This is a genomic window from Paenibacillus sp. FSL K6-3182 (assembly GCF_037976325.1).
In the GTDB taxonomy this organism is placed as follows: domain Bacteria; phylum Bacillota; class Bacilli; order Paenibacillales; family Paenibacillaceae; genus Pristimantibacillus.
On record NZ_CP150265.1, the window covers coordinates 5,237,682 to 5,340,000 of the forward strand.

Genomic DNA, 102,319 nt, shown 5'->3' on the forward strand with positions numbered 1-102,319 from the left:
TCGCCTCATCCCAAGTAGCCATCAGCTTATCCTGCTGACGGTTCTCGTACCATTCATTCGCTTTTGGATAGAGCAATATGAGAATACCAACAATCACTAATGCATAAGAGAGTATTCTTTTCATTTTTCCCCACCTTCCGCTAGCTGGCCTCAGTCTGTGGTCCTTTCGCCTCGAAAACCCATTTCTTGCTTCCGTAAAAGTTAAGCGCAACGGTTACCACCGTTACAATCAGCTTTGAGACGACCTCATTCAAACCCCACCACTCGTTCAAGGCCATAAGCAGCAGTAAAGTAATACCTAGTATGATACCGTTCCATACGATGAATCTCATACCTCTATTTAGCTGCTGCGGGCTTGAAGCTTCATTTTCCCTCTTCCTAAAAGTATATCGGCTATTTAGCACATAGCTGTTAATCATTCCAGCTCCGTATGCAATTACCTGTGCAAGTAAATAATACGCTCCAAACCAAATGAGGAGTGTAAACATAAGAAAATCGATCAACGTATTAAGAAGTCCAACTAAATTGAACTTTACAAATTGTGCGATGAATCCTCTAGCTGCTCGTTTTGATGTTGCGTTAGACATATTTTTTAACCCGATCTTGTTCAGCAGACTCTGAGGATTGATTGTCTTCTTTCGCAGGAAACCCTTGAGCTTCGCGAACGATGTATAGAGGGCGGTTTTTGGATTCTTCATAAATCCGGCCAATATATTCCCCGATTATGCCTAAAAGCATCAATATAATGCCGTTAAACAAAAGATTTACTGCCACAATGGAAGCCCAGCCAGCTATCGTGGTGCCCGTAAACAGCTTCTGGAATATAACGACTAACAAATACAAGAAGCTCGTAATTGATAATGTAAAGCCAACATAAGTGGCAATTTTCAAAGGTTTATAAGAGAAGGAGGTTATTCCGTCAATGGCAAAAGAAATCATTTTTTTCAGCGGATATTTGGTTTCGCCTGCAAAACGTTCTTCCCGTTCATATTCGACCATCGTCTGACGGAAACCGATCCAGCTTACCAAGCCGCGAACGAACCGATTTTTTTCCTTCAAGCCGCGCAGCACATCGCATACCTTCCGGTCGATCAATCGGAAATCCCCCGTATCTACGGGAATATCCACATTCGTTAAGCTGCGCAGCGTGCGATAAAACAGCTTAGCGGTTATTTTCTTGAACATCGTCTCGCCTTTGCGCTTAAGACGTTTGCCATAAACAACCTCAAAGCCTTCCTTCCATTTGGCGATCATATCGATAATGACCTCAGGAGGATCTTGTAGATCAGCATCAATGACGACGATCGCATCACCCTGCGCATAATCCATCCCCGCTGAAATCGCGATTTGATGACCAAAATTACGTGAAAAATTAATCATTCGGACATTTGGATCGAAATCGCAGATCATGGAAATTAATTCGACCGTACGATCTTTACTTCCATCGTTGACGAAAATAAGCTCATAACACTCGTTCGTGCTGTCCATGACCAGCTTCAGCCGCTCGTACGTATGCTCGATAACCTCTTCTTCGTTGTACATAGGAACGATAATACTGTATTTTACAGCCGATTTTTTCATCCAGATACCCCTTTCTTCAAGCAAAAACGCCTTCGGCGTCCTTAGACGCTGAAGTAGCCTTGACGGTGAAATATAAGATAAGTATGAGAAAACGATATACTTTCTTATATTTTAAAATAACCAGCTTGGGAACCAGCGCAGAACATGCTCTACATACCAGCTCTTTACAGTCATACCGGATAGCGCAGGATAGTACATCACAAATAACAATATCGCTACTGCCACAAAAACATTTCGAATCAGCTTAAAGTTTGGCCGTTTCTCTTCGATTATTTTAAACATATAGACCAAGCTCAGAATAATGAACGGCACCATTGCAAAATAGTGATAAAGGAACGTAAGCCTTGTTACAAGCATCCAAGGCACATATTGCGCTAGAAACGCGATCCATATCGTATACATCGCTTTATCTTTCCGTTTGATACTCATCCATATCGTCGCTGCCATCGCAAAAATGCCTGCCCACCAAATAAGCGGATTGCCCATCGCTACAATTGTGGATTTCATACCTGCTGCCATATTGTCGCCTGAGTAATACCATACCGGCCTCTTCATGAACGGCCACTCCCACCATGAGGATGAGAATGGATGCGTTGATACCAGCTTGCTATGATAACTGAACATATGCTTCTGGTAATCAACTAGACTTTTTAAGGTATATCCTTCATCCATTACAGTCAGCACTGGAATGTAAGATAACGCATAAATCGCTAGCGGTATAACGATATAAAATACGAGACATACAGCAAGCGTTATGATCGTATAACGAGGAAATACGTTTATAATATGCTGCAGCTTGTCTTGGCTAAAGCCAGACTCTCTTTTGTTCTCTTTCAGAACTCGCTTGGCAGCTGCATACTCCTTATAACGATCAAATAATGATAAACCGAGCATAATAGCTAAGCCTGCGCCCCCATAGAGCACAATCCATTTGGAAGCTACACCGATTCCAAAAAAGAGACCGGCTAAAAACAACGGCAGCAAAGTAACACTCAGCTTTACCCTGTAGAAGCTTAAGGAATAATATTTGTGCATGAAATAAAACATCAGCATAATGAAAAACACGCCGTAAACGTCAATCGTTGCAATTCTAGTCTGCGTAAAATGCATAAAATCTGCTGCTAGCAACGCAGTCGCCACACCAGCATAAACAGTCGTTTTAAACAGCCTTCTCGCGAATACATACATTAACGGCAGCATTGCAATGCCAAACAGCGTACCGGCAATGCGCCAGCCAAACGGATTAAGCCCAAACAGCTTAATACCGATCGCAATTATAATTTTGCCAAGCGGTGGATGTGTATTCTCGTAAGCTACAATATGCTCCATATGCTCATAAGCAGTACGGGCATGATAAATTTCATCAAAATAAGATCCGTTCATATAAGTCGCTTCATATTTCGCGCGCTGCTGTTCATCAAAGAGCAAAGGTACGCTGCCTCGTTTGGCATCCTTCGCCTGCTCATCATTTATTCCAACGATTGATAACGGTATTTTGTTGCCTTGCTCGTAAAAAGCCATCTCATGCATGGAGAAGCCTGTTTGAACCGTCGTAAGCTTCACATACCGAGCTGCGAGCGCCGCTGGCTGACTGTTCCAAGTAAATACAGCAACATGGCTGCTGTCGACTTCCATGAGATTGTCCCAGTCGGTACCATTTTGACTAAATTCATATTTGTATTTTCCTGTTCCAACTCCGCCAAAGCTGTTGATGCGATCAAGCTGCTTAACCTCGCCCAAATCAACGTAAAAGCTTTGACCAACGGTCGAAGGCTGCCATGCGGTTGTCGGCCCCTTCAGCTCGCCAAGCTGGAATAGCGCGACGACCGCATAAATTAACGTAATCGCACCCATCCATATCCAATCCTTGCGCACGAGTCGTTCATTCTCTTGCTTCACTCGTGAGATCGCTTCAGCTTTGAAAGCTGTTAGTGTCTTGTGATCCGACTGCTTGCGTTCTTCCTCCAGCAGCGGGGCGATAGGCTTCAACCTTCCGCGTGCATAATTATCATATCCGATATATAACAAGTAAAGCATCAATCCAACATTTGCTAACGAGCACAATAGAACAATTCCATTAAAAGGCACGTTCGTGCTCACTTTGCTGTAGTCAAGCACATAAGCAATATTGATGAAACTCGTCAAGCTAAATCCGAAATACACCATCAACATCCTGCGATCGAGCGATTGTATAAAAGCAAAGATTCCAAGCAGCATTACTGGAAACAGATAACGCTCATGCATCTTCGTTACACCCAAAAATACGACAACGATAAGCACCATCGCTATAAAATAAGAGCGCTTTGACGATTCCTTGTCTCGCTTTAACAGTGCAAAAAAAGCGGAGATCGCTACGGCTGCAAAAATGAAGATATTCCCCCATGTTTTGAACGAAAACAGCAGCCACGTATCCGTAATCGGCTTCCAATTGGCATCGCTTAACGCATAGAAGTTGAATGCATTTAGCGTCGCGTACGGATAAGAAGACAAGGTTCCTGAATACAGCTTAATGAGGCCCGACAAGCCGCTGTTGCCCCAGAAGAAAGGCAAAGCGAGCAATATAAACGTAGTGAAGCCGTAAAATGCACTGACCGGAATCTTCTTCCAATCTTTGCGATATACGAACCACAACAGCAGCACAGGCATGAATATAAATGCCTGCGGCTTAATAAGCGCCGCAATTGCAAACAAAACCGAAGCGCGCTCTATTTTATTTTCGACCAGTCCATGAATAGCCAGCACGAGTGCCAGCGCAAATATTGAATCCACTTGCCCCCATGCGGCAGAATCCACAATAATAGCTGGATTGAATAAGAAAAGAAGCGCTAATCCTAACGCTATCGAATAGCCTGCTTTCTTCTTGCCTATCTGGACAATGAAATAAGCAGCAGCCAAATCGGCTAAAATCGCCGGGAGCTTAAATAGAAGCAATGCCGCATTTGATCCTGAATCTAGCGACAGCATATCTTTTATTAAACCTAATACATACAGAATATAAATATAGCCGGGAGGGTAATCTACAAACATTCCCGAATGGTAAAATCCAGAAAGCCCCTGCTTCGCAGCTTGGTCAGCCCAAGCCATAAACAAAGCGATATCATTTGCATAACCACTGCTTGAAACAGCAATCCAGAGCCGCAAAATTAGTGCCCCAAGGAACACGAATACAAGAATGATTTTATGTAAATGTTGTTTCTCGTCAAGCCAGCTTCGCTCTCGAAACAGCTTCTTATAGATAAGTGCAAAAAACAAGGTGAACAGTGCACCAAACAAAATAAGTGGAAGGACTGAGCCGCCCGAAGTCGATGTTTCAGTTCCTTGGCTTGTCTCCGTAGGGACTAAGCTGAACACCTCTGCACCGGATGGCGCCTTAGATACTTTCTCTACACTGACGTCATCAAAATAAGCTTTCCCGGTATTAATGCTCCCGTATCCGCCTAAACTAGCGCTAAAGGTAATACTCTTTTGGTCCTGGCCCGTCTTCGCATAAAATTCAACGTAAGCCCATTTTCCATTTGTATCCTTCACTTCAGGATAAGTTACTGCTACGCCTTCAACGAAAAATAGAGCTCCTGTTGCATCCAAGCCTACTTGTTCCGTCTTCACGTACCCAGAAAATTTATATGTTGTTTTTGGTTTTACATTTATCGTCTGTGTCCACCGCGAGTGATTAGCTTGCTTGTTCTCAAGCACGGCTGAATAAGTTCCTGTATGCGCTTCGGTATTATCAATCGTATACGAAGTAATTTGCTCTTCCTTCAAATACGCATCATGCGTCCAATCGGAAGGCGCTCCCTCCGCAACATTTTCAAAACCGGCATTTTTAAGCAGATTGCTTGCTGCGTTTGATACTGCCGCTGGCCATAGAAGGGTTAGGAGAAGGATGGTTATTGTAGCGCGACTAAACATATTCATCATCGTTCCGATTTCCACCTCATATTTGGAATAAAGTTGTCCATTTTATAATGAAATACAACTTAACTCTATGTGATATTAACCTCATGGTCAATGAAAAAGTGAAATTTCCACCGCTTTTTTAGCACGACGGAAAAGTCGACAGCAATAATAAAAAAGCATCCCTAATGGGATGCGCGAAATGCCACAATGGAATGCATGTTCTTCTGCATACAAGCACTCTCGATTCAGCTTGAGGCTGGAGGCAGCATACCACCCTTTCCATCGGCTATGCCTACGATTTCTGAAGGTTTTCTTATATCCGCGACAACGATATCGTTTTTCTCGCCGATCATGCCTCCCGCCACATAGCTTTTGCCATCTATGACTCTTGTTCCAGCGATATGCCTCATAAAATATTCTGTATTCAACATCGCATCAATGACATAAGAAAACGCAATGCGCACATCGAGCCGAATAATGGTTATCGCTAATCGCCTAGCTGTTGCGATCGCATCCTCCTTAACCGTTCCGATGCCGCCGTCCACAATAAGCGCATGCTTAGCTAGGGTTGTGACCGCAGCCTCGTCTATAACAGGGAACCCCTGCGTAAATCCTATAAGAATATCAGCATTTTTGACGGATTCCGCGATGTTGTTCTCATTGTATATCAGCCCGGTGCTGTACCTTGGAAGAATGGCATTCAAAGCTTGCGCAATGATTGCCCCTGCTGATGTAAACGTCAGCTCCTCGCTCGGCGAGCGTCAACGCAAGCTTTGAGCCTAAGATTCCCGCGCCAATAATCGAAACCTTCTTCTGTTTCAGCTCAGGAACCAGCTCGTTGATTAGAAGATCGCATGCCAGCGAGGTAATATCGTTTCCTTTATAGGCTTTTATCTCACTCTGCAGCACACACGCTTTGGCGACAGTCAGAAAATCACCCGCTTCCGCGTTTTTAGCTTCGGCGTCAATGAAAATGTAATCGACCTTACCATCGGCGTATTCACAAATAGCCTTTACATGCTCTCGCTCTGCAACAATATAGAAACAGACTACAAAAGTCTGCGATTCTCTGGCAGGTCCAATGATAAACGACGGGTTGTTATGCCTCGCGGTAGATCCGATGGTGGCAAGCGCCAATCGATTGCTTTCATGTGCTTTTTTTACACAATCATCAATTGCCCGCATGAAAAGCAGTAACTCCGCTGCGTAGAGAATGACAGCTGCCGCCACCGCTTTAAACACCCTAATGAGTTCGTGCACGCCTGCATATTTCCATAAGGTTTTGTAAGACTTGCTGATGACAAGGAAGAAGTAGCTTGTAATGATAAAAAGTCCAGCAACTGCCACATCAGTAACCGATAATGATTGAGGCAGAAGCTCGCCATAAATCAAATATAAAGCAAACATCCAGCTTCCAAGGAGCAGCAAGCTGTCGATGATGGATAAGACCAGCATCCTTTTTCTATATGTCATACGTCCACTCCGCTGGTCGTCTCTATTTGTACTTCCACTAAAGTAAGCTCCGTTAAAGCGGCTATGCTGTAGCTTGTTGTCGACTCCATTTCCAAGCAATCCCCGGGAGCCACGTTTAGCGGTTTACCATCCACAATCGCTATGCCTTTGCCGGCTTGAACAGTCCATATAACCCTTCGAGAGGACAATGGATCCGGAACATAATGCTCTCCTGTATGAACTACAATTTTTTTCACAAGCGTCTCTCGGTTGTCTTCCAGCTTAAACACGTCCAAAAGGCGATACCAGCCCCAGCGAAGCTCCTCGTACATCAATCGCTGATCGATAGGCTGCATCATTTCCTTAATGCGGGGACTCGCAGATTTATCGGATACGAGGATGCCATTCGGACTTGCTGCAACAACGATATTCGATAAACCAAGCACCGTCACCAAAATATCCAATTCATTAAGCACATGCGTATTGTACGAATCGTCGCTTATAAGACCCTGCCCGATCACATTCGTATCCATTTCCTCCGTCAGCGTGTTCCAAGTGCCGAGGTCCTTCCACTCATTTTCATAGGCGATGGCTCTGAGCTGCTTCGCTTTTTCCAACACTTCATAATCAAAGCTGTTTTTCGGCAGCGCAGCATATTGGCGGGATAATTGTTGATAGGAGGTTGGGTAATTCCGATCGCGTAGAAGCGAGAGCAAATAATCAAGTTTGAAGGCAAACACGCCGCAATTCCATAGTGCGCCATTTTCTATTAGATCCTTGGCAATCAGCACTGGCGGCTTCTCGACAAAACTTGTAATCACGATGCTATTATAAGTTTGTGATGCGAGATTCATAGGAGACGGAATCATATAGCCATATTTCTCAGAAGGATAAGTCGGACGTGATCCAATTAAGGCAACCTCCGCATCCGTTCCTCTCAAAACCTGCTCTAATTCCTTGATCTTTTCGAAAAAATCAGCATTTACATAGGGGTCTACAGGCAGCACGCATACGATCTCGTCCTTAGATGCCTTCACGATTGAATTCAAATAAGCGGAAACCAAAGCAATAGCCGGAAAGGTATCTCTTCTCTCCGGTTCCACGATGATCGGAACTTGGTTGCCAATCTGGCTTCTAATCAAATCCACCTGAGAGGAGCATGTGGCGATATAGGATGAAGCCTCAAGGCCAGCCTCTTGCAGCTGTCTCCACACCCGTTGAACCATCGATTCTCGTTCGCCGTTCTCCCCTTTGAGCACCTTTAAAAATTGCTTCGTTCGCGAGCCGTTCGAGAGCGGCCATAATCGTTTACCGGAGCCTCCCGAGAGCAAAATTATTTTCATTAGCCTCGCGCTCCTTTTAGTGCATTCATATCCTGCATAACCATTTCTTTAACAAGCGCTTGAACATCATATTTAGGTTTCCACCCTAATTGTTTCTTTGCCTTCTCAGGACTTCCGAGCAGCAGCTCAACCTCGGTAGGCCGATAATATTTGGCATCCACGGCAACAACCTCCTTGCCGACCGGAAGCGAATAGGCTGGATTATGGCATGCCTTTACATAGGCCACTTCGTCTTCCTTTTCACCTTTAAATGCTATTTCCACACCGATCTCGGCAAAAGCAAGGCGAACAAACTCTCTAACCTCTGTCGTGTATCCTGTTGCTATGACAAAGTCTTCCGGCTCGCTCTGCTGAAGAATCAGCCACATCGCCTCGACGTAATCTCTTGCGTGTCCCCAGTCTCGCTGCGCATTTAAATTTCCTAAGTAAACCTTGTCTTGCAGTCCATGCGCTATACGGGCTACAGCTTTCGTTATTTTGCGTGAAACGAATGTTTCTCCTCGCAAAGGACTTTCATGATTAAAGAGAATACCATTGGACGCGAACATGCCGTAGGCCTCGCGGTAGTTTACTGTGATCCAATAGGCATACAACTTGGCAACTGCATAAGGACTGCGGGGATAAAACGGTGTTTTCTCGTGCTGCGGAATTTGTTGGACAAGCCCGTAAAGCTCAGATGTGGAGGCTTGATAAATTTTTGTTTTTTGCGTAAGCCCGAGCAGTCGTACAGCTTCCAGTATGCGCAGCGTTCCGATGCCATCTGCGTTGGCTGTATACTCTGGCGTATCAAAGCTGACATGAACATGGCTCATCGCTGCCAAGTTGTAAATTTCATCCGGTTTCACCTGTTCAATAATTCGCACTATGTTTAAAGAATCCGTTAGGTCTCCATAATGAAGAAAAAATCTTTGTTCATTAATGCTGGAATCATTCAACAAATGGTCGATTCTTCCGGTATTCGGCAGAGAGCTTCTTCTCTGCAATCCGTGTACAATATATCCCTTATCTAACAGCAATTCAGCTAGATATGCGCCGTCTTGTCCCGTAATCCCTGTTACAAAAGCAATCTTCAAAGCATCTGCCCCTTCCCTATCATCCCAATTAGTAACATAGTATGTCTCTCAAACGAATTGGTATGGACGTAATGGAAGCTTCTCAAACTCAATTCTATAAATAGGCAAAGACATGCTCACATTAAGAGCCGATTACATAATCTGATAAGTAGAATTATATATTCAGGTTAAATAGGAAAGGTCGGAGGCTGATAATGAGTCAATTGAAAGGGAAAAAAATTATGGTCACCGGAGGCTCCGGCTTCTTAGGCTCGCATGTCGTCGAGCTGCTTGCTAAATACGATGCAGCGGACGTTATTGTACCGAGGAGCCGGCAATATGATTTAACTAGCCAGGCCGCATGTTTGTCCGTCATTCAAGACTATAAACCGGATATCGTCATTCATTTGGCCGCAAAAGTAGGCGGGATTGGAGCCAATCGCGCAAATCCAGGTTCTTTCTTCTATGACAACCTGTCGATGGGCATCCACCTCGCAGAGGCATCGCGCCTCCATGGCGTCGAAAAGTTTGTAGCCTGCGGAACGATTTGCTCTTACCCCAAATTTGCCAATGTTCCATTCAAGGAAGAAGAGCTATGGGACGGCTATCCTGAAGAGACAAACGCACCTTATGGCTTAGCCAAAAAAATGCTGCTCGTTCAGTCTCAAGCTTATCGCAAGCAATACGGCTTTAATTCCATCTTCCTTCTACCCGTTAATCTGTATGGTCCAAGAGATAACTTTGATCTGGAAACCTCGCATGTCATTCCTGCGCTTATTCGCAAATGCTTAGAGGCGAAAGAACAGAATGCTGATTACATTGAGGTTTGGGGCACAGGAATTGCAACAAGAGAGTTTTTATATGTGGAGGACGCTGCAACAGCTATTCTGCAAGCCGCAGAGCAGTTTAATGGCGAAGAGCCTGTCAATATTGGCACAGGCCGCGAAATCTCGATTAAAGAGCTCGTTCATTTAATTGCAGAGAAAACAGGCTATACCGGAAATATACGATGGGATGCAAGCAGACCCGACGGGCAGCTGCGAAGATGCCTTGACACATCCAAAGCAGAGCAGCTATTCTCCTTCAAGGCACAGACAGATCTGCCGGAAGGGTTAGAGAAAACCGTCAAATGGTATATCGATCAGCAATAAATACGGTCATAAAAACAAAAGCCACAGCGACTATCCCTAGTCGCTGTGGCTTTTGTTTTTATGATGCCCGCTTCTTTCCTTTTATTGCGCTCCCTTTTTTCCGTGGCTGGACACTCCCCTTACGCTTGCTCCGGCTGACAGCTCTCCTGCTCGATGCGCCTTTACTACTTTTTTTTCTTCGCATGGCGGTTGTTTTTTTTCCTAACCTTTTACGTCCGTTTCTTCTTAACGGCTTCGTTCTCCCTATGCTTGAAGCTGGTTTGGCAACTGGCAGATTAGCCTGATAATAGCTTGAAACCTCAGCAAAATACGAATTCAACACATTTTCAAGGCTCTGCTGGGAATAATGGTTCGTTTCGATATTTTTTGCCCGAAGCTTATCGAACCAGCTTGTCACCCCTTGAACAAAACCGTCTGTTGCCTGCAAACGTCTCTCGCATACGTCCATATGAAGATTAAGCTCATCCTCCGTAGGCAGGAGCCCCATCTGAATCAGCTGATTGAATACAATTTTTTTCCCGATCATTTGTTGTTCCGCATTATGCTTCGCGCCTATTTGCTCACTATGAATGCGGTAATGAAGCAGTACATCAGGTATATTCGTGATACGGGTTAATTGCGCCATTCTCGACCACAGCTCATAATCCTCCGTATGAGGGCTTTGATAGTCATAGTAAAGCGAATAGCTCTTAACAACGGAGCTCCGCATCATGACCGTTGGATGATTTAGAGAGCAATAAAACAAAAGCCCTGCCTTAATGTCCTCATGGTCGGTTGGATGCTTAACCCAAATATCGGTATGCATATATTTCATCGCTGTGCCGCAAAGGCCTATATCCGGGTATTGATTCATAAGCTCAACCTGCCTAGCCAAACGATCAGGAAAAGCAAAATCATCACAATCCATTCTAGCAATATATTCGCCTTGAGCAAGAACAAGCCCCTTGTTTAGCGTGAAAATAAGTCCGTAGTTTGATCCATTGCTAAAGAAACGGATTCTTGTATCCGAGTAAGAGGCAATGATTGCGGCGCTCTGATCATTGGAGCCGTCATCAATAATTAAAAACTCAAAATCTTGAAATGTCTGATTTAAAATGCTTTCGATTGCTTCGCGCAAAAACAATTCACCGTTATAAACCGGCATCAAAACCGTTACCTTTGGCACCTTCCCGCCTCCTTCTACACACTCACTACTATACAATGAATGATAGATGCAGATGGTTTGGACAAAAGCCTTAGGGCATCTTCATCGTTCTTTCAACAATGTCGCTGTTTCAGTATAATCTCGGATGATTCGCTCGTATTTGCTGAACAATCATCGCATGCTTCTGTCCCGCATCATAGGACAACGAATGGCCATGACGCCGATATAATAACAAGGCTTCATGAATGGCAGTCCCACGCCAGCCCCTCTCGCATAACGAAATCCAGAAATCCCAATCCTCATAGCCGTGTATCATCGCTTCATTGTAACCGCCTACTGATAACCAAGCACTTTTGCGAACAAGCGACGTGACACAAACAATATTTTCAGAAAGCAAGCGGTTAAAATCAAATTCAGGCGGAATCCAAACCCACGATTGATCGCCGAAATACTCCAACCCGACAGTTGCGAACCCAACCTCCGGTCTCGCTTCTAATATGCGGTAAGCCTTCTCTATTAAAGTAGGCTGTATTTTGTCGTCCGCATCAAGGGGCAATATATATTTCCCTCTTGCTTCGCGTATGCCAACATTTCGTCCATACGGCAGACCGATATTCGTCTGAACATGAATGACTCTCGTTTTTGGCCGCTGAAGGCGTTGAAGCACATCGATTGTGTACGGGTCGGTAGAGCCGTTATTTACGACAATAATTTCAATTTCTTGAAAGATCGAGTTTAAGCAAGAATCTACGGCTTCCTCCACATATTGGCCGTAATTGTAACAGGGAATGACGATGCTTACGATTGGCGTGAGCTCAAGATCTTGACCAAGTCGCCTGCGTAGCATTCTCCTAACCTCCCATTCGTCTCGCAGCCAGCTGAGCCATAGCTTATCCAAGCGGTTCTCGTGAAACAACTCTGGATGGTTACTCACAATTTGTTTACTGAGCAGATCATGCTTGGAACCATCCGAATCGGCGCTTAATACACGATAAGCCAGCGGGGCGTCATTTACGGCTATACTGATCCAGCCCTTTTTCGAAAGCGAAATCCAAAAGTCCCAATCCTCATAACCATCCGTCATCCCCTCGTTATAGCCGCCAGCTTCAAGCCAAGCCTGCTTCCGAAAGAGAGCGCTTATGCATATAATATTTTCAGCTAACAAGCGGCCAAAATGAAAGACCGGCGGCTCCCAGCTATAATGAACAGCCCCGAAAGTATGATAGCCTGGCGAAGCAATGCCTGCCATTGGATTTTGCTCAAGCAGGCGAATCGCCTTGTCAAGAAAGCTGTTATGGAGCAAATCATTTGCATTCAGCGATACGATGAAGTCGCCCTGCGCTGCCTTAATCCCCGCATTCCTCGCAGCCGGGAGTCCACTGTTCCTCTCATAAATGACTCTCGTCTTTGGTTTATTTAAACTAGTTAATAGATCGATCGTCGCTGGCTCTGTTGATCCATAATCCATGACGATTACTTCAATCTCCGAATAGGAAGAAGCTAAGCAGGAATCGATGGTTTGTTCAATAAATCTACCCTCATCAAAGCACGGGATTACTATGCTGACCTTCACATTCATCGGGCAAGCTCCTTTCATTCTGGTGTAACTTTCCTGTCTGGCAGCATAAAGTAATGATACATATCCTTTGTCACCGGCAAGCTATATTTCACCGTCAACAGCGAAAGAATCGACTGGTCGTAACGATGATCGATAAATTCCGGGAAGTTCGGCAGGCCGCTGCTATTTTCAGCATTTGAAATCACTTTATAATCTTGGCAATAAAACAGCCATTCTTCTAATAGGCTTCTGCTTTTCTCATTATTGTAAAACATAAAAAATCCAGCCCAGACCTGCTCTGTTTCCCAATAACTCGAGCTGTCGCACTGCATAAGCACGAAGCTGTCTCTTTTGGTCCAGCTTTTATTTAAATAGTAGGCTGTTTTAAAAAAAGCAAATCCGCCGTTATCGGCGCAGTGGGCAAATAGCGGATACAGTGGACTGGTGAACCGCGTGTCCGCATCCGAATACAGCACCAGCGCTCCTTCTTCCACTTTCGATAAAGAGTCCAGTAAAATATACGGCTTCCAGCACCATAGGCCAAAACCTTTCTCATGCTGCAAAATTGCTGCATTGTTACGAGCAAAAGCCGTTCCTTCGAGATCGCTTGGATGATATGAAATGACACGATCAACGCCATATTGCAGCGCAGTCGCGTTTAGTCTATCTTGATAAGATTGAAATTCTGGCGATGCAAAACTTACTAAATAAATCATTCATGACCACTTCCTTCTAACCTATGATCCATCAATGCGAGTTCGATGAATCCATGCATAATCTTTGTTTGTACTCGGCGTCCATCTTGCATAAAAAATATTCGTATTTCGCTCCATCACCTCCTGGAACATCCTGCTCATCCCTGTATCGTAATGGGCCATTGTCAAAGAACGGTTCTCTACATTGGACATCATGCAATATACCTTATAGCCGTAATGCTTAGCCCGAAAGCAAATATCCATGTCGTCTTGATACAAAGGCGCGTAGCCTTCATCCAAGTATCCATACTGCTCCAAAAATGATTTTCGAATGACGAGCGGTCCCCGCATGCAAGCATCCACTTCAAAAACTCGGTTTTTCAAATTCGGATCTGCTTTCTCATCCTGCCTCCAATACACCTCGTTTGCAGAACACGAGATTTGCCCTGGTCCGCTGAGCGTCGTTCCTCTCGGGTAAAAGTTAACGCCTGATAAGCAGCCGACAATGGCACAACTCGTATTTTTGTCCATAAACTGTACAACCTCATAAAAGATATTTTTATCGTTAACATAATTGTCATCCTGCAGAATGACGCAATAAGCACCGGATGATTTTTTTAAGCCGATGTTGTTCGTTTTAATCTCAAAAATATTGGGCGTCGTTTCATAAGCAATACTGTAATCCACTTGAACGGTCTGAAAAAATTGCTTCACCACGTATTCGCTTTGATCGTAGCAGCCATCAAAAATAATTCGGAGTTCAGCATTTTTATATTCGCTCACAGCACGGTGCAGCTCCGCTATTAGGGGAACAATCGTAGCTTCTTTATTAAAAACTGGCAGCGTAATGCTTATTTTCGGATATAGATTCCCGTTCAGGCAATCCTTAATCGTCTTGTCCAGTAACTGCTTATAAGGAAGGTGATATTCCTTTACATATTCAATCGTCTTCTTTTTCCAGTCCACAATCTCTTGATCACTCAGCTGAAGCGTGCGCTGCAGCAGCTGTTTTTGCTGCAAATGATCCAATGGGTCGAATACTCCGATGGGTGAAAAATCGATGCCGGACTGCGCGGTTACAAGCGGTATAGCGCCGTGGATTAGTCCCTGTAAAATCGAAGAATCATATTGGCCTAACGAGGGGTAAACGATAAAATCAGTGTTCGAGAGCAGTTCTGCGCTCTGAGCTTCATTAAGCTCATCACCGTGAACAGACAGCTTATCGCCGAGCACAGCTTTTAATTGCAGCAGCCTATTGTTGAAAAACCTATTTGCAGGCTGCCCCACAACATGCAGCTCTAAATTTTGACTCGCGATGTCTGAACTCGAAAAGAGTAGAAAGACAGCTTCAAAACCATTGCTTAATCCGAGTTTTGGAGCGATATACGTGTACACTCTTCTTTGCCCCGTTTTTACATTTTCCGAAGATGGCAACGTATTGGGTTGATCTAAAGCAGCAATCCCGCCTAACAACATTTTTATTTTCCATTTTGGCAGTCCGCGTTTGATGTAAGAATTGTAGGTTTCAATATTTCCAATTCCGATAATGAAATCAGCTTGATTGATAGACTGTTCCAGCTCGTCAACATTTGGTGCAGCAGTCTCATGGAAAACATCATCTGGCAGGTTATGGCCAGCCTTTAATCTAGACGTGCTGTGGTTGATTTCTTGGGGGTGCAGCCCTGTCGTTATCAATATACTTTTCTTTATATGGCATAGCCCTTTTATACGCGAGAGATGATAGGAGCCGCCGACATACAGATCGTAGCTTTGACCTTGCAGTATCCGCACATCAAAATATGAGGCATTGAACAGCGTTACTGCGCCTATTGGAGCGAGTAAATCATGGAGCGCAGCGGTGAGTTGACCGGCTGCCTTACTGCCCGCAGCTGCCTCATCCGCCTCATAACAAAGCAAGATTCTCATCTTAATTTACCCTCCTCATTTTTAACAGCAATCTATTCTCATTCCTATTGCTGCTGCTCTATTAATCTTTTAATTCCCTCCTCTAGTGTTATTTTTGGCTTCCACTTCGGCACGGCTACCCCCTTGTTCCATGGAATCATAATTTCTCGCGGATGGTAGGGTCGTCCTCCCCAATTCACCTGTAATGGTACATCCATTATTTTTTCGATAATGCCCGCTAACTCCTTTAGTGGAATGAGCTGCTGTGAAGATACGGAATAAACCTCGTTCTTAACTGCCTCTTCATTTAGCAGCTGCTGGGCTGCGAGCATATAAGCTTCAACAACATCATCAATGTGTACAATATCAATCAGCTGCTCTCCAGGTGACATCGCGAGCGGTTTTTGTTCCTTCCCTGCCTTCAGCAGCAACGAAATGATTTTGGATCTCGTATCGTTTGGACCGTAATTATCGAACAGCTCCAGTGTAATTACACGTAACGGCGACGACTCACAATAATAAGCTAAAATATCCGTAAACGCTTGTTTCGAGGCATCATACAGCGATTTTGGGCTATAAAGCTTATTGTCAAAATGCTGTGAGAAGGTTCCCGTATTAATGAATGCATAAACATGCTGCGACAACATCGCCTCCACTAGCTGCGTACCGAAAATAATATTGCTTGTCAGCATCTCTTCTACCTGTCTTGGCGCATACGTAACTGTGGCGAAGGATGCTAAATGAATAACAAGATCGGGCTTTGCAGACTCGACAATTGCGAACATACTGTCAATCGTCCCATCATGCCGATGTATGATGATAGCACCCTGGACATCCTCCAATTGCTTAAGGCTCGACTCATTTCTAGCGATAATGTGCACCTTCCACCCTTCCGCCAAAAGCTTCCGAACGAGGTGTGAGCCAATAAAACCCGTGGCTCCGGTGACTAAAGCTGTTAAGGCTGTACGGGAATTTTTTTCTATCATCGATGTCCCCCCTCAGCTTGTTTTCCCGGCATATTCATGCCATTGCTTCAAACAAACCTGCCGAATATCTTCGTTGCCTTGATAGGCAAGCGTCCACTCAACCACCTTATCCAGCGCCTGATCAAGGGTCCATCTTGGTTTCCAGCCTAAGCGTCGCTGCGCCTTCGAGCAGTCCAGCTTCAGCTCATGGGCTTCATGCGGGTGCTTGCCTATATCCGTATGCACCACTACGCCGCCCCATTTCGCACCAAGTATTTCAACAATCTGGCCTACCGGCCTTGCATCCTCATCGCGAGGACCGAAATTCCAGCCTTCCGCATACTCTGATCCGTTCGCATAAAGTTTCTCTGCAAGCAGCAAATATCCGCTTAAAGGCTCAAGTACATGCTGCCAAGGTCTTATCGCATGCGGGTTTCTAATGCTCACCGCACTGCCGTCCATGAAGGCACGAACCATATCTGGAACTAATCGATTCTGAGCAAAGTCTCCGCCCCCGATGACATTGCCCGCTCTTGCCGTTGCAATGCCGACACCGTGAACCTTCTCATCCTTGCTATGAAAGAAGGAATTGCGATAAGAGGCTGTAACAAGCTCCGAGCAAGCTTTGCTGTTTGAATATGGATCATAACCGCCCAGCCTATCGCTCTCCCTGTAGCCCCATGCCCATTCTTGATTTTCATACACTTTATCTGTCGTTACATTAACAACCGCCTTAATGCCCGCTCCACTCTCCACAGCAAGCTTTACCGCATCAAGCAGATTAACCGTACCCATGACGTTGACTTCAAAAGTATAAGCAGGCGTTTCGTAGGAGGGCTTAACCAGAGCTTGAGCTGCCATATGAATAACGATATCAGGCTCAGCAGCTAACAAAACCTTGCTCAGCCTTGCTGAATCTCTAATATCACCGGTAACGGACTGAATCATCGCATCGATATTGCAAAGCTCATATAAATTAGGCTGCTGCTGCGGTGCTAGCGCATAACCAGTCACCTTGGCGCCCATCGCTGCCAGCCACAAGCAAAGCCAGCTGCCTTTAAAGCCGGTGTGTCCAGTAATGAACACTTTTTTATTGCGCCAAAAGCTTGGATTCATCATGGACACTCCTTTATTTTTTCCAAAGCGCTTTTTCTGATTTCCATAAACCTTCTAAATAGTTTTTATCTCTAAGCGTATCCAGCGGCTGAAAGAACCCCTCATGCTTATAAGCCATAAGCTGTCCATCATTAGCTATCTTCTGCATGCAGTCCATCTCCAGATTTGTATGATCGCCTTCAATATAATCAAGCAGCTGCGGTTCCATTACGAAAAAACCTGAATTAATCCAGCTCCCGTCGCCTTTTGGTTTCTCCATAAAATCAATAACCTTGTTGCTGTCCTTTATATCGAGAGCGCCAAATCTGCCGCTTGGCTGCGTAGCCGTTACTGTAGCCAGCTTGTTATGAGAGCAGTGAAAAGCTGACAGCTTGCCAATATCGATGTCCGAAACCCCGTCGCCGTACGTCAGCATAAATGTTTTGTTTCCTAAATACGGCTGAACTCGCTTTAGCCTGCCGCCCGTCATCGTTTCTTTGCCTGTGTCGACCAACGTGATTTTCCAAGGTTCAATGGAAGATTCATGAATTGTCATTTCGTTTCGATTCGATAAATCAAAGGTCACATCCGAGTGATGCAAAAAATAATGATAGAAATATTCTTTGATGAAATAACCTTTGTAGCCCAAACAAATCACAAAATCAGTAAAGCCGTAATGCGCATAGGTTTGCATGATATGCCATAAGATTGGCTTATCCCCAATGTCGATCATCGGTTTTGGTTTCATGAGCGACTCCTCGCTTATTCTAGTGCCGAACCCACCTGCTAGAATGACCACTTTCGTATTTTTATCTATCGTCCGCATAGAAACATCCTCTCTTTCTCTCAAATATACTTTGCCATCTTCCTATGTTTATTCATTCAATAGTTTGTTGTTCTGATGAATACCCAGTCTGTGAAAATTTAATAGATGCGATCAAGCAATGGAATACAGGCGCTTCACGCCTATCGATTGCCCGTACCATGCCAAATTATCGACATAGAATACATTGAACGAGGTTTCTTGAAAATAAGGAGGGATAACGCTTGTCTCAAACCGTTGTCAAACGAAAACCAGCTTCGAATAAGCGGATGAAACGACAAAGTAAAAAAATAAATCGCACGTCCGCAAATACGCGTCGCAGAGCTTCTCGCAAGGGGAAGATGCTGCTGCGGTCAAATCGAATAAACAAACGAGCAAGAGGATGGAAACGCGGCATCCTCGCCCGTAAAGTACCAGCTGCTCCAATAGCTCCTGCTGCTCCTGCTTCTACTCTTGTTGAACAGCCAAGCGACGGAGGGGCAGCGCCTATTTTAATACCGCTGACGGGTATTATTTTCAGCAAGGATCGAGCCCTCCAGCTGGATGCAGCCCTGCGATCGCTTTACTTGCATGCCCTCGATATTTCCAATTTTCACATGAAGGTCCTTTACAAGACATCGAGCGATTTTTATGAATCACAATATGAACGACTCAAAAACGAATACCCGTTGGTACAATTTATTAAAGAGGAGCAATTCAAAGAGCAGGTTATCGCTTCGATGGAACCCTATACCTATGTTCTATTCATCGTGGATGATTGCTTGTTCGTTCGCGATTTCACGCTGCAGTCCGTCATGAACACATTAGCTGCGCACAACGATTTGATTGGCTTTTCCTTAAGACTGGGACCAAACATTCGTTACTGCTACACGATGAGTGCTGAACAGTCTATTCCATGGCATCACATTATCGAGTATGGCTATCGCAAGTTTGACTGGACATCGGCGCAGTATGAATTCGGCTATCCGATTGAAGTTTCCAGCTCGGTATACCGCACAACTCATCTTCTTCCTCATCTGAGAAACTTGGATTTCTCCAACCCCAATACGCTTGAAGGATGTATGGCAGGACGTGCGCAGGAGCTGTCTGAGGGGCGCCAGTTTCTAGCATGCAGCGAAGTATCCTTAGCGTTTTGCAACCCGCTCAACGTCGTTCAGAATGTCTATGCCAACCGCGCAGGAAGCAATAAGGAATACTCGCCGCAAGAGCTTGCTTTGCTATTTGAGAACGGTGATCGTATAAACGTAAACAAATATGCAAACTATATCCCAGCCGCATGCCACGAGCAGGTAGACATCTTTTAATAGCTGTTCCTATCATTCATCCACAAAAAAAACGTAAGCAGCTCGGAAAAATCCGAACCGCTTACGTTTTTTTATGCCGCTAGCTTCTCAAAAAGCTATGGCCGCCGAAGTTGTTTTTATCGCGAATTAATATTTTCATTGGAAACGGAAGCTGCTGGCCCTCCACGTAACCATAGGATGGATTCATCACTTTAGGAGACTTGTCGATTAAATATTTATTTAAATGCGATTCGTCATGCCAAATGGCATTGATCCCATTATTCATATCCGTTCTAATATTGTCATCCAGAACACGAATGAGATTCGTATAGTGCTCCGTTCGGCCGCCGTTCAACCCACCCATAAAGTAGTAGCTTCCTGCGCCCTCCGGAATATAGGCTAAGCTTTGTTGATTTTTCTCAAAATCAAGCTCGTGGCGCGCTTTATTGTAGAAGCCTGGATGCTGGACCGCAACGATGCCCTCGTGAATAGGCAATATTTCTTCCCTTACAACATCAACGAATTGCATATTGGCATTAAAGAAAAATACAAAATCACATTCCTGCTGCAGCTGATGCACCACGTTTCTAAACATCGCATATCGCAGCAGCGTATTGCCCGGCCATCCAAGATTATCCTGAGGAATCTTCAAAATGTTCGATCTCTCTTCATCAACGATGTGGTCGGCATCTGTGAATACATAATAGTTTTTCTGGTAGCCCGGCAAGAAATAAGCTTCGGCGCTCCGATAAAAGTTTTCCCAGAAAATACTGTATTTCCCTGTGCATATATAAAGAATCCCGATTCGAGATCCGGCTACACTCGCAATTTCTGCTTCACTCGGCATTTGTGTAGTCAGATAAGGGGATGCATTTGCGCTTTCTGGCTGTGCTTGCGAGAGGACAGCACCTTGATTGGTCATATAAGACTCTTGATGCGCATCCTCAAAACCTTTAGAATGCCCTTCTCTATACCCTTGCTCATAACCTGTGTGAAACGGTCCGCTTCTTTTTCTCCCTCTTGCACCGCTTCTCAACCCTTTTTTTAATGTTTTACCTCGCCGTTTCCCTTTTTTTACACCATATTTGTTTTTGCGGCTGCTTAATTTCCCGCCGGCTTTCAACGTTTTTTTTACGCTCGTTTTTTTAATAGCTGTACTTTTTTTTCGTTTCGTCAGCATGCTGCCGTCCTCCTAAACTTGAAATTATATATTATTAGCCTTAATGATCGGAGGAGCTACAATAGGGAAGCCTTCCGAATACTGGTTTTTGTCGGCCTGCGTTAAAGGACGAACATAACGCTGCTCCAGTCCCCATGCCTTATAGGCATATTTTGTCGTCATCCGGTGCAGCTTGCCCTGTATAATCTGGTACATTTCGCCGTCTTGCGTTTTTACTAAACTGCCTTCAGCGAAATTGGTTGTGAGCGCCGATAATGCAGCTATTCTCTGCTGCAGCACTGCAATCGAAATGTCTCCTCCTATCGGCCAGTTCCATAAATCAAGCTGCGGCAATCTTACTGCATCCACATGCATTAAGTCTGAAGACCGCACGATATATCGATATCCATTTTCTACCCAATAGACATTCGAATCGGTTCCTTTAACAACGATATGGCTAGGGTAAAAGTTTGTTCCTGTTCTCTTTTCATTAGGCGATGCCGAATTCATTACCGCCTCCAGCCTGCTGATCTGATCCCAGTCGCCCCATTTTTCACGAAAAAAAGCGTTATTAAGCAAGGAAGCATCCAGAAACGAACGCATCGTCACACTGCCATAATGATGGATGAATGTATCCTCCGCAATTACTAGATCGAGACCAAGCAATTGTATCCGAAGATAAAAGTCTACATCCTCGCAGGTCCCAATGACATATCCCTCATCCATATACCCGACTCTTTGAAGCACCTCTCTGGATAAAAGCAAGCAAAAGCCCATTATGGCATTCGTTTTTCTCCATCGTACCGGGTTAATATGATTGTAATTTTGGGCAAACTGCTGCATTTCTTTCATGTTTTTGTAGCTGACATCAATCTTTTGATCATTCGACAAATAATTGGTTACCGGACCAACAAGACCAATCGATGGGTTGCTGTTCAAGCACGACAATAAATTCGACAGCCAGTTTTTCGTCACGATCGTATCATTGTTAAGAATGAGAATCGACGTACCTTTTGCCATCATCAGGCCTTGATTGACACCACCGGAAAAACCTAAGTTCTCTTGAAAAATTTTATAGCGCAATCGCCCTGCCCGCGACTTTAAATAGGCAGCCGTTCCGTCCGTTGAGCCATTATCAATAATGATGATTTCATAAGATTGCGGCGTATATTTATGAATGCTCTCTATACAATTTCGTAAATAGTTCAACTGGTTATAGGTTGGAATAATAATGCTTGTGCCTTCAAAAGGCTGCTGATAGCTTGCTGCTCCACTCGCCTTGCCATCCCGATAACCAGCTGCATAGCTCGCTTGAAAGTTGGTTCGCTTTATTTTACGGACTGCTTTTATACGCCTGCGCGGATATCGCTTGCGCATCTCGATTCACCTCCCACGATCTTGTTTAGCTATCATGATGGAAAGACGATTTGAAGCAGCTGGCTGAGCCGCTTCTCGTAGGTATGCTGCTCCAGCGTTTTTATAAATCCTCTTAATGCGATTTGGTTCCTCTTTTGCTCGTCCTGCAGGTAATATGCAATTTTATCAGCCAGCTCATTTGGTGAAGAGTACGTTTCAAGCTCAGTTCCCGGTACATAAAAATCGCTTAAATCCTGACGAACATCTGTAAGCTGAAATGCTCCGGCAGCCGCAATTTCATACGTACGAGGGTTGATCGACAAGCCGGGAAGGTTGCGGCTATTTTTGTTATGCACCTTGTCGTCATGGGAACGATGAATATTGATGACAATCTTGGCGCCATTGTAATAGCTCGCTGCCTCTTCTGAGCTGATCCATGAAATGCGGATGCCTTTGCTTAGGCTTTTGTAACGCTTAAGCCTTTTCCAGAACAAGCCGATAATTCTTGTATCGCGCTGTGCTAGTGCAGGAGCAATTCGATCTATTAATCTGACTCTGTTATGAAAGGCATTCCCAATAAAGCAAATATCGCTTTGATAATGAGAGGGTACATATTTAGGCTTATACACGGCTGGGTTAACTGCCAGCGGCAAATAATGAACCTGACAGCCGAGCTGCCGATAGATTGGAATAGCAGCCAGCTCATGGGTAAATAACCATTCATACTGCGGGGCAATGACCGTTGTTACATCGGTTACATAAGGCTCATCGACGAGCCATATTGCTGTTTTAACACCGATCGAACGAATGCCTTTGATTTGGTGGACTGGCACCTGAGTGCCATGCAGTACCAGCACTAAATCCGGTCTTCTCCTGCTTGCCAGATCAATAAGATTATCCGATGGAGATGCGATGATCAGCTCGCTGACCATACCTCTGAGAGCATCCGTAACCGCCTGATCCATATCTGGAAAAGGGCCTCTTAATCCCGCGCGAACATATAATACTCGCAGAGATCGAAGCACGCTTGCAGGCCGCGGTATTTTCTGAATTAACGCCTCACAGGTACCCACATGGTAACCATGTTTCCAGCCAGATTCGCGTCCCGCATCCCACTCGTTTGCTGCTGAATTGTTTATTTTCCGTTTCTGCTTCAGAAGTATCTCACCTCTTTCTGTAACGAATACTCTTTATACATTTCTAATTAGTGCCTGCTCCAACAAATCTATGCTTCGATCCCATTCCCACTTCTTTACCGTCTCGCTCCCGCCAGCTCTTAGGTGTTCGCGCAGAGACTTGTCTGCTATCAAACTTTGTACTGCATTCGCTGCTGCTCTAATGTCATTTGGAATGACCAAACTATTATAATGATTGACCAGATATTCATCCGTCCCCGTTACATCAGCAACGACTGGAACTCCTCCGCAAGCCATCATCTCAAGTGGAGGATAGAGGAAGCTTTCAACCCTGCTCATTTTGAGCAAAATATCACAGCTAGAGTAAATATGCTTCATCGTTTCATAGGATACACTCTCAAAGAAGCGGTCACAGCGCCAAGATGCAGCGGGACGCCCCGACGAGCTGACACACCAAACCTCACAGTTCAAATCCCGCACTGCCGTAAAAGCATCGCTCATTCCTTTGTAAGGAACGTTAATAGGGCCCTCCAGCAATACTCTAACCTTGCTGCTTTTTGGTGCAAGCGGCTCTGCCTCATACATAAGTGAGGTATCGAGTCCGTTAGGGATATAGATCGCTTGCTTATTAAACGTACGCTGCAGCCAGCGCTGCAGCCAGCCTGCCATCGTCAGAAACGTAAAATCATTCGTTTTGTACGTTTGATAGGCCAGCTTCGATTGCTCCGACGATGGCGAATAAAATCTGGATTCATCCGATTGAATGAAATAAAAGCGTTTCTTTGCTTCTATTCTTCTTGCAGCGCCGAGTGTAGCCCAAAAGGTCGCAATCACAATATCACGATCCGCAGGAGCGCGGGATTCTGTGACGATGGGCACCTCAACAGGATGCCAGCTAACCTGCGTATTTCCATCCATGGAAACTAATACGACATCATAACCGCGCTGCTTCAAGCGGTTGGCATGCTGAAGAATAACCGCTACGCCACCGGAAATGGAGCATCCTGGGATGACGTATGCAATTTTCGGCTTACAGACGCCGCCTACTACAGCAATCCAGCGGCCGTCACGATAGCCGTCTTTCCATCCAGCTTTGTAGCCTTCTGACTGGCTGCTTATCGATCCTGCCCGCCAATCTTTCCTTCCATTTTTGACCAAGCTGCTTTTTCTACCAATTCTCCTTTTTGGCTTCAGCATCATCTTAGGTCGGACCTTAAGATTTTTGAATTTCATAATCTTTTTTCCTTCCCTTATATCTGTAATGGCGGTATACTTAGTGACTCTATGCATTCAACCCTATCTCATAATATGTTTGATCCTTTTTACCGCCACGGCGTCTGTTACCATGAAGTTTCATCGCTCCTAATCGTTGCAAAAAAATAGACTGGGACACAGGTAATGTCGCAGTCTAGCTGGCCTACTATTCTGTTTTCTCATCCGCTAGACGCAATCCCGCTTTCTGCAGCGAAGCGAACGTACCCGCATCATGCCACCACCCTTTCAAGATGCTGTGCTTGAGCGCCCCTCTCGCCGCATAAAAGTTGTTTACATCGGTAATTTCAAGCTCCCCTCTCCCCGAAGGGCGCAGTGTCTTAATTACATTAAAAACATCAGCGTTGTACATATAAATACCCGTTACACAATAATTAGAGCCGGGATTCGAAGGTTTCTCCTCAATGGATACAATACGCCCGCCTTCAATTCTCGGAACGCCAAATCTTTCTGGATCAGCTACTCTCTTAAGTAATACCTTCGCCTCTTCCGATGATGCTTCAAAAGAAACCATATATTCAGATAATGAATCCTCGAACAAATTGTCTCCGAGCAGAACGACAAATTTTTCATCCGCAGATACGAACCCAGCTGCCAAAGCTAATGCCTCAGCAACACCGCCAAACTGATCCTGCACTCTAAATACGAGATTAACGCCCCATTCGTGGCCGCTCCCCAAAAAATCAACATACAAGCCTGCTGATTGTTTTCCTATAACGAGCAAAATATCTTTAATCCCTGCATCCGCCAGCTTTTTAATCGCATAATATATCATAGGATGCTTTCCGACTGGCAATAGATGCTTATTCATAAATTTCGTTAGCGGATAAAGTCTCGTGCCTGACCCGCCAGCCAGTATAACGCCTTTCATCCAGCAGTCCACCTCCCCTCACTCTACTGAAACTCCCTTATAAGTATATGAATTTAAAAGATTTAAGAGTGGATGGATAACCACATGCGCTAAGATTTGGACGTTGTTGATCAAAAATCATGACGATAAAGGGGCTTGTACGGCTGCCTTTTTTAAGAAGGACAAGCTTCAAATCTATATTTTATTAATAAACTAGATTTAGAGAGACATTCAAAACTAGAGGTGATGCAATTGATTCGAAAAGCGATTATTCCTGCCGCAGGCTATGGAATTCGCAATTTACCCATAACCAAGGCTATACCCAAAGAATTGTTTCCCATTGGAAACAGACCCGCAATCGACTATGTAGTTAAAGAAGCAATCGATGCAGGAATTACCGACATTTTAATTATATTATCTCGCAATAAGACAGTAATTATGAACTATTTTGACCGTTCGATGGAGCTGGAGGCTCATTTGCGTACGATTCACAAAGAAAGCATGCTGCCTATCATTGCTCCCGCCAAAGTCAATATTCAATATATTCGTCAATATGAAGCACTCGGTCTTGGTCATGCCGTTTCGCTTGGACAATCATTTGCTGCAAACGAGCCCTTTGCTGTTCTGCTGCCGGATCAAATAAACCTGTATCAAAACTCTTTACTCCTACCATTGATTCGAAACTACGAGAAGCACAGAACCAATGTCATTGGACTGCAATCGGTTGACCCCAAGCTGTTGTCCCAATACGGCGTGGCGTCTGCTGTTCAAGTTCAGCGCCGAATTTACGAGGTCGCTTCCATAGTAGAGAAGCCAGCATATGATCCTCCGTCCCAGCTCGCGGTCATGGGCAGATATATTCTTGAACCTGGCATTTTCGAATTATTAAAAACAACGAAACCCGGAATAGGCGGAGAGATTCAATTAACCGATGCTTTAAATCAGATGGGCATGACACGCAAAGCAATCGGATATGTATACAAGGAACGCTGGTACGATACGAGCATCGAGCATGACTACTTGAAAATTCAACAGCGTGCATACCAGCTCCATAAAAAGCAAAAGCAATAAAGCAAAAAATAAGGATAGGCCGTTGCCATCCTTATTTTTGTTTGCTGGTCTGATTGACTATTCTTCGGTATTGATTCGTCTGCGCAATTTTTTTGGCACGAAGCAATCGAATCGTTTTTTTCGTAACCTTCCATGTATGCATTGTTTGATTGGATCTTCTAATTGCTGCAAAATGGCTGGGACTTGTGAAAGCCAGCTTATAGCCTTTTTTGATGCTGTCCTTCTGAAACCTCATATCCGTTCCCTTCCGAAGATGTTTGAAAGAAACGTCCGGATACAGCTTTTTTTTGAACAGCATCGTCGCTCCTGCTACTCTATTTTTACTAGGCATCGTTGCAAGCATCAGCCTTGAAGAATGCTTAAAGTACATATAAAACTTATTTTTCCCTATCAAATCCGCTTCCGTTTTTTCAAGTCGCAGCATCGCCTCAGTCAAATAATTCGGAGCGTAATAATCATCATCGTCGAATTTGGCTATAATCTCATATTGGGCTTTGCTAATGCCGTAATTTAAGCATTTCCCAAGCGACCAATTGGCCGGCAGCTTGTATATCGATACATTTCCAAAGCTGCTGGCCTGTTTTTTGTAAAGTTCAATGTTCATTCCATCGTTATTGAGCAGCACGATCATCTCCTTCACCCTCCACTGCTGACGCTTGAAGTTAGTGAATAGATTTTGCATAAAGAGGGGTTTATTCGTTGCTGTAACTATGGTTACACCTGAGGTCATCCTCCCCTGACCGGAAAAATGCTCCTTATCCATGCCGGCTGCATCGTGCCTCCTTACTCGGTCATAAACAGCTAGTGATACTCTCATGATCCGCCGCTTCCGAGCGTGACGATTCTTGATTTGCCCGTAATCCCTTTGACTACATTTCGGGTGTCATATACAAACGGAGCATGCTCCAAAACAAGTTCCAGCGGCAAAGAAGTATGATCAGTAGCAATGATAACACAATCTGTATTTGAAAGTGTTTCTGCGCTTAGCTCCAAGCTAACAAGCTTATGCTCATCTACTTTCAGCGATGGTACGTATGGATCATGGTAAACTACATCCGCACCTTTTAGATGCAGACTTTGAATCAAACCAATAGCCGCTGATTCCCTGTAATCAGCTATATCTGGCTTATAGGCTACTCCATATATCATAATTCTCGTTTCCGAGAGCGCTTTAGGCGCCAAATAATGTTCAAGCTGCTGTGTAATATATAGCGGCATTCCATCATTAATTGTATTTGAAATGTGAATAAAATCAGAAGTAATGCCATACTGCTTCAGCTTCCATGCTAAATACGAGGGATCCACCGGAATACAGTGACCGCCAATTCCAGGCCCGGGATAAAACGTGTTGTATCCAAACGGCTTCGTACTGGCTGCCTCGATAATTTCCCAGACATTCAAATGGATTGCATCGCATATTAATGCCATTTCATTAATGAAAGAAATGTTGACCAGTCGATAAGCATTTTCCAATATTTTTGTCATCTCCGCTGTATCCGTGGAGGAAACGGGATGCACACGAATAAAAATTTGATTGTATAATTCCTTCACTCGCTCCAAGCAGCCGGGCGTTACGCCGCTAATTACCTTTGGAATACTTTCTACATCAAAATGTTTATTTCCAGGATCTACCCGTTCAGGCGAGTAGGCAATATGATAGTCTATCCCTGCGTTAAGCCCGGTTTGATTCAAAACAGGTAGGAGCACTTCTCTTGTAGTGCCCGGGTAAGTTGAGCTTTCTAATATGACTAGCTGCTGCCGCTTAAGTCTACTGCTGATTTTTTTGGCCGCTTGCGTCAAATAGCTCAAATCAGGCGTTCCATGCGCAGTTAAAGGCGTTGGCACACAAATAACGATCGCTTCAGCTGCATCCATTAGATGAAACTCATTTGAAACGGTAAAGCGGTCAGATAAATTCGCTTCTTGTATATCCTGATCCTTAATTTCGTTTATATAGCTTTTTCCTAATTGAATCGACTCTACTTTTCTTCTATCCAAATCAATTCCGACAACGTTAAACCCCTTACGAACAAAAAGCAGAGCAAGTGGCAGACCCACATAACCAAGCCCCACAATAGCTACCGTTCTCTGCTTTTCAATCGCGTTATGATTATGCAAATCGCTCATATTCTAATCTCTCGCCTTCTCTCTAGTAATTTTTAATCAGCTTAGATAGTATATGAAACAACTTATTAATAGTTTGGACAGTTTGGATACAAAATGCTGCCACCGTGATCACAGTCCAATTCTCCACTTCCCTTGCATTCGCCTTATACCTTCCTTTCAAATGCCGCATATGCTATCGATAATCTGCAGCAAGCAAATGCTTCGAGAGGGGTAACGATATGGCTGGAAAATACCGCAAGCGCAGCAGACATTTTGACGTCATTATGATGTCTGACTTTAGATTGCCGGGTGGAACAACCTCATCCAACGTAGAAGAAATGAAAGCTCAAAAAAGAGCAGGTTTAACAACAGGGCTGATTCACATGTCCGGCCAGCCAAGAAGCAAAACCAGTACAATTAACCCCAAAATCAAGCGTATGGTCGATGGGCGGAGCATTCGAATGCTGAATACAACCGCCAGAGCTACCTGTGAAACTCTAATTATTAGACATCCGCGAATTCTTCATGTGAGAAGAAGATATAAACCGAACGTATCGGCAAAGAGAATACACGTCATCGTCAATCAAACCCCAAGAAAGGATTATGGCAGATACGGCCGGTTAGTTTATAACATTAGTCGCTGCGAGCAGCGGGTCAAACAATTTTTCGGAAAATCCAGCACATGGCATCCAATCGGCCCTCAAGTGAGAAAAACGCTTTATAAGCACCATTCAGGTGATTTGAAGAACATTAAATTGGCTTCTGCAGATTGGGTCAACATCATTAATACGAGGGAATGGAGACGGAAAAACCGTCCTTCTCACAGAGGCGTGATCAAAATAGGCAGACACTCCAGAGATGCTTATGTGAAATGGCCTTCCAATCGAACGGATCTTCTAAAAATTTATCCCGCTTCATCAAAATATGAAATACACATTCTTGGCGGTGCCAGAACACCGCGTCGGATATTAGGAAAGCTGCCTCAAAATTGGCATGTGCTTGGATTTGGAAAACGCTCGCCAAAGTCTTTTTTGGCAGGACTCGACGTCTTTGTTTACTATACACATCCCAATTGTGTCGAAGCGTTTGGCCGCGTTATTTTTGAGGCAATGGCTGCTGGCGTGCCGGTTATTCTTCCCCCAAGCTACAAGGAGCTTTTTGGTGAAGCCGCCATTTATGCTGAACCTTCCAATGTAACGAATGAAATCGATCGGTTGATGTCAAGCTCCGAACTTTACGAGAGGCAAGTGAGAAGAGCGATTCAATATGTTGAAGCAAACTTTGGTTACACGAAGCATCGTGCAAGATTAAATAAATAAGAATGCAAAAAAATGCACCTAGGCTAACGGGTGCATTTTTTTCATTTCAATTGAGGCATATCTCAATACGAAAGACGACGTTTTTTGCGGATAGGCTTCCTTAACTTGCGCCGAGCTCTTCTCTTTTTCACCGTAAAGTTTCGATGTTTTATCCGATCTGGTTCGTCCGCGTAATACGGAGTCGGTTGATCCATCACATCCGTACTCAACGATTCTGAATGAAAATACCCATTTGAAAGCAAAAATGGATTTTCAACTTCAGAATTGTCATAGTAGTGCATGCGAAACTTTCCTCTCGTTTGATCTGCAATCATTTCCCCGCTAGTGAAGTGACTATAGCTCCAGGTTGAGCTCGCCGCTGTATAACGTTCTATTTCTATCCATTCATTTCTATATTCTTCGATTAATTCTCCGTATAGCTGCCCCTTCTCATGCTCGATCCATGAGATTGCCAGCTCAAAATCATTGGATATTCGAATGGAGCGCAGCGGTCTATTACCAATGGAATACGTATAAGGAGCAGTTTTTGATATATCCCATCTCTCCATAAGGTTGCTGTGAGAGACCTGATAACCCGCATCACGCAAGGAAAAGACACCATCAAAGAGTGTGTGCGATTGATCCAGCCATCCTTGATCGATAAAATTATGGATCGCCTGATCATAATAACAATTATTTCCACTAAGCTTGAGCCAGCATTTCAGGAAGCTTTCCGTAACAGCATGACGTTTAAAGCTCATAAAGCTTGAATCATAGATCCCGTTTTTCCTAACATCAGTCAACCAGTCCAAATCCAGAAACTCTGGATCAATGACTTTTCCAATCAAAGTAATAGGATGCTGATTGAAACCGTCTGCAAGCTCTTCAAATGGCGAAATGACCCATGTATCCGCATCCAAGTAATGGATAGCTATCTCATTCGTATACTTTTTGTATATATAGTTCACCAATAAAGCCTTGCAAGCCCGCTGTGCTTCTTGAAGAGTGTACTGGAAAAAAAACTTTTTCATATTGGAATATGCATCCGTATCTTTCATGAGCACGACCTCATCAAAATAAGGACAGCCAAAAGCGGCATTAGGCATAGTTTCCTCCATCACACCAATGATAACCTTGCCATTAGGCATATGTTTCTTAATGGATTTGGCCATCATTATCGCTTTGTCTGTATGCTCTGCATGTATAACCGTACCAAAAATCATAATGCCTCTCCCAATCTAGCTATAACTAGTCTATTATCATTCATGGCAGTACGACCATCTCCTCTCCTGTCATATCCTATGATTGCCTTGTTTCATAGGAAACCCTAGTATCCGTCTAAATATAGGGTGAAGATTATCTGATAGTTTTACCCATTGCCATTCCAAAATAAAAACGGCTCAGAGATTGAAACCCTCCAGCCGTTTCTGTATTTTCATTACGATTACCTGCCCTTTAGTCGTAAATCATGCGCCTATCTTTGATGCTTTTGCTCTTCATCTTATTTTCTACAGTCTGGGCTGGAAAAATTCGTTCGACCATCGCATTAAATTCTGCAATATAGCCTTGTATAGGATGCCCAAGCTTCACATCATTCATATACGCATTCATCCGCCCAACAAAATCAGGATTAGCTGATACATATACATGTTCAATGCTCGGATTTAATTGCTTCACTTTACTCGCAATTTGTTCCTTTACTTGCGCCGTAAGCATATGGTTTCCTGTAGACAGAGTGCTCATGCGCCGGCTAATCTCCACGCCCTCTTTTCCCATATACCCACTATTTGTTCGACTTAGCATTTTGGATTCAACCTTAGGCTGAATCTCATCTAATGAAACAGCGACGTATGCGTTATGGTCGGTTATCATCACATATGAAGATTTGACTACACCTAAATCTGTGATCTCCTTAGCCATTTTTTCATTCATTTGCATTCTATAATTTTTATGTGAGCCAATCAGGTTATTGCTGTTTAGCCTTCGTCCATTTACTCTATTTTTCTCATTCATTTGGTCATCGGCGAATCGTTTATTTTTTAATAAATTTCCATTTGCATCATAACGGATACTGTTCGAGCGGATGTCTTTATTTCCAAGCTCACCGTGATTTTCCATGCAGCCTGCCAGCATTGTGCTTAGCAGCACACCTGCAGACAAAGCAACGATTTGTTTGCGCATTTAGCCATCCTCCAACTTGTTTTGTTTAGGCACCGGACCCTTCCTTAGCGTTCGCCTTTTCGGGACTCGCTATTCATTGCATTGACAAAGCAAAAGGGATGAAGTAAATTAGTATCAGATACTAGTACTTGGTACTAATTTTGAGAGGAAGTGTGCATTGTATGGACAAAATAAAACCATCTGCCATTCAATCGAATGCCGTCATTACCGCAATAGGCACTTACGTTCCTGAACGGATTTTAACAAACACAGAGATGGAGAAGCTTGTGGAGACGAGCGATGAATGGATCATGCAGCGAACCGGCATCAAGGAGCGTCATATCGCCTCCGACAGTCAGTTCACCAGCGATCTATGCTTTGAAGCTGTTCATAATATGATTGAACGCTACGGCGTAAGTGTGACTGATGTTGACTACATTATTGTGGCTACTTCTACGCCAGATGCTGTCTTCCCAAGCGTAGCTTCTCAGGTGCAGTCGCACTTCAACATCAGCCATGCAGGTGCAGCTGATATTCAAGCAGCCTGTGCTGGTTTTGCCGCTGCCATTCAATTAGCGAATGGCTTGTTGTTATCTGGAGCGCATCGCAAAATTTTAGTGCTTGGCGCAGAAACGTTATCCAAAATTACGGACTATACGGACCGTACGACCTGTATTTTGTTTGGCGACGGGGCTGGCGCAATTCTTATGGAAGCTTCGCATGATGGACATGGCGATATCGAAGCAGTATACACCAAAACAGATGGTGCCCGTGGTCATCTGCTTTATCGCAGCAGTTTAGCATCCGCAATTGGTGAGCATGATATACAAACGAACGGTTTAATCGTGCAAAATGGCCGGGAAGTATATCGCTGGGCGGTTAGTCATGTAGCTGAAGGTGTTCAGCAGCTATTGGAGAAGAGCGGATATACACCGGCAGAAATCAATTGGTTTATTCCTCATAGCGCAAATATGCGAATTATAGAATCGCTTTGCGAAAGAACAGGCTTCTCACTTGAACAAACCTTATCGAGTATAAAACAATATGGCAACACATCTGCTGCATCCATTCCGCTTGCCCTAGACGAGGCTGTGAAATCCGGCTACGTTAAGCCTGGACATCTTTTACTCCTATACGGCTTTGGAGGCGGATTAACTCAAGCTGGCGTCGTTCTTCGCTGGTCCTTCTAGAACATGCTAAACAGCCCTATACTCCATCGATTACATTCCGCTTGGAACCGATGGTGTAGAGGGCTGTTTTTCTACAGCCATTTAGGGTTGACTCTCGTATGCTGCTTGGTGTCCATCTTCAAAACCCGTTGCAAACCCTGTGTTATAGCCGTCATTAAAGGTTTGCCCAAGTCCAGCTCGTTCGGTTTCCTTATGGGCAAATCGTTTCCTCGGTACTTGTTTTCTACGTTGTAGTGTTTTTTTGCTTGTCGTATTTCTTCTTGCTGTCCGTTTGCGAGGGCTTAGTGCACTTTCACTTTTCCGTGTTTTGCTCTTACTGTTCAACAATCCCCTCTCCCCCTGACCAATGAACGCCATAGATAGGCAGCTCAGGCTGAAGCCATGGCTTCGTTGGATTACCCTTCCGTTTTATCCGTCTATGCCAAGCAAGGCTTGTTACCGATTCAGCAATCGTTTCCTGTAGTGCGGTAAGCGATCTTACATTGTCCCGGAGGAGCTTAACTGTTCCTTGTGAAGCGTCAGACACATCAGCGATACTTTCTAATATACGGGCAAGCGCGCCTTGGCTTCTAGCAAGCGAGGCTAAAAAAGCCGCTCTTGCCTCTCGTTCAGATCCCAAGGTCTCCATCAGTTTTTGTCACCAAAGGTGAAGCCCTTGCCCAGCGAAGGCAATGAATCACCATAACTCTCTGACATTTCTTCCTCTTGCTGCAGCACGGCCTTCATAATAGACACGATCCCTTGATTAAGCTTCGCTATTCCATCGATCATCTCAATCACCTGATCATGCATTTGAATAGATTGGCCTAGCTGCGTTTGGTGCGAATTAAAGGTGTGGCTATGCACATGATTACATATCCAGCCTCGCATCTTCTCTGCCTCAGCCGCTTTGGCTTCCAGCATAATTGCTATATTCCATTGCATATTAGCTGTTGAGCTAAGCATTCGCATATAGGCTTGATCACGATCCATTGCAAGCTAGGCCTCCTTATTTGCTCTCTATTCTTCCCCGTCTGCTTCCTTAAGCTCACGCACGACATAGGTAAGTTGAGCAGCAATCGTTTCTTGAAAATCTGCGATACTATTCAAATATGCAACGATATTCTGACCCACCGCTTGCGTATTTTCCAGAATGCCAGATAAACCTCCTAAATTCGGATGCTCGTCTGGAAGCGCCTGCACGATCTCGGATAAGCGAACCGTTACATGCCGTTCTGCTTCTAGCATTCGTGCCATTTGTACATTGCCGTGAGACATATGCTGCATAATTTCCGTAATTGTAGCTTGCATCGCACTTTCCCTCCTTGCTCCTACATCATATGCGTGCTCCGCAGCAGTGGATACTTCCCTTTTGTTACAATGCTTGACGAAGCGTAATCGGTGCGATCAAGGGCAAGCCATCGGGAATCATACGAAGCTCTGCTTCGGAAAGCTTCTCTTTATGCCCAAGCTGCAAACCCCAGCCATCGGCAGCAAGGCGACTCATAATAATACGTTTCTTGCCATTCTCAAGATAGAAGCTGCTTCCGTTCTCACTTGCATAAATGCTGCCATTTTGGAGTTCGTTGCTATCACCGTAATATAGCGAGCCTTTACGTGAAATGACTACATCCACCTCGATAGGCTCACCGATCGGCCAACGACACAAGTCAAGCTGAGATACGCGTTTAACTGGCTGCTCCCATAAGCCATGAATGGGCCGTCTAACGCTGTCCTCTATCCAATAAATTGTTTCTCCAAAACCTTTTACGACCATTTGCTGCGGATAAAACACCGACTCCCCAAGCTTCGGTCTAATGCTCGCTTCCCATTCAGGAAGCTTGGCTTGACGTTCAAAGTCAGTTCCCTCTCGGTCCAAAAACTTCTCATCCAAGCCGCTCCATTTGTTCATAAAATAATGCTTGGATTCAAGCGCCTCGGACTCTCTAGCGTTGTACTCCGCCAGCTCCTTATCATTTCGTTCGGCATGAATGTAGGCGTCGCGCGCGTAAACCAATGAATATCCTTGCAATCTCACTCGCAAGCCATAATCTTCTGCTTCAAACGGCGACTCTTGGCAGCCTTCATCGAGAAAGCCCACTTTCTCCAGCAGCTCGCGCCGAAAGAGCAGGCATCTGCTAGCTAACCGCTCTGTTTGATGCCATTTCGATGAATCACTAGCATTATTTAATCTCGCAAGTTCATGCATATCTTCCATATCAACATGAAATTCCATCTTTTGTTTGCCAGTCAGTCCGATAGAGACAGGGCCTACCATTCCGATGCCAGCATCGCTATTCAAGCATATTAATAGATTGTCGAGCCAATTTCCAGTCGGTCGCATCCCATTGTTTAGCAGCAAAATAGTCGTCCCTTTAGCCATCATTAAACCTTTATTTGCAGCGCCTGTGAAGCCTGCCGACTTTGCTAAAATACGATACCGCACTTGGCCGTCTAGTTGTCGTAAATAATGCTCGATGCCATCTGAAGATCCATTATCTATAACGATGATTTCATAAGGCAAATCGGTATGATCCATAATGCCTTCGATACATGCTTTTACCGATTCAACCTCATTATGACTGGGAATGATTATGCTAGTTCCTTCGAAATATGAATCATAGCTTTCAATGCCAGCTTTCAATCCTTCCTCATAGCCTTCATTCATACCCAGCCTATATCTCTCTACTCTTTTTTCCGCTGTATTGCGCAAGCTAACATTGTTTTTGAGACGTCGGACCGGTCTTTTTTTGCGTCTCATCGATAACCTCTCCAATCCGTCATTTGATCTTTTTTACATCAACATCATATAGTATGTTTTGAAGAGATATCTGCAACGGCAAGTGTACTGCTTATCAAGGAATGAGTATAAAATGCTGCGACAACAAAATGCTAGAGTTGTCTTATAATTGTGTATAAAAAGAGACTGCCCTCGGTATTTTACACCTACAGGCAATCTCCTTTTCAATTCGTCTTATCCTTTACCGATAGCAATCCAGTTGAGATGGCCAATTGGCTCTTGACTGATGCGTGTACGAATGATGAGAATAACTGCATGAGCCGCAGCTTTCGAATGAACTACAGCATAGCAGGCCGGGTTGTCAGTCGTTACGGTTAGCACGTAATAATTATCCACGAACGGCTCATCAAATGGAATGATAAGCTCTACTTGTTCTGCTTGCGCAGCAAAGCTGTAAGGTGCAAGCCCAAATTGCTGCTTTACTATGCCTTGGCTCGCATTAGTAATTACAGGTGCAAATTGCAGTGCTGAAAGACCAATGGATTGCTCTTGAATATGCCTTCCAGTAATTGAGCCATCTGCAACCTGATCTACTTGATTTACTGCTGAACCCTCTACATTGCTCAGCAATAATCCAGGTGCCAACAAATCTGCAGTAATGCTTCCCGGAACAATTTGTTCCGTTCCTACGCTGCCTAGAGCGAGCTTCGCTGAAGTTACGCTTCCGTCCGCCAGCTGTTCCACACCTACGCTGCCAAACGCTAGCTTCGTCGTTGTCACGCTTCCGTCCGTCAGCTGCTCCGAACCTACGCTGCCAAACGCCAGCTTCGTCGTTGTCACGCTTCCGTCCGTTAGCTGTTCTGCGCCTACGCTACCAATTCCCAGCTTCGTCGTTGTCACGCTTCCGTCCGTCAGCTGCTCCGAACCTACGCTGCCAAACGCCAGCTTCGTCGTTGTCACGCTTCCGTCCGTCAGCTGTTCCGCACCTACGCTGCCTATTCCCAACTTCGTTGTCGTCACGCTTCCGTCCGTCAGCTGCTCCGAACCTACGCTGCCAATTCCCAGCTTCGTCGTTGTCACGCTTCCGTCCGTCAGCTGCTCCGAACCTACGCTGCCAAACGCTAGCTTCGTTGTCGTCACGCTTCCGTCCGTCAGCTGCTCCGAACCTACGCTGCCAAACGCCAGCTTCGTCGTTATCACGCTTCCGTCCGTCAGCTGCTCCGAACCTACGCTGCCAAACGCCAGCTTCGTCGTTATCACGCTTCCGTCCGTCAGCTGCTCCGAACCTACGCTGCCAAACGCCAGCTTCGTCGTTATCACGCTTCCGTCCGTCAGGTGCTCCGATCCTACGCTGCCAATTCCCAGCTTCGTCGTTGTCACGCTTCCGTCCGTCAGCTGTTCCGCACCTACGCTGCCAAACGCCAGCTTCGTCGTTGTCACGCTTCCGTCCGTCAGCTGTTCCGCACCTACGCTGCCTAATGCCAGCTTCGTCGTTGTCACGCTTCCGTCCGTCAGCTGCTCCGAACCTACGCTGCCAAACGCCAGCTTCGTCGTTGTCACGCTTCCGTCCAATAAGTGCTCTGAACCTATGCTATCATACGCCAGTTTCGATGAAGTTACGCTTCCTCCCATCAGCTGTTCTGAATCTACACTGCCATAAGCCAGCTTCGATGTCGTCACACTTCCGTCTGCCAACTGTTCTGAACTTACGCTTCCATGTGTAAGCTTCGCTGATGTCACACTTCTATCCGTCAGTTGTTCTGAACCTACGCTTCCATACGCAAGCTTTGTGGATATCACACTTCTATCCGTCAGTTGTTCTGAACCAATGCTTCCATTCGCCAGCTTCGCGGATGTCACGCTTCCGTCCATCAGCTGTTCCAAACCTACGCTGTCAAAAGCTAGCTTGGTCGTCGTCACGCTTCTGTCTATCAAGTGCTCTGAACCTACACTGTCATATGCCAATTTTGATGATGTTACACTTCCGCCCATCAGCTGTTCTGAATCTACGCTTCCATACGCAAGCTTCGATGTCGTCACACTTCCATCAGTCAGCTGTTCCGAATTTACACTGCCAAATGCCAGCTTCGATGATGTCACACTTCCGTCCATCAGCTGATTCGAACCTATGCTGCCTAACGCCAGTTTCTCTGTTGTCACACTTTCGTCAGTCAGCTGTTCTGATCCAACGCTTCCATACGTAAGCTTCGCTGATGTCACACTTCTATCCGTCAGTTGTTCTGAACCAACGCTTCCATACGCAAGTTTCGATGATGTCACACTTCTATCCATTAGTTGTTCTAAACCAATGCTTCCATGCGACAGTTTCGATGTTGTCACACTGCCATCAGCTAGTTGCTCCGAACCTATGCTTTCATACGCCAGCTTCGATGTCGTTACACTGCCTTCCGTCAGCTGTTCCGAATTAACACTGCCAAATGCCAGCTTCGTTGATGTCACGCTTCCGTCCAACAGCTGATTCGAACCTACGCTGCCTAACGCCAACTTCTCTGTTGTCACACTTCCGTCCGTCAGCTGTTCTGATCCAACGCTGCCAAACGCTAGTTTCCATGCAGTCACGCTTCCATCCATTAACTGCTCCGAGCCTATGCTCTCTAACGCAATCTTTGTTGCAGTTACACTTTCATCTGACAACTGATCCGTACCTACGCTGCCTAGTTCAAGCTTCGAGGTCGTCACACTGCCATCCGACAACTGTTCCGTACCCACGCTGCCAAGCACCAGCTTCGTCGTCGTCACACTGCCATCCGACAACTGTTCCGGCCCTACACTGCCTAGTACCAGCTTCGATTTTGTTACACTGCCGTCCGCCAACTGCTCTGTACCTACACTGCACAGCTCCAGCTTCGATTTCGTCACACTGCCATCCGACAACTGATCCGAGCCTACACTGCCTAGCACCAGCTTTGATTTTGTTACACTGCTATCCGCCAACTGATCCGTACCTACACTGCGCAGCTCCAGCTTCGATTTCGTCACACTGCCATCCGACAACTGATCCGTACCTACGCTGCGTAGCTCCAGCTTGGATTTCGTCACACTGCCATCCGCCAACTGATCCGTACCTACACTGCCCTGTACCAACTTAGTCGTCGTCACACTGCCATCCGACAACTGATCCGTACTCACGCTGCCAAGTACCAGCTTCGATGTCGTCACACTGCTATCCATCAACTGATCCGTACCCACGCTGCCAAGTACCAACTTATTCGTCGTCACACTGCCATCCGACAACTGATCCGAGCCTACGCTGCCTAGTACCAGCTTCGATTTTGTTATACTACCGTCCGCCAACTGCTCCGTACCTACACTGCCTAACTCAAGCTTCGATGCCGTTACACTGCCATCCGTCAACTGATCCGTACCCACGCTGCCAAGTACCAGCTTTGATGTCGTCACACTGCGATCCGACAACTGCTCCGTACCTACACTGCGCAGCTCCAGTTTCGATTTGGTCACACTACCATCTGACAACTGCGCCGAGCTTATGCTGCCTAGCTCCAGCTTCGACGACGTTACACTTCCGTCCGCCAACTGCCCCGTACCCACACTGCCTAGTTCCAGCTTTGATGTCGTCACACTACCGTCCGCCAACTGCTTCGTGCCTACGCTGCCTAGTACTAACTTCGTCGTCGTCACACTTTCATTCGCCAGCTGCTCCGAACCTACACTGCCTAGTACCAGCTTCGATGTCGTTACGCTTCCGTCCGACAACTGATCCTTTCCTACGCTACCTAGCTTCAGCTTCGACGTCGTCACGCTTCCGTCTGCCAGCTGCTCCGTCCCCACACTGTCGACGGACAACAACTTACTATCGATAGAGCCTTCCTTAATCTTTCTTCCCAAAATACTGTTGTCAGCAATTCGGTCAAACACAAGCACATCATTAGCCAAATGAGCTAGTGTAATCGTGCCCTTGCGAACGTGATAGCCTTGAATCGAATCGGATTTCAAATGTTTGCCGGCAAGTGATTCGAGCTGTACATGCTCGCTTGAAACGGCATCTTGAGCCAGCTTTGCACTCGTCACCGACTCATCCTGCAATGCATGTTCGTTTACACTATTTATTGTTAAATGCGTTGCATTTACCGACTCTGGCTTAAGCTGCTTCGCGCCAATCGACAATTCCGCTATTTTACCCGACGTAATAGCTCCTGGTGCGATATGATCCGTACCTACAGCACCTTTGCTTATGACATCAGCACCTACGGAATCGTTTTGCAATTGCGCTGGTCCAATACTGTTTGCTGTCAGCTTTTCAATCGTAATCGAATCATCCGCCAAATGCGCGGCATGAACCGCCCCTTCTCCCAAATGGATTCCAAGCACGGATGCATTTCCCAAATGACGGCTAAGCACCGCTTCATTTGCTATCTGCTTTGATTGCACAGCGCCGTAAGCTAGTTTAGCAGATGTAATGACACCATCTTGAAGGTGCTCATTTCCGATCGATTGATCAGCCAAATGTTCAGCTCCAATTGCATGAGCTTCAATATGGGTCGAGCGAATCGATTCTGCTTGTAGGTGGTGGGAAGCAATCAAATTGGCTCCGAGATGCCCTGGCATAATAGCTTGAGACGCAATCTTGACACTCGATACGCTTCCGTCTGCGAGCTTGCCAGTCGAGACGCTTAAATCAGCCAGCTTATCGGTCGTAACCGATTCAGGGGAAAGCTTTAATGAATTTACAGTATGATCTGCCAAATGATGCGAAAAAACTGCACCTGAAGCAATAGCTTGATCCGTAACAGCGCCTTTCGTTAGCTTGCTGCTCGTAACTGAACCGTCTTGCAGCTTTTTGTTATCTACAGCATCCTTTGCGAGATGGCGTCCTTCAATGATCTCGGATTTTAAATGCATGCCGTTCACTGCTTCAGAAGAAATCGCTTCACCCGTTACGGCACCCTTAGTAAAATGATACGACCTTAACACTTCAGGGGCTAGCTTCTGAAACGTTACCGATTCATCCTGAAGATGTCGGGATTCAATAGCAAAGTTTGCTATGACTTTACTATCAACAGCACCATCAGCCAACTTGCTTCGCGTAATTGAAGCATCCGCTAATTGAGTAGTACCAACGGCCTCCATACCAATATGGCCAACACGAATGGATAAAGGCGCGATTTTATCTTCATTAACAATCCCGCTCTGCAAATGATCCCGTTTAATTGCATTTGCTGCAATATGCTTCATATTTACTGCATCTGTTGTCAGATGCGCCTGCAATATTTGCCCATCGGCAATTTTGTCGGATGTAATGCTCCCGGTGCCCAAATGACGGCTGTGAACGGAGTCATTCGCGAGCTTCTGAGCATTAACGGATTGATCAGAAAGCTTAGAGATCGTTATTGAATGATCAACAATTTTAATGGTGGATACCGATTGATCCGCAAGCTTCCTAGAGTTAATGGACTGATCCCCGATGTGCTCACTTGTTATTTGCCCTGTTCCGATGTGGGAGCTCAGAACGGCCGCTGCTTGAAGATGAGACGAAGATACCGATTCGTCCGCTAATTGTTCTGCTTTTACCGCTTTTGCTTGCAGCTCCCTTGTTCCGACTGCCCCTTCTGCTAGATGTTCCGCGGCTATATCTCCGAGGGCCAAATGCTTTCCCTGAATAATACCAACTGCGACATGCTCAGATAGCAGCAATCCAGGCTTCAAATGCTCCGCTTCAATCGCTTCTGCTGCTATCTTCTCACTCGTAACTGCTGAGTCACGAAGCTTGGAGTGTGTTACTGCTCCTTCAGAAAGCTTTGAGTTGTCAATGGCCTCATTAGCCAAATTTTCCGGTCGGATCGTACCGCTTTTAATTTTATCGCCAGTAATGGCTTGATCGGCAAGCAGGTCTGTTGTAATGAGCAATGACTTCAAATGCCTGGACTCGATTGACCCTTCTGCAATTTTGTCCATACTGATCGTACGATCTGCAAGCTTCTCCGACGAGATGCTGCCGTCTTGAAGTTTATTTCCAGAAATTGAATAATCCAAAATTTTGTTTCCAGTAATCGAGTGGTTTACCAAATGCTCGCCCATAATCGATTCTTTTGCAATTTTAGCGGAGTTGATTGTGCCGTCAGCTAAATGAATGGTGTGAATGGAATAATCGGCAATCGTGCTTGCCTGCACGCTGCCAGCTGCCAGCTTGCTGCTGTCGATCGACCCAGGTGCAATTTTCTCTGATGTAACCGAAAAGTCCACCAAATCATCCGTGTATATAAAAGCTGGAGGACCTTCCGGCGCCAATTTCTCATCAAGTTTCTCAAACTTTTCTTCCAAGCTTAACTGATCAATCTGCTCGGCAAGCTCTTCGACAGCGAGACGCTCTTGCTCTTCAATCTGCTGCAGCTGCTCCAGCATATCCAAATGTTCTAATTGCTCCTGCTGCTCTTCTTTTTGCGATTGTTCCAATTGTTCTTGCTGTTCCGATTGTTCCAGCTGTTCCCCTTGCTCCAACAGTTCTACTTGCCCCGCTTGTTCCTGCTGCTCTTCTTGTTCCAACAGTCCCAGCTGCAGCACTTGCTCCAGCTGTTCTGCTTGCTCCTCTAATTCCAGTTGAATAAGCTGTTCTAACTGTTCAATCTCCTCAGCGTCCTCCATCGTGACAACTTCCGAATCCATCTGCTCTAATGGATTTTCGAGAATGAGAGCGAGTGCGTTAATGTTCGCCTTCTCCTTCTCCTTCTCTTCTTCCTCTTTTTTAATCAACGTTTTAGCTGCATGTGCTTGTGCAACAGCGGCCTTCTTCCTGTTCAAATCATCTAGCCACTTTAACTCGGAAGCATTCGGATTATCAACATAAAAAAGCGGCTTTCGCCCCTTCGGGCTTTTCCCTTTTCTGTTTTTTGTCATAGTCCTCTCCTTCTTCCACCTGAAATGTCATAGGTAATATATGCAGGTACCCATGGGCTGGCTACAAGGAGTACAGACAAATGTACATATGCGGCTTTTAACAAACAAAAAACCGCGGGAGCATGCTGCTCTCCGCGGTTTCTGTTTCAACTTTTTTAACTATTTCGATCTGGACAATAAATACAAGAAATAAGGTGCTCCAATAACAGCAACAACGATGCCTGTTGGAATTTCGTTTGGCTGGAATGCCCATCTGGCAAGTGTATCCGCCACAATAACGAGCAGCGCGCCTACAAATGCTGAAGCTGGCAATAATACCTGATGCTGCGGACCGACAAGTCTTCTTGCCAAGTGAGGCGCTATGAGTCCGACAAATCCGATGCCCCCGCCGACAGCAACGCAAGAACCAGCCAGGCCCACCGCTGCAGCAAGCAGCAATGCCCGCTCCTTGTTCACTTGAGCTCCAAGTCCAACTGCCAATTGATCGCCTAAATTTAAAGCATTCAAGGCTTTCGACTTATATTGCACGATTGGAAAAATAACGATTAACCATGGGAGCAGTGCAAGCACATACTTCCAGTTCGTTCCCCAAATGCTCCCCGCCATCCATACAGCAAAAAACTGATATTTCTCTGGCGTTAGACGCAAAATCAAAAGCTGCATCGCTGCGCTAATACCCGCCGCTACAGCGATACCTACCAATATCATCCGAGTTGGCAATAACCCTCGATGTCTCTTATACGAAAGTACAAAAATAAGCAATGCGGTAAATGATGCACCGATTAATGCAAGAAACGGCATCAAAAAAATAGAGCCCTTTTCCGTTGTCGGATAAAAAGAAATAAACAATATAACTGCAAGCCCTGCGCCCGCGTTTATACCCAGCAGCCCTGGATCAGAAAGCGGGTTGCGCGATAATCCTTGTATAATACAGCCCGATACTGCAAAACCTGCGCCAATTAATATAGAGATGACAATCCGCGGCAAGCGGAAATCAAATAGAATTAGCTCCTGCTTAGCTGTTCCTGATCCCAATAACGTTTTAAATACATCAAGCGGCGCTAAGCGAATAAAACCAGTGTTCATACTAATGATAACAGACAAAATAATAAGTACGCTAAGCACGGTCATTACGAGGACTGCGCGTTTTCTTCTACGCCGTTCGGTTTCGGTAATAAAGTAAGTATTCATGCTTATTCTCCCTTCATTCTTGTTACAAGATAGAGGAAGAACGGAACGCCTATAACCGCGATTATAATACCGATAGCCACTTCCTGAGGCGGATTAATCAATCGCCCGCCAATATCCGCCAGCACCATAAGCAAACTTCCCAAAACCGCCGAGCATGGAATGATCCATCTATAGTCGACACCAACTAGGAATCGTGAGATATGAGGAATAATCAAGCCTACAAAACCGATAGAGCCTACCGCTGAAACGGCGGTGCCTGCCAGCAATAAGACTATTATGACGCCTGCTGCTTTTACTAGGCCAGTTCGTTGTCCAAGACCTGCAGCAACATCATCGCCTAAGCTTAACAATGTAATGGAGCGCGATAACACGATGGCGCCAAGCAGTCCACCAACTACCCATGGCCATACAATTTGAATTTGCAGCCATTTCGTTCCGGCTACCCCGCCAGCATACCAAAAAGCCAAATCCTGACCGATTTTATAATATATCGCTATGCCTTCTGTTATAGCAAGCAGCAATGCCCCTACAGCCGCACCAGCCAGTGTAAGCCGCACGGGTGTTAGGCCCCCTTTTGCTAATGAGCCGATTCCGTATACGAGTCCCATTGCAACTGCTGCACCCGCAAAGCACACAAACATAAGACCAAGATAAGATATCGAAGGGAAAAAAGCGAAGCAAAGCGCCAACATAAAACCTGCTCCTGCGTTAATTCCAAGCAAGCTCGAGTCTGCTAATGGGTTTCTAGTCATGCCTTGCATAACAGAACCTGCGACAGCGAAAGCTGCTCCCACCAAAGCAGCGGCTAACGCACGCGGCATACGAAGCTCTTTAATAATTTGATGCTGAATGTTTTCCTCATTGAAGTGGAATACGCCATCCCACACCGTTGAGAGACTGATATCTGCTGCACCGACGGAGATAGATAATGCGAGCGATAATAAGAGTGCTGCAAACCCGCCAAATAAAATAATCGTAGCCACTAGCGGCCGTGTGCGCAGCTTTGTGCCTGCCAGCGCTTTCTTGCTTGATAGAGAAGACATTTTAAAACTACCCTTCTGTATGTATACTTTGGTTGATAAAAAATGCATCGTAAAGGAAGTATGTTTCCAGACATAAAAAAAAACCTACTTAACTGATAACGATTCTCGTTTTCAATATAGCAGATTTTTCATATGTTTTCAATGCAATAAGTTATATATTTCGTGCTGCCTTCATGCGGCTTCCTATCAAGTAGAAAGTCTTCCTCTCATAGCAATAGTCGTAAAGCGGTTAGGAGAAAATCTGCTGATCGACGGTTCTCCCTGCTTTTCTTCCAATAGATCAGCAACAATATGAGCTGTGATTGGACTTAGCAAAATACCGTTGCGATAATGACCTGCGGCCATAATAACGGCTGGCATTCCCTCTACTTGCCCAAGCATTGGCATTCCATCTCGCGTTGCGGGACGCAAGCCTGCCCACCGATGCGCGGTTTCTTTGCCTTTAAGAAATGGAAAAAGCTGATTGCTGCTGCGAATTAAGCGGCCGATGCCTCGTTCTGTCACACTCGTCTCAAAGCCCGCAACATCTTCAGAAGCACCGCATACGAGCCGAGCATTTCTTTTTCCGACCCAATAGGCTTGGCTGGAGAAGATCATATGGCGAACTTCAGTTTCTTGATGCTCGTAAGAACAGATTTGTCCCCGAATGGGATGGATCGGAACAGAAAGTCCGAACCATCTTTCATATTCACCTGACCAAGCGCCCGCGCAGACGACTAGCCGATCGGCATGAACCTTCTTTATCATCGTTTCTGCTCGGACAGACGCTCCCCCGCTCTGTTGAACTGCAACCTCTTCAATTTTACCCGCATGGGATAGGATGACGACACCTAACCTCCGGCAAGCTTCTTCAAGCGCTGCAACAAGCTTTGGCGCGTACACATGGCTCTCCTTTGGCGTAAATACGCCCGCAATTGCCGAATGAGCAAGCATCGGCTCCAGCTTCCTAAGCTGAGCTGCATCAATAAGCTGAGCTTCGGCTCCCCATTCATTTTGCCACTGCAATCTGGATTGTATGGGCAAGACGTCTGCTTCATGCATAAAAACGTTAATGCTGCCGCTCTGCACCCACTCCGTCGACATGCCGGATTGTTCCTCGATCGCTTTAATCCACGCCGGGTAGCTGCGGTGACTGTTTAGGCACAGCTGAAAAAAATGATCGGGCTGCTCCGTATTTTCTGAAAATGGAGCAAGCATGCCTGCTGCTGCGCCGGATGCTTGCCCTCCGAGTGCGCTTGGCTCAATGAGTGTTACGTACATGCCTCTACGCGCCGACTCGAAGGCACAAGACAAACCAATAATGCCGCCACCAAGTATAATTACCGATTGGGGCATTATTGTTCCCCTCCTGCGCTAACTCCTGTTTCAAATAATGAACCTGCCCAATCACTGCTTGCGGATGCATAACGTTTTTTCGGTATGCGGCCAGCCAGCCATGCCAGCCGCCCTGCTTCAATCGCTAATCGAAAAGCGCGAGCCATCATAATCGGATCCTGTGCTTTAGCGATAGGCGTATTAGCCAAAATGCCGTCCGCGCCTAGCTCCATCGCTTCCGCAGCATCTTTCGCCGCTCCAATACCCGCATCGATGATGACTGGAACGCTCGACTGCTCCGCAATAAGTCCGAGGTTATAGGGATTGAGCAATCCGAGCCCGGATCCAATTGGCGATCCTCCAGGCATGATTGCTGAAGCTCCTGCTTCCTCTAATTTCCGGCATAGAATTGGGTCATCAGATGTATAAGGAAGAACGATAAAACCCTCGTTCGCAAGCTGCTCCGTAGCACGCAGCGTTTCTATAGGGTCAGGCAAAAGTGTTCGATGGTCTCCGCTGATTTCAACCTTAATCCAGTTGCCAAGCCCAGCTTCTCTCGCCAGACGCGCAATTCGAACAGCCTCCTCCGCTGTTCTCGCACCAGATGTATTCGGCAAATATTGCATTTGTCTATCTTCAAAGTGTTGAAGTACCGAATCATCCTCTACACTCTCTAGATTAACCCTTCTAACCGCGAACGTAATAACCTCCGAACCCGACGCTTCAAGCGCCTGCTGCAGTACAGCAGGACTTGGAAATCGCCCCGTACCGAACAAAAAGCGCGACCGCAGCGCATGGCCTCCAATAAGAAGGACATCTTCATGATTCCAATTTCCCAAAATATTCAGCCCCCTCCGACAAAATGTACAAGTTCGATGGAACTTCCGCCAAGTAATTCAGTTTCAGCCCACCTTGCACGTTGTACGATCATACCGTTAAGCTCAATAATGAGCTTTTTATGTTGTTGTCCAAGCTGGATGACCAGTTCTTCCACTGTTTTAGCGCTAGTCTGCTCCTCACGGCCATTTATCTTCACTGTCTTAAATGGATGAACATATTCAGAACGATGTGCATCAATTTTCTTTAAGAAAGCCTGACAAACACCAGCCGGATCATTATGGCCAACAATGGCTGAAACTGCGCATATCCGTGTTGCCCCTGACGCTAGCACGGCATCAACATTATCAAGTGTGATGCCGCCAATAGCCACGAACGGTATGGAAATATGATGCGCTGCTTCCTTGACATAACTCGTAGTAACAGCCGTACGGCCCGGCTTTGTTTCGGTAGGGTACACTGGCCCAACGCCGATATAATCGGCTCCCTCCTGTTCAGCAGCCAGCGCTTGCTGCAGGTTATGCGTGGATATGCCAATTATACGGTCAACTCCAAGCCATTCTCTTGCTTTGGCAATTGGCATATCATCCTGACCTAAATGAACACCGTCAGCATCCGTCTCAAGAACAAGATCAGGATAATCATTAATGATAAGAGGCACTTTATATTTTCGCGTTAGTATTCGAAGGGCTTTGGCCTCTTCAAGCACCTCATCCCTCGTCCCTGTTTTGTTGCGAAGCTGAACCATTTGAGCTCCGCCAATCAGCGCCTGCTCCATCACTTCAACGACTGATCTGCCAGGGTGATTAGATTTCGCTGTAATGGCGTAGAGCTTGAAGTTCCGCCAGCCTTGTCTACTCATTCTCAAACACAACCTTTCATCAAACAAATCATTTGTTTCCATTTCATAAAAACGTTTTAACGAGATTAATTGCATTCTCCGCATCCGCTGTGCCTTGCACAAGCACCCGTCCATCTGGGAAGAGAATCAGCTGCTCTCCGCTTGAGATCATCGCTTTCACTAAATACCGATTCACGGTGAGCGTGCAGCCAAGCGCTCTCAAAGCTTGCTCTACCTCTTTTAAATCAAACGGCTTGCCTAACGTCACCTGCACCGTATCCCTACCGCATAATACGGTAGAGCTTATTTGATTGTCTTCTGCTCTATCAGCTTCAAAACAACGCTTGTCGTCTATTGCTCCAACAGCCGTTTGGCCACAGTATGGACACTCGGCCCTGAACGTCGGCAGCTCCGATTCCCGCATTCGAAATGACCATAAATCAATGCTTAACCACGTTTTACGCAGCGCCGATTCATTGCCAGTGAGCCATTTTATCGCCTCAGCTGCTTGTATAGATGCAATCCATTCCACCGCTGGAGCGAGTACGCCCACCGTATCGCAAGTATCTGCCTCCTGCTCCATATCATCTGCTCCGATTAAGCAGCGCAAGCAAGATGTATCTCCAGGAACTAATGTTGCCTGCATGCCCTGCGCCCCAGCCACACCGCCATAAACAAATGGGATTCGCTGACTAAAGCATTGGTCGCTGACCAGCAGCCTTGTCGCTGCATTATCCGTCCCATCAAGGACGAGATGAACGCCTCCGGCTAGAAACCCGATGTTCTGTGCATTCACATCCGCTACTGTCGCCATAATGTTTACACTGCTGTTAATTTGGCGAAGCCGACTGGCAGCTGCCACTGCTTTGGGCATCACAGCCAGCGCGTCCGCCTCGTCAAAAAGCATTTGGCGCTGCAAGTTGCTCGGCTCAACAAAATCCCTGTCTACCAGCCTAACTTCCCCGACACCGGCTCTTACCATATGCTGCGCAAGCGAAGCTCCTAATGCGCCTACACCGACGATAAGCACCGAGGCATCGGCCAGCTTCCGCTGGCCTGCCTCTCCAATCAAAGCAAATCTCGTTTGCCTCGAATAACGATCTGCAAAAGCATCAAGAACAGAATCAACCATAAATCTTGCTCCCTGCCGCCTTGAATGCATCTGATTTTTCCTTCATCCCCGCTTCAATGGCTTCCGTTGTTTCCATATCGTTTTGCGCGGCATACTCTCTTATATCTTGAGTGATTCGCATGCTGCAAAATTTCGGCCCGCACATGGAGCAGAAATGAGCAGATTTAGCTGCATCTGCCGGAAGCGTCTCATCGTGGTAAGCCATCGCACGCTCTGGATCAAGCGACAGATGGAATTGATCACGCCAACGAAACTCGAATCGCGCTTTGGACAATGCATCATCACGCAGCTTCGCTCCCTGGTGCCCTTTCGCCAAGTCAGCCGCATGCGCTGCGATTTTGTAAGTAATAACGCCTTCCTTCACATCCTCCTTATTCGGGAGCCCAAGGTGCTCCTTCGGTGTTACATAACAAAGCATCGCCGTGCCGAACCATCCAATCATCGCAGCTCCAATTGCCGAAGTAATATGATCATAGCCTGGCGCGATATCGGTCGTTAGCGGTCCTAATGTATAGAAAGGCGCTTCATCGCATACTTCCAGCTGACGATCCATATTTTCTTTGATCAAATGCATAGGCACATGGCCAGGGCCTTCAATCATCACTTGTACATCATGTTTCCATGCGATCTTCGTTAGCTCACCAAGCGTATCCAGCTCAGCAAACTGAGCAGCGTCATTGGCATCTGCTATAGAACCGGGTCTCAGGCCGTCACCGAGCGAGAATGATACGTCGTATGCTTTCATAATTTCACAAATGTCTTCAAAATGCGTATATAGGAAATTCTCCTTATGATGTGCCAGGCACCAAGCTGCCATAATTGATCCGCCTCGCGAGACAATGCCCGTAACGCGCTTTGCCGTGAGTGGTATATAGCGCAGCAGCACACCAGCATGAATCGTAAAATAATCAACGCCCTGCTCGGCTTGTTCAATAAGTGTATCGCGGAATACTTCCCAGCAAAGGTCTTCTGCTTTGCCGTTCACTTTCTCCAGCGCCTGATAAATGGGCACTGTGCCAACTGGAACTGGTGAATTCCGCACGATCCACTCCCGCGTCGTATGGATGTTTTTCCCCGTGGACAAATCCATAATCGTATCGGCTCCCCAGCGCGTCGCCCAAGTCATCTTCTCCACTTCCTCTTCAATCGAAGATGCTACAGCAGAGTTGCCGATATTAGCATTGATTTTAACGTGAAACTGCCGCCCAATAATCATCGGCTCACTTTCTGGATGGTTGATGTTCGTTGGAATAATGGCACGGCCGGCCGCGATTTCGCTGCGCACAAACTCTGCACTCATCCCTTCGCGAATAGCGATGTATTCCATCTCAGAAGTAATGATCCCTTTGCGGGCGTAATGAAGCTGCGTAACATTTTGCCCTGTTTTGGCACGAAGCGGTTTCCTCGTTAACCCCGGGAATCGTTCCGCGCCTCGCTGCTCTGCTTTTTCAGCCGAAATAAATCCATTATCCTCAGGTTTGATTTCCCTGCCCTCATAGGGCTCTACATCACCACGCTGCAAAATCCATTCGCTGCGAATACCGGGCAAACCACGCCGAACATCTGCCTCATACGTTTCATCGGTATAAGGACCGCTTGCATCATAAACTCTTACAGGTTCATTCGGCAGCTCTTCACCATTTCTGCCAGTACTAGCTTCAAGTGCAATTTCTCTCATCGGAACACGGATGTTTCCCTTTGAGCCCTCGACGTACACCTTGCGGCTGCCCGGAAGCGGAGTAGAAAAAATAGACATAACAAAAACCTCCTAATGGAATAATAGAATTCCTCCTGGAGGCATACGCAAGCATATGAGAAAGTTTAAAACACCGCTGCTATACAAGTAGCTAGGCTGCTACAAGAGCTGCAATTGCTGGAGCGTGCATGGCGGCCACAAAGCTTTATCGATTCACTGGCGCCAAACAAAAAAACCGCTCCAGCAAAGGAGCGGTCGAAGAGTGTCGTCATGCGAGTGTTATCTTGCAAGGGTTCCCCTTAAGCAGATAAAGTCTTGCCGCATAAGCTGAGGCTTCAGCAGATTCCGGCAGAGCTTTCACGCGCAAAGCATAAACGCACAATCCCACTTTCCTACGCTGGCATAACCCAGATCAGGTTCAAAGGGACCAAAGCGATTCGCTTTATCTCAGCCATTACGGCGCCCCTAGTGGATTTCCTTGTTTGACTATACCGTTTAGTAAAGAAGGGTGTCAACCCTCTATTTTCCAAACCGCGGAAAAACACAGCCTGCTACAGTCCGCTTTCCTTCAGCAGCCTTACCCATCGATCAGCGGTGTGACGCCATGTAAATGTCTGCTCCACACGCTCGCGGCTGCGGCGCCCCAGCTTCTGCCTGAGCTGTTTATCGCGAAGCAGCAGATGCAGCTTTTCTCGCAGCTCTCGCTCGATATGAAGCTGATTGACCAAATAACCCGTTTCGCCATTACGGATAATTTCTTTCATTCCGCCTGCACGTGTTGCGACTACCGGAACGCCGCAGGACATCGCCTCGACATTAACGAGCCCAAATGCCTCCCTCTGTCCAGATGGAACGACCGCTACATCGGCAACGAGCATCCAGCTGGGCACTTCCGAATGCGGCACGTAGGGCACAAAACGAACATGACCCGGACATTTGCGTCCAAGCTGTTCAAGCTTGCGAGCATAAGCCGTTTTGCGATGCGAGCCATAAAATGGGCTCCCTACGATGATAACGACGAGCTCCGGATGGCTTTTGGCAAGCTGCGGCACGATATTGAGAAGATGATGAACGCCCTTAAGCGGAATAAGCCTCCCCATAAAAAGCACCACTTTTTTACCATTCAATCCTCTCTTTTGCCTTAAACTCTCCCGTTTAGCGGCTCCTTCGGAGGAATATTGTGAAGGGAACCTGCCCGTATCTACCCCAGGATAAATGACTCGCAGCTTCGAAGCGACCTCTGGCGCTTTCGACACTACAATTCGCCTTAGAAACTCGCTATTTACGATGATTCTATCTGCTGCCTGCAAGCACTTATGCAAGTTTGCAGAAGAAATATAGGAGGGTGAAATGAAGGTGGAGGAATGCAAATAAAGCCAGACTCGTTTGCCTGGATTCAATCGCTTCATCGTCAGCACAAATTGGGGACGATTCTCGACGTCGATGACGTGAGGAGAAAAACGGTGAACCGCACGCCCTACCTCTTGAATATATCGCTGCTTATTGCCCGCTGCAAACCGTTCACATACAACACCGTTAAATTGTCCTTGACGAGGCAATCGCTTGCTCAGTCTTCCAAATATACGAGGTTCCGCGTAAGGCTTAAGCAGCGGGGCAAATTTCTCTACCACTCGCTCAACCGAGCTGCTCCCTGATGAAGGAATCGGGAAGGAGCCTGGTGTTACAATTGCAACTTTAATGGGTGCCATCTATTCGTATGCCTCCTGCATGATCTGCTTTTTTTGCAGTATCATACGTATCTAGCAACGGCTTTGGCACGGCTTTTCCAAGGCTATAGCTTGAATTTCATTTGGAACAGTCCAGCTCTTCGAGCTGCCATATAGATGATCACGACAAGCGGTCCGATGAATACACCGATAACACCGACGAGCTTGAAGCCGACATATAAACTTACAAGCGCTGACAATGAGCCGATCCCTACAGAATCTCCGAGAATTTTAGGCTCTACGATGCGGCGGAATACGGTAATAACTAGAAATAGAATAATTAGCCCTACCCCTACAAAAACATTGCCCGTCAGCAGCAAATAACTTCCCCATGGCACAAGTACAGAACCTGTTCCAAGAATCGGCATAATATCAACAATGATAATAAGCAGCGCGATAGCAAGCGGATATTTGACATTAAGTATGAGCAAACCGATCAACGAAATGATGTAGGTGAGTGCACTCAAAATAAACTGCGAACGCAAGAAACCAAAAATCGACTTTTTGAGATTGTTCAGCACATCATTGACCTGTGGCTGCGATTTTTCTTCAAATAATGAAAGCACCGTTGCCTTCATCGTATTTAGACTAAAGCTCATCATGTATACCGCTACCAAGAAAACGATAAAGAAGATGAACATGCCCGGGATGCTTGAAGCGAAAGCGATAACGGTGTTCGATAACGTACCTACCATTTTCGTTAATGTACTCGTTAGCTCCATTAGCCATTTCTCTAACGTTTCAATGGCGTCAGGAGGGAAGTTTTGATATAACGATTGTGCCTGAAACATGAGATCGTCTACCATCCCATTGGCATTTTCGAAGTATTGGGGCACTTTTTTGAAAAAGGCTATCAATTCGGCTACCACTTTCACGCCAAGCAGCGCGATTAGTCCGATCAGAATAACCGTAAAGAGGCTGCTTGATATTGTAGCTGCCACCAGCCGATTCATTCGGAATTTTTTCATAAACAGCTGATTAAGCGGCTCAAGAAAAATAGCTACAACAAGCGCAAGCAAGAAAGGAGCACCTACCGTAAAAAACAGATAGAGCAGCAATAACCCTAAAGCGATAAATACGATTGTCTTAATAGACACAGCTTCTCCTCCTCTCTATTCTTTTATATGCACTTTACGCTACTCTTAAACCAGCTCTTTCATACTAATCCAGCACTGCGCTGCGCTCATGGAAATTAACATCTTTATAGTACATATCCTTAACAAGGAGGTTAGGTCCGCAGCATGAAGCGACCGGGCAGTGACAATTCACACTTTGCGCAAGGGAATGGTCCAGCCATTTATCAAATAAATCCTCCAATTTGGACGAACCGATGTTGCCAAAAGCGGGCACATCAGAAAAGTCGGTTACAAATACATCGCCTGTAAACAAATTTACGTTCAGCCGATTGCGGCCGTCAGGATCGTTGCGTACCGTTACATTTGGCTCATTCGCTAATCTTCGCAGCAGTTCACGTTCTGATTTGCTGTCACTGCATGGATAAAAGGGAAGTGTGCCGAACAGCATCCAAATGGATTGATCTCGCGCTTTCAGCAAGCGTTCAATAGCTTCCAGCATTTGCTCGCGTGAGAGAACCGGTAAATCCTTCGCAAAGGAGCTAGGATACATCGGATGCACCTCATGCCTCTGACATCCCATATCCACAATCAGCTGATGAATCTCATCAATTTTGTTATACGTTTTGTAATTGATCATAGACTCCGCAGAAACGAGTACACCTGTCTCGCTAAGGCGACGCGTGTTTTCGATCATTCGTTCATAAAGCTTGGTCGCGGCTTCGAGCGATACATGATGATTGGCTTTCGCAAAACCAATTTGATGAAAATCTTCCGGAGACGTGTAGTTAAACGAAATGTGCATGACATCTAGATAAGGAGCTAGCTGCTCATAACGGCTGTAAGGCAGCGTCACGTTCGAATTGATTTGGGAGCGAATGCCGCGGCTGCGGGCGTATTGAAGCAACGGCACCATGTAATCACGAACCGTTCGGTCGGAGAAGGATGGCTCCCCGCCTGTAATGCTTATCGTTTCGAGATGCTCCACTTCATCCAGTCGGTCCAGCATCTGCTTAAGCGGCAGCTTGGCGGGTTCTGTCATTACAAGTGTATCTCCAACAGCACAATGCTCGCATCGCATATTGCATAAGTTGGAAACGGTCATTTCGACGCTTGTTAAGCGATGTCTTCCATATTGCTGCAACGAACGAATGGGATCCCACGGATCATTCGTTGGCGAAAGTGTGGATAACGGTGTTCTTGATTGTTGAAATTGTATTGTGTTCATTTTTCTTCAGCACCTGACTTATTTTCTGGAATGAATCATTCTTTAGTTATTGTAATGCGCGACTGCAAAGGAAGCAAATAAAACGGCAAAAAAAGAAGCAAAAAGGAGCCCTAAGCGGCTCCCAATCTGTCTTTCGTTAAATGCCTGAGGCAAACTGCACTTCGCTCGCGTCATCGTTCACGCTGACGATCATCATCGTGAGCTGCTTCGACAAATCGATCTCGTAAGGCGATTTCAGTTCCTCGCCCGCTTCATTATATAGAATACGAATAATAGGTCGATGCGGGTAAGAATGATTAAGATCTGCTACGATACCCGACTCTCCTGTTTGCAGCTTAACTGTTATTCCAATCGGGTAAATAGCAACCTTATCGCGGAACAGCTGCAGCATTCGCTGCTCGTATAACGTTCCCGTACCGGCATAAAGCCGCTCAATCGCGTGATGTGGAAGCATTGGAGCACTGTAGACGCGATTTGTTGTCATGGCGTCATACGAATCGACCAACCCGATCCACTTTGCATAATCATGAATTTCATTGCCTTTGATTCCGCGCGGATAACCGCTTCCGTCAATTCGCTCATGATGCTGGAATGCACAGTGGGCAACAAGCAGCGGCAGGTTAGGCTCATCCTTAAGCAGCTCGTAACCGATTCTCGCATGCTGCTTCATCGCTTCGAACTCTTCTTTGGAGAGGGAGCCTGGTTTTCTTAACACATCGATCGCAATCTGCGTCTTGCCGATATCGTGAAGAAGAGCGCCCATGCCAAGCGTCGTAAGCTCATCCTTGGAATAGCCGTTCGACATACCGAGCAGGGTCGTATAAACGCAGACGTTTAAAGAATGCTGGAACAAATAATGATCAACAGAGCTCATGTCCATTAACATGATCATGGCATCCTGATGACCGGAGAGGTCATCGATAATCATATTCATCATATTTTTAAATGGCTGTGCAATATAGGGGTAGGTTACGCCTTTTTTGCGTTTAGGACGATCCATCATTTCGCGGAAATTCGTTCGAATTTCCTTCAGCGCGATTTGCATCGTTTCCTCTCTAATTAAAGAAGGCAGCACAATATCATCCGTCTTCGGATCTGTTATATAAACATATTGAATTCCGCATTGATCCAAGCGGGATATAAGTCTCTCTGTCAGTTCCATATTTTCGCCAAGAAGAACGATACCCTCTTGAGAAAATATTTTTTTGGCCAGCTTCATACCCGGCCTGCATTTCGCTATTGGCAACAACCGCATTTTCTCGATCCTTCCCCATTAAAAGTCGGCTAACTATTACATCGGAAAAAATCGTTCGTAATGTTAATGTACGGGATATACGGGAAAATCGCAACCATTTTATACTATTTTTTCGACATGAATTGTCGATATTTTTCATCTTCTTTGTCAAATCGAGGTATTTTCCCATCTTAGCTGACAACATTCCGCCAATTCAGACGAATTTTGCAGCTGCGCTTCAATTACGTCTCGAATGAATTCGGGCAAGTAATAGTTCACTTGCACCGCGTTGGCGAGCGACTCGTAACCCGCCTTGAAACTGAACATATCGATCGTTCCCAGCTTATACAGTCGTTCATCATCCAGCGTTTCTCCATTAACTATTACCTGTATGAGTCTATCCATCGGCATTCTGTTCGAATCGTAGGTAACGGACAAGCCATCTATGGCAAGCGTTCCAAGCACTTCACCGCGAAAGCCGTATCCCTTGATCGGCTTATGGATAAATTCGGGCAGCAGCGCTTGCTCCAGCGCTGTCCTTATATCCGTGCCTGCGATGAGCATGAGGCACGGATTAATCGGCGACGGACAGAGGGCGTGCAATTCGCCCGCTGTCACGTCCCCTTGCGCGAGGCCGCCGAGCAGCTGTCCAGCGTTGACGATGCCGATCTCGGCATCGGTCCAGCGGCGCAAGCCAGCGGCCAGCAGGTTGCCGAGCGGTGATTCCCGCTCGGCTCTGGCGGGCAGCGGCGCAGAAAGCCGGGCGATAACCCGGCTTAGGCGCTGCTGTCCCGCCTTTAGGTAGCTGCCGATGATGGCGGCTGCTTCGGGATGCTCTTCCATTGCGGCCGTAGGAACGCAGGTTGCGCGGAACATTGGGCGCGAGGAAACGTCATCCATTCCGATTTCTACTCGCCCGATATACTCGCCGAATTTCCCGGCTGCACAAATCGTCGTATTACCGATAACAATTGGCTCTTCTAATAAATGATGGGTATGTGCTCCCAAAATAAGATCGATGCCCTCAAGCTTCTCCGCCATTTGCTTATCGAAGGTAATCCCAATATGGGACATCACTACCAGCACATCTACCTTATCTCTCAGCTTTGCCGCCTGTTCTTGCACCGCCGCGAATGGATCAGATACTTGCCAGCCTAGCAAGAAATAAAAGTCAGAAAAGGCCGCTGTGACGCCTATGATACCGATTCGAAGTTCATTTTTATCAATGATAGTGCTTGGCAGCAGCCAATCAGGCTGCTCACCTGTAGCGGCCTCGTGCATATTGGCACAAACGACAGCAAACTGAGCGCGATCGGTATACGCCTCCGAAATTGTCTGAGAAGAATAAGTAAGTCCTTCATTATTGCCAAGTGTTATTACTTCATAACCAGCTTGATTTAAAAGCTCTACATTAACAATCCCATCGCTGCCTTCAGTCTCCACTCGCATGCGATCCATATGGTCTCCGCAGTCTACCGCAAGCACTCGCTCATTGCCCCAGCTTCGTCTTTCCTCTGTGATAAATGAAGCGATCTTGGCGGCATGCTCCAGACGACTATGTATATCATTGCTATGAAGAAGCACTACCCTTGTACGAAAACTGTCCGTCAAATTCATGCACGCCTCCTTAATGCCTGTACTCATCGACACAAAACCAGTCTACTTGTTATTACGCAAATCATTCATCGAAAATGTATGCTTAAAACCATATGCTGCTTCAACCTGCGTATTTGGCTCATCGTGTCCAATTTTGAGTTTAACGATGCTTTTCACATTTAAGCATTTGCTGCTGCCGTTGGGCACATAAAGGCGGATAGGGCCTGCCTTCTGCAAAGGCAAGCCATTAATCCGGTAAAGCACAGCCGCCTGCTCAAGCTGCTCCCATGGAATAGTAGCCTCGAAAGAATCCGCCGCTTCTACAATTAAATAAGATGGCGTCTTGGACGCTGCAGCATTCTCAGAATTATTGTCCCTCATCCATGCAGCGTACCATTGATATAAGTCAAATGCTTCACCTTCAGCATCAGGCACTCTGCCTGCAATAAGGAAGCTTGCGCCCGAAAGTTTTGCCATCTCCTCTGGGGTCGTAACGGACATTCCTATCTCAAAATGTTCAATCTTGATCTCATGCATCAGCTGCTCATCAGCCTCCAATCTGCGACATCCGCCGTTCGGTAGGAATATGCGTTTGTGCGCTGTCAGCCAGCTTAGCCGCCATTTCATGATTTTCCGGCTTAATGTCCATCGATTTCAGCAGCAATTGCTGCATTTCCTCTGGATGCCCGAATGCTTCTCTTACATTCAGCTCATCTACCCAATATAAGCAAGGCTTAATGGACCCATCCGCTGTTAAGCGCAGCCGATTGCAATTGCTGCAGAAGTGATCGCTGATAGGATGAATAAGCCCGAAGGAGCCGCGGCCGCCCTTCATTTGCCAATCCTCTGAAGGACCGTTTCCATGCACGTTTGGTCCGCGGCTAATCGTATAGCCCTCTTGCTCTGCTACTTCCAGTACACGCGAAAGCGGCAAATAATGCTTTTTCCAATTTTCATCCGCATGGCCGATTGGCATATATTCAATAAATCTAACATGCATCGGCTGCTCGTAGGCGAGTTTTAAAAATGCGGCAATTTCATCCTCATTTACTTCTTTAAGAAGCACGCAATTCAGCTTAATAGGGTCGAAGCCTACTGCTGCTGCCGCTTCGATTCCTTCCATCACACGTTTTAATTCCCCGCTTCTTGCAATAAAGCGAAATCTTGTGGAGTCCAGCGTATCTAAACTAATATTGACACGATTCAAGCCTGCTGCTCGAAGCGCTTCCGCTTGTTTGGCTAGAAAAACACCATTCGTCGTTAATGCTATATCTTTAATGCCAGCTATGGCAGATAATCTTTTAATTAAACCATCGAGACCCGGCCTTATAAGCGGCTCGCCTCCGGTAATGCGCAGCTTCGTAATGCCAAGCGCCGCACCCGCTTCAACTACCTCGACAATTTGATCATAGGAAAGTAAATTTTCTGATTCTGTGAATTCCATTCCTTCCTCTGGCATGCAATACAAGCATCGCAAATTACAACGATCCGTTACTGAAATACGTAAGTAATCGTGTACCCGTCCAAAACGATCCGTCAATGTCGGCATGACCTTCACTCCCTTTCTGTACGAGTATAAGCATAACATTTTTTCTTGAATTATGATATTCTATAAACAGCTTCAAGCCTATACGATGAGAGGTTTTATACCATGAAATACGACTGGATTATTAAATTATTTGCAGGGCTTCCCGAACGAATTGGGGTCCCTTCCATACAGCTGCAATCTGATTTGGAGAAAATGAGCGTATCCGATCTGAAGGCCGCCATTTCTGATGAATACCCAGATCATCAAGCATTAATACAGATAGCTTTTATCGCATGCAACCACGTTTACGCCGCCGAGGATACGATCATACACGCCTCTGACGAGCTAGCCCTGCTTCCGCCAGTATCCGGAGGAGAAGAGAAACAAGAGCTTGCCAAGGAGCCTATAGAGCGCTATATCGTAACAAACGATGTCATTAGCTCCGATGCTGTGCTTGCAAAAGTTATCGTACCGGAAAATGGTGCCTCTATTGCATTTGTAGGAACAACGCGTGAATGGACACATGGTCAGCGTACGGTACGGCTTGAATATGAAGCGTATGCACCGATGGCCGTTGCAACGATGCAGCAAATCGGCAATGAAATTGCCGAGCGCTGGCATGGTGCCTTATGTGCCATCAGCCATAGAATTGGCGTAGTTGGCCTCGCTGAGACAAGCGTCGTTATCGCTGTGTCATCCCCCCACCGTGACAGCTGCTACGAGGCGAGCCGCTATGCCATTGAACGTCTTAAACAAATCGTTCCTATATGGAAGAAAGAAATTTGGGAAGACGGATCAGAATGGAAAGGGCATCAGCTTGGTCCGTGGAATCCTACTGAACAATTAAAGGACTTTTAAATTTACAACTAGGCGAGTCGAATATGGCTTCACGATGCTTTTAAGGAGATTAGCAAAAATGAACAATCCAATCACACAAAATAACGCTGCGCTTGAAATATCGGGCGTGGGATCAGCTCGTTATGCGAGACAAGTCCGCTTCTCTCCCATTGGAGGGAAAGGACAACAGCTGCTTGCCGGCAGTCGCGCAGCGGTCGTTGGCATGGGTGCGCTTGGTTCTGTCATCGCCCAGCATCTGGTCAGATCCGGCGTTGGATATGTGCGTATTATAGACCGGGACATTATTGAATGGAGTAATTTACAGCGGCAAATGCTGTATACCGAAGAAGATGTATTATCGCTGCTTCCCAAAGCAGAGGCCGCTGCTGCACATTTGCGAGCCATGAACAGCTCTGTCTTCATTGATCCGATAGTTGCTGATTTAACGGCAATGAATGCGGAGGAATTACTCACTGATGTTGATCTTATTGTTGATGGCAGTGATAACTTCTCTGTTCGATATTTAATTAATGATTATAGCGTGAAGTACAGCATTCCTTGGATTTATGGCGGAGCCGTCGGCGCATCCGGCATGACGATGACGATTATACCAGGCGAATCCCCCTGCTACCGATGCTTGTTCAATGAACCGCCTCCGCCTGGTACGACCGATACTTGTGAAACGGCAGGTGTCATCTCTCCAGTCGTTGACATTATCGGCTCTCTTCAAGCTACGGAAGCCATTAAGCTGCTCTCAGGCAACAAGAACGCACTACACGGCACCTTATTTCAAGTTGACCTATGGAATCATGCTTGGCTTCCTATTTCTGTGGCCAAATCGAAGCGAAGCCATTGCGACTGCTGCGGAAATAGGCAGTTCGCATTTTTGGAAGATCCAATGTCGGGATCAGCTGCTGCTCTATGCGGTCGCCATTCTGTGCAAATTACACCGAGTCAAGATGCTCTACTGAACTTGGAAGAGTTAGCTGAACGTTTAAAGCCGGTTGGCACAATAACACGCAATCGTTTTTTACTGCGAATTGAACTAGAGGCTGATTTGACCTTAGTCCTGTTCCAGGATGGCCGAGCCATCGTCCAAGGAACAGATCAATTATCAAAAGCAAGGTCGCTTTATGCTGAATTATTAGGTAATTAGTCGCTATTATAATACCCTCATATTGCCAATCCGATCAATCATTGCTACTATTGTAGGTATATCTTTTCTACTACTACCAATGAGGTGTCTCGATGAGAGTTCATGTTACAGAATTAATAAATGGAGACCGTTTAAGCAATGACACTTTCAACAATTACGGACTTCATGTACTCTCCAAAGGAACAGTACTCAATAACCAAGATATATCAAGATTATTTCAACATCAAATGGACTATATTGATATAGATGAAAGAGTAAGCGAAGAAACGGAAGGTCGTACACTTGAATCTACAATAAATCCCAAGTGGCTTCCTACCGTTCAGCCCCTTTACGAAAACGCTGTCAAAAGCTTTGAGGGATTATTCACGAAAGCGAATCAGCAAGGAAAAGTGGATGTCGAGGAAGTAACGTCCATCTTCCAGCCTCTGCTGAGCAACCTCCAAATGGAACGTGATGTTGTATCTATGCTTCTATTGCTTAATTCTAAAGATGATTATACGTATCAGCATTCCGTGCAGGTCGGCATGTTATCCTATTATCTCGCTACTTGGGTCGGATACTCCAATGAAGAAGCTGTTCGAATCGGCAATGCCGGCTTCCTCCATGATATCGGAAAATGCCGAATTGAAGAGAGCATTTTAAATAAGCCTGGGAAGCTGACTGATGAAGAGTACGAAGAAGTGAAGAGACACACCTTATACGGACATGAAATTATTTTAGACTCTCTGGATGAACCATTTGTAGCCATTGGAGCACTTCAACATCATGAGCGAAATGATGGCACTGGATATCCTCAAGGTCTGAAGGGTAATGAGATTCATCCCGTATCCAAAATCATTGCTGTAGTCGATATTTACAGTGCGATGATTTCCCAGCGCGTGTATCAACAGAAGCGTGATTTGCTTTTTGTACTAAAGGAACTTTATCAGCTGAGCTTCAAAGAGCTTGATCCCTATACAACCCACACCTTTATTAAACATATGATGCCTAACTTCATAGGAAAAAGAATCGAGCTTGTAGGTGGAGAAAGTGGAATTATTGTCATGACTCACCCTACCGAGTTTTTCCGCCCGCTTATTCAAATTGGTGAAGAATTCATCGATATGGCCATTGAGCGTGAGTATGAAATCCAGCAGGTTTATATTTAAATGTTTCATAAACAACCCGAATTGCAGATCATATCTGCGATTGCGGGTTTTTTTTATGCTGCCGCTTATTCTTATCAACCACGTTCGCAACTTATACAATGATTTTATCGTTGTTATTTTAAATGATACCAAATATGCAATTTAAGACTAGAGGTGATAGAGTGAGAAGCATTTTAGCAATAATCATTACCGCTTTAATGATGACCGGATGCAAATCCGAAGCAATTAGCAATACACCAATTGTTGTTCAACCAAGCGAGCTAGCAAGTAATGAGCCGAGCCAACAGCCAAATCGTATCAGCGAAAAAGTTGTCATTTATAACCTCAAAAATGCTGATGGCAGCAAGGCAGCTATTGAAACCATCTATCAGACCATAACGGAAGCCGACCTTGTAGAAGTATTTAAAAAAGCTTTTGAAGAAGCTGAACCATTAAAAGGTATCGTGAAAATGGCAGCTCCAACTTATAAAGTAATAATCGGCAGCTCGGAATATTATCTTTTGATCGGTGATGATAATACAGATTCAATTGTTAATTTAGATGACTCGCATACGATGTTCAGACTATCTCCTTCTGACACGATTAAGATTCGAGAAATACTATCTTGGTCAGAGCCAGAGAAAGTGGTCGAAGGACTTGTAATGGACAAAAAAGTAATCAATCAAAATGATTCTTATCGTGTTTTAATCGCAACAAATTGGACTAAACAAGAGAAAAATACGATGGATGAATGGATCGAGAAAGCAGAACAAAAGCACGAGCTAGCGTGGTATGAAATAGACAAAGATGTTTATTTGAAGCTAATTATTAGTCAGCCTATTGCAGTAAGAGCAGGCAATATGCAGCTGGACTCGTTGCCACCGATTCGATTTGCAATTACCGTTCAAATTATTGAGCCAGAAGTTGTGGCATCTTCCCTTTATTTAAATCTAATCGAAGAAGAATTATACAATCAGCAGCTGCTTTTGACTCCGATCCGTCCAGATAAGGAATGGATTTTGGATGGTATTAAGGCAACATGGAAGAACCCCCTAAGCTTGGCAGCTACTTCGAGAAAGCAGTAAAGCTCCTAAAAGAAAAATAGACGATGAAAATGCACATTGAAAAGGGGCTGCCCTAAAGTAGAAAATTCTACTTTGGGACAGCCCCCTTTTTCCTGTTGAGTTTATCGTTAACCGATGGAACCTTCCATCTCGAACTTGATCAAACGGTTCATCTCTACCGCATATTCCATCGGCAGTTCTTTCGTGAACGGCTCGATGAAACCCATTACGATCATTTGCGTTGCTTCCGCTTCGCTTAGACCACGGCTCATGAGGTAGAACAATTGATCCTCAGAAACCTTCGACACTGTTGCTTCATGCTCAAGTGTGATGTTATCGTTCAAAATCTCGTTATAAGGAATCGTATCTGATGTTGATTCGTTATCGAGAATAAGCGTATCACATTTAATATTAGCTTTCGCGCCGTCGGAGTTGCGTCCGAAGGATGCAAGACCACGGTATGTTACTTTACCGCCGTGTTTACTAATTGATTTGGAAATAATTGTCGAGCTCGTGTCTGGTGCAAGGTGAGTCATTTTGGCCCCTGCATCCTGATGCTGGCCTTTGCCGGCAACGGCAATGGACAATACCATACCTTTTGCGCCGCGACCGCGAAGGACAACAGCTGGGTACTTCATCGTCAGCTTGGAGCCGATGTTGCCATCTACCCATTCCATCGTTGCATTCTCATCAGCTACCGCACGTTTTGTAACAAGGTTGTAGATATTCGGTGCCCAGTTTTGGATCGTTGTGTAACGAACGCGTGCATTTTTCTTAACCAAGATTTCAACTACCGCACTGTGCAAAGAGTTTGTGCTGTAGACTGGAGCTGTACAGCCTTCAACATAGTGAACGGAGCTGTCTTCATCGGCAATAATAAGCGTACGCTCAAATTGACCCATGTTCTCGGAGTTAATACGGAAGTATGCCTGCAAAGGCACTTCGCATTTTACGCCTTTTGGTACGTAGATAAAGCTTCCGCCTGACCATACCGCACTGTTCAAAGCAGCAAATTTATTGTCATTCGGAGGAATAATCGTTCCGAAATATTCTTTCATAAGCTCAGGATACTCACGAAGAGCAGTATCTGTATCTGTGAAGATAACGCCTTGCTTCTCAAGATCCTCTTGCATGCTGTGATAAACGACCTCGGACTCATATTGAGCCGATACGCCGGCTAGAAACTTTTGCTCAGCTTCTGGAATACCCAGCTTGTCGAATGTTTCTTTAATTTCGGAAGGAACTTCCTCCCATGTTTTCCCTTGCTTGTCTGAAGCACGAACATAATATTGGATGTCGTCAAAATCAAGCTCATCCATGTTGCCGCCCCATTTAGGCATTGGCATTTTGAAAAATTGCTCAAGTGATTTCAAGCGGAAATCCAGCATCCACTCCGGCTCACCTTTAATATCCGAAATCGTACGCACGATTTCTTCCGTTAAACCTTTGCCTGATTCGAATACGGCTTTGTGCTCGTCACGGAAACCATACTTATAATCTTCCATTTCCGGCATTGATTTAGCCATGGTCATTCACGCTCCTCATAAATCTAGTTTAATGTGATTCTTGCTGCTCGATCCCTTTGCGTAAGGCGTTCCACGCTAGTGTCGCACACTTAATTCTTGCAGGAAATTTGTTTACACCAGAAAGTGCATCCAATTCTTCATATTCATCAAATTCAACCGGTTCGCCTTTCATTAGAGCTGAGAATTTCTCAGCCATGGCAAGCGCCTCATCAAATGTTTTTCCTTTTATCGCCTCTGTCATCATCGATGCAGAGCTCATGCTGATCGAACAGCCTTCACCACTGAACTTCGCATTGGCAACTTGGCCGTCTACGACCTGCAGCTGCAGCGAAATACGATCGCCACAGGTAGGGTTATTCAGGTTGATGGTAACTGATTCTTCATCCAAGGTACCGCGATTTCGAGGGTTTTTATAATGATCCATAATGACTCTGCGATATAAATCATCCAATTGCATGACCGAAGAACTCCTTTGTTTGTAGTAAGGCATCGGCTAAGCGGTCAATTTCATCTTCAGTATTATATAAATAAAAGCTTGCTCTTGCCGTTGCCGATACATTCAGCCAACGCATTAGCGGCTGGCAGCAGTGATGGCCTGCACGAATCGCAATGCCTTTGGAATCAAGCACGGTCGCAACATCATGCGGATGTACATCATCCAAGTTGAATGTGATGAGTCCTACACGATTTTGCTTCGGACCGTACAATGTGATGCCTTCCAGCGAAGATAGCTTCTCGTAAGCATATGTGGCTAAACGTCTCTCATGCTGATCAATTTCATCTAGTCCAATTTCTTGTAGGAAGTCAATTGCAGCACCGAGTCCAACCGCACCCGCAATAATGGGAGTGCCGCCTTCAAAGCGGTACGGAATCTCTTTCCACGTAGACTCATAAAGATCAACAAAATCAATCATCTCGCCGCCATACTCAATCGGCTCCATCTTGTTAAGCAGTGCCTTCTTGCCATATAATGCGCCGATGCCGGTAGGACCACACATTTTATGACCAGAAAAAGCATAAAAATCAACATCCAAATCTTGGAGATCGATCTTCATATGCGGTGTGCTCTGAGCGCCATCCACGACCATAATGGCACCGTTACGATGCGCAATTTGGGTAATTTCTTTAATCGGATTTATGAGACCGAGCACGTTTGAGACGTAAGTGATGGAAACCACCTTCGTCTGTGGAGTGATCGTTTTCTCAATGTCCTCAAGAGAAATGGTACCATCGGGCTGCATCGGGATATATTTCAACGTTGCGCCAGTGGCCTTAGCAGCCTGCTGCCACGGAATTAAATTACTGTGATGCTCCATAGGTGTGATGACAATTTCATCACCTTCACCGCATACACTGCGTGCATAGCTTGAAGCAACCAAGTTTAATGCTGTTGTAGTACCGCGTGTGAAAATAATTTGCTCCGGTGCTCCCGCATTCAGAAACTTCGCTACCTTCTCGCGCGCTCCCTCATAGGCATCAGTCGCCCTGGAACCAAGTGTATGCACACCGCGATGAACGTTCGCGTTATCCAGCTCATAGTACCGATTAACCGCATCAATGACGGAGCGCGGCTTCTGCGAAGATGCCGCGCTGTCCAGATAAACGAGCGGGTGCCCGTTTATTTCTTGATGCAATATCGGGAACTGCTCCCGAATCGCATTTATATTCATCCCTCTAGCTTCCTTTCGAGCAAACGCTGAAGCTGACCGCGTACCGCCTCGACTGGAATTTCCGATACGACTGGAGCCAAAAAGCCGTAAATAATTAGACGTTCAGCGTCTTGCTTAGATATACCGCGAGACATTAGGTAATATACCTGCTCAGGGTTTACTTGCCCCACGCTTGCTGCGTGGCCTGCTGTTACATCATCTTCATCTATAAGCAAAATCGGATTGGCATCGCCGCGCGCTTTAGGGCTCAACATGAGCACCTTCTCGGTTTGTACACCGTTCGCTTTCGTCGCACCCTTCTCGATTTTTGTAATTCCGTTAATGATCGCTGAAGCGGAATCCTTCATTACTGCACGTGTTACCATGTTGCTGTCAGAGCTTTTGCCGAAGTGAACGGCTTGCGTAGTCAAGCTGTTTTGTTGAGCATTTTTGCCTACGCTGATTACTTTTGCATCAGAAGTAGAGCCTGTGCCCTTCAACATGGATTTCGTGTCTGACAACGTATTTCCGTCATTCAAATCACCGATAATCCATTCCATTTGGCCGTCATTTTCAATGACCGAACGACGGATTGACATATCCACGCCCGTCTCAGCCATATGATGGATGGAGCTGAAACGAACATGAGCGCCTGGCTTTACGAACACTTCAACAACAGATGGATGTACGAAAGGAGCACTGCTTGCTCCCGGTTCGGATACAACACAATCCACATATGTCACTCGGCTATTATTGTCCGCTACGATCAAGATATGCGGAGCAAATGTCGCTTCAGCATTATCATTGTAGAAAATCGCTTGAAGCGGCAGCTCAACTTCAACATCTTTGGGAACGTAAACGAATACGCCGCCGTTCCAAAGTGCTGCATGAAGTGCTGTAAGCTTATCTTCATCCTTCGCTACTGCTTGGAACAAATATTTTTGAACGAGGTCGCCATGCTCTTTGCATGCCGTCTCCAAATCTGTGAAAATAACGCCTTTGCTAGCCAATTCGTTTGAAAACTGATTCCATACGATGCCGGAATTACGTTGAACAAGCAAATTTTCAGTTCCTTCTGTGATCAATTCACGAACTGCTTGTGGAAGTTCGCTAATTGCTCCAACCGTTGTCGGTTGCTCGTAGTTTCCTAGTGCTGTCAAATTCCACCGTTCAATACGAACCTTCTCCGGCTTAGGCCATCCGAGTGTTCCGGCAAGGTCTGCCGCTTCTCCGCGCAGTTCAACAAGCCAGTTCGGCTCGCCTTTACTACGTGCCAGCGCTTCAGCAGCTTGACGGTTGGCCTGCGTTGATAGTTGTGTACTCATCCGTTTTGCCCCCTTCTCTGCTTAAGCCTGACCGACCGTTTCATCTTCGATTCCAAGCTCTTCTTTTACCCAATCATAACCTTCGTTTTCCAAACGCTCAGCCAGCTCAGGACCACCCGATTTAACGATACGGCCTTGCATCATAACATGTACATAGTCTGGAGTAATATAGTTAAGCAAACGCTGATAGTGAGTAATGATAAGGAAACCGCGATCTTCCGAACGCATAGCATTTACGCCTTGTGATACGATACGAAGTGCATCTATGTCAAGACCTGAATCGATCTCATCAAGAACAACGATTTTTGGATCAAGAAGCATCATTTGCAAAATTTCGTTACGTTTTTTCTCGCCGCCTGAGAAACCTTCGTTAAGGTAACGGTGAGCGAATTCAGCATTCATTTCAAGCTCTTTCATTTTGCTTTCCATTTTGCGAATGAACTTGATCAACGAGATTTCATTGCCTTCGCCAAGACGTGCATTTAGCGCACTGCGTAGAAAGTCAGAGTTCGTTACGCCTGGAATTTCACTTGGATATTGCATTGCAAGAAACAAACCAGCAAGTGCGCGCTCGTCAACACCCATTTCAAGGATGTCAGCGCCATCTAGTACTGCCGTTCCTTCTGTTACTTCATATTTAGGATGTCCCATCAAAGCGGATGCCAGTGTAGATTTACCGGTACCGTTCGGGCCCATGATCGCGTGAATTTCTCCACCTTTAATTTCTAGGTTAATACCTTTCAAAATCTCTTTTCCGTCGATAGCCGCTTTCAGACCATCAATGACAAAATGAGTAGACATAATATGCTGATCCCTCCAAGGTTGGTTTAATTCGCTCAGTCACTTCTATAAATAATAGACTTTCTATTATAGAGTGATTCTCAATGATTCTCAATAATCATTTTAATATAGTTTTTGTTATAAATCAATGTGAGATGTCTTTGATTCATTGATAATGTCTTTTTATTGTAGATATAAAACGAAAAGCTAAAGGTTGATTTCGGCTTATATTTCTCCTATTTCACCTTTAATCGGCAATTAGATGGGTTTTCCTCGTAAGATCCTTTGATCAAAATAAATCTTTTATGCCAATGCATTTTTAATTTTTTGAACTTCAAACAGAAAGGTTTCTTCATCCAGTACAGGCAGCATCTTTGGAGATGGTATTTCATTTTCCATTCTTACCCAAGATTTGCATCCATTATAAGCAGGCCTCATCGAAATTTCCAAAGGCGTCTCCAATCGGTAAACTCGAAGCAATAAAACATGCAGCGGCTTGGTTTTTTTCCAGCGCAATCTTTCCTCTGCAAACGTATCTGTCCATATATGCAAATCGCGTAAACGATCGAGTGTTTCTTGATCCGTTACTTCAATATCTTCAACGACCTCAGCGTAAGCTTCTAGCTTAATCGTTTCCATGTCTATCGACCAATTCGCTAACGTTTCATCCAAACCGTCAACATATTGCTCCTTTAGAAGATGTTTCTTCTGGTGCTCGTAAGCAGGCATTAAATAAAAGCTAGGGCTAATAAGCTGAAAATCTCTTGTTTCTTCAATGATTCCGCCTTTACGCATAACGATAATTTGCTGCCCCTCTGCGAGCGCTTTTACACTGACAGCCCACTCTTTCAAAGCGATCGGCTGTTGTTCTTTTTTTGCAGTCACTATACTTCCTCCATCCAACTTGTCTATAATTGATAACATTATATCAAATGAGGGTATTCCAAGGCGAAATAATATACATTATACTATGTTGAGATGAATACTGGGCATTGCTGCCCAACTACTATAAACCGGAGGTGGACAGCCGTGTCTGCATATCATCCATTAACAGAACAAGAAGCCATTCAAATAGCTCTTTCGCTTGACGGTTATTTCCCAAAGGGGGCAAGTTTAACCAGCCGAGAAATTGGAGACGGTAATTTAAACTTGGTTTTCCACATCGTTGATTCTAGCAGCGGCAAGAGCCTTATTATGAAACAGGCGCTTCCTTATGCTAAAGTTGTTGGTGAGTCTTGGCCGCTTACACTCGATCGTGCACGTATTGAAAGTGATAAGCTTATTTTGGAAGGCGAGCTTGCTCCTGGACTTGTTCCAAACGTTTATAAATATGACCCTGAGCTCTATCTCACCATTATGGAAGATCTCAGCGATCATATTATCATGCGTCAAGGGTTGATTGGCGGAACACGTTATCCTAAATTCGCGGACGATATTTCAACATTTATGGCGCGGACTTTATTTTTCACCTCTGATCTTGGCATGAACCAGCAGGAAAAGAAGCAGCGCGTAAAAGCTTTTATTAATCCTGAGTTATGTAAAATAACAGAGGATCTCATATTCGACGATCCTTATACGAATTCGCCTAACAACAGCTTTGATCCAGCTATTCAGGATGCTGCTGAGACGCTTTGGCAGGATTCACAGCTTCATTTTGAAGTAGCGATTCTACGAGACAAATTTTTAACAAATGCACAAGCGCTGTTGCATGGCGATCTTCATACGGGCAGTGTTTTCGTAACGCCTGAATCTACAAAGGTCATCGATCCTGAATTCGCTTATTATGGCCCTATCGGCTTTGATATCGGTGCTGTTATTGCGAATTTGCTTCTCAACTTTGCAGGGCAAGAGCATTGGAGCACGGATACAGAAACGAGAAATGACTTCCGTCGTTATTTGACCGATTCGGTGCGTGATTTGTGGAATCTATTCGATCAAAAATTCCGTGCATTATGGGATGAGCATGGTCTCGATCGTATTGCTTCTTCAACACCAGGCTACCAAGATTACTATATGAATCGTTTGCTGCAGGACGCTGTTGGTTTTGCAGGCTGCAAAATCGTACGCCGAATCGTCGGTTTGTCTCATGTAATCGATGTAGATCGTATCCCTGATGCAGCTGCTAAAGAGAAAGCTCAGCGCCTCGCTCTTGCTATTGGAACATCGCTGATTCGCAACAACCGCAATACGCAATCCATTGAGGAAATTATTGACGTTGCCTTATCACTTGCAAATAAATGATTGAACACAGAGAGGAAATGACACCATGACAACAAATAATTATGCTGGCTTGCAATCGGTTATCTGGACCGAAGACAGGCTTGATTTACTTGACCAACGGCTTTTGCCAGAAGAAATCGTTTATTTGCCTTTAACGACAGCAGAGGATGTATGGGAAGCGATTCGTCACTTAAAAGTACGCGGAGCTCCAGCCATCGGCATTTCAGCAGCTTACGGCGTCGTTCTAGGCAGCCGAGATGAGCAAACCACTGAGGCATGGCTCGCGCAAGTCGTCAAGCAAGCAGAATATCTCGCGACTTCAAGACCAACCGCTGTTAACTTGTTCTGGGCACTTGATCGCATGAAAGCAGCTGCCGCTTCTTACATCGAGAAAGGCTTGTCGCTTGAGGAAAGCAAAGCCGCATTGCTAACGGAAGCAATCGCGATTCAAAGCGAAGATGAAGAAACAAACAGAATGATCGGTGAACATGCACTATCATTGTTTAAAGATGATATGGGCGTTTTGACACACTGTAATGCTGGCGGCTTGGCAACGGCTAAATACGGCACAGCTCTTGCACCCTTCTACTTAGCCTTGGAACGCGGTATTACACTGCGTGTATATGCTGACGAAACGCGTCCTGTCCTTCAAGGCGCTCGGTTAACAGCATTTGAATTGCAGCAGGCAGGCGTCGATGTGACGCTTATTTGCGACAACATGGCGGGTATGATTATGGCTAAGGGCTGGGTAGATGCGGTTATCGTAGGTACTGACCGCGTTGCTGCAAATGGTGATGTAGCTAACAAAATCGGAACGTACAGCGTAGCTGTACTCGCTAAAGCTCACGGCATTCCTTTTTATGTAGCAAGTCCTCTTTCTACAATTGATTTGAATACGCCGACTGGTTCTGAAATTCCAATTGAAGAACGCAACGCGGAAGAAATTACAGAAGGCTTCGGCAAACGTACTGCTCCTCAGGGCATTAAAGTATACAATCCGGCCTTCGACGTAACGCCTAATGAATATGTAACTGCCATTATTACTGAAAAAGGCATCGTCCAAGCGCCATACGATGTTAATCTTCGCAAACTTTTTGAATAATCACTAGATAATAAAAGCCCTAATCCGTTGTTCGCCGCATTTACGCGTACAGCTTGATTGGGGCTCTTTGTTTTCTTTTTGTTAAAGCATCAATTGGAGCGCTTCCGAGCCTTTCATGCCTACTACAACACCCTTTGTCTCTGCTGTTAAAGTAACGGATTCCAAAGGGGCTTCCATCAACTCTTCCAACGTTTTTACTCCGACAGCTCTGCCAGCTATAATTTCCCGGTCTTTGAGTCGCTCATTAAGCAGAGAAACATCAAGCGCACCGCACATAATATATCCTTTGTCCGTCATGATAGCGAGCAAAGTTGTTTTGGGCAGCTTCACTTCAACGCCAAGTACGGTTTCTCCATTCTCCAGTGTGAAAGGAACCATCCGCATCATATAGGATCCACCCCCTTCTTTTACATAATGTAAAAGGCAATGCACTGCAACATCAGTATATGCAAAAGTAAGTTTGCAGTGTTGGATGTTTGCTTATTTATGCAGTGGTTGAGGGGTGAAATCACAAATGCGGTCACAAATTTATAAGTCAATCAATCTGCACTGCCAGCTCTTGTTGCATGTTGGGAGTCGCATGGCTATACAGACTAGATTTTATTATTTTTCATTTTAATTATTCCATTTAAACGTATTTCATTAAAATTTAGTTCTTCTTTAATCTTCTTAGCCTCTGTTATCGCATGTTTAATCAAATTTCCATTGATTTTTTCACCTGTGTATACATTGTAATCATCAATTACTTCTGTCAGATATTCCTTCAATTCAGCATCAGACTTATCCAGCAATTCTATTCCATGCCATTCTCCATCCCAAATCGCAGCAACACGCTGCCTATCATCGTCATTTGTTTCGTCATAATAAAATACCCAATACTTATACTTCTTGTTGATTTTCATCTCCTCATCCCCTCAAATGAAACCGAGATTTCACTACCTAATATAATCACATTTAATCTGTTTCGTAATACTGATTGTGTATGGGTCAGCTTCAATTTCAAAAATGTTGCTGCTATATTTTTCATGATAGTCTCTTAGAAAAATAATCTGTTGTTCTGATCCATTTTTTCAGCTCTAACCTTTTCCATTATAGCCTTATCATTTAAATAGTCAGAGCCAGTAAGACCTCTATGTATATACTTAGATTGGAGATCATACCAGTGTCCTACTTCGTAAAGAACTAATAAATATCAATAAAGGCGAAGTGTTTATTCAATTGCTCCTCCTAAAACGAGTAAGCATCCTTTTCTGATTCTATTACCCATAGAAATTGCAATAACGAATAACTTCTTGTTTAAAAGATATTTCCTACCTCAGGCAGATGTCCAAGCGGGCAGGTTAATGCCTGCATTAAATAGTTAGATATTATAATTAGGAGGGATTTAGGTATGGGTTGTAATAATTCTGCAACTGCTTTAACTTGTTGTGCTGATAAAAACTTTGTACAAGATAAAGTATGTACCCCCTGGAGTGGCACCGTTGTCGCTGCTGACGTCCTAGTTGTCGTATTCACAAATAATATTAATCAAAATATTGTCGGTACCGGGTATTTGCAATACGACATCGGTCCAGATGATATTACATTTGATTTTCTCGACAGCACGGGAACTCCAATCAATGCTGCTCCATTTACACTCTCTCCCGGAACGAGTCTTGCTTTTACGTATAGGCGCTTCAGTGCCATTCAAATAACGCTTCCAGCAGCTTCACCAGGTACCTATCAAGGGGAGTTCTGCATAACTACCCGTTACCCTGTCCAATAAAATAAACGAGTGGAGGGATAAAGGAATATGTGTGAAGCAAATTCTACACTTAGTTGTTGCTCAGACAAAGTCATTGTGCAAGATAAAGTGTGCTCGAATTGGCAATTAGCTGCAGCTGGGACCCAAATCATTTATTCGAACAATATATCACAAACCATCAATGGTACAGGATATGTTAAATATGAAACCGGTACAGCACCATTAACAGTAAGCTTCTTCAGAACAGGAATCGTAGCAGCTATTCAAACTATAGTTATTCCTGTTGGAGGCAGTGCATCATTTACGGTAGCACGATTTAATACCATTTCCTTAACTACGACGGCAGCAGCACAAGGGGAGTTTTGTATTACTGTCCGTTATAGTCTTTAATCTTATAGCTCAATAATAAAGGATGGTTCTTCATTTATTGAAGAACCACCCTTTATTATTGTTCATTTAATGGAATAGGGTTCGAATGCAGAGCAATCGTAGTTGAAATTACATATTTCCCCTCAATATAAAGTAATTCATTGCCTTTTGCAGAAACTTTTACGGACTTAATGCCTTCACCAATAAAATTAACCGTATTGCCAGGTGGTACAATCATTAGTTTAGTTTCTGTACCAACAATTTCTACTTCCAAAGGATCTGTGCTCGATGGACTCGAGTATATAGTAATTTGCGCCGCCTTAACTTTTGCTTCAATATCTGTCTCCCATATTTGAAGTCCCGTTAGATTACCCTGGAGTAATATATTTCCACAGCATTCTTTTTCGACCAGCATAGTCGCAGGATCAACGCAAGGTGGATCCGGGCAAGGTCTAGGACACGGCCTTGGACATGGTCTCGGTCTTGGTCTGTGACATCGCTTAGGAGGGCACGGAAATATCGGGAAACATCTCTTCCTTCGGGCTCTTTTTTTACAGCATTTTTTCATTATTATATATTTTGATTTTTGTTTATTTATTTGTATAAAAGAGGGTTTCACCATGAGAACATTCATTGATTCAAATAAGGGCTTTTTCCTTGAACAGTATCTCCTTTTCAGCATATTCCCCCCTCTTTCAAAAAACACATATTCCTGTTCATACTTATATTAAATGTATCTTTCCGGCACATGGTTATACATTATCTGAATTTATTCCAAAAGAGGTCATATGCCTAGTAGATTTGACCTCCATTATCGAAATGAATGATTGATTATTACGTAAGCTCGTGCATGGACCAAACTACACCATTCGTAGAACCGCCGCCTATATTAAGTGATATTGTCAGACCGTTCGCATTGTAGTAAAGCCCAATAACATCTCCAGCGGAGAGCGTAACCTCACCTGCCAAAGTTACTGTTCCATTACCAAGTACAGCTCTCAATGTTAGAAGCAACGCAATATTAACATTCAAAATAGGTAATAATCCCGTAACCAAACTTGTTGTAGTAGGCGATGTTCTTTGAACTAGAAAGAAAGGGTTTATTCCAGCTCCGAGGCTTACGCCAATTGCTGCAGTCGTTATATAATTTACTGTTGCTAAAATAGAATATCTACCAGTGACCGGTATCGTGTAATTGCCAGTTGTGGCATTGAAATTCGCATTTCCATAATAAGGATTCGCTACAGACCAGTTAATAAGCTGACCCGTTGCTGATAAAGTAAGAGTAGACAAATATGCCGAAAACCCTTCAGCAGCAAAGTTCGGGCCAGTAGCTCCTGTGGCTCCTGTTCCACCTGTTGCACCCGTAGCTCCTGTCGCACCAGTTGCTCCCGTTGCACCCGTCTCTCCTACTCCTGTCGCTCCTGTCGTGCCCGTTGCCCCAGTTGCTCCCGTCACTCCTACTCCTGTTGCTCCTGTAGCGCCGGTGGCACCGGTTGCTCCTGTCGTGCCCGTTGCACCGGTTGCTCCTACTCCCGTAGCTCCCTGCGTGCCCGTTGCACCGGTTGCTCCGGTCACTCCTACTCCCGTAGCTCCTGTCGTGCCCGTTGCTCCAGTTGCACCCGTCACTCCTACTCCCGTAGCTCCTGTCGCACCGGTTGCTCCCGTTGCACCCGTCTCTCCTACTCCCGTCGCACCTGTAGCTCCGGTTGCTCCCGTTGCACCCGTTACTCCTACTCCCGTAGCTCCTGTAGCACCGGTTGCTCCCGTTGCACCCGTCTCTCCTACTCCCGTCGCACCTGTAGCTCCGGTTGCTCCAGTTGCTCCAGTTGCACCCGTTACTCCTACCCCCGTCGCTCCTGTCGTGCCTGTTGCTCCTGTTGCTCCTGTTGCACCCGTCACTCCAGTTACTCCCGTTACACCTGTCGCCCCCGTCGCGCCAGTAATCCCCTTCTTATGCGTCCCGTCGCAGCTTAATGAACCGGAGCATGAACAATTGCTACTTGAACATTGCGATCTGTTAAGTTTCGAGCTGCCACAATACATATCCATTAGCCCCATCCTTTGTACAACTATCTTGAATACATATATCATTAAAAATTAGAATCGATGAAAATATTCAATCCCAATTTCCCTATCATTAATCTATATAAAACAAATCGTTTAAAAAAAAATTCTCCCAGAAACAGAGAATATTCTACCCCTCTATCGGCAGACTCTATTAATAGTAAATGAATTTTCCTCAGTTATTGATTGTACTCAAGCCTTATCTTCCAAATAATAGTCATTTGGAGCATACCTAAAAATAGAGCCACTTCTACCTTCAATAAGGCAAAGTGACTCTAGCTTTTTCACTACTTTTAACCTGTCTAACCCTTCCCATACAAAGACCATATAATATATCGAGACCAACAATCCATTTTTTTATTTTTATAAAATTTTACATTTATTCCGCATTTAATCTTTACATCACAACTTTCGTTTAATGTTTCAAAGAAATAATAATATATGCTAAAATAGATCAGCCATAACTTTATTATAACTAGTTAGGTCTTTATACCGTATAGCACAGATTTAATCTAATTCCTGTATCTATCCATTTGAATGCGGATACATTTTCTTGCATCACTCGAGTTATCGCTGCTCACTACTACATGAAAAATCGATTTAGTGGTATATTAGTACTATATCGAATCGTCCGGAGGTCCTATGGAAAAACATAACTCTTCACAAGACCGAGCATCCTTTATTTTTAATATTGAGGTGCTTGTAGAAGGGAAAAACAACGCTGCAGCGCTTGAGCAATTGCTTCATTCGCTAAATGGTTCTGACTTTGTTGATTTCCGTATATTATCTGGCATCCAACTTGGAGAGCAAATCGAACATCGCAAGAACAATACAAGCTCCACACATGAAATTCCTTTGCCGCCTAACCTAACTAAAGATGCTGACAGCATACAACCTAACGGAACTTCAACCACCATTCCTGAGAAAACAAAAGACGCTAAAAAGGCTGACAAGCCAGCAGCAGATGCTCTGGAAGCTTTAAGCTATTACGACAAAATAAGAGCACTCATGAAAAACAATACCTTAATCCGGCTCCTCATTAATAAAGGCTTAGGTATTACGCTCAGCATTCCTTGCCGAATCATTAATATGGATGAGTCGGAAAATATTATTACCGTTTATCATGTCGACGAGAAGCAAGTGTATACGTTTCGAATGAACGAAATTGAAGACTTTTCTTACTAATCCACGCATGAAATAGAAAAACCGTTCCAATGACTGTTTATCAGCCATAGAACGGTTTTTTTATGCATAACCCGGAGATAACATTTGTTCAATGTTTTCACTTGATACAGGCGGACTCCAGAAGAAGCCCTGCATTTCATCGCATTTATGCTTGCGAAGAAACTCCATTTGCCCTTCAGTCTCCACGCCTTCTGCGATAACCTGAATATTCAGGTTATGAGCCATTGCAATAATTGCAGCAACGATTTCTGCATCACTCGGGTCCTGCTGAATATCACGTACGAAGGAACGGTCAATTTTCAACCGATCAATCGGGAAGTTTTTCAAATAATGGAATGAACTATAGCCTGTGCCAAAATCATCAACGCTAATATTAACGCCTAATGCCGTTAAGTCGAGCAAACAGCGAGACACATGGCTCACATCCATCGTCATCGACTCCGTGATTTCCAGATCCAAGTATTTTGGATCGAGGCCTGTTTTCTCAAGTACTGCCGCTACCTTGCCTGCGAGATCCGTTTGAACAAATTGCCTAATCGATAAATTGACGGATACCGGCATTAGTGGCAATCCAGCGTCTTGCCATGCTTTGTTTTGACGGCAGGCCTCTTCCAGTACCCAATCGCCTATTTGGACAATCATGCCGCTCTCTTCAGCTAACGGGATAAAGTTCCCTGGCGGTATCATGCCTTTAATCGGATGATTCCATCTTACTAGCGCCTCTACGCCAACCATAGTACCTGAGCTCAAATCATATTGCGGTTGATAATGCAAAATGAATTCTTCGCGCTGAATAGCGCGGTACATCTCATGCTGCAGCGTAAGTCGCTCCAATGACGAATTGCTCCAGTCCTCCGAATAAAGCAGGCAATCATTTTTCCCGCTTTCCTTCACTTTGACAAGCGCCATATCTGCTTTCTTGATAAGCGAATAACTATCATCATCCGCGTTGCGGTTTGTAACCAAACCAATACTCGCTGTAATATGTAACGGGAAGCCGCTCAGCTCATAGGGCTCTTCAATCGACCTGAGGAGATTTCTGCACAGCTCAAGCAAATGCTTCTCCGATCGTAAATTGCAAAATAATAAAGCAAATTCATCGCCTTCCATACGCGCTGCAAAATCATTGTCATCAAGATCTCGATTTAGTCTTTCTGCAACTTGCATGAGAAGAATATCACCAAATTCACGTCCAAAGGATGCATTAACCAGCTTAAAGCGATCTAAATCCAAATAACAAATACCAACGATACGTTCCTCTTCCTTCGCCCTTGTCAACGTCTCCGTCAGTTTCATTTGAAACAAAGTGCGATTCGGCAATCCGGTCATATCATCGTGATAGGCCATATAGCGAATTCGTTCAAGATTACGTTTGCGATCGCTTAGATCTTGACTTATCACTACCGTTCCGATGACTTCATCCATCTGTATCATAGGTGAGCAAACAACTTGAAGCTCGAGCGGAAAACCTGAACCATGCGTAATGTTAATATTGATCTGTTTCGTTTCTCCAAGCAAAGCATGCTCAAATGTTTCTTGCAGCAATTGCCGGCTGCCTGGCTCGACTAATCGCAAAATCGTTTCTCCGAGAAGCTCGGTTCGGTCATAGCCAAGTGTACGGCCAGACGCCTCATTCAACTCCATGACAATCCCGTTTTTATCCAATATCGCCAGCGGAACGGCTTCTGAACGAAGCAAGGTCTCTACAATTGCCGTATGATAATTTTGGAAGCTAAACGTCACATTTCGCTTTATATAAACAATTACTGCAGTTACGATTAACGATGCAGCGATGGCCAAAGCGGTCCATTTGTACATCGTGTTAGAAATTAATATAAATGATACGATAATCCAGACCAACCCGAGTGCTGCCAGCAAACAGCTAACAACCAACGATCCATTTAATGATTGCTTGAGGAGTTGCCGCTTTCTATCAGGAAAACCATCTATCCGTTTCGTCACGCACAAACGTCCTTCCTCTATTTCGAGTCAAGTCAGTGTTCGCTTTATTATAAACGATGTACGCGCTCTGGTATAGAAATATTTACTAAAGCAACTTGTTTTTTTGTTGTAATACAGAGTAATATGTCGTCAATTCATTATTTATTTCTAACTAATTACTTTCTTTCTTAAGTGCTGCAGTAATAATACATATCCAGCCAGCAATAATAGCAACGCCGCCAATAGGTGTAATCATGCCAAGCTTGCTGAAGCTCGTAAGCGATAATACGTACAAACTGCCGCTAAAAATGATCATTCCTGACAGAATTAATCGACCGCCATTTAAAGCAAGCTTGCTCGTCCCCATTTGTTTCGCGAACAAGGAAATTAGCATTAAACCGAGTGCGCTGTACATGTGATAACGAACTCCTGTTTCAAAAACCTCTAAATAATGATCACTCAATTGTTTTTCTAATCCATGTGCTCCGAATGCGCCTAAAGCAATGGCTAAAACCGCGTTTATTGCACCTATTGCAAAATATTTTGGAAACATTTGTTTTCAATCCTCTCGTATTTGTGTATAATTTTACCGTAATTAGTAAAGGAGCTGATATAAATGGAAAATGAAACCAATAACAATGCTAATCCATCTTCCAGCAAAGAGCCTTATGGTTCAAGACCCGTTTTCTCAAATGACCAAACCATCTATGAAGGTCCTAAGAAACATTCAGGAATTGGCATTACATCCTTCATCATTGGGCTGCTCTCAGCCGTATTGCTTATTATTGCAATCGTCTCAGGCTTCTCATTCGCTGATCAGATCGCAAATACAGACATCATTATAGCAGACCCTTCTGATAGAGCAGCTTTTCAAGCTTCAATCGAAGCGCTTGGTCAAGAAGTTCTTGTTTCTATGATGCTTACCATCGTTTGTATTTTTGGAGCAGGGCTACTCTCCCTTGCAGGTCTTATATTAGCCATTATCGGTGCCGTCTCCAGCAAGCGTCGTAAAACGTTTGGCGTTATTGGCATTGTACTTAACGTTGTCGTATTTGTAGGCGGTATTGCTTTATTTTTTGTTGGCTCTGCTTCTATTGCTTCATCGGTTGCCTAATTAAATTTCGGCCAGCTGTAAAAAGTCTGTCTCAGCCTCAATGGAGCGCTCGAAGCAGGCTTTTCTTATTTGTGCCGCTTATCTCACCGTTAATTTCGTCCGACTAAAACCTTCCTTCGTCTTATTAACCTCAAGGCAAGCCGGGAATGCATCCTTAAGCTCCTGAACGTGAGATATAACACCGATCATCCTTCCAGATTTCTGCAAATCAACAAGCGCTGTAATAGCTTTCTGAAGCGATTCCTCATCGAGTGAACCAAAGCCCTCATCAATGAACATCATTTCAATTGTCACGCCGCCCATGTGGGATTGAATAACATCCGTCATTCCAAGTGCAAGACATAACGAGGCATTAAACTTCTCACCACCGGACAATGTTTTCACGTCACGATTCTGACCTGTATACGCATCATAGACATCGAGGCCTAGTCCGCTTTGCTTACCGCGAGTTTCAAGGCGATCACTTCTTTGCAGCATAAATTGCCCATTCGATAAATCATGCAAACGCGAATTGGCAGCAAAGAGAATCTGCTCCAAAAACTCGATTAGAATATAGCGCTCGAACGATACCTTGAGCGCATTATCCCCTTTCAACATCTGGAATACATCCATGACCTCTTCAAGCTTAGCCTCTAGCTCGCTCACATAATCATTGGCCTTTCCAATTGAAATGGCAAGTCGCTCAGCAACTTGACCGGTCCGTATTGCCGTTTGTGCGGCGGCAAATAGTTTCTCCTGCTGCTGCTTCAAAGCAGCAAGCTGCTCCTGAAGCTGCGACAGATCCACTTTAGGTTTGCCAGCAAGCTCGCTTTGCAGTTCAACCAGCTGCTGCATAAGTGAAGCAACGGCTGCTTGGTATGCGGCAATTTCTTTTTTCAACTGTTCTCTAGCTGGGTCAGGCAAAGCTGCTGCTCGATATTGCTGAACCGTGTCAAAACCCGCTTTCACGAGCTCATCCAGCAAGCGCTGCTCTGCTAGCTGCCTGTTTTTTTCAGATTCTTGCTGCTGCTGCTCGGATTGCACGGCATATGCTTTCTGTTCGGCCAGCTTCGCTGTCATTTTTTGCTGCTGCTCTTGAACAGACTTCCAAGCTGCTGACATTCGGTCATAAACTACCTGCTGCTCATTTAGTTTTTCAGTCAGCTTCTCAGGAGTACGCAGTGTTTCTGGGATGCGGCCCAGCTCCTGCTGCAGCGCCGATTGCTGTGACGTTCGCAAAACGATTAAGCGCTGCTGCTCCTGCTGTAGTTGTTCCTTACTAAGCTGTTGCTTCTCGAGCTGCTGCTCCTGACGTTCGATCAACTGCTTGAGCTCAGGAAGCTGCTTCACTTTCAATAGAAGCTTGTCCGTATCTTCCTTAAGGCCGCGCCAAAGCTGCAGCAGCTGCGTTCGTTGCTCCTCCAGCATGACGGCTTTCAATCCAAATTCCGCCAGCTCTTTAGCACCATCCTCGCGTGTTGCTTGTGCTGCAGCTGCTTGTGCTCGCGCTTCAAGCCATTCCCGCTCCACTGCGGCTAATTGTAACTTTGCCTCTTGCAGCCGTTCACGAGAAGGAATCTCTGAATGGATGACCGACTTTGCTGGATGCTCCTCACTGCCGCACACAGGACAAGGCATGCCCTCATGCAGATGGGCAGCTAGTAGAGAAGCTTGCCCCTCAAGCCATGCAGCCTCAAGCTGATCGTGGTTGTCTTTTGTTTTGCTGAGAGTTTGAGCAAATTCTTTCTCTAATAGAGCGATTCTCGTCATTTCTTTCTCGACGTCAACTACTCGCTTTAATTGTTTCCCCTGCTGCTCAATAAGACGCAGCTGATCCAGCTTATCTGTCAGCTCTGCCGTTTCAAGCTCTGTTTCCTTCACTTGTGCATTTGCAGCGAGCTTCGCTTCTCGCAGCTTTATAAGCTCTGCATCCAATGCCTCAAGCTTAATTGTACAACCCTTCTCCGCAAGTACGAGCTTGTCGATCGCTTGCTGCTGACTAGCGAGCGTTCTTACGATTGGAGCCATCTCTAGCAATTTGCTAAGCTCACGTTCCGCTTCACGCCGTTCCTCGCCGCGCTGCTCTTCTACTGCAAACCGCTCAACTACAAGCTTAAAATCGCGCTCCGTGGTTTCCAGCTCCGCTTGCCTCGTAGCAAATTGTTCCCGCTTCAACTTCACATCAGCAGCGGTTCGTTCAGCATGCTCCTGATAAGGAGCCAAATGGGCTGCTTTTTCAGCAAGCGCCAGCCGCTGCTCCTTCAAGCCATATTCCGGCTTCTGACCATCCAGCTGCTCAAGCTGCGTCCGCTTCCTCGCATGCTCCTCGTACTTGCTATTAAGCGTCATCGCAACCCTCAGCTGCACTTCAGCCGCTTCTAGCCTTCCTCCAAGCAGCTCCTTTTGCTCTTCCGCATCTCCTGCAAGCTTCTTATAAAATTCGAACTCCAGCGCCAAAGCGTCCGTCACTTGCGTCGCACTATATACTTCCTGCTTAAAGGTTTCAACAAGCTTACTATTTTCTCGCTCTGGCAGCGCCTCTTGCACTTGCTTCATATAAGCATTAAGAGTCGCTTTTGCTTCTTTCAGCTGATCCTGCAGCGCACGATTTTTTTGCTGAAAACGATTTTCCAAACGCTCATACAGCTCTGTCCGAAAAATTCGGCGCAAAATCTCTTCCTTATTATCTGTATCGGAAGTCAGCAGCTTTCGAAACTCTCCTTGCGGAAGCATGACAATCTGACTGAATTGCTCCTTGGTGAGGCCAATAATCTGCTCCAGCTTAGCATTCACGTCAGACAAAATAAAACGGTCTACTGCTGGAATAGGTTCCCCGCTAGTCGTCTCATACAGCTCGCATTTACCGCCTGTTTCACTTTTGTTCCCGCCCTTGCGATGAGGCATCTGCCTAAGGACCAAGTAGCTTCTGCGACCGATAGCGAAATCGAAATGAACCGCGGTGTGTATTTCTTCTGCAGCAAAATGACTGCGAAGCATACGGGGATCAGCTCGATCCTCTCCACTAGCCGTTCCATAGATAGCAAAACAAATCGCATCAAAAATTGACGTTTTCCCTGCGCCTGTATTGCCTGAAATAACAAACAGGCGTCGATCCTCCAGCATGCTGAAATCGATCGTTTCCGAGTCTCGATAGGAGCCGAAAGCTGTCATTGTTAATTTGATTGGCCTCATAGGATACCTCCTTCCTCACGCAGCAGCTCTGCATACGTATTCGCAAACAACTGTTTTTTCGCTTCCGAGAGTGGTTGCTGCTTTACTTCTTGATAAAAAGCTGTGAACAGCTCGATTGGATCAGCCTCACGCCGTCCTTTAGCCACTCCTACGTCCAAGCTGCCGCCATCGCTCAAATGGCTGCCTGAAGATAATGGCCTGCGTTCCACATGAAGCGCATTTGGATAAACCGCACGCACCTTCTCCATTGGAAACAATACGGGATTATCATTCAAAAGAGTAACAAAAACATAATCCTCGTTTATTTCATGCTTCGTTATCTCTTCAATAGTAGCAGTTACACGGCGCATGTTGCGAAGCGGAAGCAGCTCGCGCTTCTCGATCTCCACTTCACCCGCTTCATTAAGCTCAATGACGAAATAACCCTTCGCATGGTTTTCCTCAGAAATCGAATATTTAAGCGGGGAACCCGCATACCTTATCTTGTGATTGCGAACGAAATGGGCCTGATGCAAATGTCCAAGCGCTGTATAATTAAATTTTTCAAAATAAGCCGCACTCACATGTTCAGCTCCGCCAACAGACAATGGCCGCTCGGAGTCGCTTGTATTAAGCTCCGGCTCTCCGGTTGCCGTAACAAAAGCATGCCCGACAAACACATGCCGAGCTTCTGGATTCATAGACTCAGCAATGTTTGCTGTAACTGCCCGCATCGCATCGTCATGCGTTTTTATCGATTCATCGCCAAACTCGTAGCGTACTTGCGCAGGATCTGCGTACGGAACAAGATGGAAGTGAACCTCGCCGAATTCATCATTTAACACGACTGGTCCGAGCGTTTTGCGAAGCTGTCCCGCCAAATATAAACCGCGATTTTCCATCATTTTTGTACCAAAATTAATACGGTCTGGACTGTCGTGATTCCCTGATATTGCAAGCACTGGCGTGCCTAAATCGATGACGATCCGGCTGAGCAGCTCATCAAGCAATTCTACCGCTTCCGTAGGCGGAACAGCCCGATCATAGAGATCGCCAGCAATAATGACCGCATCCGGCCGTTCGATTTCGATCGCTTGCAGCAGCTGCATCAGAACATAACGCTGATCCTCTGTCATATATACGCCTTGAACGAGCTTGCCCAAATGCCAGTCCGCAGTATGAAATAGCTTCATTCGTCACAAACATCCCTTCCTTGCATTTCTATCTATCTTAACACGTTATTGGTCTATCATTTATTTTAACATCCGATTCATCATGCCGCATAGTAAAGCTGAAATTGCTTGCCGCTAACTATTGCACATCACATAAATACACGATAAAGTTAGACACGGCATACGTTTAACAAACTCTATTCCTATTATAATGACAACGATGGAGGACTACCAAATTGTCTCGTTTCACTTCTACTTTATCCAAAAACTACATACTGCTGCTTACTGTCGTATTCGGAGGTTTCCTCATCTTTGGCTTCTCTGAAAATATTAAAGGGCCTGCTCTTCCTAGAATGCAGAGTGAGTTGAAGCTTGACGAGCTGCAAGTCGGAATTTTGTTAGCATTTAACTCCCTTGGCTATTTGCTTGCATGCAGCTTTACCGGGTGGCTTACCCGCAAAGCAGGCATGAAGCTCACCTTGGTGCTCACATTTGGCTCTATGGCGGTATCGGGTGTTTGCATCTATTTTGCAGCCAATTACACCTCACTTTCATCTGCTTATTTCCTCATGTATGTCGGAAATGGGATGCTTGAAATCGCGCTAGCCATCCTTGCCGCTCGAATTTTCATCAAAAACACGGGCACAATGATGAACCTCGCACACTTTTTTTATGGGCTCAGCTCAACCTTTGCTCCGATCATTGCTGCTTCGCTGATGGGTGTTCAAGTATTTGGTTCTGCGCTAGGCTGGCGGGGAATGTACATGCTTATGCTCGCGCTCTCGATTTTGCCCATGCTTCCAGGACTTTTCGCAAAATATGCCGGTGATGAGCAAAAACACGAGGATCGAATCTCTTTAAAGGAATTTGCTCGTGACAAGATCGCTTGGCTCATTGTAGTCGTGCTATCTTTCGGAGTAATATCGGAGCTTGCTGTTGGCGGTTGGCTCGTTAACTTTTTGGAGAAGGCTTACGGTTGGAGCGGTGATGCGTCGGCTAAAATGCTATCTGCCTTTTTCTTCTGCTTTATGCTCGCAAGGCTCGTTCTCGGTCCCGTCACTGACAAAATTGGCTACACGAGATCGCTCATTTTACTATCTGCTTTTTCTGGGTTATGCTCAGTTGCAGCCATTATCATCGGTGAACCAGGTGCCTTTTTGTTTGCACTCGCAGGAGTTGGTATCGCCCCAATCTATCCAACCGTCATGGCCCTGCTTGCCAAACGTTACCCGAACAACGCTGATACCGCTATTACCTTTACCGTAACCTTAATGGGCATAGCGAGTGTCATCGGCAACCTCGCTATCGGCGCCATTACAGAATGGACGAAGCAGCTGTTTGCCGGAACTGAAAACTCGCATGCCAGCCTCGTTGCAGGTCTGCAAGGCGGTTATCTATTCATCGGGGCATGTGCGCTTGCCTGCTCGGTCACTTCGATCATTCTTTATCGCATGCTTAGAAATAGGAATGCTGTATTGTAAATAGAAATGCCCCTGCCAGTGCTGAAGCTCAGCACCCTGCGGGGGCATTTTTATTCCAGCCAGCCTTTTCAAAAATATCTCGATGTCATCATTTTTTTCTTCGTATAAAATTCCACTCCGTCCTTTCCATTGGCATGCAAATCTCCGTAGAAAGAGTCCTTCCATCCCGAAAACGGAAAAAAAGCCATTGGTGCAGGCACGCCTACATTAACGCCCAGCATACCGGCTTCCGCTTCCTCGCGGAATTGACGAACCGCCTTAGCATTTTCCGTATAAATGACTGCTGAATTACCAAATCTAGAACTATTCACTATAGTAAGCGCCTCATTTAAATCTTCCGCGCGCAAGACAGATAATACTGGACCAAATATTTCATCTGTGGCAATCTTCATTTCTGGTTTCACTTGGTCAAAAATCGTCGGTCCAAGAAAATATCCTTCGCCGCTGCGCTCCGCTGCAAGCCTGCCATCAAGCAGAAGCGCAGCCCCCTCAGCAATCCCGCTCGCAATATACTTTTCGATGCGCTTGCGATGCTCATCGCGTATGACTGGCGTTAAGGTGACGTCATCGCGCATTCCCGAACCGATGATCATTGCTTCCGCTGCAGCTTGCAGCGCCTTCATAAAGCTGCTCCCATCACCGACTGCAACAACAGCAGAGCAAGCCATGCATCGCTCACCAGCACTGCCAAAGGAGGAGGCAATGATGTTCTCAACCGTTTTATCGATATGCGCGTCTGGCATTACAATATGGATGTTTTTGGCGCCGGCAAGCGCTTGAACTCTTTTGCCGTTATACGCAGCTCGTTCATATACGTATTTGGCAACAGGCTGCGAGCCGACAAATGAAATGGCCTTTACACTGGGACTGCTCGTCAATGCATTTACAACATCGTGAGCGCCATGCACCACATTAAGTACACCATCCGGCAATCCCGCTTCCCGTAATAGCTCCGCAAGCTTGTTAACGGTAAGCGGCGTACGTTCTGATGGCTTGAGCACAAAAGTGTTGCCAAGCGCGATGGCAAGCGGGAACATCCAGCAGGGTACCATCATCGGAAAATTAAATGGCGTGATGCCTCCCACTACACCAAGCGGCACTCGGAACAGCTCCGAATCTATGTCCGTTGCAATGTTTGCAAGCGTTGCTCCCATCATATGCGTCGGCGCTCCTGCCGCAAACTCCACATTTTCGATGCCGCGCTGCACTTCTCCGACCGCTTCTTTGTAGCTTTTTCCGTTCTCCATCGTTATAATCTCCGCCAGCTCCTCCGCATGCTCCTGCAGAAGCTGCCAGTAACGAAACAGCACCCTCGCCCTGCGTGGAACAGGGGTTTTGCTCCATGCTGGATAAGCCTGCTCCGCAGCATGCACAGCAGCTTCAACATCCTCTTGAACGGATAAAGGGACGTATGCGATTACTGCCCCTGTAGCTGGATTTATCACTTTATCTGTTCGTCCATTTACAGACTCCACCCAAACACCATTTATAAAATTACGCAATTTAAGCGAATCCTGTAGGGAAATAGGTTCTATAGCCATCCTATCAGCTCCTATGTTTATTAATTATAGTTGGGAACAAACCTTTTATCCTTTGTCGTACTCAAGCAGCTATCTCCTTTTGGAAAACTACGCTCAAATATTTACTGCGCGTCTTTTTGTTCTCTAGCATCTTGTTTAAGCAGCATATTAACAAAATATTTGCGAGCATCCGCTGTCTCAATCAGCAGCGAAGCTTCATCACCTCCGGGATGCTTAAGCTCCAGCCAATCGCCGCTCAGCCCTTCACGCACGCCAGTAATGACATACTCCTGATTCAAGTACGCATCAATCTTGTTTTTCTCCTCGACGTATTGCTCATAGGTGGACATATTTCTTCCTCCTTTGGCGCTATAGCTTCCCTTTATCCCTCATGTTCCGAGGCAGCGATGCGACAAGCAGCTATCGATTAGCCGCCTTGTAAGGAGTCCGCTTCACGTATCGTCCAGCTCCAATAGAGCCAACAAATTGACAATCTTGAATAACAAATTCACCGCGTGATAGCACGCTAACGGGCAAACCTGTCACCTTCAATCCTTCAAACGGGTTATAATCAACGTTCATATGATGTGTTTCAGCTGAGAGAATACGCTCTGCTAGCGGATCAAAGATGACGATATCCGCATCACTGCCAACTGCAATCGTCCCCTTCTGGGGAAAAAGACCAAACAGCTTGGCGCTGCGCGTCGATACAATGTCTACGAATTGATTAAGCGTAATACGCCCTTGATGAACGCCCTCCGAATAAAAGAGCGAGAATCGATCCTCTATAACGGGGCCGCCATTTGGAATTTTACTGAAATCCCCCCGCCCCAAATCCTTCTGCCCGTCAAAATTAAAAGAGCAGTGATCCGAACCCAGCGTTTGCAGCTGGCCGCTCTTCAGTGCATTCCAAAGCACCTCTTGATGGTGCGCTTCACGAAGAGGCGGCGACCATACGTATTTTGCCCCTTGAAAATCCGGCTTCTCTAGCTGCGACTGATCGAGCACCAAATATTGCGGACAGGTTTCGCCCCACATGTCCACGCCTTGATTGCGCGCCTCTGCGATTTGCTGGACTGCTTCGGCGCATGTCACATGCACGACATACAGTCTCGCTCCAGCAAGCTCGGCTAGTTTTGCTGCACGTCCAGTTGCCTCTCCTTCAATAATCGACGGTCTCGTAAGCGCATGATAAATAGGATCGGTGTTGCCTTCCTCCAACGCTTTATGAATGAGAAAATCGATGACATCGCCATTCTCAGCATGCACCATTACCATCGCTCCATGCTCCTTGGCTGCGAGCATCGTCCGAAACAACGTGCCGTCATCCGCTTGAAACACATTTTTGTAAGCCATAAACACCTTCAACGAGGTAATGCCCTCTTCTTTAATAATCGATGGAAGCTCGGCAAGCACTGCATCGTTTATTTCACTAATCATGAGGTGAAAGCCATAATCGATAACGGCTTTTCTGTCTGCTTTTTGATGCCATGCCGCAATGGATTCCTTAAGTGGTTTCCCTTTCGTCGTCAAGCAGAAATCAACAATCGTTGTAGTTCCTCCGAAAGCTGCAGCTTTTGTGCCTGTCTCAAAATCATCCGCCGTAACCGTGCCGCCAAACGGCATATCAAGATGGGTATGAGGATCAATGCCGCCTGGAAATACGTATTTGCCTGTTGCATCGATAATCTCATCCGCTTCCGACTCGAGGTCAATGCCGATTTTGGCGATGATGCCTTCCTTAATCAGCACATCAGCTTTATACGTGTCGGCTGCCGTTACAATAACCCCATTTTTTATGAGCTTCACCGTCATCCTATACAGCCTCCTTCTTATCGCCATCGTCAGAATCATTGCTTTTTCCTAGTGACGCAATTGCCGCTTGCCGTTGATTCCAGCTTAGAGCTGGCTCCATCGAGGGAACCTCTACCATCTCAATCGCACCTTCAACCGGGCAAACAATAGAACAAAGGTTGCAGCCTACACAATCTTCCTCGCGAACCTTCAGGTATGCTGCGCCAGTATCGTCTATATGCCGCTCAATACACTGATGCGAAGTATCCTCGCAAGCGATATGGCATTTATTGCAAACGATGCAAGTATCCTGTTCAATTCGTGCAACGACCGCGTAATTAAGATCAAGATCTCCCCAATCCGAATAGCGCTCTACCGATTTGCCTATTAGCTCATTGACTGATTTCAAACCCTTTTCATCCAAATAATTGTTTAGACCATCGATCATATCCTCTACGATGCTAAAGCCATGATGCATGGCAGCTGTACATACTTGAACGCCAGTTGAGCCCATCAAAATAAACTCAACCGCATCCCGCCAGCTCGATACTCCGCCTATCCCGGAAATGGGCACCCCGACTAAAGGATTTCGGGCACATTCCGCAACCATATTAAGCGCAATCGGCTTAACTGCAGGCCCGCAGTAGCCCCCATGCGCGCCTTTTCCGCCAACATGCGGAATCGTATTCCATGTATCGATATCAACTCCAGCTAGTGAATTAATGGTATTGATCAGCGAGATCGCATCCGCTCCTCCGCGAACGGCTGCTTTCGCTGTCGCGGTAATGTCCGTAATATTCGGCGTAAGCTTGACTATGACTGGCGTCCTCGCCGCCTCCTTGACCCACATTGTCTGCATTTCAACCAGATCCGGCTGCTGACCAGAAGCAGCGCCCATCCCCCGCTCCGCCATGCCATGGGGACATCCGAAGTTCAATTCCAATCCATCCACACCGACAGCCTCTACTTTTTTTACAATTTCATGCCATTTCTCGCGTTTAGGCTCCACCATCAATGAAACGACAAGCGCATGCTCCGGAAATCGCTTCTTTGTCTCGTATATTTCCTTTAAGTTCACTTCAAGCGGGCGATCCGAAATCAGCTCAATGTTGTTGAATCCTGCTACTCGTTGTCCATTGAAATGAATAGCTGCAAATCGCGAGGATGTATTAATAATTGGATCGCCCAGCGTCTTCCATACCGCTCCGCCCCAGCCCGCTTCAAATGCTCGCTGAACCTGATAGCCGGTGTTCGTTGGCGGCGCTGATGCAAGCCAAAAAGGATTCGGAGAAGCTATGCCTGCTAATTGAATGCGCAGATCAGCCATCATTTTCCCTCCCTGCAACTAGCGTTTTGTAAATCGAATAAGCTGCCAGCTTGCCTTGCTGTGCGGCGGCAACTACCATCGCATCACCTTGGCCTTCACCGAAAATAACGTCGCCAGCAGCGTAAATTTGGGGATTTGAGGTCTGATAGGTTTCCGTATTCACCATCACAATTCCTTGCTTATGATGCAAGCCCAGCTGCTCAATTAGCGGCAAGTGACGTGTCTGACCAATTGCCTTAATGACAACATCAACATCAAGCAGGAAAGAGGAGCCTTCTACCGGTGTCACCTTTTTTCTTCCTCCTTGTTCATCCTCTTCAAGCTGCATCCTCATGCATTCAAGCGCCTCGACATTTCCATCAGCATCTCCGATAATCCGGCTGGGAGCGCTTAACCATTCAAACTCCACACCATCTTGCTTCGCGAATTCGAATTCAAACTCGTAGGCGGTCATTTCCTCTCTCGTCCTGCGGTATACCATCTTCACCTTTGCAGCCCCGAGCCTCACCGAGCAGGTAGCCGCATCAACCGCCGTATTGCCCGCACCGATTACCGCTACACGTTTGCCAGCAAAGTCATTTGTAAGCTCCGTTTTGGTCGCTTCTACAAAATCAATGGCGTCATACACACCGGTTAATTGTTCTCCCTCGATGTTAAGATAAGGCACCTTCGACATTCCTATCGCAAGTAAAACCGCATCATACTGCGCAAGCAGCGAATCTGTGGCAACGTCAGAACCAATTGCTGTATTCGTCCGAATATCAACGCCCAGCTTCTTCACCTGTTCAACCTCCCACAGAGCGATGCTCTGCGGCAAACGAAACGAAACGATGCCATATGTATCAAGACCGCCCGCTTGTTCCTTCGCTTCGAATATCGTAACAGCGAAGCCGAATCTCGCAAGCTCGCGCGCAGCAGACAGACCTGCTGGTCCGCCGCCTATAATTGCCACCGATTTGCCGTTGCTTTGACCAGCTTCGAACAGCTGTTGATTATTTTTTATCGCCCAATCCGTAGCATAGCGCTGCAGGCTGCCGATCATAATCGGCTTTGAGGATTCGTTCATTACGCATGCGCCCTCGCACAGCTCCTCAGTCGGACACACTCTGGCGCAGGTCGCTCCAACCGGGTTGGCATCCATAATGACGCGAGCAGATCCCTTCATATTGCCGGAAGCAATTTTTTTGATAAAAGAAGGGATGTTAATGCCCGTCGGGCACGCTTTTATGCACGGAGCATCGTAACAGTACAAACAACGGTTCGATTCCTCTATAGCTTCCTTTGGCCGCATGCCTGCCTTCACCTCTGCAAAGTTTCGCCGCAGTGATTCGACAGGAATAAACACCGACTTTCCTATCGCGCCCATGCACATCTCCTCCTTATAATCGTTCACTTTTAGTCACTTAATCTGTGCGCTGTTCGGTAGAGAAGCTCTACACCGAGTTCGATATCTTCCGGTGATGAATACTCCTTCGGATTATGACTAATCCCGTCCTTGCAGCGAACAAATATCATTCCGTAGTTGCAAACATAGGACATCGTTAGCGAATCATGGAACGGGCCGCTCATCAGAATGGGCGGGGCAAGCCCTATTTTCGCCGCTTCCTCGTGCATAAGCTCTCTAAGCTCAGGCGCGCAGTAACGCGGATCACTCCGTGTATCCTCACGAATTGTGTACGTCAAGCCATGCTCTAAACAAACAGCATCCATCCTTGCAAGAAGCTGTTCCTCCAGCCTGTTCCTGCGACTCTGATCAATATCACGGAAATCAACGGTGAAGCTTACTTTCTCTGCAATAATGTTGCGCGAGTCCGGAAATACCGACAGCGAACCAACCGTTCCTACAGTCGGTGCGCCAGGTTCAGCGCTAGCTAATTCGTGGAGTGCGATGATAACCTTAGCGCTGCCGACCAATGCATCCTGGCGCATAGACATTGGCACGGAACCCGCATGTCCTGCGAAACCAGTCATTTCTACCGTCCACCAGACAGGGCCGGATATGCCGCTGACGATTCCAATCGGTTCATGGAGCGACTCCAGCACTGGACCTTGTTCAATATGCAGCTCCAGAAAAGCAGCTATTCGCCCTTCATCAAAAACATAACCTTCAAACGCAGCAGGATCACATCCAAACGCGATCAACGCCTCCCTGCGAGTCACACCATTTTTATCCGTCCGATCAAGCTCCCCCTCCTCAAGCTTCCCGGTCATTCCTCTTGCGCCAAACAACCCTTTGTTAAACCGGCAGCCTTCTTCATCACAAAAAGCGACAACTTCAATATTTCTAGCTGGTTTAAAGCCTTTTTCAACCATCGTTTGAACGGCTTCAATTGCCCCTAATACGCCAATCACGCCATCGAATCGCCCGCCGTATGGCTGCGAATCAATATGGGAGCCAAGCATAAGTACCGGTGCTGCCGAGTCAGCTCCCTCTAGAACACCGATTAAATTGCCGAACGGATCAATCCGCGCCTTCATCCCCGCTTCAAGCATCCAACTCCACACCAGCTCTACACCTGCCAAATCCTCCTTCGACAGCGCCAGCCTGCAAACGCCTGTATCACCAATTTTGCCAATCTGAGCGAGCTCATCAATACGCCTGTGCAGCCGCTTCCCATTAATGCTGAGTTCTTTCTCCACTCTTTTATCCGCCTCCCTCAGACACCGAAAACCTGAAGCAGCGTTTCGGCTATAAATACAATCTCATCATCCGTAGTCGACAAAGGCGGGCTCAGCGTCAAAATATTCATAAATCCCGGCACTGTATCTCCATTTTTGCTAATGAGCAGTCCTTTTTGCTTGCACTCCGCAATAATAGCAGCAACTCTTGCAGCAGATGCTGGCTCCTTTGTTCGTTTATCCTCCACCAGCTCGATACCGATAGCCGAACCAAAAATTCGAAGCTCGCCTACGTACTGATGTGATTCAAGCGGCTTGATTCGGCTAAACAGCTCTTTGCCAATATAGGCAGAACGGCTGACTAAATTTTCACGTTCTATAATTTCTATATTTTTTAGCGCCACCGCGCAGGATACAGGATTGCCTCCGAAGGTATTAACATGACGGAAGTGATTGTCTGCTCCGCTTTCTTTGAAGCTTTCATACATTTCGGCGGACACTGCCGTTGCAGATAATGGAGAATATGCGCTTGTCAGCCCTTTCGCCATCGTCACTATATCCGGCCTTACCCCAAAGTTCTGATGCCCAAATTTCTCTCCTGAGCGGCCGAAGCCGCAAATGACCTCATCAACAATGAGCAGGACATCGTGCTTATCGCAGATCTTTCGCAGCCGAGCTAAATAGGGATCAGGCGGCACAATCATTCCACCTCCGGTAATAACTGGCTCAACGATAATGCCAGCGACCGAATCTGCACCCTCCCATAGGATGGCATCCTCATAGGCTTGAGCGCATTGCATTTTGCAGGAGCCTTTCGTTTGCCCGAAAGGACAACGATAGCAATAGGGCGGAGGCACATGGGAAAATCCCACACCTAGCGGCTCGTATTTCAGCTTGCGCTGCGCTTGCCCTGTGGCGCTAAGTGCCCCCATAGAATTGCCGTGATAGGCGCGGTGGCGTGAAATGTATTTGTACTTAGAGCCCTTCCCGCGTTGATGATGATACTGGCGGCCGATTTTGAAGGCGACTTCATTGGCATCTGAACCTGAGTTGGAGAAAAAAAATCGATAATCGCCAATGAGCCATTCATTCAGCTTCGCAGCCAGCTCAATTGCCGGAATATGAGATTGAATGAGAGTCGCATAAGCTACTGTCTTCATCTGTTCCGCAGCCGCTTCAGCGATTTCAACCCGGCCATGACCGACATTGACGCACCACATCCCGGACATGCCGTCGAAATAGCGATTCCCATCCATATCCGTTAGCCAGCTTCCTTCTCCCGATACGATAACCATTGGATTCTCATTATGAGGAGAAATATGATGCCATAAATAGTTCCGATCCTTCTCTAACAGCGCTGCTTTGTCTTCTTCATTCATTGCTGCCTCATTCACGCCCATGCCTGCCATTCCTCCTTCGCGGCTGCCGCTTCTATAATAGAATGAACCGTGGATGAGACCATCAACGATCCTTATAGACTAGCGTATGCGGCTACTTCGCTGCTTCTTCCAAATTGTTTCTAAGATTGCTGCCATGACTCAAAAATAACATCGTAAAGCAAGGCAGGATGCTCGGAAAAGATACCTATTTTTATGCGGAGTTAATCTTCTAGAAGCTGTTTATGGGGATAAATTCATGTGATCCCTGTTCATTTTCCCTCACATAACCGCTCTGCTCTTGAATATATTGAGTAACAGACAAGAAATAAGCGATGAGCATGTAAGGCTTTTTTTCATTCTGCAGCGTTAACATAATGGAATGAGGTGAGGGAAATGGAGTCAGAGCCGCTATTTATTGTTTCAAGGGAAGATTGGTCGCTCCACCGCAAAGGTTATGAGGATCAAGCGCGACATCAGGAGAAGGTGCACGAAGCCATTAAGCAAAATCTTCCCGATCTGGTTTCCGATGAAAGCATCGTATTGTCCGATGGCAGGCGAACGATCAAGGTCCCTATTAAAAGTCTCGACGAGTCCCACTTTATATACAACTACAACAAGAAGCAGCACGTCGGACAAGGCGATGGCGACTCTCAGGTTGGGGATGTGCTCGGCGTCGATCCACAAGCAGCTAAGGGGCCCGGCAAGGGTCAGGATGCAGGCGATCAGCCCGGAGAAGACGTTGTTGATACTGAGATAAGTATCGATCAATTGGAGGATATGCTGTTTGAGGAGCTGGAGCTTCCTAATCTGGAGCAAAAGCAAAAGGATCAGCTGCAAACTACCGAAATCGTTTTTCACGATATTCGGAAAAAAGGCATTATGTCCAATATTGACAAGAAGCGAACATTAATCGAAAATCTGCGCCGCAACGCCAATGCGGGCAAATCCGGCATTGGCGGCATTTCACCTGACGATCTTCGTTACAAAACATGGAATGAAGTTATCAAACCCCAATCCAACGCGGTCATTCTTGCCCTCATGGACACATCGGGAAGCATGGGCTCGTTCGAGAAATATTGCGCGCGCAGCTTTTTCTTCTGGATGACACGCTTCTTACGGCGCAAATATGAGCATGTGGAAATTGTGTTTATCGCGCATCATACGGAAGCAAAGGAAGTTACTGAGGAGGAATTTTTCAATCGTGGGGAAAGCGGTGGCACCATCTGTTCGTCCGCTTATCAGAAAGCGATCGACATCATCGATAGCCGGTACCCGACTCCCAATTGGAATATATACCCGTTCCACTTCTCTGATGGCGACAACCTAACTTCAGATAACGAACGCTGTGTGAAGCTAATTGGTCAGCTGATGGAGAGAAGCAATATGTTCGGATACGGAGAGGTCAATCAATACAATCGAAGCAGTACTCTGATGTCCGCCTACAAACACATCAACCACAAAAAGTTTATGTATTCGGTAATTAAGGAGAAAGGCGAAGTGTACAAAGCGCTTAAAACCTTTTTCTCCAAGCAAGTGACCGGTGCCTAATAAAACCACAAAAAAAAGCCGTCCCGATGGGTTCAACCCATTCTGGACGGCTTTTTCGCATTTTGAATAAACATCCCTTCAACTTGTAAGAACAGAATCTGAGTCCTCATTATCTGGATCGATCCCTTTCGTTTCTTTGCCAAAGAATAAAACCGTTAGCGCGCCTATGACAATCGTTACAAAAAAGATCATAAAAATAGATGGTATCGCGACTTGTTTAGCAACAAGCATCCCAACAAGATAGGGCCCAATGATACCCCCGACCCGGCCGAATGAGGCGGCAAAGCCGACGCCAGTTCCACGAACTGCGGCTGGATACAGCTCCGGCGTATAGGCGTACATCCCTCCCCACGCTCCAAGATTAAAGAATGAGAGACAAATGCCCGCAGCCAGCAGTACTCCTTCTGTCTCTGCGCTACCGAACCAAAGGGCGCTGCCCGCGGTTAGCAGCAAATAAACCACTAGCACAAATTTACGCCCAAATTTCTCGATAAAATAAGCAGCAGTAAAATAACCTGGCAGCTGGGCGAGTGTCATAATCAGAACATATTGAAAGCTTTTCACCAAATCAAAGCCCTTGAGCACCATGACGGAAGGCAGCCAGAGGAACATGCCGTAATAGGAAAATACGACTGTAAACCATAAGATCCACAATGTTACTGTCGTTTTACGGTAGCGCAAGGACCATATGGATTTCATTCTGTCGCTTAGACTCAGCTTGCGGCTCTGCTGCGCATTGAAGCTGGGCGAGTCTTTAATGGCTCTTCTCAAATATAGGGCAAAAAGTGCAGGAACAGCACCGAGCGCAAACGCCATCCTCCATCCGTAATCGGGAATGATGAAGTAGGCAATCAAAGCCGCAGCAATCCACCCGATCGCCCAGAAGCTCTCCAATAGGACGACTGCCCGGCCCCGCTCCTTGGCAGGCACAGATTCCGATACAAGCGTCGACGCAACTGGAAGCTCCCCGCCAAGCCCGAATCCGGCTATGAAACGCAGCGCGCATAAGACGATAAAGCTCGTTGCCAGAGCGGACAGACCACTCGCAATGGAGAAGATCAGCAGTGTCCAGAGCAGGATCGCCCTGCGTCCGTATCGATCGGCCATCAAACCGGACACAGCGGCTCCAACTGCCATACCGATCGAATTAATTGCCATCAGTAACCCAACTTGTTGTGAACCTAGCTGCCATTCTACTGCCAAAGCAGCTACGATAAAGGAGATCATTCCGACCTCCATCGCATCAAAAAGCCAGCTAAGCCCCGCGCTAAACAACAGTTTCCGCTGTTTCGGCTCGCGCAGCAATGTCATTTTACTCATATGTAAACCCCTTACCCTATGCTCAAGCTCTATTTGACTAGGCGGCATTTTCTATTTGTATGGATATCCTACTCTATATTACCACGTTTTCAAAGTTTCCAATGATTGCATTCCTTACTTCTATTGTTGCCAACTCGGCGGAACTATAGCTCCTCTGTAAACACAAACATGGGCTTAGGTACACTCTTCTTTATTATAATGGAAGTTAAAATAGCTAAACATGCGGCAAAGTAAGGGATGAGGCAGAATTTTAAAGGTTTATGCATTGCTATTTCAATGTAAAATGGTTAAGTATAACAAAAAAACCTCAACCCCTGTAATGAGGTTAAGGCTTTTGCAAACAATTTACTAGATATTTAAATCAATGCCCATCTGATCTAAGCTTTTGAACAGATATCCTTGCCGGCGAGCCTCGTCTATAATTCTGCCGAGCGCCTCGGTGTTGTCTTTGGAAACAGAATGCAGCAGGATGATCGCTCCGGGATGGAGCTGCTTAACAACCTCGTTATACGCATATTGTGATCCTCTTTGCGCATTCACATCCCAGTCCTTGTACGCCACTGACCAAAATACATTCGTATAGCCGAATTGTTTGCTAGCGGCAAGCATCCGTTCGCTGAATATGCCTCTTGGTGGCCTCAGATACTTCATTTCCTTCTGGCCTGTCAGCGTTTCTACATGCTCCTTGACCTTATCGAGCTCCGTTTTGATGCTTGATTCTGAGAGGGTCGACATATCCGGGTGACTCCAAGAATGGTTGCCTACAATATGCCCCTCCAGCACCATCCGCTTTAAAAGTTCCGGCTGATCTTTGACATAATGTCCCGTTACAAAAAAGACCGCTGGTACTTGTTTATCTTTTAATACATCAAGAATACGCGGTGTATAGCCATTCTCGTAGCCGTTATCGAAAGTAAGATATAGCTCCTTTTGCGTTGTATCCCCTAGGAACAAAGCCCCATGCTTCGTTACGATTTCTTTAAAGCCCTCCTCATCGATCGAAGGCAGACGCCCCTCCACGCTTTTCTTAAACCCGAAGTGGAATACCCCTGGCTGCCCATATGCAGCTGCTGGACTTATTAAGCCCCATAAGATCGCAATAAGCATGACAGCGACTCTAACCCTTTGCTTCAACAGTAAAGCCTCCTTATTCAATGAAGTGATTGCACTTCATCCGCATATTGCGTTTATATTTCCCCATAAACGCATAAAAAAACCGCTATTCCCATAAGTCCTGTAGACTTTGAAAATAGCGGTTTATGTTGTCAATCATTCTGTTAAAAGATGGTCGGGACGACACGATTTGAACATGCGACCCCCTGGTCCCAAACCAGGTGCTCTACCAAGCTGAGCTACGTCCCGAGAAAAGATGGTGCCGTCGAGAGGACTTGAACCCCCAACCTACTGATTACAAGTCAGTTGCTCTACCAGTTGAGCTACAACGGCACATCGATTATGTCCACCAATGCTGGTGGTTTTTGATGCTTGCTTGGCATAACCAAGAGGCATCTTAAAAAAAATGGTGCCGTCGAGAGGACTTGAACCCCCAACCTACTGATTACAAGTCAGTTGCTCTACCAGTTGAGCTACAACGGCGTAACGGTTATGTCTACCTTTGCAGGTAGTTTTGATGCTTGCCTGGCAACAACCAAGGAGCATCGAAAGAAAAAATGGTGCCGTCGAGAGGACTTGAACCCCCAACCTACTGATTACAAGTCAGTTGCTCTACCAGTTGAGCTACAACGGCATATGGATTTTTTTCACCGTTTAAAGGTGTTTTGGTTGCGGGGGCAGGATTTGAACCTGCGGCCTTCGGGTTATGAGCCCGACGAGCTACCGGGCTGCTCCACCCCGCGTCATTTTGAAAGAAAAAATATGGTGACCCGTAGGGGACTCGAACCCCTGTTACCTCCGTGAAAGGGAGGTGTCTTAACCACTTGACCAACGGGCCTAGAAAAATTGGAACGGAGAGAGAGGGATTCGAACCCTCGCACCACTTACGCAGTCTAACCCCTTAGCAGAGGGTCCCCTTGAGCCACTTGGGTATCTCTCCAAACTTGGCTCCCCGAACAGGACTCGAACCTGTGACAACTCGATTAACAGTCGAGTGCTCTACCAACTGAGCTATCAGGGAAAATATGGTGGGCCTTAGTGGACTCGAACCACCGACCTCACCCTTATCAGGGGTGCGCTCTAACCAGCTGAGCTAAAGGCCCTAAGCATAAACATAAATCTTATGTAAGATCATTTGTTTATAATCAGGTAATCAAGTTGCGCCCTGAAAACTGGATACGAAAGATTAGGCTTGCTGAAGCCTTTATGCTGCTGTCTACCGGATGTATGGGTCGCAGTAAACGTGTTTAGGATAAGCCCTCGACCGATTAGTATTCGTCAGCTACACACATTGCTGTGCTTCCACCCCGAACCTATCAACCTCGTCGTCTTCAAGGGGTCTTACATACTGGGAAATCTCATCTTGAGGGGGGCTTCACGCTTAGATGCTTTCAGCGCTTATCCCGTCCGTACTTGGCTACCCAGCGGTGCTCCTGGCGGAACAACTGGTACACCAGCGGTACGTCCATCCCGGTCCTCTCGTACTAAGGACAGCTCCTCTCAAATTTCCTGCGCCCGCGACAGATAGGGACCGAACTGTCTCACGACGTTCTGAACCCAGCTCGCGTACCGCTTTAATGGGCGAACAGCCCAACCCTTGGGACCTACTTCAGCCCCAGGATGCGATGAGCCGACATCGAGGTGCCAAACCTCCCCGTCGATGTGGACTCTTGGGGGAGATAAGCCTGTTATCCCCAGGGTAGCTTTTATCCGTTGAGCGATGGCCCTTCCATTCGGTACCACCGGATCACTAAGCCCTACTTTCGTACCTGCTCGACTTGTAGGTCTCGCAGTCAAGCTCCCTTATGCCTTTGCACTCTTCGAATGATTTCCAACCATTCTGAGGGAACCTTTGGGCGCCTCCGTTACATTTTAGGAGGCGACCGCCCCAGTCAAACTGTCCACCTGACACGGTCCCCGAACCGGTTTCACGGTTCTAGGTTAGAACTCCGATACGATCAGGGTGGTATCCCAACGTTGCCTCCACACAAGCTGGCGCTCATGCTTCAAAGGCTCCCACCTATCCTGTACAGATCGTACCAAAGTTCAATATCAAGTTACAGTAAAGCTCCATGGGGTCTTTCCGTCTTGTCGCGGGTAACCTGCATCTTCACAGGTATTAAAATTTCACCGGATCTCTCGTTGAGACAGCGCCCAAGTCGTTACGCCATTCGTGCGGGTCAGAATTTACCTGACAAGGAATTTCGCTACCTTAGGACCGTTATAGTTACGGCCGCCGTTTACTGGGGCTTCGGTTCACAGCTTCGGGTTACCCCTAACCGCTCCCCTTAACCTTCCAGCACCGGGCAGGCGTCAGCCCGTATACTTCGCCTTACGGCTTCGCACAGACCTGTGTTTTTGCTAAACAGTCGCTTGGGCCTTTTCACTGCGGCCCCCTCGGGCTATTCACCCTACCGAGGCACCCCTTCTCCCGAAGTTACGGGGTCATTTTGCCGAGTTCCTTAACGAGAGTTCTTCCGCGCGCCTTAGCATGCTCTGCTCGCCTACCTGTGTCGGTTTGCGGTACGGGCACCTAGATCTCACTAGAGGCTTTTCTTGACAGCCGGAGTACATGACCTTCGCTACTGCAATTTTCGCTCCCCATCACAGCCCAGCCTTCATGATCGACGGATTTGCCTATCGATCAGCCTCACTGCTTGGACGGACTATTCCATCAGTCCGCGTCACTGCCCTTCTGTGTCACCCCATTGCTCAAACAATCTTCGGTGGTACAGGAATTTCAACCTGTTGTCCATCCACTACGCCTTTCGGCCTCGCGTTAGGTCCCGACTTACCCTGAGAGGACGAGCCTTCCTCAGGAACCCTTAGGCTTTCGGCGGACAAGATTCTCACTTGTCTTTTCGTTACTCATACCGGCATTCTCACTTGAATACAGTCCACCAGTCCTCACGGTCCAACTTCAATCCGTATTCAACGCTCCCCTACCCAAGTACCTAATGGTACATGTCATAGCTTCGGTGGTGTGTTTAGCCCCGTTACATTTTCGGCGCAGAGTCACTCGACCAGTGAGCTATTACGCACTCTTTAAATGATGGCTGCTTCTAAGCCAACATCCTGGTTGTCTTTGCAACTCCACATCCTTTCCCACTTAACAC

At 45.9% G+C, this 102,319-nt stretch carries 85 protein-coding genes, 9 tRNA genes, 1 rRNA gene and 1 riboswitch (2 of these 96 only partly in view); of the genes, 17 read left to right on the forward strand and 78 right to left on the reverse strand.

Features of this window, described 5'->3' with window-relative positions:
- The 8 genes from MHH56_RS23160 to gmd all read right to left on the reverse strand — a co-directional run.
- A protein-coding gene (locus MHH56_RS23160) for a class D sortase (protein WP_339204031.1) crosses the window boundary here: on the reverse strand, positions 1–124 show its 5' portion. The gene continues 548 nt to the left of window position 1, outside the view; 124 of the gene's 672 nt are visible here — the first part of the coding sequence; its start codon is at positions 122–124; its stop codon lies off the left edge, out of view.
- Positions 125–140: 16 nt separating this feature from the next.
- The gene (locus MHH56_RS23165) at positions 141–587 is read right to left on the reverse strand and encodes a GtrA family protein (RefSeq protein ID WP_339204032.1); all 447 of its coding nucleotides are present in this window, start codon (positions 585–587) and stop codon (positions 141–143) included.
- Positions 580–1,581, reverse strand: a complete 1,002-nt coding sequence (locus MHH56_RS23170; protein WP_339204033.1) for a glycosyltransferase family 2 protein — start codon at positions 1,579–1,581, stop codon at positions 580–582. Before MHH56_RS23170 ends, MHH56_RS23165 begins: the two co-directional genes overlap by 8 nt.
- A 111-nt stretch (positions 1,582–1,692) precedes the next feature.
- On the reverse strand, positions 1,693–5,499 hold the full coding sequence (locus MHH56_RS23175) for a phospholipid carrier-dependent glycosyltransferase (protein ID WP_339204034.1): 3,807 nt from the start codon (positions 5,497–5,499) through the stop codon (positions 1,693–1,695).
- A 224-nt stretch (positions 5,500–5,723) separates the two neighbouring features.
- On the reverse strand, positions 5,724–6,182 hold the full coding sequence (locus MHH56_RS23180) for a hypothetical protein (protein ID WP_339204035.1): 459 nt from the start codon (positions 6,180–6,182) through the stop codon (positions 5,724–5,726).
- Positions 6,136–6,951: a hypothetical protein gene (locus MHH56_RS23185; protein ID WP_339204036.1), complete on the reverse strand. Its 816-nt coding sequence runs from the start codon at positions 6,949–6,951 to the stop codon at positions 6,136–6,138. Before MHH56_RS23185 ends, MHH56_RS23180 begins: the two co-directional genes overlap by 47 nt.
- On the reverse strand, positions 6,948–8,273 hold the full coding sequence (locus MHH56_RS23190; protein WP_339204037.1) for a sugar phosphate nucleotidyltransferase: 1,326 nt from the start codon (positions 8,271–8,273) through the stop codon (positions 6,948–6,950). The genes MHH56_RS23185 and MHH56_RS23190 overlap by 4 nt, the downstream gene beginning before the upstream one ends.
- Complete coding sequence (gmd, locus tag MHH56_RS23195) at positions 8,273–9,346, reverse strand: GDP-mannose 4,6-dehydratase (RefSeq protein ID WP_339204038.1); 1,074 nt, start codon at positions 9,344–9,346, stop codon at positions 8,273–8,275. Before gmd ends, MHH56_RS23190 begins: the two co-directional genes overlap by 1 nt.
- Before the next feature lie 194 nt (positions 9,347–9,540).
- Between gmd and MHH56_RS23200 the strand changes: the two genes are divergently transcribed.
- A complete protein-coding gene (locus MHH56_RS23200) occupies positions 9,541–10,476 on the forward strand; it encodes a GDP-L-fucose synthase (RefSeq protein ID WP_339204039.1) in 936 nt (311 codons plus the stop codon).
- A gap of 58 nt (positions 10,477–10,534) precedes the next feature.
- Here MHH56_RS23200 and MHH56_RS23205 read toward each other — a convergent pair whose 3' ends face one another.
- The 7 genes from MHH56_RS23205 to rfbF all read right to left on the reverse strand — a co-directional run bounded on the left by MHH56_RS23205 (position 10,535) and on the right by rfbF (position 18,664).
- The gene (locus MHH56_RS23205) at positions 10,535–11,641 is read right to left on the reverse strand and encodes a glycosyltransferase (protein ID WP_339204040.1); all 1,107 of its coding nucleotides are present in this window, start codon (positions 11,639–11,641) and stop codon (positions 10,535–10,537) included.
- Positions 11,642–11,750: 109 nt separating this feature from the next.
- The gene (locus tag MHH56_RS23210) at positions 11,751–13,199 is read right to left on the reverse strand and encodes a glycosyltransferase (RefSeq protein WP_339204041.1); all 1,449 of its coding nucleotides are present in this window, start codon (positions 13,197–13,199) and stop codon (positions 11,751–11,753) included.
- Positions 13,200–13,213: 14 nt separating this feature from the next.
- Positions 13,214–13,894 carry a hypothetical protein gene (locus MHH56_RS23215; RefSeq protein ID WP_339204042.1) on the reverse strand — a complete coding sequence of 227 codons (681 nt, stop codon included), beginning with the start codon at positions 13,892–13,894 and terminating at the stop codon, positions 13,214–13,216.
- A 21-nt stretch (positions 13,895–13,915) separates the two neighbouring features.
- Positions 13,916–15,799, reverse strand: a complete 1,884-nt coding sequence (locus MHH56_RS23220; protein WP_339204043.1) for a glycosyltransferase family 2 protein — start codon at positions 15,797–15,799, stop codon at positions 13,916–13,918.
- A gap of 44 nt (positions 15,800–15,843) precedes the next feature.
- Entirely contained in the window at positions 15,844–16,764 is a 921-nt protein-coding gene (locus MHH56_RS23225; protein WP_339204044.1) for an NAD-dependent epimerase/dehydratase family protein, read from the reverse strand.
- Between the two features lie 12 nt (positions 16,765–16,776).
- Complete coding sequence (gene rfbG, locus MHH56_RS23230) at positions 16,777–17,862, reverse strand: CDP-glucose 4,6-dehydratase (protein WP_339204045.1); 1,086 nt, start codon at positions 17,860–17,862, stop codon at positions 16,777–16,779.
- A gap of 10 nt (positions 17,863–17,872) precedes the next feature.
- Positions 17,873–18,664, reverse strand: a complete 792-nt coding sequence (rfbF, locus tag MHH56_RS23235; protein ID WP_339204046.1) for a glucose-1-phosphate cytidylyltransferase — start codon at positions 18,662–18,664, stop codon at positions 17,873–17,875.
- A 221-nt stretch (positions 18,665–18,885) separates the two neighbouring features.
- Between rfbF and MHH56_RS23240 the strand changes: the two genes are divergently transcribed.
- Entirely contained in the window at positions 18,886–19,965 is a 1,080-nt protein-coding gene (locus MHH56_RS23240; protein WP_339204047.1) for a hypothetical protein, read from the forward strand.
- A gap of 79 nt (positions 19,966–20,044) precedes the next feature.
- Here MHH56_RS23240 and MHH56_RS23245 read toward each other — a convergent pair whose 3' ends face one another.
- The 5 genes from MHH56_RS23245 to MHH56_RS23265 form a co-directional block, all read right to left on the reverse strand.
- A complete protein-coding gene (locus MHH56_RS23245; protein ID WP_339204049.1) occupies positions 20,045–21,124 on the reverse strand; it encodes a family 6 glucosyltransferase in 1,080 nt (359 codons plus the stop codon).
- A 24-nt stretch (positions 21,125–21,148) separates the two neighbouring features.
- Positions 21,149–22,480, reverse strand: coding sequence for a glycosyltransferase family 2 protein (locus tag MHH56_RS23250; RefSeq protein ID WP_339204050.1), 1,332 nt, complete (start codon positions 22,478–22,480; stop codon positions 21,149–21,151).
- A gap of 32 nt (positions 22,481–22,512) precedes the next feature.
- The gene (locus MHH56_RS23255) at positions 22,513–23,424 is read right to left on the reverse strand and encodes a glycosyltransferase (RefSeq protein WP_339204051.1); all 912 of its coding nucleotides are present in this window, start codon (positions 23,422–23,424) and stop codon (positions 22,513–22,515) included.
- A 225-nt stretch (positions 23,425–23,649) separates the two neighbouring features.
- Positions 23,650–24,828, reverse strand: coding sequence for a glycosyltransferase family 4 protein (locus MHH56_RS23260; protein ID WP_339204052.1), 1,179 nt, complete (start codon positions 24,826–24,828; stop codon positions 23,650–23,652).
- A gap of 187 nt (positions 24,829–25,015) precedes the next feature.
- Positions 25,016–25,738 (reverse strand): sugar phosphate nucleotidyltransferase, encoded by a 723-nt coding sequence (locus tag MHH56_RS23265; RefSeq protein WP_339204053.1) that lies wholly within the window; start codon positions 25,736–25,738, stop codon positions 25,016–25,018.
- A 231-nt stretch (positions 25,739–25,969) separates the two neighbouring features.
- Between MHH56_RS23265 and MHH56_RS23270 the strand changes: the two genes are divergently transcribed.
- Complete coding sequence (locus MHH56_RS23270; protein WP_339204054.1) at positions 25,970–26,788, forward strand: sugar phosphate nucleotidyltransferase; 819 nt, start codon at positions 25,970–25,972, stop codon at positions 26,786–26,788.
- A gap of 31 nt (positions 26,789–26,819) precedes the next feature.
- Here MHH56_RS23270 and MHH56_RS23275 read toward each other — a convergent pair whose 3' ends face one another.
- On the reverse strand, positions 26,820–27,605 hold the full coding sequence (locus tag MHH56_RS23275) for a glycosyltransferase (RefSeq protein WP_339204055.1): 786 nt from the start codon (positions 27,603–27,605) through the stop codon (positions 26,820–26,822).
- Positions 27,602–28,915 (reverse strand): nucleotide sugar dehydrogenase, encoded by a 1,314-nt coding sequence (locus MHH56_RS23280; RefSeq protein ID WP_339204056.1) that lies wholly within the window; start codon positions 28,913–28,915, stop codon positions 27,602–27,604. The genes MHH56_RS23275 and MHH56_RS23280 overlap by 4 nt, the downstream gene beginning before the upstream one ends.
- Before the next feature lie 218 nt (positions 28,916–29,133).
- Here MHH56_RS23280 and MHH56_RS23285 point away from each other — a divergent pair, with 218 nt between their 5' ends.
- On the forward strand, positions 29,134–30,213 hold the full coding sequence (locus MHH56_RS23285; protein ID WP_339204057.1) for a glycosyltransferase: 1,080 nt from the start codon (positions 29,134–29,136) through the stop codon (positions 30,211–30,213).
- A 62-nt stretch (positions 30,214–30,275) separates the two neighbouring features.
- Here MHH56_RS23285 and MHH56_RS23290 read toward each other — a convergent pair whose 3' ends face one another.
- Both MHH56_RS23290 and MHH56_RS23295 read right to left on the reverse strand, forming a co-directional pair.
- Positions 30,276–31,415 carry a hypothetical protein gene (locus MHH56_RS23290; RefSeq protein ID WP_339204058.1) on the reverse strand — a complete coding sequence of 380 codons (1,140 nt, stop codon included), beginning with the start codon at positions 31,413–31,415 and terminating at the stop codon, positions 30,276–30,278.
- 232 nt (positions 31,416–31,647) lie between these two features.
- Entirely contained in the window at positions 31,648–32,373 is a 726-nt protein-coding gene (locus MHH56_RS23295) for a YhcN/YlaJ family sporulation lipoprotein (protein WP_339204060.1), read from the reverse strand.
- Positions 32,374–32,534: 161 nt separating this feature from the next.
- Between MHH56_RS23295 and MHH56_RS23300 the strand changes: the two genes are divergently transcribed.
- Positions 32,535–33,542: a ketoacyl-ACP synthase III gene (locus tag MHH56_RS23300; protein WP_339204061.1), complete on the forward strand. Its 1,008-nt coding sequence runs from the start codon at positions 32,535–32,537 to the stop codon at positions 33,540–33,542.
- An 81-nt stretch (positions 33,543–33,623) separates the two neighbouring features.
- On the opposite strand, the gene MHH56_RS23305 is transcribed toward MHH56_RS23300, so the two are convergent.
- From MHH56_RS23305 to moaA, 20 genes are all read right to left on the reverse strand, one after another.
- The gene (locus tag MHH56_RS23305) at positions 33,624–33,869 is read right to left on the reverse strand and encodes a hypothetical protein (protein WP_339204062.1); all 246 of its coding nucleotides are present in this window, start codon (positions 33,867–33,869) and stop codon (positions 33,624–33,626) included.
- Entirely contained in the window at positions 33,856–34,170 is a 315-nt protein-coding gene (locus MHH56_RS23310; protein ID WP_339204063.1) for a hypothetical protein, read from the reverse strand. Before MHH56_RS23310 ends, MHH56_RS23305 begins: the two co-directional genes overlap by 14 nt.
- The gene (locus MHH56_RS23315; RefSeq protein WP_339204064.1) at positions 34,170–34,514 is read right to left on the reverse strand and encodes a restriction endonuclease subunit S; all 345 of its coding nucleotides are present in this window, start codon (positions 34,512–34,514) and stop codon (positions 34,170–34,172) included. Before MHH56_RS23315 ends, MHH56_RS23310 begins: the two co-directional genes overlap by 1 nt.
- 27 nt (positions 34,515–34,541) lie before the next feature.
- Positions 34,542–34,832 (reverse strand): nucleoside-diphosphate sugar epimerase, encoded by a 291-nt coding sequence (locus tag MHH56_RS23320; protein ID WP_076270251.1) that lies wholly within the window; start codon positions 34,830–34,832, stop codon positions 34,542–34,544.
- A 64-nt stretch (positions 34,833–34,896) separates the two neighbouring features.
- Positions 34,897–36,282 carry a glycosyltransferase gene (locus tag MHH56_RS23325; protein ID WP_339204065.1) on the reverse strand — a complete coding sequence of 462 codons (1,386 nt, stop codon included), beginning with the start codon at positions 36,280–36,282 and terminating at the stop codon, positions 34,897–34,899.
- Between the two features lie 213 nt (positions 36,283–36,495).
- Entirely contained in the window at positions 36,496–43,134 is a 6,639-nt protein-coding gene (locus MHH56_RS23330; RefSeq protein ID WP_339204066.1) for a WIAG-tail domain, read from the reverse strand.
- Positions 43,135–43,293: 159 nt separating this feature from the next.
- Positions 43,294–44,325, reverse strand: a complete 1,032-nt coding sequence (locus MHH56_RS23335; protein WP_339204067.1) for an iron ABC transporter permease — start codon at positions 44,323–44,325, stop codon at positions 43,294–43,296.
- 2 nt (positions 44,326–44,327) lie between these two features.
- Entirely contained in the window at positions 44,328–45,368 is a 1,041-nt protein-coding gene (locus MHH56_RS23340) for an iron ABC transporter permease (RefSeq protein ID WP_339204068.1), read from the reverse strand.
- Between the two features lie 186 nt (positions 45,369–45,554).
- The gene (gene thiO / locus MHH56_RS23345) at positions 45,555–46,703 is read right to left on the reverse strand and encodes a glycine oxidase ThiO (RefSeq protein WP_339204069.1); all 1,149 of its coding nucleotides are present in this window, start codon (positions 46,701–46,703) and stop codon (positions 45,555–45,557) included.
- Positions 46,703–47,521, reverse strand: a complete 819-nt coding sequence (locus tag MHH56_RS23350) for a thiazole synthase (RefSeq protein WP_339204071.1) — start codon at positions 47,519–47,521, stop codon at positions 46,703–46,705. The genes thiO and MHH56_RS23350 overlap by 1 nt, the downstream gene beginning before the upstream one ends.
- A gap of 5 nt (positions 47,522–47,526) precedes the next feature.
- Positions 47,527–48,381, reverse strand: a complete 855-nt coding sequence (gene thiE / locus MHH56_RS23355; RefSeq protein WP_339204072.1) for a thiamine phosphate synthase — start codon at positions 48,379–48,381, stop codon at positions 47,527–47,529.
- A gap of 43 nt (positions 48,382–48,424) precedes the next feature.
- Positions 48,425–49,492 (reverse strand): ThiF family adenylyltransferase, encoded by a 1,068-nt coding sequence (locus tag MHH56_RS23360; protein ID WP_339204073.1) that lies wholly within the window; start codon positions 49,490–49,492, stop codon positions 48,425–48,427.
- Positions 49,485–51,248 carry a phosphomethylpyrimidine synthase ThiC gene (gene thiC / locus MHH56_RS23365; protein WP_339204074.1) on the reverse strand — a complete coding sequence of 588 codons (1,764 nt, stop codon included), beginning with the start codon at positions 51,246–51,248 and terminating at the stop codon, positions 49,485–49,487. The genes MHH56_RS23360 and thiC overlap by 8 nt, the downstream gene beginning before the upstream one ends.
- Before the next feature lie 312 nt (positions 51,249–51,560).
- Positions 51,561–51,665, reverse strand: a riboswitch (TPP riboswitch).
- 74 nt (positions 51,666–51,739) lie between these two features.
- The gene (locus tag MHH56_RS23370) at positions 51,740–52,897 is read right to left on the reverse strand and encodes a glycosyltransferase family 4 protein (RefSeq protein WP_339204075.1); all 1,158 of its coding nucleotides are present in this window, start codon (positions 52,895–52,897) and stop codon (positions 51,740–51,742) included.
- 83 nt (positions 52,898–52,980) lie between these two features.
- The gene (gene ytvI, locus MHH56_RS23375) at positions 52,981–54,012 is read right to left on the reverse strand and encodes a sporulation integral membrane protein YtvI (RefSeq protein WP_076270261.1); all 1,032 of its coding nucleotides are present in this window, start codon (positions 54,010–54,012) and stop codon (positions 52,981–52,983) included.
- Between the two features lie 64 nt (positions 54,013–54,076).
- Complete coding sequence (gene yfkAB / locus MHH56_RS23380; RefSeq protein ID WP_339204076.1) at positions 54,077–55,216, reverse strand: radical SAM/CxCxxxxC motif protein YfkAB; 1,140 nt, start codon at positions 55,214–55,216, stop codon at positions 54,077–54,079.
- A 136-nt stretch (positions 55,217–55,352) separates the two neighbouring features.
- Positions 55,353–56,471, reverse strand: coding sequence for an HD-GYP domain-containing protein (locus MHH56_RS23385; protein WP_339204077.1), 1,119 nt, complete (start codon positions 56,469–56,471; stop codon positions 55,353–55,355).
- 147 nt (positions 56,472–56,618) lie between these two features.
- On the reverse strand, positions 56,619–58,067 hold the full coding sequence (locus tag MHH56_RS23390; protein WP_339204078.1) for a bifunctional UDP-sugar hydrolase/5'-nucleotidase: 1,449 nt from the start codon (positions 58,065–58,067) through the stop codon (positions 56,619–56,621).
- A gap of 42 nt (positions 58,068–58,109) precedes the next feature.
- The gene (locus MHH56_RS23395) at positions 58,110–58,604 is read right to left on the reverse strand and encodes a hypothetical protein (protein WP_339204079.1); all 495 of its coding nucleotides are present in this window, start codon (positions 58,602–58,604) and stop codon (positions 58,110–58,112) included.
- Entirely contained in the window at positions 58,594–59,595 is a 1,002-nt protein-coding gene (gene moaA / locus MHH56_RS23400; protein ID WP_339204080.1) for a GTP 3',8-cyclase MoaA, read from the reverse strand. The genes MHH56_RS23395 and moaA overlap by 11 nt, the downstream gene beginning before the upstream one ends.
- 102 nt (positions 59,596–59,697) lie before the next feature.
- Here moaA and MHH56_RS23405 point away from each other — a divergent pair, with 102 nt between their 5' ends.
- The 4 genes from MHH56_RS23405 to MHH56_RS23420 all read left to right on the forward strand — a co-directional run bounded on the left by MHH56_RS23405 (position 59,698) and on the right by MHH56_RS23420 (position 63,779).
- Entirely contained in the window at positions 59,698–60,432 is a 735-nt protein-coding gene (locus MHH56_RS23405; RefSeq protein ID WP_339204081.1) for a molybdenum cofactor biosynthesis protein MoaE, read from the forward strand.
- A gap of 58 nt (positions 60,433–60,490) precedes the next feature.
- A complete protein-coding gene (locus MHH56_RS23410) occupies positions 60,491–61,567 on the forward strand; it encodes a ThiF family adenylyltransferase (RefSeq protein WP_339204083.1) in 1,077 nt (358 codons plus the stop codon).
- Positions 61,568–61,659: 92 nt separating this feature from the next.
- The gene (locus MHH56_RS23415; protein ID WP_339204084.1) at positions 61,660–62,715 is read left to right on the forward strand and encodes an HD-GYP domain-containing protein; all 1,056 of its coding nucleotides are present in this window, start codon (positions 61,660–61,662) and stop codon (positions 62,713–62,715) included.
- Between the two features lie 161 nt (positions 62,716–62,876).
- Positions 62,877–63,779, forward strand: a complete 903-nt coding sequence (locus MHH56_RS23420; RefSeq protein ID WP_339204086.1) for a hypothetical protein — start codon at positions 62,877–62,879, stop codon at positions 63,777–63,779.
- A gap of 107 nt (positions 63,780–63,886) precedes the next feature.
- Here the strand turns inward: MHH56_RS23420 and sufB are convergent, their stop codons facing one another.
- The 6 genes from sufB to MHH56_RS23450 all read right to left on the reverse strand — a co-directional run bounded on the left by sufB (position 63,887) and on the right by MHH56_RS23450 (position 69,923).
- Positions 63,887–65,284: a Fe-S cluster assembly protein SufB gene (sufB, locus tag MHH56_RS23425; protein ID WP_076270269.1), complete on the reverse strand. Its 1,398-nt coding sequence runs from the start codon at positions 65,282–65,284 to the stop codon at positions 63,887–63,889.
- Between the two features lie 28 nt (positions 65,285–65,312).
- Complete coding sequence (gene sufU / locus MHH56_RS23430; RefSeq protein WP_076270270.1) at positions 65,313–65,741, reverse strand: Fe-S cluster assembly sulfur transfer protein SufU; 429 nt, start codon at positions 65,739–65,741, stop codon at positions 65,313–65,315.
- Positions 65,728–66,954 carry a cysteine desulfurase gene (locus tag MHH56_RS23435; RefSeq protein ID WP_076270271.1) on the reverse strand — a complete coding sequence of 409 codons (1,227 nt, stop codon included), beginning with the start codon at positions 66,952–66,954 and terminating at the stop codon, positions 65,728–65,730. Before MHH56_RS23435 ends, sufU begins: the two co-directional genes overlap by 14 nt.
- On the reverse strand, positions 66,951–68,258 hold the full coding sequence (sufD, locus tag MHH56_RS23440) for a Fe-S cluster assembly protein SufD (RefSeq protein ID WP_339204088.1): 1,308 nt from the start codon (positions 68,256–68,258) through the stop codon (positions 66,951–66,953). Before sufD ends, MHH56_RS23435 begins: the two co-directional genes overlap by 4 nt.
- A 21-nt stretch (positions 68,259–68,279) precedes the next feature.
- Positions 68,280–69,059, reverse strand: a complete 780-nt coding sequence (gene sufC, locus MHH56_RS23445) for a Fe-S cluster assembly ATPase SufC (protein ID WP_076270273.1) — start codon at positions 69,057–69,059, stop codon at positions 68,280–68,282.
- 282 nt (positions 69,060–69,341) lie between these two features.
- A complete protein-coding gene (locus MHH56_RS23450) occupies positions 69,342–69,923 on the reverse strand; it encodes a DUF1802 family protein (protein ID WP_339204089.1) in 582 nt (193 codons plus the stop codon).
- Positions 69,924–70,067: 144 nt separating this feature from the next.
- Between MHH56_RS23450 and mtnK the strand changes: the two genes are divergently transcribed.
- Positions 70,068–71,279 carry an S-methyl-5-thioribose kinase gene (gene mtnK, locus MHH56_RS23455; protein ID WP_339204090.1) on the forward strand — a complete coding sequence of 404 codons (1,212 nt, stop codon included), beginning with the start codon at positions 70,068–70,070 and terminating at the stop codon, positions 71,277–71,279.
- Between the two features lie 25 nt (positions 71,280–71,304).
- Positions 71,305–72,360, forward strand: a complete 1,056-nt coding sequence (gene mtnA / locus MHH56_RS23460) for an S-methyl-5-thioribose-1-phosphate isomerase (protein ID WP_076270276.1) — start codon at positions 71,305–71,307, stop codon at positions 72,358–72,360.
- A gap of 81 nt (positions 72,361–72,441) precedes the next feature.
- On the opposite strand, the gene MHH56_RS23465 is transcribed toward mtnA, so the two are convergent.
- Both MHH56_RS23465 and MHH56_RS23470 read right to left on the reverse strand, forming a co-directional pair.
- The gene (locus tag MHH56_RS23465) at positions 72,442–72,747 is read right to left on the reverse strand and encodes a DUF1805 domain-containing protein (protein ID WP_076270277.1); all 306 of its coding nucleotides are present in this window, start codon (positions 72,745–72,747) and stop codon (positions 72,442–72,444) included.
- Positions 72,748–72,953: 206 nt separating this feature from the next.
- A complete protein-coding gene (locus tag MHH56_RS23470; RefSeq protein ID WP_339204091.1) occupies positions 72,954–73,262 on the reverse strand; it encodes a hypothetical protein in 309 nt (102 codons plus the stop codon).
- A gap of 488 nt (positions 73,263–73,750) precedes the next feature.
- Between MHH56_RS23470 and MHH56_RS23475 the strand changes: the two genes are divergently transcribed.
- Positions 73,751–74,125 (forward strand): S-Ena type endospore appendage, encoded by a 375-nt coding sequence (locus MHH56_RS23475; RefSeq protein ID WP_076270280.1) that lies wholly within the window; start codon positions 73,751–73,753, stop codon positions 74,123–74,125.
- Positions 74,126–74,152: 27 nt separating this feature from the next.
- Positions 74,153–74,494 carry an S-Ena type endospore appendage gene (locus MHH56_RS23480; protein WP_339204092.1) on the forward strand — a complete coding sequence of 114 codons (342 nt, stop codon included), beginning with the start codon at positions 74,153–74,155 and terminating at the stop codon, positions 74,492–74,494.
- 55 nt (positions 74,495–74,549) lie between these two features.
- On the opposite strand, the gene MHH56_RS23485 is transcribed toward MHH56_RS23480, so the two are convergent.
- Both MHH56_RS23485 and MHH56_RS23490 read right to left on the reverse strand, forming a co-directional pair.
- Entirely contained in the window at positions 74,550–74,888 is a 339-nt protein-coding gene (locus tag MHH56_RS23485; protein WP_339204093.1) for an S-Ena type endospore appendage, read from the reverse strand.
- A 419-nt stretch (positions 74,889–75,307) separates the two neighbouring features.
- Positions 75,308–76,525 (reverse strand): hypothetical protein, encoded by a 1,218-nt coding sequence (locus MHH56_RS23490; protein WP_339204094.1) that lies wholly within the window; start codon positions 76,523–76,525, stop codon positions 75,308–75,310.
- A 657-nt stretch (positions 76,526–77,182) separates the two neighbouring features.
- Here MHH56_RS23490 and MHH56_RS23495 point away from each other — a divergent pair.
- The gene (locus tag MHH56_RS23495; RefSeq protein ID WP_339204095.1) at positions 77,183–77,725 is read left to right on the forward strand and encodes a hypothetical protein; all 543 of its coding nucleotides are present in this window, start codon (positions 77,183–77,185) and stop codon (positions 77,723–77,725) included.
- Between the two features lie 60 nt (positions 77,726–77,785).
- On the opposite strand, the gene MHH56_RS23500 is transcribed toward MHH56_RS23495, so the two are convergent.
- Positions 77,786–79,687, reverse strand: a complete 1,902-nt coding sequence (locus MHH56_RS23500) for an EAL domain-containing protein (RefSeq protein WP_339204096.1) — start codon at positions 79,685–79,687, stop codon at positions 77,786–77,788.
- Positions 79,688–79,838: 151 nt separating this feature from the next.
- Complete coding sequence (locus MHH56_RS23505) at positions 79,839–80,219, reverse strand: DUF423 domain-containing protein (protein WP_339204097.1); 381 nt, start codon at positions 80,217–80,219, stop codon at positions 79,839–79,841.
- A gap of 63 nt (positions 80,220–80,282) precedes the next feature.
- Between MHH56_RS23505 and MHH56_RS23510 the strand changes: the two genes are divergently transcribed.
- Positions 80,283–80,780 (forward strand): hypothetical protein, encoded by a 498-nt coding sequence (locus MHH56_RS23510; protein ID WP_339204099.1) that lies wholly within the window; start codon positions 80,283–80,285, stop codon positions 80,778–80,780.
- Between the two features lie 78 nt (positions 80,781–80,858).
- Here MHH56_RS23510 and MHH56_RS23515 read toward each other — a convergent pair whose 3' ends face one another.
- Positions 80,859–83,951 (reverse strand): SMC family ATPase, encoded by a 3,093-nt coding sequence (locus MHH56_RS23515; protein WP_339204101.1) that lies wholly within the window; start codon positions 83,949–83,951, stop codon positions 80,859–80,861.
- Complete coding sequence (locus MHH56_RS23520) at positions 83,948–85,123, reverse strand: exonuclease SbcCD subunit D (RefSeq protein WP_339204102.1); 1,176 nt, start codon at positions 85,121–85,123, stop codon at positions 83,948–83,950. Before MHH56_RS23520 ends, MHH56_RS23515 begins: the two co-directional genes overlap by 4 nt.
- Positions 85,124–85,338: 215 nt before the next feature.
- Between MHH56_RS23520 and MHH56_RS23525 the strand changes: the two genes are divergently transcribed.
- Complete coding sequence (locus MHH56_RS23525) at positions 85,339–86,583, forward strand: MFS transporter (RefSeq protein ID WP_339204103.1); 1,245 nt, start codon at positions 85,339–85,341, stop codon at positions 86,581–86,583.
- A gap of 68 nt (positions 86,584–86,651) precedes the next feature.
- On the opposite strand, the gene MHH56_RS23530 is transcribed toward MHH56_RS23525, so the two are convergent.
- From MHH56_RS23530 to MHH56_RS23565, 8 genes are all read right to left on the reverse strand, one after another.
- Complete coding sequence (locus MHH56_RS23530; RefSeq protein ID WP_339204104.1) at positions 86,652–88,124, reverse strand: CoA-acylating methylmalonate-semialdehyde dehydrogenase; 1,473 nt, start codon at positions 88,122–88,124, stop codon at positions 86,652–86,654.
- 101 nt (positions 88,125–88,225) lie between these two features.
- Positions 88,226–88,453: a hypothetical protein gene (locus tag MHH56_RS23535; RefSeq protein WP_339204105.1), complete on the reverse strand. Its 228-nt coding sequence runs from the start codon at positions 88,451–88,453 to the stop codon at positions 88,226–88,228.
- A gap of 70 nt (positions 88,454–88,523) precedes the next feature.
- On the reverse strand, positions 88,524–89,918 hold the full coding sequence (hydA, locus tag MHH56_RS23540) for a dihydropyrimidinase (protein WP_339204106.1): 1,395 nt from the start codon (positions 89,916–89,918) through the stop codon (positions 88,524–88,526).
- A 1-nt stretch (position 89,919) separates the two neighbouring features.
- Complete coding sequence (gene preA / locus MHH56_RS23545) at positions 89,920–91,224, reverse strand: NAD-dependent dihydropyrimidine dehydrogenase subunit PreA (protein ID WP_339209712.1); 1,305 nt, start codon at positions 91,222–91,224, stop codon at positions 89,920–89,922.
- The gene (locus MHH56_RS23550) at positions 91,217–92,590 is read right to left on the reverse strand and encodes an NAD(P)-dependent oxidoreductase (protein ID WP_339204107.1); all 1,374 of its coding nucleotides are present in this window, start codon (positions 92,588–92,590) and stop codon (positions 91,217–91,219) included. Before MHH56_RS23550 ends, preA begins: the two co-directional genes overlap by 8 nt.
- Before the next feature lie 29 nt (positions 92,591–92,619).
- Positions 92,620–93,864: a M20 family metallo-hydrolase gene (locus MHH56_RS23555; protein ID WP_339204108.1), complete on the reverse strand. Its 1,245-nt coding sequence runs from the start codon at positions 93,862–93,864 to the stop codon at positions 92,620–92,622.
- 17 nt (positions 93,865–93,881) lie between these two features.
- Positions 93,882–95,243 (reverse strand): aspartate aminotransferase family protein, encoded by a 1,362-nt coding sequence (locus tag MHH56_RS23560; RefSeq protein WP_339204109.1) that lies wholly within the window; start codon positions 95,241–95,243, stop codon positions 93,882–93,884.
- A 208-nt stretch (positions 95,244–95,451) separates the two neighbouring features.
- The gene (locus MHH56_RS23565) at positions 95,452–95,595 is read right to left on the reverse strand and encodes a hypothetical protein (protein ID WP_339204110.1); all 144 of its coding nucleotides are present in this window, start codon (positions 95,593–95,595) and stop codon (positions 95,452–95,454) included.
- Positions 95,596–95,615: 20 nt separating this feature from the next.
- Between MHH56_RS23565 and yhbH the strand changes: the two genes are divergently transcribed.
- A complete protein-coding gene (gene yhbH / locus MHH56_RS23570; protein ID WP_076270296.1) occupies positions 95,616–96,770 on the forward strand; it encodes a sporulation protein YhbH in 1,155 nt (384 codons plus the stop codon).
- A 78-nt stretch (positions 96,771–96,848) separates the two neighbouring features.
- Here the strand turns inward: yhbH and MHH56_RS23575 are convergent, their stop codons facing one another.
- The 12 genes from MHH56_RS23575 to MHH56_RS23630 all read right to left on the reverse strand — a co-directional run.
- Positions 96,849–98,090 carry an MFS transporter gene (locus MHH56_RS23575; protein WP_339204111.1) on the reverse strand — a complete coding sequence of 414 codons (1,242 nt, stop codon included), beginning with the start codon at positions 98,088–98,090 and terminating at the stop codon, positions 96,849–96,851.
- Positions 98,091–98,438: 348 nt separating this feature from the next.
- Positions 98,439–99,224: a delta-lactam-biosynthetic de-N-acetylase gene (gene pdaA / locus MHH56_RS23580; protein ID WP_076270303.1), complete on the reverse strand. Its 786-nt coding sequence runs from the start codon at positions 99,222–99,224 to the stop codon at positions 98,439–98,441.
- 151 nt (positions 99,225–99,375) lie between these two features.
- A tRNA-Pro gene (locus MHH56_RS23585) sits at positions 99,376–99,452 on the reverse strand.
- An 8-nt stretch (positions 99,453–99,460) separates the two neighbouring features.
- Positions 99,461–99,536: transfer RNA gene (locus tag MHH56_RS23590), tRNA-Thr, on the reverse strand.
- Between the two features lie 74 nt (positions 99,537–99,610).
- A tRNA-Thr gene (locus tag MHH56_RS23595) sits at positions 99,611–99,686 on the reverse strand.
- Positions 99,687–99,761: 75 nt separating this feature from the next.
- Positions 99,762–99,837 (reverse strand) — tRNA-Thr (locus MHH56_RS23600).
- Positions 99,838–99,869: 32 nt separating this feature from the next.
- Positions 99,870–99,946: transfer RNA gene (locus tag MHH56_RS23605), tRNA-Met, on the reverse strand.
- Between the two features lie 20 nt (positions 99,947–99,966).
- Positions 99,967–100,041 (reverse strand) — tRNA-Glu (locus MHH56_RS23610).
- A 14-nt stretch (positions 100,042–100,055) separates the two neighbouring features.
- Positions 100,056–100,143 (reverse strand) — tRNA-Ser (locus MHH56_RS23615).
- Positions 100,144–100,148: 5 nt separating this feature from the next.
- Positions 100,149–100,224: transfer RNA gene (locus MHH56_RS23620), tRNA-Asn, on the reverse strand.
- A 5-nt stretch (positions 100,225–100,229) separates the two neighbouring features.
- A tRNA-Ile gene (locus MHH56_RS23625) sits at positions 100,230–100,306 on the reverse strand.
- A gap of 145 nt (positions 100,307–100,451) precedes the next feature.
- Positions 100,452–102,319, reverse strand: a 23S ribosomal RNA gene (locus MHH56_RS23630) (it continues 1,065 nt past the right edge of the window).

Excerpts from the sequence above, each read along its gene's own strand:
- MHH56_RS23165 (WP_339204032.1), bottom strand. The coding sequence starts at position 587 with ATGTCTAACGCAACATCAAAACGAGCAGCTAGAGGATTCATCGCACAA.
- MHH56_RS23170 (WP_339204033.1), bottom strand. The coding sequence starts at position 1,581 with ATGAAAAAATCGGCTGTAAAATACAGTATTATCGTTCCTATGTACAAC.
- MHH56_RS23175 (WP_339204034.1), bottom strand. The coding sequence starts at position 5,499 with ATGATGAATATGTTTAGTCGCGCTACAATAACCATCCTTCTCCTAACC.
- MHH56_RS23185 (WP_339204036.1), bottom strand. The coding sequence starts at position 6,951 with ATGACATATAGAAAAAGGATGCTGGTCTTATCCATCATCGACAGCTTG.
- MHH56_RS23190 (WP_339204037.1), bottom strand. The coding sequence starts at position 8,273 with ATGAAAATAATTTTGCTCTCGGGAGGCTCCGGTAAACGATTATGGCCG.
- MHH56_RS23200 (WP_339204039.1), top strand. The coding sequence starts at position 9,541 with ATGAGTCAATTGAAAGGGAAAAAAATTATGGTCACCGGAGGCTCCGGC.
- MHH56_RS23210 (WP_339204041.1), bottom strand. The coding sequence starts at position 13,199 with ATGAATGTGAAGGTCAGCATAGTAATCCCGTGCTTTGATGAGGGTAGA.
- MHH56_RS23215 (WP_339204042.1), bottom strand. The coding sequence starts at position 13,894 with ATGATTTATTTAGTAAGTTTTGCATCGCCAGAATTTCAATCTTATCAA.
- MHH56_RS23220 (WP_339204043.1), bottom strand. The coding sequence starts at position 15,799 with ATGAGAATCTTGCTTTGTTATGAGGCGGATGAGGCAGCTGCGGGCAGT.
- MHH56_RS23225 (WP_339204044.1), bottom strand. The coding sequence starts at position 16,764 with ATGATAGAAAAAAATTCCCGTACAGCCTTAACAGCTTTAGTCACCGGA.
- rfbG (WP_339204045.1), bottom strand. The coding sequence starts at position 17,862 with ATGATGAATCCAAGCTTTTGGCGCAATAAAAAAGTGTTCATTACTGGA.
- rfbF (WP_339204046.1), bottom strand. The coding sequence starts at position 18,664 with ATGCGGACGATAGATAAAAATACGAAAGTGGTCATTCTAGCAGGTGGG.
- MHH56_RS23245 (WP_339204049.1), bottom strand. The coding sequence starts at position 21,124 with ATGCTGACGAAACGAAAAAAAAGTACAGCTATTAAAAAAACGAGCGTA.
- MHH56_RS23250 (WP_339204050.1), bottom strand. The coding sequence starts at position 22,480 with ATGCGCAAGCGATATCCGCGCAGGCGTATAAAAGCAGTCCGTAAAATA.
- MHH56_RS23255 (WP_339204051.1), bottom strand. The coding sequence starts at position 23,424 with ATGGATCAGGCGGTTACGGATGCTCTCAGAGGTATGGTCAGCGAGCTG.
- MHH56_RS23260 (WP_339204052.1), bottom strand. The coding sequence starts at position 24,828 with ATGAAATTCAAAAATCTTAAGGTCCGACCTAAGATGATGCTGAAGCCA.
- MHH56_RS23265 (WP_339204053.1), bottom strand. The coding sequence starts at position 25,738 with ATGAAAGGCGTTATACTGGCTGGCGGGTCAGGCACGAGACTTTATCCG.
- MHH56_RS23275 (WP_339204055.1), bottom strand. The coding sequence starts at position 27,605 with ATGAGAGTATCACTAGCTGTTTATGACCGAGTAAGGAGGCACGATGCA.
- MHH56_RS23280 (WP_339204056.1), bottom strand. The coding sequence starts at position 28,915 with ATGAGCGATTTGCATAATCATAACGCGATTGAAAAGCAGAGAACGGTA.
- MHH56_RS23285 (WP_339204057.1), top strand. The coding sequence starts at position 29,134 with ATGGCTGGAAAATACCGCAAGCGCAGCAGACATTTTGACGTCATTATG.
- MHH56_RS23290 (WP_339204058.1), bottom strand. The coding sequence starts at position 31,415 with ATGATTTTTGGTACGGTTATACATGCAGAGCATACAGACAAAGCGATA.
- MHH56_RS23295 (WP_339204060.1), bottom strand. The coding sequence starts at position 32,373 with ATGCGCAAACAAATCGTTGCTTTGTCTGCAGGTGTGCTGCTAAGCACA.
- MHH56_RS23300 (WP_339204061.1), top strand. The coding sequence starts at position 32,535 with ATGGACAAAATAAAACCATCTGCCATTCAATCGAATGCCGTCATTACC.
- MHH56_RS23310 (WP_339204063.1), bottom strand. The coding sequence starts at position 34,170 with ATGGAGACCTTGGGATCTGAACGAGAGGCAAGAGCGGCTTTTTTAGCC.
- MHH56_RS23315 (WP_339204064.1), bottom strand. The coding sequence starts at position 34,514 with ATGGATCGTGATCAAGCCTATATGCGAATGCTTAGCTCAACAGCTAAT.
- MHH56_RS23320 (WP_076270251.1), bottom strand. The coding sequence starts at position 34,832 with ATGCAAGCTACAATTACGGAAATTATGCAGCATATGTCTCACGGCAAT.
- MHH56_RS23325 (WP_339204065.1), bottom strand. The coding sequence starts at position 36,282 with ATGAGACGCAAAAAAAGACCGGTCCGACGTCTCAAAAACAATGTTAGC.
- MHH56_RS23330 (WP_339204066.1), bottom strand. The coding sequence starts at position 43,134 with ATGACAAAAAACAGAAAAGGGAAAAGCCCGAAGGGGCGAAAGCCGCTT.
- MHH56_RS23335 (WP_339204067.1), bottom strand. The coding sequence starts at position 44,325 with ATGAATACTTACTTTATTACCGAAACCGAACGGCGTAGAAGAAAACGC.
- MHH56_RS23340 (WP_339204068.1), bottom strand. The coding sequence starts at position 45,368 with ATGTCTTCTCTATCAAGCAAGAAAGCGCTGGCAGGCACAAAGCTGCGC.
- thiO (WP_339204069.1), bottom strand. The coding sequence starts at position 46,703 with ATGCCCCAATCGGTAATTATACTTGGTGGCGGCATTATTGGTTTGTCT.
- thiE (WP_339204072.1), bottom strand. The coding sequence starts at position 48,381 with ATGAGTAGACAAGGCTGGCGGAACTTCAAGCTCTACGCCATTACAGCG.
- MHH56_RS23360 (WP_339204073.1), bottom strand. The coding sequence starts at position 49,492 with ATGGTTGATTCTGTTCTTGATGCTTTTGCAGATCGTTATTCGAGGCAA.
- thiC (WP_339204074.1), bottom strand. The coding sequence starts at position 51,248 with ATGTCTATTTTTTCTACTCCGCTTCCGGGCAGCCGCAAGGTGTACGTC.
- MHH56_RS23370 (WP_339204075.1), bottom strand. The coding sequence starts at position 52,897 with ATGGCACCCATTAAAGTTGCAATTGTAACACCAGGCTCCTTCCCGATT.
- yfkAB (WP_339204076.1), bottom strand. The coding sequence starts at position 55,216 with ATGAACACAATACAATTTCAACAATCAAGAACACCGTTATCCACACTT.
- MHH56_RS23385 (WP_339204077.1), bottom strand. The coding sequence starts at position 56,471 with ATGCGGTTGTTGCCAATAGCGAAATGCAGGCCGGGTATGAAGCTGGCC.
- MHH56_RS23390 (WP_339204078.1), bottom strand. The coding sequence starts at position 58,067 with ATGAATTTGACGGACAGTTTTCGTACAAGGGTAGTGCTTCTTCATAGC.
- moaA (WP_339204080.1), bottom strand. The coding sequence starts at position 59,595 with ATGCCGACATTGACGGATCGTTTTGGACGGGTACACGATTACTTACGT.
- MHH56_RS23405 (WP_339204081.1), top strand. The coding sequence starts at position 59,698 with ATGAAATACGACTGGATTATTAAATTATTTGCAGGGCTTCCCGAACGA.
- MHH56_RS23410 (WP_339204083.1), top strand. The coding sequence starts at position 60,491 with ATGAACAATCCAATCACACAAAATAACGCTGCGCTTGAAATATCGGGC.
- MHH56_RS23415 (WP_339204084.1), top strand. The coding sequence starts at position 61,660 with ATGAGAGTTCATGTTACAGAATTAATAAATGGAGACCGTTTAAGCAAT.
- sufB (WP_076270269.1), bottom strand. The coding sequence starts at position 65,284 with ATGGCTAAATCAATGCCGGAAATGGAAGATTATAAGTATGGTTTCCGT.
- sufU (WP_076270270.1), bottom strand. The coding sequence starts at position 65,741 with ATGCAATTGGATGATTTATATCGCAGAGTCATTATGGATCATTATAAA.
- MHH56_RS23435 (WP_076270271.1), bottom strand. The coding sequence starts at position 66,954 with ATGAATATAAATGCGATTCGGGAGCAGTTCCCGATATTGCATCAAGAA.
- sufD (WP_339204088.1), bottom strand. The coding sequence starts at position 68,258 with ATGAGTACACAACTATCAACGCAGGCCAACCGTCAAGCTGCTGAAGCG.
- sufC (WP_076270273.1), bottom strand. The coding sequence starts at position 69,059 with ATGTCTACTCATTTTGTCATTGATGGTCTGAAAGCGGCTATCGACGGA.
- mtnA (WP_076270276.1), top strand. The coding sequence starts at position 71,305 with ATGACAACAAATAATTATGCTGGCTTGCAATCGGTTATCTGGACCGAA.
- MHH56_RS23465 (WP_076270277.1), bottom strand. The coding sequence starts at position 72,747 with ATGATGCGGATGGTTCCTTTCACACTGGAGAATGGAGAAACCGTACTT.
- MHH56_RS23470 (WP_339204091.1), bottom strand. The coding sequence starts at position 73,262 with ATGAAAATCAACAAGAAGTATAAGTATTGGGTATTTTATTATGACGAA.
- MHH56_RS23475 (WP_076270280.1), top strand. The coding sequence starts at position 73,751 with ATGGGTTGTAATAATTCTGCAACTGCTTTAACTTGTTGTGCTGATAAA.
- MHH56_RS23480 (WP_339204092.1), top strand. The coding sequence starts at position 74,153 with ATGTGTGAAGCAAATTCTACACTTAGTTGTTGCTCAGACAAAGTCATT.
- MHH56_RS23485 (WP_339204093.1), bottom strand. The coding sequence starts at position 74,888 with ATGCTGGTCGAAAAAGAATGCTGTGGAAATATATTACTCCAGGGTAAT.
- MHH56_RS23490 (WP_339204094.1), bottom strand. The coding sequence starts at position 76,525 with ATGGATATGTATTGTGGCAGCTCGAAACTTAACAGATCGCAATGTTCA.
- MHH56_RS23495 (WP_339204095.1), top strand. The coding sequence starts at position 77,183 with ATGGAAAAACATAACTCTTCACAAGACCGAGCATCCTTTATTTTTAAT.
- MHH56_RS23505 (WP_339204097.1), bottom strand. The coding sequence starts at position 80,219 with ATGTTTCCAAAATATTTTGCAATAGGTGCAATAAACGCGGTTTTAGCC.
- MHH56_RS23510 (WP_339204099.1), top strand. The coding sequence starts at position 80,283 with ATGGAAAATGAAACCAATAACAATGCTAATCCATCTTCCAGCAAAGAG.
- MHH56_RS23515 (WP_339204101.1), bottom strand. The coding sequence starts at position 83,951 with ATGAGGCCAATCAAATTAACAATGACAGCTTTCGGCTCCTATCGAGAC.
- MHH56_RS23520 (WP_339204102.1), bottom strand. The coding sequence starts at position 85,123 with ATGAAGCTATTTCATACTGCGGACTGGCATTTGGGCAAGCTCGTTCAA.
- MHH56_RS23530 (WP_339204104.1), bottom strand. The coding sequence starts at position 88,124 with ATGGCTATAGAACCTATTTCCCTACAGGATTCGCTTAAATTGCGTAAT.
- MHH56_RS23535 (WP_339204105.1), bottom strand. The coding sequence starts at position 88,453 with ATGTCCACCTATGAGCAATACGTCGAGGAGAAAAACAAGATTGATGCG.
- hydA (WP_339204106.1), bottom strand. The coding sequence starts at position 89,918 with ATGACGGTGAAGCTCATAAAAAATGGGGTTATTGTAACGGCAGCCGAC.
- preA (WP_339209712.1), bottom strand. The coding sequence starts at position 91,224 with ATGGCTGATCTGCGCATTCAATTAGCAGGCATAGCTTCTCCGAATCCT.
- MHH56_RS23550 (WP_339204107.1), bottom strand. The coding sequence starts at position 92,590 with ATGGGCGCGATAGGAAAGTCGGTGTTTATTCCTGTCGAATCACTGCGG.
- MHH56_RS23560 (WP_339204109.1), bottom strand. The coding sequence starts at position 95,243 with ATGGGCGTGAATGAGGCAGCAATGAATGAAGAAGACAAAGCAGCGCTG.
- MHH56_RS23565 (WP_339204110.1), bottom strand. The coding sequence starts at position 95,595 with ATGTTAACGCTGCAGAATGAAAAAAAGCCTTACATGCTCATCGCTTAT.
- yhbH (WP_076270296.1), top strand. The coding sequence starts at position 95,616 with ATGGAGTCAGAGCCGCTATTTATTGTTTCAAGGGAAGATTGGTCGCTC.
- MHH56_RS23575 (WP_339204111.1), bottom strand. The coding sequence starts at position 98,090 with ATGAGTAAAATGACATTGCTGCGCGAGCCGAAACAGCGGAAACTGTTG.